Consider the following 111,843-nt stretch of genomic DNA (forward strand, 5'->3'; position numbering starts at 1 on the left):
CGGGGCGATCGACGACGAGATCACCATCGTCGTTCTCGACGGTGACGATGGGTTCTGCGCCGGAACGCGCGAGGTGTTCTGCGTGCACTGCCGCACCACGACGGCCACGGGCGCGAGGATCGCCGACACCCTGATCTGCGGTGGATGCGGCGTCGAAGTGGTGGTCTACCACCACTTCTCCCGGCGCCACCATGCCTACCTCGGATACCGGCCCGACGCGGAGGAGTTGCCGTGAAGTCAGAGACCGTAGTCGCGAGTCCGGCCGTGGTGGCCGGGCCGAACGAGTTGCTGCTCAGGGTCACCGGTGCGCGGTTGTTGTGCGAAGGAATCCGGGAAGTGACGCTGGCGGCGGTCGACGGGACGGCGCTGCCGTCGTTCGCCCCCGGCAGTCATTTGGCCATCACCTGGGCTGTCGGCGAACGGAACTCGTATTCGCTGACCGGTCCGATGGTCGAACCTCGGCACTATTCGATCTCGGTGCGGCGCGACGATGCCGGGCGTGGGGGATCGGCGTGGGTGCACGCGATGGACATCGATGATGTCGTGGTCGCGTCACGCCCGCGCAGCGCCTTCGCGCCGGTGGCGACGGCCCGCCACCACGTGTTGGTGGCGGGCGGGATCGGTGTCACGCCGATCGTGTCGCATGTGCGAGCGGCGGTTCACTGGCGGCGCTCGTTCGAGGTGATCTATGTGCACCGGCCGGGCGCCGACGCGCACGTCGACGACCTTCACGCATTGGCAGGCGATCGGTTGACCGTTCTGCGCAGCGGATCAGAACTGTTGGCGCACACGCGCTCTCGACTATCGGATGCTCCCCTCGGGTCGCATCTGTACACGTGTGGCCCGCAAGGTCTGATCGAGGCGGTGACCTCGGCGGCGGTCGCCGCGGGTTGGCCGCCGCGGCGCGTCCATTCGGAACCCTTCGCCTCCGCTGCCCCCGCCACGGGTGCGCCGTTCGCCGCGCGACTCGGGCGCAGCGGTGCGTTGGTTCCGGTCGGCGCTTCGACCTCTCTTCTCGAAGCGCTGCTCGCTCGTGGCATCGCTGTCCCCAACCTGTGCCGACAGGGGGTCTGTGGCGAGTGCAAACTCACCGTCCGCGGCGGCGCGATCGACCACCGAGACGCCTACCTCACCGAGGACGAACGTGCCGCGGGCGAGGTGATGATGCCGTGCGTGTCCCGAGCCGCCGGTGACCGAGTGGAACTGGAACTGTGATGACTACTGCTGACACCTTCACCCGCGCCGACATCGAGAACTACCCGTTTCCGCTGTCGCGCGATCAATACCGATACAGCACCAATGTCGAACCGGCCGGTCGGCCCGTGTCCACGGCCGCCGGCGGGTGGGGTGATCGCCGTGTGCAGATCGACCGCCATTACCGACACGAACTCGACGAACGTGCCCGCATCCTCGCCCGTGACCCCTCCCGGGCGCAATGCCTCCCGCATATGGCCCCCGCCGCATGGGACGCGATGCTGACACTGATGCGCGACCTGGCCACCGACTATCCGGAGTCGATGCATCTCGATCGAGATCTTATAAACGACAACACTTTTCGATGGCGCAACGACCTGCTCGACATCGACGACACCTTCACTTTCGGCGACGCGAGCACCTTGCCGACCGGTCCGCTGGACTACATCTGCGGGCAGATCCAAGAAGACGTCGTGTTGCTCGATCAGCGCGAAGGTCAGCTCTGGGGTGACGCGGGCGTGGTCACCTTCGCTGCCGACTGGTCGTTCGGATTCGACATCGGGATGAGCTTTCTGCAGATCCACGGGCCGGTACCGCGGGTGCACAGCGAGAAGATCATCACCCGCGCACACGATTTCCTGCTGCGCCTGGAACCGGGCCAGAGCTACCGGCGCACCAACTGGACGCTGACGGTCGACGGCAAGCTCGATACCGCCACCGAGACCTACCCGGAGTGGGGCCGTGACCGGCGCACCCTCGCCGACGGTCCACTCGAAGACGTGGGGCAGCGCCTGTTCCTGAGAACTGAAGTGCAGCACCTGATCCGGTTGCCGCACTCGGGCGCGGTGATGTTCCTGATCCGCACCTACCTGTTGCCGTTGGCCGCCGTCGCCACGGTGGATTCCTGGGCCGACCGGCTGTACCGCGTGCTCGAGGATCTGCCCCTCGATATGGCCGAATACAAGGGATTGGCGCGAACTCGCGGTCCGGCACTGCGCTGGCTCAGCACGTTCGGCGGAGTGACGCCATGAAGCACTTAACAAGGATGTCACCGTAAGTCCAACTATTGAAATCACACCGTGGTCCACTACTGGTGGACAGCGATTCTCTATGGCAGACCTTTGCCGAATAACCCTCTGAGGTAGACACAATGGAAGAAGCAATAGCCGCGGCGAATACCGCTTGGCTGCTCGCCGCCTTCGCCGCGGTGAGCTTGATGGTGCCCGGTCTCGCCATGTTCTACGGCGGCATGGTGAGCGCGAAGAATACTCTGAACATGGCGATGATGACGTTCGGCGCTTTCGCCGTCGTCGGCATCCTGTGGGTGCTGTTCGGCTATTCGGCCGTGCTCGGCAATTCGCTCGGCGGGGTTGGCCTACTCGGCGATCCGCTGGAAGCACTCGGCCTCGCGTCGATGCTGACGGCACCCGCCGTACCCGCGCTCCCACCCGCGCTGGTCGCCGGATTCCAGCTGCTGTTCGCCGCCATCACCGTCGCGCTGATCTCCGGTGCCGTCGCCGACCGGATGAAGTTCGGGGCCTGGATGGTCTTCGCGGGTGTCTGGGCCTCCCTGGTCTATTTCCCTGTCGCACACTGGGTTTTCGCGTTCGACTCCGCGGACGGCACGATCACCGGCGGCTGGATCGCCAACAAGCTCGCCGCGATCGACTTCGCCGGCGGCACCGCGGTCCATATCAACGCCGGTGTCGCGGCGCTGGCGCTGGTGCTCGTACTCGGCAAGCGTCGGACGTTCCCGGCTCCGCCTCGCCCGCACAGCCTTCCGCTGACCATGCTCGGCGCGGGCATCCTGCTGTTCGGCTGGTTCGGCTTCAACGGTGGGTCCGCGCTCTCGGCGGGCAACAGCGCCTCGGTCGTCGTGCTGAACACCCTGGCCGCCGCCTGTGCGGGCATCTGCGCGTGGCTGCTGGTCGAAAAGGTGCGTGAGGGTCATGCCACCTCGTTGGGTGCCAGCTCCGGCCTGATCGCCGCACTGGTCGGTATCACCCCGGCGTGCGGTGCCGTGTCGCCGATGGGCGCGCTGCTGGTCGGCGCGGCAGCGGGTGCGCTGTGCTGCCTCGCCGTCTCGATCAAGTTCCGCCTCGGTTACGACGACTCGCTCGACGTGGTCGGAATCCACATGGTCGGTGGCATTCTCGGCACGCTGCTCGTCGGCTTCATCGCCGACCCGAAGGCGCCCAACGGGGTCACCGGCCTGCTCTACGGTGGCGGAGTGGACCTGCTCTGGCGCCAGACCGTGGCGGTCGCGGCGGTCGTCGCCTACAGCTTCATCGTCACCTGGCTGATCGCCAAGGCGCTCGACAAGACGATGGGTCTGCGCGTGCATCACGAGAAGGAAGCCGAAGGCCTCGACGTCGCGGTGCACGGCGAATCGGCCTACACGATGGAGACGATCACCCTGGTATCCGCGCCGGTCGAGGAAACCGAGGCGGTCGAAGCCGCCGAGGCGATCACCACCGACGCGGCGGAGGAGGCTCCCGTCGGCGGGCGCTGACACTCGACCACGAAACCGCCCCCTTCCGGCTGACCGCCGGGAGGGGGCTTCGGCGCGTGCGCGTTTCCTCAGAGGAAACCTTGGTCAGTTATGATCGACACTATGACAGCCCGACCGACCGTGCGCGACACCGGCGACCCCGCACCCGTTCAGCGTGAGGTCACCGGAGCCGCACCGACCGGCAACGATCTCGAGGAGGCGATCGCTCGACAGGTGCGATCGCTGCGCAAGGCCGCCGGACTGTCGGTGGGCGACATGGCCGACAAGGTCGGCATCTCCAAGGCGATGCTGTCGAAGATCGAGAACGCCCAGACCTCGTGCAGCCTGTCGACTCTCGCGCGCCTGGCCGGCGGCCTCGACGTTCCGGTCACCTCGCTGTTCCGCGGCGCGGACACCGAACGGGACGCCGTGTACGTCGAGTCCGGTCACGGCGCGGTGATCGTCGGCCGCGGCACCAGGGTCGGTCACCACTACGAACTGCTCGGCGCGCTACGCGGCCAGCACAAGCGACTCGAGCCGGTTCTCGTCACCCTCACCAATGCCAGCGAGGTGTTTCCCCGCTTTCAGCACGCGGGCACCGAACTGCTGTACATGCTCGAAGGCGTGATGGTCTACGGCCACGGGGACGCCGAATACACCTTGCGCCCCGGCGATTCGCTTTTACTCGACGGCGAGGGCATCCACGGTCCCAACGACCTCGTCCGGCTGCCGATCAAGTTCCTCGCGGTCACCGCCTATCCCGACAACCACGAGTCATGACAGTGCCCCCGCCGCGGTGCGCGACGGGGGCACGATGGCCGGCTGCCTACTTCGGTGCTGCGGCTTCGGCGTCCGATGCTCGCAGGAAGCTCGGTGTGTTCGAGGCACAGGCCAAGCAGATGGCTTGGTGGTTCGCGGAAGGGTCGCGGTCCATCTCGTAGGCGATGAAGGAGTCGTCGCATCGATGGCATCGAACGCGGGTTTCCCACGGGTCGTCGACCTCGTCGCGTGGGTCGTGCGGGCGGTCGAGGACGAACCAACCGGGCTTGGCGATGCGCAGCGCCACGGCGTAGATGGCGGCGGCGAGGACACAGCTCACCGGAGGCGCCCAGACCGTCCCCGCGGCGCCGCCGAAGGCGACGAGTGCGATGCCGACCGCCGAGGAGATCGACCAGGCGGTCACGCCCGCCGGGTTGATCGCGGGCACCCGGCCGGGCCGGAACTCAGCAGCGCCGAGTGCGGATCCACTGCGCGAGGAGACGGCGATGTGGGTCATGGCGATCGCCACCCAACTGACGATGATCACGCCCTGGTAGCTGAGTGCCTGCAGAATCCAGGTCAGCACATTGGTGAGCATCATGACGTAGACGACCACCGCGACCACGCCGAGCCAGAACACCCGGGGGAGAGTGATTCTCAGTGCTCGCGCGAAGAAGTTCTGCAGGTTCGTCGAGGCCAGGTAGAAGTTGCCGGTGTTGACGCGGGTCTGGCTGATGAGTACCCACAGCAGTCCCCAGAAGCCCATCATCGCGATGATCCCGAGAATCGCGGACTCCTCGTTCAGCGGGCCCTCGATGTCGATGGTGTGCGCAAGGAACATGCCGACGACGGCATTGACGAACAGCGTCATCACGTAGAACGGGGTACCGAAGGTGATCCGGCCGTTGAAGACCGCATCGGCCGGCTTGCCGAAACGGGCGAAGTCCCATGCCATCATGGTGACGACCCAGACACCCATGTAGACGGTGTAGGCGAACCACCAGCCGGGCACGCCGGAGTCGGCGGCCGTGGCGGGCTCGTAGGTCAGCCAGTCGTTGGTGTAGCCGTACTCCGTGATGGTCCATGCCACCGAGCCCACCAGTCCGACCAGGTACAGCGGCAGGAGCCAGCCGTTGATCTTGTCCAACCAGGTCGTCACCCCGCGCATGGCCAGCGGCGCCTGATACAGGACAACGATCAAGGCGCACACCGCGATCGGCACCGCGGGCAGATACGCGTGCAGCGCGGCCGCGACGATCGCGCCTTCGGCGACCACGTAGTAGGTGATGGTGATGCCGAACAGCGCCGCCGCGAAAGCTGAACCGGCCCTACCGAACAGGGCGCGGGAGAACAGCGAAACGCTGGTTCCGGTCTTGGCGGCGTAGCGCGAGGCGACCGAGTTGATCGCCCCGTAGCTCACGGCCGACGCGGCGATGCCGATCAGGGTGTCGATCGTGCCGACGGCCAGGGTGACGGTGCTCCCGACGACCACCCAGAACATCGCGCTCATCAGACCGAACCAGGCCATCGAGATCGACAGTCTGCCGCTGCGCCACGACAGCGGGACGATGTGCAGCGAATAGTCCTCGGCGGCAGCGTGTTCGAGGACTTTGGGGTCGTCGGTGGTGGAGGTGACGAGTGGGGGTATGTCGCTGGCGCGCAGCGGCGGCGATAGGGACATCAGATCTTCCTTCGATTCGAGCGGGGTGCTGGCGCCGTTGCCATCCAGGGGAGTCGAGAGGTGGGTGTCGCGGGTGCCACCGTGTGGTGGCATCCGCGACAGCGAGGTCAGACCGCGGCGGGTTCGGCGGTCAGCGTGCCCTTGACGTAGGGGATGGCGGGGTCGTCGGTCCAGTGCACGATGGTGCGGCGATGCAGCATCGCCCGGAACTGGTCGGTGGTCTTGGGCAGGACCTCGCCGCTGCCCCAGTCGAGGATCACGCCGTACTGGCGGACGCAGTCCATTTCGTTGATCAGTCCGGTCTGGTACTCCGTGGACACTTCGGCGGGGTCCTTGTCCATCCAGGCGTGCCGATTGGCGCGGATGTAGTCGCGCGCGGCGGCGGTCGCCACGAGATCGACCTCGTATTCGAAGACTTCGGGGTCTACCTCGCGGATGACGACGCCGTAGTCCTTCTCGGCCCGTTCGATCGTCACGTACCCGTCGATGACGTCTTCGAGCACCGCGTCGATGTCGCGCTGCAACGCGTCGCCGAGCCCGCCACCGCCCGCGGAGGGGCGGGTGAACTCGTCACCGGACTTGATCGGCAGGGCGGCGAAGATCGACCCGAGATACTGCTGCTGTTCGGTGCCCTTGTTGAGCCACACCCCGTGCGGGATCGACGGCAGCCCGCCCCACAGCCCCCAGGTCACCGACCGTTCCCGGTCGCAGCAGTACGACATCACCGTGTTGTTGCTCGCCCACAGCTTGCCGCCCTTCTCCGCGCCGAGGCCGCCGCGGAACTTGCCCGGCCCACCGGAATCGGGCACCAGATCGTGGCGGGAGGTGAGCACCGGTGCCAGGCGTTCCTGGCCTTCGAAGGGCTGGGTGCCGTATTGGACACCGAAGACCGCGGCGGAGGCGTTGTAGCCGTCGGCACCGTTGCGGGCGCCCCAGCCGCCCATCATCCAGTCGTACCACATGAAATTGGGGTTGCCGGATTCACGCCCGTCGCGCCCGCCGACCAGCAGATACTCCAGATTGAAGGTGCACGCCATCGCCCGGTCGGGCTGGATGTCGGACCAGATCTCGAACACCGAGCTCATGATCTTCTCGAACGGTCCCGAACAGAAGCCGGCGCAGGGTGAGGGCCAGTCGGCGTTGACCACCGAACCCAGTGGGCCGAGATCGGCGGTAACCACGCGGTAGAAGCCGGAGTTGAGCGGGATATCCGGGAACTGCATTTTCGTGCCCGCGACGATGCCTGCGAAGGACCCGCCGAAACCGGCGTTGAGCATCGATGAGATCGACGCGTGCGATTCGCTCAGGTCGTAGTGCACCGAGTCGCCGGAGATGGTCATCTTCATGGTCACCGGGATCAGGCCCTCGCCCAGCGCCGGGTCCTGGTCGATGTAGTCCTCGGTGTACCAGACGCCGTCGGGCAGCGCCGAGATCTTCGCGCGGGTCAGCTCTTCGACGTAGTCCTGGACCTCGGCCATCGCGGTTTTGATCGTCTCCACGCCGTACTTGTCGCAGAGGCGCTGGATTTCGCGTTCGGCGACCCTGGTCGCTTCGGCCTGGGCCTGCATGTCGCCGATGATGTCGCGCGGGTTGCGGGTGTTCTTGGCGATCAGATAGGCGACGTCCTCGAGGAACTCGTCCTTGCTCCAGAGCCGGGTGGGCGGGATACGCAGACCCTCACCCATGTGGTCGAGCGCCTTGACGTTGAACGAGCCCGGTGTCGCGCCGCCCACATCGGCCCAGTGTCCGTTGGCCTGGGCATAGCCGAGCAGCTCGCCGTGGTAGTAGATCGGCCGGATGATGCGGGTGTCGTTGAAGTGGCTGCCGCCTTCGTAGACATCGTTGATGATGAAAACGTCGCCGGGATGGATATCGCCCTCGAATTGTCGGATGACGGCCTTGGCGGTGTAATGCAGCGTGCCGACGTGGGCGGCGATGTCGCCGGTGCCCTGCATCACCGTATTGCCCTCGGTATCGCACAGGGCCGAGGAGAAGTCGCGCGAATAGATGACGAAGGAATAGCAGGTCCGCAGGATCTGCTCGGCCATCTGATCGACGGTATTGATGAAGGCGTTCTTGAGAACCTCGAAGGTCACCGGATCAAGTGATGTAGGCATGGTTTCACCTCAATGAATTCGATAGGGAGATAAAGGATTACGTGGTCTGCTCGAGCACGAGGTTGCCCCACTCGTCGGCCCGCGCGGTCGTGCGAGGCGGCACTACGGTGGTCGAATCGAGCTGGTCGACGATGCACGGCCCGGCCAGCACGGCACCGGCGGGCAGCTCGGCCCGGTTGTAGACCGGGGTCGGCAGGCGGACCGGCTCGTCAGGGAACAGCACATCGCGCACTTCGACGGGAACAGGGGTGAAGTCGGCAGGGTCGATCAGGGCCGCCGGAACCACCTCGTTGCGCGGGGTCGCCCCGATCGCCCGGACCAGCACGCGGTAGATCTCGACGCCTGCGGCCTCGTCGGCGAAGTTGTGTTCCTTCAGGTGGGTGGCGTGGAACGTGGCGATCACCTGGTCGAGGCTGCTCAGCGGCCCCGATACCGGCACGGCGATGGCCCGCCACTGCCCGAGGTAGCGCATGTCGAGGTAGTACTCGAAAGCCATATCGGCGTCGTCGACGTGCTCGGCGGTGAGCCGTTGCCTGCCCTGGGTCTCCAGTTCACGGAACGACCGGTTCAGATGTCCGAGATCGGCCTCGGCCGCGTCGGCGAGGTACATCTTGGTCAGGTCGTGCTGGATGTCGACGAGCATGCAGCCCATCGCCGAGGTGACGCCGGGATGCGGCGGGATGATCACCGTCGGAATGCCGAGGTCCTTGGCCAGGTAGGCGGCGTGCAGCGGGCCCGCGCCACCGAAGCCGACCAGGGCGAAATCGCGCGGATCGTGGCCCTTTCGAATCGAGATCAGGCGGATGGCGTCGGCCATATTGGCGTTGGCGACCTTGATGATCGACTGCGCCGCGGTCTCCACATCCAAACCCAGTGGGGTGGCGATCTTTTCGATCGCCGCGCGTGCCATCGACTCGTCGAGTTGCTTCACCCCGCCCGCCAGCTTCTTGCCGACGGTGCCGAGCACGAGGTTGGCGTCGGTGTTGGTGGCCAGATCGTCGGCGACGCCGTAGCAGGCCGGGCCGGGTTCCGAGCCGGCCGATTGCGGGCCGTTGTGCAGCGAGCCCGCGTCGTCGATCCAGGCGATCGAGCCGCCACCCGCGCCGATGGTGAGCACCTCGATGCTCGGGAAACAGATCGGGTAGCCGAATTCGACGCTCCACATATTGGTGGTGCCGAGCATTCCGTTCTCCGTGAGCGACACATCGGTGGAGGTGCCACCCATGTCGAAACCGATGGAGTTCTCGAAGCCGCACATGCGCGCGATGTGCCTGCTGGCGATGGCCCCCGCGGCGATGCCGGAGGCCGCCAGGCGCGCGCCGTACTTCTCGGCCATCTTCGGGGTCATCACACCGCCGCCGGAGTGCAGCAGCAGCACGTCGTTGGCGTAGCCGTTCTCCTCCAGTCGAGCCTCGAGTGTGCGGGCATATGGCCCGATGATCGGCACCAGTGCCGCATTGGCGACGGTGGTGGAGAACCGCTCGTATTCGAAGATCTCCGGGAGCACATCACTCGAGGTGGTGATCGCGACGCCGGGCAGTTCTTCGGCGAGGATCTCCGCCATCCGCTCTTCGTGCTCGGGATTGGTGAACGAGTTGACGAAACACACGGCCACGGTTTCGATTTCGCGTCTGCGCAGGATTCGCGCGACGTCGCGGGCCTGGTCCTCGTCGAGCGTTTCGAGCACTTTGCCGTCGTAGCCGATGCGCTCGCGCACCGTCATCCGGTGGCGGCGCGGCACGAACGGTTCCGCGATCGCCTGATACGGATCCCAGGATTCGCGATCACCGCGTCGGATTTCGATCACGTCGCGGAACCCCTCGGTGGTGACCAGGGCGATCTTGGGAAATTTGCGGGTGATCAGGGCATTGGTGGCGATGGTGGTGCCGTGCGAGAAGAATTCCACCTCGGCCCAATCCACCCCCGCCTGTTTCATCCCGGCCAGCACGCCCTCGATGGGGTCGGCCTGGGTGGGGTATTTCGCGGTGATGATCTTTCCGTCCGCGCCCTGGACGAAAACGTCGGTGAAGGTGCCGCCGATATCGACTGCGGTGCGAATTTTCACGGGCCTGCTGATGGCCTCGGTCATGGTGTCCTCCTCGGGATGTGCTCGCCGAACACGACATACGAAACCCGGATCGGCGAGGCCGAACAATTGGACCGACCGCCAGCGTGGAGGGCGCCGGGCTTGGATGTTCGTCCACCTCCTCCGGTGCTCTGATGCCGTCTACCAGCGGAAACGGGCGCCCGCGTCGAGTAACGTCCACGTGTCCGATACCTGGGCGCAACGGTTGGTCACCCGATCGCAACCCCGGTACCGGGCCGCTTGCGTCGGCCCGACCGCTCGCTCTGTGCGACACCGGATCTGGCGTAGAGTTGGCGTGATGGCAGACGGGGGAGGCTCGCGCCGGGGAAAGGAGCGGTGGTGAAGATCGGGTTGCTGTATTCGCTCACCGGCCCGCGGGCGGAGATGGAGCGATCCATTTTCGACGGTGCGGCTCTTGCGATACACGAGATCAACGCCGATGGCGGTGTGCGCGGTGCGGAACTCGAATGCGCGGTATTCGACGATCGCTCCGAAGTGGGATTGTCGGTCGCCGGCATCGATCACCTGTGCGGTGACGAAGGCGTCGACATCATCGTCGGCGGATATACCTCCGCGAGCCGGGTCGCGATGATTCCGGCGGTGCACGCCCATCGCGCCCTGCTGATGTACCCGACCTATTTCGAGGGCGAGGAAACCGATCACCGGGTGTTCTATTGCGGGGCGGCACCCAACCAATATCTGGCGGACTACCTGGGGTGGATCGCGAGCAATCTCGGCCGCCGCGTCTATGTGGTCGGCTCGGACTACATCTATCCGCGAGTACTGGCCGAGGCGGTGCAGCGGTTGGGTGGGCGCTGGAACGTGGAGACCGTCGGAAACCGCTACGTGCCGCTGCGTGAGACCTCGTTCACCGAGGTAGTCCGCGATATCGAGCGGGTGCGGCCCGACGTGGTCGTGTCCAATCTCGTCGGCCTGGAATCGACCACCGCGTTCTATACCGAATTCCACCGCGCCGGTTTCGATTCCGCCACCCTGCCGATCGCCGCGACGGTCACCACCCCGATCGACCTCGAGCACATGCCGCCCGAGGTCGGTGACGGGCACTACATGGTCGGCACCTACTTCTCGACGATCGATTCCGAGGCCAATCGGACCTACCGCCGGTCCCTGCTCGCGGTTCGCGGTCAGCGCCGTGCCCATGCCGCGCAGGTCGGCGCCTACAACGCGGTGCACGCGGTGCGACTGGCCGCGGAGGTGGCCCGTTCGACCGACGCGGCCGGGATCGCCGAGGCGCTGCTCGGCATCCGGTTCGACGGCAATCCCGAGGGCCTGCCGTTCTGCTTCCGGAGCAACCACTACAGCGCGCACCCGTCGTATGTCGGCCGAGCTGGTGGCGGCGAATACGATGTCGTCGCCGAATTCGCGCCGCGGTTGCCCGAACCCTGGTGGCTGAGCCGCAGTCCGCTATTCGCCGCGTTGTGATTCGCGCAGCGAGAGCGCCAGGTAGAAGTCCACCCGGTCGGCCATCGATCCGATACCGCGGCCTGTGAGCCGCTCGATGCGCGACAGCCGGTAGCGCAGCGTGTTGATATGTATGCCCAATTCGTTTGCGGTGGCGGCCCATTGGCAGTCGAGGGCGAGGAAGGTGCGCAGCGTCTCGAGATAGTGGGAAGCCTTGGCCTCGTCGTAGGCGAGCACCGGCTGCAGCAGCGCGCGGTGCAGCGCCTGCGCCATGGCGGGATCAGCGGCGAGCAGGGTCGCGCTCAAGGGAGCAGGCAGAGCTACCTTGGGTGCCGAGGGTCCGCTGGAGCGGGCGTGGCGGTCGGCGAGATGTCGAGCGTTGATCAGTCCGCGGACCAGATCGTCACTGGAGCCGATGACGCACGAGCTGGTCCCGACGGAGAGTTCGTGGCCGTGACGGTGTGCGAACAGACCGCGGAGCATGTCGAGACACTCATCGAAATCTGTTGCGGTGCGGGCTGTTTCATTCTCCATGGTGATCAGCGCATACGCGCCGTCGCCGTGGCTTCCGCACACGCTGGTGCCGCCGACGCGCAGGCCGAGGTCATGCAGCGCGGTGACGAGGTCGGCTTCGGTCGCCGGCGGTGTCACCACCGCGACCGCGCGAACGCGCGCACCGGGGACGAGCCCGAGCGAGCGCGCCCACGGGTCGAGTGCCGCGGACGCGACCTTGGCCCCCAGTAATTCCCGAATCAGCGCGTCCTCGGATTCTCGGCGTGCGGACCTGGCGACCTCGATCGAGGTGATCCGCGTATCGAGATCGCTCACGAGCCGGGCGAAACGACCCGGATGTAGCTGTGCGCGTTCGGGATTGGTGAGAGCGAGGTCGATTCCCGACTCGGGCAGGACCGCGTGTATCGCAGCGGCCCGGTCCGCGTTGCCCCGAACAGGCTCGGGTGCGCGCGCCACGATCTTGCCGACGAGATCCAGATCGGCAGCGGGCGAACCCAGTACACAGCCCTGCAGTACCAGCCAGATCTTGATGCCACTGTCGGCGGCGAAACCGTCGACCGTGTCGCGAATGGAATTCGCCGCAGTGGGCTGTCCGGGCCAGGACAGGATCCGGTCGACCGGCACGCCTTTCGGCAGGAGAAGGACCGGCAAGGTGTGGCGGACACACGCGGCGACGAATTCCGAGGGGAGAAGTTGATCGTCGTCGTCCACCACGACCGCGACCGCGCCCGCCGTCCGGAGCGCACCCGCGGTCGATGCGGGCGCACCCAGCGACGACCACACCAGAGACCGGATGTAGACGATCCGGGCCCCCATCGGCTCGTGCGGCGACATCGGATCGAATGCGCACACCCCGTGTACCTGCTCGAGCCAGGACCGATCGGCCACCCCGGGCGTCAGGGCGCGCAGGCCCGCATGAGCGGCCAACTCGCCCAGTGTTGACATTCGACCCCTCTCCGGTGCGCACGTAGGCCCGATTATCGCGCCAAACGCCAGTTCCGGCTCAGCGGAGCGTGACCTGATGCCCACCGGCGCGGTCGCCGGATCCGCGGATCGGATTCCGCGCGCTCCAGGCCAGACTTCTCGCCGTGGAGGACCGCCTCCGATTCCCGGCGACAAGGATCAGTCGATCATCGCCGGATCGACTCGGAACCAGGCACAATTGACAGGGAAGTCGTTACCCAGTGGCTGCGACAACACGCGGCTACTCTGTCTGACCGAAGGTTGGTGAATCCACCGATGTCGATACCCATGTATGACGAGGTCCTACCGCGCGGCGAACGCGACGGATTCGGCCTACGGGTCGGTGCGATCATCGACCGCGGTGGGGAAGTATTACTCCTGGAAGCGAACAGCACCGGCCTCATCCGTCCCACCCACAAACTCCCCGGCGCCACGGTGGGACCCGGGGAGTCCGTTGCCGCGGCGCTGATCCGGGGAGTTCGCGAGGAAACCGGTCTGACGGTCACCGGCATCCGACATCACGTCGGCGACTTCGACTACCTGTCCCCAGCCGGCAAACCGGTGCGGCGTCTACACTTCGCCGTCGACGTGAAAGCCACCGGCCCCATTCGCCTTTCCGCGCACGCCGGGTACCTGTGGGTGTCGTTGGACCGAGAACTGTTCGTCACTCCCTCGATCCGGGGAATCCTCGGGGCTTACAAAGAACTACCCGCCCCCTGACGACACCGCGAGTGCTACCGACCGGCGGGACCGGGTGATTCGGAATTCTGGTGTGCGGCATCGAGCAGCGGCTGCCCGATGACACCCATCGCCTGAGATGCGCCACCGAGCACCCACCCGCCGTCCGCGGGCAGCACGACGCCCGACACGAAATCGGCGAGCGGCGAGGCGAGGAATCGGCAGACGTTGGCGACGTCACGTGGCGTGCCGTAGCGGCGCAGCGGCACGCTGCCGGTGACCAGGGCCCGATCCTGCTCGGTCGGCGCCAACCGGGCCATGCCCTCGGTCCCATCGATCGGGCCCGGAATCACACCGTTGACGCGGACCCCGTACGGGCCCCATTCCATCGCCAGCACCTTGGTGAGCATGTCGACGCCGGCCTTGGCGGCGCAGACGTGCGCCTGGGTGATCGTCGGCAACTCCGACTGCGGTGCCGAGATATTGATGACCGATGCGCCGGGCTTGCGCAGGAACGGGTAGCTCGCGCGCAGGACGTTGTAGGTGCCGAGCAGATCGATGTCGACCACCGACTTGAACCCGTTGGCGGACATGCCGACCGCAGCGGCGGGGAAGTTGCCTGCCGCACCGGAGATCATCACGTCGAAGTCGCCGAACTCCCGATGCACCGATGCCAGGACGGCCTCGGTCGCGCCGTAGTCGCGCACGTCAGCGCTACCGCCGAGCGCTTCGGCACCGAGCGCGCGAAGGCGTTCGACGGCCGCGTCGACCTTGTCCGCGGACCGACTCAGCACCGCGACCCGAGCACCGGCTCGCGCGAAGTCCTCGGCCACACCGAGATTGATGCCGCTGGTGCCACCGGCGACGACGACGACCTTGTCGGTCAGGTCGATCTTCTGGATGAATTCTGACTCCATGTCAGGCAGACTATCAGTAGTACGAACTATTACCTGTGGTGATTATCGGTGGACTCGGTTGCCGAGGGTGTGTGTGGTCCCGACTACTATCGGTCTGCTGTCCAGTCCAGAAATCGAGGTTTTCCGCCAGTGACCGAACCGTTGATCCCGGACATGGTCGCCGACCACACCAGCTGCCTGCTGATCAAGCTCGGGCAGGTGATGTTCCGCGTGAGCGAGGATCGGCTCGCCACACTGGGTCTGCGGACGAGGCACTTCATGATCTTGAAGGTGCTGGCAGGCGACCAGGCCAGTTCTCAGCTCGAACTGGGAACGCGATTGCGCATCGACTCGACCACCATGGTTGCCGCGATCGACCATCTGGAGTCGGCGGGGCTCGCCGCCAGGATTCGCGATCACCGTGACCGTCGGCGTTTTCTCGTCGAGATCACCGAGCTGGGGATGCGGACCGTCGAGCAGGCCGACGAGCTGGTCCGCACGCTGAACGACGACCTACTCCACGGTCTCGATCCGGCGGAGCGCGCAAACCTGCATCAAGCACTGCTATCGCTGAATTCCGGCGCTACGTTGCCGCGGGCCTACGACGCTGTCCGGCGTTGACCACGTAGCGCCCGTCTGCGAATCTTGCCGGTCTGAGTTTTCGGCAGGTCCGCGATGATCTCCACTGTTCTGGGGCGCTTGTAGGGCGCAAGGCGGGCTCGCGCGAAGGAGATCAGCTCCTCGGCAGGGGCGCTGTGCCCCTCCTTCAGCGAAACATAGGCGGCGACCGACTCACCCTGGTACTCGTCGGGAATCCCCACCACCGCTGCTTCGAGCACTGCCGGATGCTCGTAGAGAACATCCTCGACCTCCCGCGGCCATACCTTGTACCCGGAGACGTTGATCTGGTCCTTGATCCGGTCGACCAGGTAGACCCAGCCGTCGGCATCGATGATCGCGCTGTCGCCGGTGCGGAGCTTGCCCGCGGGCATGGTGGCTTCGGATTCCGCTGGATTGCGCCAGTATCCGGAGACCACCTGGGAGCCGACGATCACGAGTTCGCCCTGATCGCCGGGCGCAAGGACACGGCCCGCGGCGTCGATCACCTCGACGCTCACGCCGGGCAGCGCCTGACCGATGGACAGCGTGCCGCTCTCCGGGTCGACCGGGGCGTTCGCCCCGGGCGGGACCGCGGTGACCGCCGACGAGGTTTCGGTCATGCCGTAGGCGTTATGGATGTAGTGGCCGAACCGGTCGCGGAATCGGGCGACCGTGCTCGGCGGGACCGGGGCGCCACCGCTGAACAGCGTCTTGATGGTGGAGAAGTGTTCGGCGGTGGCGTATTCGGAGTTCATCATCGCGTTGAAGGCGGTGATGGAACCGATGGTGTAGGTGACGCCGTGTTCGCGCAGTGCGTCGACGACGACGTCGGTGTCGAAGCGGCCGGTGAAGACCAGCGACGTTCGTTCGGTGAGTGCGAGTGCCCCGATGACGACGGCTCCGGTGATGTGGAACAGCGGGGCCAGGGCGAAGACGACGTCGCCGGGGGCGATGCCGGCGAGTTCGGCGAAACCGGTGGTCACCGCGCGGACATTGGCGTGGGAGTTCATCGCGCCCTTCGGCGGCCCGGTGGTGCCGGAGGTGTAAGCGAGGAAAGCCAGGTCTTCGCCGCGCACCTGAACCGATGCGGGTTTGCGGCCGACGTACTCGTGAGCCAAGGTGAGCAGGTCGGTGTGCGCCGAGTCGGTGCGGTGGTCTCCCGATGCGTCGGGCTTGAACACGCGGGGGTCGTCGCGAGACTGGAGGTCCGATTCCGCGGTGCCGAGCACCCACCCGACTGTGGTGCCCTCGACGTCGTCGCGGACCCGCCGCACATCGCGATCAGTGGTGACGATCCCGACCGGTTCGGCATCGCTGACCAGCTCGCGGAGTTCGCGGCCGCGATACATCGGGTTTAGCAGCAGGCCGATCGCGCCGAGCTTCCACAGGGCTAGCAGAACGAGCGCGTATTGCGGGATGTTCTGGAGGTGGATACCCACCCGCTCCCCGTGCCCCACACCACGGTCGGCGAAGGCGGCCGCGAGTGCGTTGGCGAGGTCGTCGGCCTGGCGCACGGTGAGCGTGGTGTCGAAGTACACGAGAGCCGGGGCGTCGGGCTCGTGCTGGACCCGGTCGTGCCATGCCGCCCCGAGTGTGTCGAAGCGTTCGGGGATGGTCCCGGCATCGCCGCTGCTCATGCGGGAAGTTCCTTCCGCCCGGTTTCGCGGATGGTGGCGACGGTGACGAGGCCGACGGCGCAGACGCCCATCACCCAGTAGGCGGGCGACATCGCGTTGCCGGTCGATTCGACGAGCTGGGCGGCGACATAGGGGGCGGTGCCGCCGGCGGCGATGGTGCCGATATTGAAGCCGAGCGAGACGCCGGTGTAGCGGACCGCGCGCGGGAAGAGCTCGGTGAACAGCGGGAACGCCGGGACCTGGACGACGCCGTTGAGGACCATGTAGACGAAGTACACGATGCCGATGACGAGGATGCTGCTCGTCGCGCCCATGATCATGAAGGCGGGCAGGGCGATCACGACGTAGCCGAGGTAGCCGCCGATGAGTACCGGTTTGCGGCCGAACCTGTCGGTGAGCATGCCGCTGAGCGGGAAGGTGGCGCAGGCCAGGGCGATGGCGATCGCGGAGGTCCAGTAGACCGAGTCCTTGGAGAAGCCGAGGTCTTTGATCAGATAGACACTGAAGTAGGTCAGCCCGATATAGCCGGAGCCGTTCATGGCGATGGCGACGCCGACGACGCGCAGGACCGACCACGGGTTCTTGGTGACGGTGTCGAGCAGCGGGCTCTTGGCGACCTGCTCCTTCTCCGCCATCTCCTCGAATTCGGGGGTGTCCTCCAGCTTCATCCGAACGCGCAGGCACACGTAGGCCAGCGGTAGGGCGAGCAGGAACGGGATGCGCCATCCCCACGATTGCATCTGCTCGTCCGTGGTCGCGAGCGACACCACGCCCACCACGGCGGCGGCAACGGCGAAACCGAGGGTGGAACCGACCGGGGTGAAGGAGCCGAAGAAGCCGCGTTTGCCCGGAGGTGCCGATTCGGCGATATAGGTCGCCGCGCCACCGACTTCGCCGCCGGCCGAGAAGCCCTGGGCGAGACGGACGAGCACCAGCAGGATCGGGGCGAGGACGCCGACGGACGAGTGGGTCGGCAACAAGCCGAGGACACCGCAGGCCACGCCCATACTCACCACCGTCAGAACGAGGGCGGAGCGGCGGCCGCGTCGATCGCCGAGGCGGCCGAAGAAGATGCCGCCGAGCGGACGGGCGACATAGGCGACACCGAAAACGGCGAGCGTCGACAGAATCGACACCCCGGAATTGTCCGAGGGAAAGAACAGGGGTGCGATGGTGACGGCGAGGAAGCCGTAGACCGCGAAGTCGTAGTACTCGATGAGGGTGCCGACGCCGCCGGCGATGGCGGCGCGGCGGGCCACGGAGTTCGACTTCTTCGCTGCTGTCGTCGGCCGCGGTCCGGCGAGGTGGAGGTCGCTGGACCCGACGCGAGATTCTGTGTTCGTCATTGAGCCTGTCTTTCGCGTGCGTGCTCGGCGAGCAGGAGTTCATAGGAGCCACCGGCTTCGATGACCTGGACGGTCCGCGGACTCGGTGGGTTGCCGACCAGTCGAGTTCCGTCGGGCAGGCCCACGGCGGCGGCGCGCCAGTCGAGGGCCACGGCGTCGTCGACCTGGACTGCGGTCGAGACGCCGGGGATCGTGATCAACGGCATGCCGTTGAAGGTCTCGCCGCGCCAGAAACCCGGCGAGAAGGACTCCGCGACGATCGCCGAGATCCCCGCGTTGCGCAGGGCGACCATGGGTGGATAGTGCGGGTGTCCGTAGCCGAAGTTCCGTCCGCCGACGATGATATCGCCGGGGCGAACACGGTCGATGAAGGACGGGTCGTAGGCCCGCATACACACCGACCGCAGGTGGTCGGGGTCATAGGACTTGATATTGGCGACGCCGACGACGAGGTCGATATCGAAATCGTCGCCGAAGATCCAGGCGACCCTGCCTTCGATGAGATCCGGGGGTGGGGGATAGGCGCTCACTGGTTCGACTCCTGGATCGTGCCGGTGAGGGCGCTGGCGGCGACGGTGTAGGGCGAGCCCATGTAGATGTTGGCGTCGGGACTGCCCATGCGACCGGAAATGTTCAGGACGCCGGTGGAGATGCAGTTCTCGCCGGCCTGAAGGGGCTTCTGGTAGCCGAAGCAGAAATCACAGCTCGATATGTTGATATGCGCACCTGCGGCGCGGAGCACGTCGAGAATGCCTTCGCGCTCGGCCTGCTCGTACACCTTCTGGGAGGTGGGCACGACATTGAGCTCGACGCCGGGGGCGACCGTGCGGCCGTCCAGGACCAGCGCCGCTGCGCGCAGGTCTTCGATGCGCCCGCTGGCGCAGGAGCCGATGAAGGCTTTCGTGATCGGGGTGCCCGCGAGTTCCTTGGCGGTCTTGGTGTTGACGGCACGGGCCGAGCCGGGCAGCACCACCCGCGGGGTGAGGGTGGCGAGGTCGATGGTGTGGCGGGCGGCGTAGGTGGCGTCGGGGTCCGGAGACACCGGGTCGAAGTCGCGGCGGGCGACCTCGTTCGCGTAGGCCAGCGACATCTCATCGGGTTCGAAGATCGCGGAGACCGCGCCGGTGAACATCGCCATTCCGCACAGGCCCTGGCGGTGGTCGATGGCCATCGAGCGGGCACCCGGGCCGCCGAATTCCATCACCTGATGCGCGCAACCGTCGGCGCCGACCAGATCGATGATGGTGTGCACGAGGTCGCGGCTGTCGACGCCGGGCGGGAACTCGCCGACGAGGTCGAAGCGGGTGGTGGCGGGGATATCGACGAAGACCCGGCCGGTGACCCAGGCTTCGATGAGGTCGCGCCGGATACCCCAGCCGAGGGCGCCGAAGGCGCCGATACCGCTGATATGGCCGTCGAAGTGGACGAGGAATTCGCCGGGAATGGCCAGGCCGAGTTCGGCGGTGAGCTGGTGGCCGATACCGCGGCCCTCGTGCAGCTCGATGCCGTAGAACTCGCACCAGTCGCGGGTCACCTGGTGGACTTCGGTTTCCTTGTCATCGCGCTTGCTGAGCATGTGGTCGATGAAGACGATGTAGCGGCTCGGGTCATCGAGCTCGGTCATCTGGAAGTCCTCGCGCATCTGACGAAACATCACGTCGGTGTAGCCGGGGAAGTCGTAGGCGATCATGCGCGCAGGCTGGACCGGGTGGTTCTCGCCGGCACGGACCGTGTCCTGATCCGAGGCGCGGCCCAGGATCTTCTCCGTCATCGTGTAACCCACGGCGGTCACCGCTCCTTCGCGGGTAGGTACTTGTTCTGCATCGCCTCGACCTCGGGAAAGCCGATCAGTTCCACGAATTCGTGGTGCTGGAGCGCGTCGGCGCTCACCTGGGCCGGTGCCTCGCCCGCGGCCAGTCGCCGCAGTGTCTCGCGGGCGGCCCCGGTCGCGGCCATCAGGACCTGGGTGGGCAGCAGGGCGAGGCGGACGCCGATCTGGTCGAGGATCTCGGGGGTGAAATCGCGTTCGGTCCAGGTCGAGGCGGTGAGGGTGGCCATGAGCGGGACCCCGACCTCCTCGTGGCAGCGCTGCCACTGTTCGACGGTGTCGAAGGTCTTGGTGACCGGCATGATCATGTCCGCGCCCGCCTCGGCGTAGGCCTGGGCGCGGCGGATCGCCTCGTCGCCGCGCGCGTCGGTGCGGGCGATCAGCAACACATCGTCGGGGATGGAGTCGCGGACGGCGCGGACCTTGCCGGTCGCCTCGGCGACGGTGATCAGGTCGACGGGCTCGCCCACGCAGATGGGGCAGGACTTGGGCGAGACCTGATCTTCCATGAACATCCCGCCGACACCCGCGTCGGCGAATTTCGCGGCGGTGCGCGCGGCGTTGACGGCGTTGCCGTAGCCGGTGTCGATATCGGCGACGAGCGGCAGTTTCGACGACTCCCGGATCGTGCGAACCGCCTGCAGGTTCTCGGTCTGGGTGTAGAGCTCGGCATCGGGGAGGCCGAGTGCCGCCGAGACGGCGAATCCCGAGGCGCACAGTGCGCTGAAACCCGCCTGTTCGGCGAGGCGGGCGGTCAGGCCATCCCAGACGCCGGGCGCGTAGACGAGGCCGCGGGTCGTGAGGTCTTTCAAGGTCGGGCTGCGCACAGGCCACTCTCCGTTTCGCAATGCGGAATGTGTTTCACATAACGGTACGTACGGTAAGGTGGTGCGAGTCACAAAGTCAACCCCCGCCGGTGGATGTCTGTTCGTATGGTGGCAACCCCGATCGCACGATCAACGAAAGTGAGTGAGTAGCAGTGGCTGTGCCCATCGAGCCCGAAGCGGCAGGAGGTCGCGACATCGTCGGCGCGGTCCTCAAAGCCTGCGCACTGCTCGAGAAATTCGGCGCTGATCGCCCCGTCTGGACCTTGAACGAACTCACCTCGGCCAGTGGGATGAACAAGACAACGGTGTATCGCCTGATGGCCACGCTGATCCACGCGGGCTGGGTGGATCGCACCGCGGAAGGTGCGTACCGGATCGCGATGCCGGTGTTCGAAATCGGTTCCGCCGCGCTGTCGAAACTCGATATCCGTGCTGCGGCCAAGCCGTTCATGGCCGAGCTGGCGGCGACCTTCGGGAACACGGCCTACCTGATGGTGCCCGCGGAACAGGGCGCGGTCTGCATCGACCTGCTCGAGGGGCGTAACTCCCTGGTCGTCGCCGGGATCAATATCGGGTCCGTGATGCCTTATCACGCCGCGGCGGGGCCGGTTGTCATGCTCGCTCATTCGAAAGTATTGCGAGACAAGTGGATCACGACGGATCTGCCCGCGATCACCGACCGGACCATCACCGATGTGGATCAACTCGTCGAGCACCTGGACGCAATCGCGCAAGCGGGCTATTCGCTGAGCAACTCCGATTACCTGCCCGGGGTCGCCGCGGTGGGCGCGCCGATTCTGGGGAAAGACGGATCGGTTGTCGCGTCCATCAGCGTGGGGGGTCGGGCCGAGGAGTTCGAAGGGGACGCACTCGCCGAGATGATCGCGCAGGTGTGTGACGCCGGGGCGCGGATCACCCGGATCATGCAGGCGTTACCGCGAGGCTGATCTCAGCGCAGCTGATCGTTTGTCTTTCCCCTGGTGGGTAGTCCAACGGGGTAAGGACAATCCGGGGGATGCGAGGAGTAGAGAAATGAGCACTACCAGTGTAATCGTGACAATCGTCGTCGCGGTCGTGGTCGTCCTTGTGCTTGCTGCCGTCATTCGGGCGTTGATGAGTAGCCGGCGTGAACACCGACGGGTCGATGCTGCCGGAATCCGGGAGCGGGCGGCGGTACAGGAAGGCGAGGTCGGACAGCGAGAGGCGCGGGCGGAGGAGATCGCCGCCCGGAGTCGCGCGGCACAGGCCGAAGCGGACGCGAAAGCCGCTCATGCCGAACAGCTCGCCCAGCAGGCGCAGGTGCACCACAGCGACGCGGCGGAATCGCGAGCCGACCTGGACAAGGAATGGGAGCGCGCGGACCGGGTCGACCCCGACACCAAGCCGAGTCGGACGACGCAAGATCCGGAGCGGCCGACGCGCAACAGCTGAGGACGGAACCCGATAAATTCGAGTGTCATTTCATCCGGTTCGGGTGATGTGTGGCGACTTTCTGAACGGCAGCATCGGTGAATCGACCGAAGCTGAAAAGGAGTCGCTATGCGGATCTTCGTTCTGGGTGGTGACGGGTTTTGCGGGTGGCCGAGCGCGCTGCACCTCTCGGCGCATGGTCATGACGTGACCATTGTCGACAGCGGGGTCCGCCGCAGGATCGACACAGAACTCGGTGTCCGGTCGTTGACCCCGATTCGGACCTTGGACGAGCGAGTCGCCGCGTGGCGAAAAGCGACCGGAAAGACCATCGGTACGGTCGAGATGGATATCGCCCTCGACTACGAGGACTTGACGGAATTGCTGTCGGCCGAGCGGCCCGACTCCATCGTGCATTTCGCCGAACAACGGTCCGCTCCGTATTCGATGAAATCGCCCGCGCACAAGCGGTACACGATCGATAACAACGTCAACGCCACCCACAATCTCATGGACGCACTGGTCGAGACCGGCGTCGACGCGCACGTCGTGCACCTGGGCTCGATGGGCGTCTATGGTTACGAATCCGTGCCGGTCGACCTGCCCGAGGGCTATCTGACGGTGTCCTATCCGGATCGCACCGGCACGATGCGCTCACGCGAGATCCTCTACCCGACGAATCCGGGCAGTGTGTATCACCTGACTAAGTCGCTGGATCAGCTGGTGTTCCAGTTCTATGCCCGCAATGACGGTGTCCGCGTCACTGACCTGCACCAGGGCATCGTGTGGGGCACCCAGACCGACGAGACCACCCTCGACGAGGCCCTGATCAATCGTTTCGATTACGACGGTGACTACGGCACCGTGCTGAATCGGTTCCTGGTGGAAGCCACGATCGGCTACCCGCTCACCGTCTACGGATCCGGCGGACAGACCCGCGCGTTCATCAATATCCGCAATACCGTGCAGTGCATTCGCCTCGCGGTCGAATCCGGTGACGAAGTATCGGGCAGGCCGCGGGTGATGAATCAGGTCACCGAGACCCATCGCATCGCCGACCTCGCTGATCTGGTCGCCCGCGTGGTCGGGGCGCAGGTCGTCCATCTCAGTAATCCGCGGGCCGAAGCCGATGTCAACGAGTTGAGTGCGGTCAACGACCATCTCCTTGCACTCGGTCTCGATCCCATCCTGCTCGAATCAGGGCTGTTGGCCGAGTCGGTCGACATCGCGCACAAGTACGCCGATCGAGTCGACAAGGAACGCATTCCCGCCAGCTCCTACTGGAACCGCGAACGCGAAGCGAAGAGCGAGGTCCCCGCCGGTGGCTGACGACGACGCCGCAGGCGAGGAGCGCACCCCCGATCCGCCACAGTATTTCCGCAACGAGCACGGCAGGACGGTGCCGCGGTCGGCCTGGTTCGTGGTCGGGCTGGCCGCGGTGCTCGTCGCGGCCTGGGTCGTGGTCCGGGCGGGCTGGTTGAATCCGCCGCCGAGTGACGGTTTCGATGTGCCCGCGGACCGGCTCTACGCCAAAACCCTCGCCGATCTGGGGCGACCGGACGGAATCCGGCTCACCGGCGACGCGCCGTCATCGAGTTTCCAGGTGGCGGTCCCGGTGGACTCGGCCGGAGACAAGACCCGGCTGCGCCTCGCCGGAACCGCGCAGGTCGCCGAGGACAGCACGGTGTTCCTGGTCGTCGCCATCGACGGGCAGGAGGTCTTCCAGCGCGAACTCCCGCGTGGCCAGAACGCGATCGACGACACGGTCGATGTTCCGAGCCGAGCCACCGCCGACGGCAATGTCAGGGTCACCGTTCGCACCAGGGGGACGTTGCATCACGAGTCGTGCACCGCCGATCGGAGCGCGGGCATGGTCATCGCGCTCGATCCCGACACCGTGCTCGAAGCCGCGCTCGACGAGCCGGTACACACGCTCCGCGACACGGTCGCCACCTGGGACGACACAGTCACCGTGGTGCTGGCAGACACCGCCGATCCGTGGCGCACCACCGCCGCCGAACTCGGGGTGGCGCTGACGGAATCCGGCTACACCGTGCGTTTCGCTAACAGCGTTCCCGATACCGGGCGGCGCAGTGTGATCTTGCTCGGCCCGGCCGAGCGGCTGGCCGAGACACCGGGCTGGTCGCGCACCGGGACCGACAACAGCGTCATGCTCGGCGCGATCGACGGCACGCCGGTGGTCAGCGTTGTCGAACCCGACGCCGATCTCGTCACCGCATACCTGACCACGCCCGCGGTGAGCACCGCCGATCGGCAGGCAGCCGATCCGCGCGCGGTCGGTGTCGCGGCGTCGGCGGGTGATGTCAGCCTGCTGTCGCTCGGCGCGGAATCCGGTGCAGTCCAGATCACCGAAAACCACACGTGGCGTGCCCGTTTCGCGTTGACCGAAATTCCCGATGGTCGGATCCCTGCCGGTGTGCGGGTCGCGTTCCAACTGCCCGCCACTCCACCCGACCTGGTCTGGCTGCTCAATGTCGAGCTCAACGGACAGTTTCTCGACAGCCGACCGCTCGCCCCGTCCCGCGACCCGGTGGTCATCGCGCTGCCGCCGCAAGCACTGCTGCTCGACAACACCGTGACGCTGACGGTGCAGCTCGATCGCGACCTCGGTGGCTGCGATGTGCGGATCACGCCCTATCCGATGCAGTTGCTCGGGTCGTCCGGACTCGAACTCGGTGACGACCCCGGTGCCGGATTCACGGCCGTGCCCCGCGAGCTCGGTGCGCGGCCCGCGGTGCACTTGTCCGCCGCCGACACGGCGAGCACGGTCGAGCTGCTCACCGCGGCCGTGCCGATGTTGGCCGAATTCCTGCCGGCCGCGGCGGATCCGGAGATCAGCTGGAACACCCCGCCCGCACCGGGTCGGCCGTTCGTGGTGATCGGCAGCGGCGATCCCGGTGTCGGTACCGTGGTCCGGCTGGTCGACAACCGGCTCGTCGCCGGCCGCGAACCGACGGTGCTCGATGTGCCCGCTTTCGAGACCGGCACGGTGGTGCAGTGCGCGACCGGCGACGGCGCGCGCGGGCTGGCCGTGCAATACGCGGGCGACACACAGGATCTGCCGATACCGGCCTTCGGCCGCGAATGCGCACAGGTGATCACGCCCGCAGGCGCGTTCACCGTCGACGGCGGTGGCGCGCTGGTCCCGGACGGCCCGAGCCTGCCTGAATGATGCGGGACGAGGCCAATTCTCCGACCCCGGCGGCGATCGCCGACCACTACCGGTCGGTCGACAGCGCGCCGGTCGACTATTCGGTGGACCGTCCGCCGAGCGCGAGCAACGGCTTCCTGCTCATGTTCACCGGGCTCAGCGTCATCGTGCTCGGCGGGCAGGCCGTGCTGCGGCACGCGGGCGTGATCGGGAACAACGACCTGGTGATCCTGGCCTCCGGCCGTGGTGACGTGGCGGTGCCGACCCGGATATTCCTGGTGGTCTTCTTCCTCACCTACGCCTATTACGCCTACAGCAACCGCTGGCGCCGGGCCCAACTCGGCGTGCTGTTGCTGGGGAAGTTTCTGCTGTCGTGCGTGTTCTTCGATGTGCTCGGCTGGTGGTTGGCGCACCAGCACATCCTGGAAGTGCACGTGCTCGGTCAGCAGATCGCATCGGCGCTGATCGCGTTGGCGCTCTTCCCGCAGACGGTGCTAGCGCATGCGCAACTGCCGCGTCCGCTGGACGGGACCGTCGACCCGCGTACCCCGCCGGGCGCGTATGTCCGGTTGATCGGTGCGCTGCTGGCGGCCATGGCCGTGGCCACCGTGGTGGAGGCCGCGCTGCCCGAACTCGTCTTCGACCTGCGTTCGGTGGCATTGCTCGGTGGAATGGGGCCCGGTGTCTTCCTGACCCAGCAGGTCTTCGCCGTGTGCACCGCCACCATCGGCTGGTTCACGCTGCAAAGATCACGGACACAAGACTTCTCGCCACCGGTGGCGGTTCTGGTACCCGCCCACGACGAGGCGCACGACATCGCGGCCACCATCGCCGCGGTCGACCGTGCGGCCGGCACCTACGCGGGCCGCATCCACCTCTACGTCGTTGACAACGCCTCTACCGACAATACGACCGAGGTCGCTGGGCAAGCGATTCGGGCATGTACCGCGATCACCGGCGAGGTGCTCGAATGCCCGACGCCGGGCAAGGCAATCGCGCTGAACCTGGGCGTGCACCGGATCACCGAGGAGTTCATCGTCCGCATCGATGCCGACACCGTGATCGGGCCCGGCTGCCTGCGGACGGCCATGCGACATTTCGGTGATCCGCACGTCGGGTCGGTGGGTGGGCTGCCGCTACCGATGGGGAACCGGACCTGGATCGACAGGGTCCGCCTGGTCGAGGTGTACCTGCGGCACGGGTTCTTCCAGGTGGCGCTCGACGGCTACCAGGGCGTCATGGGAGTACCGGGGATGTTCGCGATCTATCGGCGGCGCGTTGTCGTCGAGGTCGGCGGGATGGTCGAGGGCATGAACGGGGAGGACACCGACATCTGCTTGCGCATGGACGCGGCCGGCTACCACACGGTGGCGGATCCGAAAGCGGTGTACTACAGCGAGACGCCGGCCTCCTACGCGCATCTGCGGGAGCAGCGGGTCCGCTGGTTTCGCAGCATCTACCACATCTGCGCGCACAACCGGAAGATGCTGTTGGATCCGCGCTCGATCACCGGCGGCTTCGTGCTGCCGTTCCAGCTGGTCAACGCAGCGCGCCGGGCGATGCTCGGGCCGCTGCTCATCTTCGCCGTGGTCGACGCCGCCGTCTCGATCACGGCCGACCGGCCGCTGCACTGGCAACCGATCGTGGCCACCGTCCTCGGCATGCAGATGATCATGGCCGCCGCGGTCTGCCTCCTGTGGCAGCCGAGCTCGGTCAAACACCTGCCCGCGTATCTCTGCTTCCGCGTGCTGCGCAGCTACTTCACGCTCGGAGCCGCGCTGAGTCTGCGCTATCCGCCTGCGGATCCGATCCGCGCGCTGGCCACACGGTGGCCGCTGTTCAGCAATCTTTGTTCCGTCGGCGCCGCTGGCGGGCACCGAGATATTCGCGGACGCCGGCGACGGCGCGGGCCGCGCTTTCGGCGGCGGCTTCCATAGTGGAGGGCATGCCGGTCTCGGTCCAGTCGCCTGCGAGGAACAGGCCGTCGATGGGCGTGCGCTGTGGCAGGCGCAGCTCGTCGAAACCGGGCTGCGCCGAGAAGGTGGCCTGCGGCTGGTGGATGACGTGGGTGCGCAGCACCTCGGCTTCGGCGACCTCGGGGTAGTGCTTGGCCAGCGATTCCATTGCCGCCGTGGTGAATTCGGCGTTGGGCAGGTGGACTACATCCCATGAGGCGCTGACGGCCAGTGAATAGCAGTGGCCCGCCTCGGTCTCGACGCCGTGCATGCCCGTGGTGTCGAAAACCCACTCGATGGTGGTGTCGCGCAGATTCTCCGCGAGCCTGCGCATCCCCAGCGGGCGATCGAGCCACACGTAGACGCTCGAGATCGGCGCGGGCTCGATCTTGCGCACGGGGGTGAAATGGTCGTACTGCCCGAGGCGCCCGCGATCGAGCAATGTCGTCAGCGACCACGGCGGCAACGCGAGAACCGCTGCGTCGACCTCGATGACACGCCCGTCGGAGAGCCGCACACCGGTGAGCCCGTCTTCGGTGATCTCGATATCGGTGACACCGGTACCGACGACGATCTCGCCGCCGTGTGCCGTGAGATAACGCTCGGCGGGCGCGACGAACAACTCGTGCAGGCTCACTCGCGGCCAGATCGCGTCGCCGGCCCTGGTATTTCCCGACAGCGCGCGCTTGCCGATCCAGTGCAGGGTCTGGACGAACATGGACGCGGAAACCCGCTCGGTCTTCTCGTTGAGCAGACCGATGACGAACTGATCGAGCACCAACGCGCGCAGCGATTGCGGCGCACCGATCTGCCTGAACCAGCGATCGACGGTCAGATCGTCGAGTTCGGGCGCGGGGCGCAGCGCGGCGCGGGCGATCCGTGCCCAGGTGCGCAGGGCGGCGGGCCGCTCGCGCAACGGGATCGGCGGCCATGCCATCCAGGACAGCCCGACAGCACGGCGCAGCGTGCCCGGCAGCCACGTGGGCGCGCGCAGGGTCAATAGCCGGTCGGGCCCGGTCCGGATCGCGAAAGGTGCGGCGTCCCAGCGGAGTTGCTCCCGCGTGCCGATGGTGTCGACATAGCGCAGCAGCGCGTCGTAACAACCGGCGAAGAGGTGCTGGCCGTTGTCGATCCGGCCTTCGATACCGGGCACCTCGAACGAGATCGTGCGACCGCCGAGCCGTCCCCGCTTCTCGACGAGGGTGACCCGGTGACCCGCCTCCGCGAGCCAGACCGCCGTGGCCAATCCGGCCAGGCCCGCACCCGCGACCAGGATGTGCGCGGATTCCTGCTGCCTCATCGGCACCTCCGGACAATCGATGAAAACGAGAATGAATGAGAGGATTTCCCTGTCATGCTCGCACAGCGTCGGCGGGCTTGTACAGAGCGGAACCCGCTCGGACAGAACAGAACTCGCCACGCCCGCGAAACGGCCGAGGCCGTGCGAGATTCTGGTCCAGGCACCCAGTAACTTGGCCGGTGAGGCACGTCGATCGGAATATCGGCCGACGAAGCCGCGGAAGCTGTCTTTCGCACACTCACTGGACCCGACGAATTGAGAGAACTGATCAATGTCGACCTCTACCGCGCGTGCGCACATCGGTGTCACCGGCCTGGCTGTGATGGGTAGCAATATCGCCCGCAACTTCGCCAAGCACGGCTACACCGTCGCGCTGCACAACCGTTCCGTGGCCAAGACCGACGCGCTGCTCGCCGAGCACGGCGGCGACGGCGATTTCGTCCGCACCGAGACCGTCGAGGAGTTCGTCGCCGCGCTGGAGAAACCGCGACGGGTGCTGATCATGGTCAAGGCGGGCGAGGCGACCGACACCGTCATCGCCGAACTCGCCGACGCGATGGAGCCGGGCGACATCATCATCGACGGCGGAAATGCCCTCTACACCGACACGATTCGCCGTGAGGCCGCCCTGCGTGAACGCGGGCTGAACTTCGTCGGGGCGGGCATCTCGGGCGGCGAGGAGGGCGCGCTCAACGGTCCCGCGATCATGCCGGGCGGGCCGAAGGAGTCCTACGAGTCGCTCGGCCCGCTGCTGGAGTCGATCGCCGCGCAGGTCGACGGCACTCCGTGCTGCACCCACATCGGCCCCGACGGTTCCGGGCACTTCGTCAAGATGGTGCACAACGGCATCGAGTACGCCGACATGCAGTTGATCGGCGAGGCCTACCACCTGTTCCGTGACGCGCTCGGTTTCGACGCCGGGCAGATCTCGGAGGTGTTCACGCAGTGGAACTCCGGGGACCTGGAGAGCTACCTGGTCGAGATCACCGCGCAGGTGCTCGCGCAGGTCGACGCGAAGACCGGCAAGCCGCTGGTCGACGTCATCGTCGACGCCGCCGAGCAGAAGGGCACCGGCCGCTGGACGGTCAAGTCCGCGCTCGATCTGGGTGTTCCGGTGACCGGTATCGCGGAGGCGGTCTTCGCCAGGGCGCTGTCGGGCTCCCGCGCCCAGCGCAAAGCCGCGGTGGGACTGGCGTCGGGCACGCTCGCCGACAAGCCCACCGATGTCGAGCAGTTCACCGAGGACATCCGGCAGGCGCTGTACGCGTCCAAGGTCGTCGCCTACGCACAGGGCTTCGACCAGATCGCCGCGGGCAGCGCCGAATACGGCTGGGATCTGCACCCCGGCGACATGGCGACGATCTGGCGCGGCGGCTGCATCATCCGGGCTCGGTTCCTGAACCGGATCAAGGAAGCCTACGAGCAGGACCCCGCCCTGCCGAGCCTGATCCTCGCACCATACTTCCGTGAGGCCATCGAGACGGCGATCGATAGCTGGCGGCGGGTGGTGTCCAGCGCCACCCTGCTCGGGATCCCGGTTCCGGCCTTCGCGTCGTCGCTGTCCTATTACGACGCGCTGCGTGCCGAGCGCCTGCCTGCCGCCCTCACCCAGGGCCAGCGTGACTTCTTCGGCGCGCATACGTATGAGCGCGTCGACGCGGAGGGCAAGTTCCACACGCTGTGGAGCGGTGACCGCAGCGAAGTGGCCGCGGGCTGAGCACTGGCTACGAGTAACTGTGCGCCGCCCGACGATGACCTAGGAGACGCTTCCAGGTCCGTCGGGCGGTGCGGTTGACACCGCGCATGGTTCGCATCACCTTCGGCGTCGAGGCTTCGAGTTCGGCGGCTGATCTGCGGGTGGCCGTACTCTGTTGAGTGCCTGCATATTTGGCGACCATAGCCCGTAGGATGGAACCTGATGGACCACACAGACCCTTTCCCTCGCCATATTCCCGTCACGGTGCCGAAGCTACTTGTGGGCTTAGGGTCTGCGTTGGTTGTCGCTGCGGCGATCGCATCCTTCACCTTCACCTCCACCCTCGCGCAGGTGGTCGGAGTTCCTGGCCATCTGACCTGGTTGTGGCCGGTGGTGGTCGGCCTCACCGTCGCGCTCCTCGCCTGCACCTTCATCACGTTGGTCGGCATCCGCGACGAGAAGGCCACCTCGCTGGTGCGGGTCTACGAGTTGTTGCTCGTGGCCGCCGTGCTGTGCAGCATCTGCGGAAACCTGCTGTCCATCTCCCGCGATCCGATCCAGATGGGAACCCTCGGGACCGCGATCGTGGTGTCCGTTCCCCCGGTATGTCTGATGATCTGCGTGGGTAACTACCTGCTGCTCACGGCAGTCGTCCCCGTCCGCATCGTGGCGTCGATCCGTGAGGACGACTGGCGGCTGCGAGTCCTCGGCATACAGAATGCGCCGGTGCCACCGAAAGATTCGAACCTGCCCGACCGCGACAGCGCCTCCTGGTGGGACCAGCACCGAAGTGAGGCAAGGACTCCACCGACGACACCGAGGACCCGGACATAGGCCTACCGGCAGTTCCGTAGGTCGGAGCTCGCTGTCCCCGGGCCAATCGGCTCGGGGACAGACCGCGGTGTTCGGTTCACGGATGCATTCGCGCGCCTTTGAGCGTCTTGTCCACGACATTGCGCGGTCCGTACACGGCGATACCGACGAGGTCGAGATCGTCGGTGCGGACCGCTCGCACCGCGGCGCGATTGTCCCCGTCGTTTCCGGTGTTGAACAGGTCCGAGGTGAACACCGCCGTCGGCACTCCTCGTGCCAGCGCCTTACCGTGCGCGCCGTGCAGCGTCTCCTTGCTGCCCTCGAAGACGAGCACCGGCTGCCGGAACATCGGGAGGTAGATTGTCGCGTCGGCGTCCTCGTACGGTTCGCCGATCACCTCCGGTACCGCGCTACCGAGTCCACTGATCAGAAATGCGGTCACATTCAGCCGCTGCCAGGTCTGCAGGTCATCGCGGAGCAGTACCGCGATCTTGGTGTCGAATCGAACGCTCTCCATGCCGATGACTCTGCCCTCGACCGGCCCGCCGAGGCTTGTACGATCCTGGCATGGTTGTCGGCAACGCGGTCGAACAGGTCAGGGCCTGGCAGCCGCGGGTGCCGGGCATCGTCGAAGTCTTTCATGCCCATTTCGTCGGGCACGTCTATCCGATGCACGCCCACGATTCCTGGACGCTGCTGATCGTCGACGACGGTGCGGTCCGTTACGACCTCGACCGGCACGAACACGGGGCCCTCGGCTCGGTGGTCTCGCTGCTTCCGCCGTATGTTCCGCACAATGGCCAGGCCGCGACCGCGCGCGGGTTCCGCAAGCGAGTTCTGTATCTCGACCATGCCCATTTCTCCGAAGCGATGATCGGGTACGCCGTGGACTCGCCCACCTTCACCGACCCACTGCTGCACCGGCGCATCCGCCAGTTGCACGCGGCACTGGCGGACCCCGGCGAGGAACTGGAGTCCGCCAGTCGCCTCGCGCTCATCCACGAGCGGCTTCGCGACCTGCTGCGCGGCACCGACCCGTCGGCGCGGCGGGCCGACCCGGCGTTGGCGCACCGCCTGCGCGGCCTGCTCGATTCCCGTGCCGCCGAAGGCATTTCCCTCACCGAGGCGGCGGCGGTTCTGCACGCCGATTCCACCCATCTGATCCGCGCGTTCAGTCGCGAGTTCGGCATGCCACCGCACCAGTACCTGATCTCGCGCCGGGTCGATCTCGCTCGTCCGCTGCTGCTGGGCGGCATGCCAGCGCGAGATGTGGCCGCCGCTACCGGTTTTCATGATCAGCCGCACCTGATCCGACACTTCAAACGCATCGTGGGCACGACGCCCGGACAATTCGCGCGCAGCAGCGTCCTGGTCCCGCCGCAACCGATGGTCAGGACTCGTTGACGGCGCAAATATGTCGGGGTTCGCGGTGAGTTATCTTTGCTCATGGGTTCCGATCGGTCCGCAGTAGTCCTGTTCCATGGCGTCACCATGTCGGCGTCGGCGTGGGACGACGTCGTCCCGCACTTGACCGAGCACCATGAGGTGATCGCCCTGACCGCGCTCGGCCATCGGGGTGGGCCGGCGGCGGGGCAGCGGCCGGTCAGCGTGCGCGATGTCGTCGACGCGGCCGAGCGGATGTTGGACGACCGGGGGATCGACAAGGCCCATCTCGCGGGAAACTCACTCGGCGGCTGGATGGCCATCGAACTCGCCCTGCGAGGCCGGGCATCGAGTGTCTGTGCGCTCTCGCCCGCCGGATTCTGGGATGGCGGTGGTCACGGACAGACCGACGGCGTCAGGAAACTGCGCCGCATGGCCACCCTTGTCCGGTTGACCCACCGGGTCCAACCGCTGGCCGTCCGATCGGCATCGGTTCGACGGCTCTCGATGCGCGATATCGCTTGTCGCGCAGACCGTTTGACGCCGTCTCAAGCCCTGTCGGCAGCCACGGACCTCATCGAATGCGCCGTCACCGAAGACCTGCTCGCCACCGAGGAGCAGATAGCCCCGATGGCGGAGTTGCCGTGTCCGATCACCCTGGCCTGGTCGGCCAAGGACGCCATCCTGCCGGCGGCGATCAATGGCCGTATCGCCCGGAACCGCTTACCGCAGGCCCGCTTCGAGATCCTGCCCGGCGTCGGACACGTGCCGATGATCGACGATCCGAAACTGGTCGCGGCGACGATTCTGGCAACGACAGGTGCGATGCCCGAAACACCGTCGCCGAACCCGGGCCTCGGCCGGTAACCCGATCACGACTGTCACGTGGCGCAGCACATACGACGTTTCGACGGATATCAGCCGAGCTGTTCGCGGACGAAAGCCGCGGCTTGGTCACGGTTGTCGTTGACGAAGTACGCGACATGGCCATAGCTCGCAGCATTTCCGAACCCGGCAGCCGGGTCGCCGCCTTGGCACACCCGGTCACCGGCATTGCAGTAGTCGCGCAGCCGGTCGGCGAATTCCGCGAGCGCGCCGACGGGCAGTGCGCCGGTGCCGGACAGGGCGGGATCGTAGCTGCCGCGGTTGTAGGGTTCCGCGCCGTTGAACAGCGGGCTGCCGAACAGCGCGATGGCGTCGATCCGCGCCGCCGCCTGTGCTGTCAACGCGTTTCGCGTGTCGAGGGTCTTGCCGATGACGCGCGCGCCCTGCGAGTAGCCGAGTAGGACGAGCCGCTGGTCAGGGCAAGCGGCGGCGGTGTCGTTCAGGAGCGTGGTGAGATTCGCTATCCCGCGCACCGCGCTGTCCGGGTTCATCGAGGCCGGATATTCGAGTTCGGTCACCGTGGTGCGACGGCCGGATTCCTGGGCGATCCGCTGGCCCAGCGGCGTGAGCAGCAAGCTGCCGAACTGCGGTTCGAGGGTGCCTCGGACGGTGACGACCCGGACCTCCGCGCAGCCGTCGGGAGCTGGATCGGCGGCCGCGGGAGGCAGGGTCGGCAACGCCAGGGCAGCGGCTATTGCGGTCGAATGCACCAGGATTCGAAATCGTCCACGCATCCGGTCACTATATTGTCCGATCAGGCGGGGCGCAGGCGGTCTGCCCGTTGGCCGACGGTTCGGAGCGTGGACGGCCTGATGCGCGGGTCGGCGCCCTCCATGATCGCGGTCCACCAGTCATGTAGCGGGCTGGGTTCGGGCCACCGCACGAACGGTGTCTGCTGCTCCTTGGCGGCCGGAGCCGGGACTTCCGGGGTGCGGGCGGGTCCGTTGAGATCACCGTTCATGACTGTTTTCCTCGTGGTGTTTCAGGCCGCGTCATCGAGATCCTTCCTCGGTTGCTTTGCTGATGGCCTGCTCACGCAGCCGACCCAAGGCGCGGGTGAGGGTGCGGGAGATGTCCAGCTGGGAGACACCGAGTTCGGCCGCGATCTCGGCCTGGTTCTTGTACAGGAAGAACCGCAGCTCCAGGACTCGGCGTTCGTGTCGGGGCAGTTGTGCCAGCAGCGGCGCGACGGGGGAGCAATCGTCGAAGTAGGCGTCGCCGGGTTCGTCGTCCTCGCGTTCGACGGTGTCGATCGGCCCGGCGGAATAGGCATTGCCCGCGATCAACGCCCGCGTCACTTCACCGAGTTCGACGTCGAGCTCGGCGGCGATCTCGTAGGCCGTAGGCGGGTGACCCAACCGCTGCAGCAGTGCCTCGATGCACCTCCCCAGTCGCTGCTGGATGTCTGCGGTTCGACGAGGTTCTCGCACCGTCGAGGTGCTGTCACGGAAGCAGCGGCGAACCTCGCCATGAATGATCGGGATGGCGAAGGACAGGAACGCGGTGCCCTGTTCGACCTGGAATCGGTCGACAGCATGGACCAGGCCCACCGAGGCGGCTCGGAGCACATCCTCGTACGACTCTCCGCGGCCGCTGTATCGGCTGGCGATGTTCTGCGCCAACGGGAGACACCGTTCGATCAACTCGCGTCGCAACAAGACCTTCTTGACCTTGTCCTCGGCCGCGGCGATCTCCTCGAACCAAGGCTCGGCGTGTTCATAGGCCGTGCGCGGGTCGTCGGGACGCTCTGCCTGCGCGGTCAACGGGTGCCCGCGCTACCACTGCCGGGCGCGTCGGCGAAGGTCCGCCGACACGTGAAACTCAGCCGTGCACCGTAATCCGCTGCGAGCGGTGCACTGGATTTCTGGTCGAGGGCCGGGTCGATGAGGATACTCATGTGGCTCCGATGATTCGACACCTCGCGCCTGTCGCGGCAGCGAGAGCTTTTGTCGTATTGGGCAGCACCACCGAAATGGGCTGTGCTGCGGAAAATCCCGGAAGGCGCAGGGTTCTCGACACCGAAAAGGGAGGAATCCGGCTGCACGAAAGCAGCTCAGGAGGGTTATTCAGAGATTTTTATTCAGGCATCGACGCTGCGGTGAAAACCGGCAGGCCCACGATGTGGTAGGCATGATCGAGGGTGCTCGATGACGTCGGTGTCAGGGTCTGGTTCATCCGCTGGGGTGCGGGTAGGGCTGACGAACCGGATCTGGAAGGCTCGATGATGTCGCTCATCTGGGCTCCGATGTGGCGCTTGCGCACCGTGGGCGGTCGGGAAAACGCTGTAGACACAGCCGACCGTTACTTCATGTCTACCAGAGACAGGGCTGTCTGTATACCTTAAGGCTCAGTACCGTGAAAGGTGATATGGAAACGCCGCAGGACCATCGGACCGCACCACTCGCCATTTCGGCTCGGGAACGGCTGCTGAGTGCCGCCTACGAATTGTTCACCCGCCGCGGTATCCAGGCTGTCGGCACAGATGAGGTCATCGAGGTGTCGGGCGTGGCAAAGGCCACCCTGTACCGCCATTTTCGTAGCAAGAATGACCTGGTACTGGCGGTATTGGAGCGCCGGGAGCAACTGTGGACGCTGGGGCTCATCGAACAGCAGTCTCGACTTCGCGGAGCCACACCCGAACAGCAGCTACTGGCGATCTTCGACGTGTTTCACGACTGGTTCCAAAAGCGGGAGGATTTCGACGGCTGCTCGTTCATCAACGTCCTGCTCGAGCTGGGCACCGCGCATCCGGCCGGCCAGGCCAGCATCCAGTATCTGGACAACATCCGCGCGATCGTGAGCCAACGGGCGCGAGCGGCCGACCTGCGTGATCCTGATGAGTTCGCCCGGTCCTGGCACATCCTGATGAAGGGATCCATCATCTCCGCGGTCGAAGGCGATGTGCTCGCCGCGCGTAGGGCTCAGGCCATGGCACGCACGCTGATCGAGCAACACCGACCCGCCCCTGCCTGAAAGTGGTGTCCCACTTCGAGTCGGCCGGGCTCGCTGCCTGACCGGTGACCGCAGCTGCCGTTTGGCTCCTCCGATGTCGGGTAAGCAGCCGACGATCGGGAGGAGATGGGTGATGTCGGAGAGTGTTGCCGAGCGCGAGCCTGCGGCGCAGGACTGGTCGGCGGGGCCTTCGACGCTGCGCAGGCGGTCGTGGTGGGGCGTGCTGCGCCGCACCGTGACCGAGTTCCTGGAAGACAATGTGACCGATTGGGCCGCTGCGCTCACCTACTACAGCGTGATGTCGCTGTTTCCCGGCATCATCGTGCTCACCGCGGTACTCGGGCTGCTCGACCCCTCGGCGACCGACTCACTCCTGCAGACCATCGAGCAGCTCGGCACCGGTCCCGGAACCGCCCTGCTCATCGACGCGATCCGGGAGTTGCAAGGTTCCCGCGGGCTGGCCGGTCCGCTGGCGATCATCGGCATGGTGACGGCGCTGTGGACGGCTTCCGGCTATATCGGGGCCTTCATCCGGGCGTCCAACACGGTCTACGACACCGAAGAAGGCCGCCCGATCTGGAAGACGCTGCCGCTGCGCTTCGGGCTCACCGCGGTGATGGTGCTGTTGATCGCGCTGTGCGTGACCGGGGTGCTGTTCACCGGCAGATTCGCCGAAGCGGCGGGGGAGTGGCTCGGTGTCGGCTCGGTCGGTGTGCTGATCTGGGACATCGCCAAGTGGCCGGTACTCGCTGTCCTCGCCAGTCTCGGGGTCGCCCTGCTGTATTGGGCCGCGCCCAACGCGCAGCAGCCGGGATTCCGGTGGCTCTCGCCGGGCAGCGTGCTCGCGGTACTGCTGTGGATCGTCGCCTCGGCCGGCTTCACCCTGTACGTGGCCAATTTCGGCTCCTATAACAAGGTGTACGGCTCCCTGGCCGGTGCCGTCGTCTTCCTGGTGTGGCTGTGGCTCAGCAATGTCGCTGTCCTGCTCGGTGCCGAATTCGACGCCGAACTGGCTCGCGGCCGCCGCATCGAACAGGGCCAGTCGCCCGAATATGAACCCGTCCTCCCCCCGAGAGACGCACCCGAATAAGGAGGCAATGCCATGGCGAACTCGCACACCGGACCGCCCGCGAATGGCGGACAGCCGCAAGCAAGACGTCGAGATCGTCAAGGACGGGAGTAGTCGATGAACGAGCACAACGAGCAGGAAGCACTGCGTCGGGACCGCGACCAGGCACAGCAGGAACTCGGTGAGATCGTGGCCGAGTTGACCGACAATCCGGATGTGCCCGCCCGCGCGAAGGAGAAGGGTCACGAGACGGCCGAAGCGGCCGAGGACCGGGTCACCGACGCGAAGTATCAGGCACTGGCCGCCGCCGACCAGGCGCGGGACAAGGCCGATCAGGTGCAGGCCACCGCCAAGGCGAAGGTCGACCAAGCGCAGGCGACCGCCACGGCGAAGACCGACCAGGTGCAGGCCGTTGCCAAGGCGAAGGCCGATCAGGTGCAGGCCGTTGCCACGGAGAAGACCCGGCAGGTGACGGAGAAGATCGAGTCCTCAGTTCCCGAGCCGGTGATCGAACGTGGCAAGCAGGCTGCTGAGGTGGCTCGCCGGAACGCGGTGCCGGTGGCGGCGGCTGCGATCTCCGCTACGGCCGTGATCTGGTTGCTGGCACGGCGGCGTCGGTCATGACGACGATGTACCGGCCGCTCGGCATGGTCGTCGGAGTGCTCGGTGGTGTCGCCGCCGGCGCGGTGTTCAACCGGGTCTGGGGTGTGGTGGCCGGAGGCGAGGAACCGCCGTCGGCGACCGCACGCGACCACACCTGGCGTGAGGTCCTGCTCGCCGCCGCGCTGCAGGGCGCGGTCTTCGGTCTGGTCAAGGCGGCTGTGGACCGTGCGGGCGCGACCGGCTACAAGTCACTGACCGGGACCTGGCCCGCCGATTAGGACATGAAGGCCGAATCAGACCCCCGGATTCGGACGCAGATCAGCCCGAGGCAAACTTCGGGCTAATCTGCGTTGGGCTGTTTGATGTTGCCGGAGAAGGGAATTCCGCGTGAAGTCCCCGCGCCGTGCGAGGACACCCTAGGAGACCGCCATGGTGATTTCGAGTCCAGCTCAGCAGCTCGACGGAACTGAAAATGGCGATATCGAATCCGCTGCGGCGATGATCGCGCACGACAACGACCTGGTCGTCCACCTCGAGGACCCTGGTCTGCGCAGGCTGTGCACATGCGCGGCCGGATTGTCCGGCCAGGCGCAGGCGCGGCTCGAGGCGGTAGCCGAAGCCTTGCGGAGCACTGAATACCAGCAGTGACGTCACCGCGACGGCCGCACTGGTCAGTGCCGTTTCAGGCTGCCCACCGTGAGCGATCCGCTCGGCGGGCTCTGTACCTTCTCTGCCGCGCGGACGTAGCTCTCGGGATCCTTGTCGACGGCCCGCACTCCGGCATAGTTGCGCGCCTCGAAGGCGGCGAAGGTGACGGCGAGTTGATGGCGCTGTGCCAGTCCGGCCAAGCGCCGGAAGTCGGTGAGGCCTTCGCGTTCTTCCTCGGCCATATGGTCGCTGTTGGCGAGGTTGGCTGCCGCGACAGCCGCATACCAGTCGTCGGTGCCCACTTGATGACGCTTTACGTCGGCCACCGCGTCTCTGATGTCGTTGTGATCGTGGATGGCGTCGAGCGTCTCGTCCTCCACCGGGCCCGTGCGGTTGGCCGCGATGCCCACTTGGAGCAACGCAGGGTAGAAGATCTCCTCCTCGGCCAGCGCGTGTAGCTCGAGAAAGGCCGCGAGCCTGTCCCAGATCGCGGAAAGCGCGTCGGTGTCCTTGCGGTTGATCTGTTCCAGGATCGCGAACAGGCGACGCTGCTCGTGGTGATCATCAAGGATCAGTTCTGTAATGTCCACGATTCCTCCCTGATACGGCTGCCGACGGATTTCAGCGCGTCTTCCACGGCAAAAGCGGCCGGGGAATCCCGGCCGCTGCCGTCAGCGTCGCTGGTCAGATCCCCGCGTCGGGGCGCGGGATATCGCCACGCCACGCTCCGGTCGCGTGGCCCTCACTCTCGATGAACTGCTTGAAGCGTTTCATATCACCGTTCACGCGGTGCTTCAGCACGCCCAGTTTGTCGGCGGCGGTTTCGATGAAACCTTCCGGGTCGACATCCATCTGCGCGGTGATCCGGGTGTGAGTGTCGTCGAGACGGTGGAAAGTGATGACCCCGGCATGGTCGGGTCCACTGTCGGATTTCCACGCGACCCGCTCGTCCGGGTGCTGTTCGGTGATGGTGGCGTCGAACTCCCGCGTCGCTGGACCGACGTGGATGCGCCAGTGGGTGTGTCGGTCGTCGAGCTGATTCACCTGCTCGACTCCCTCCATGAACTGCGGGAAGGTTTCGAACTGGGTCCACTGGTTGTAGGCGGTGCGGATCGGGACGTCCACATCGACAGTTGCGGCTACCGTGCTCACGGGTACTCCTTCCCCAGCCTGCCTGCGTCGCCGCCACAGACTGGATTCGGTCACAGCTGCAAGCCTTGGAGGCCCTGCAACTCGTACAGTCCTTGCCTACCCGGGGTCCGAAAGCGCAAACAGGAGGTACGCGGTCGTGTCGGTATGGCACCAAAACGACCTTGTACCAATATCTTCGAGCGGCAAGTGCGGCCGATCAGTACGGAAAGGTCCTATTCTGGTTTGGCCTCGTGGCCGGGAAGACCGTGTGAGCGCCGTGACTCCTTCATCTCGGCCTCGTAGAGGTGGGTGCGGCCGTCGACAAGTTCATCGCGGACGACCTTTTCGAGCTCGCGGAACAGCGTGTAATAGCCGTTGTCGTATTCCTCGACGATCTGGAAGGTCCACCGATCAGCTAATACATTGCGGCCGACCAACTCGGTCGCAATCCGATCGGCGAGGGTGTGGTGACCGGCCGCACGGAGCAAATCCACCGCCTCGCCCAGCGCGAGGTCGGCGCCACCGGTGAGCTGATGGAATGCGTACAAACTCCCACGGGCCCGTTCGGTCGTCTCCAGTGCCTCGGACAGCTTGCCGACGGCTTCGACAGTGCGGTCGTCGACACCGGGAGGACGGCGGTGGCGCCGGTCGGGTCGATCGTTTTCGGGGCGGGTCATCGGCGGCGACTGCTTCCTGACTTTGTGGGCATTCGGCCTCAATTCAGAGTTGATGGCGTCCGCTGTGGCAAGACGAACCGCATGCCGAACGTATCAGGCGGTCATCGCGTGTACTGCTTTCTTCACCGCTCCGGGCTGGTCAGGTGAAGTCGGCGCCTTCTTGCGTAATTCGAGCATCCGGGCACCGATTTCCTGAAGCTGCTTGCGCCCCAGCTTTTCTCGAACCTTCGGGAACCATTCATCTTCTTCTTCGTCGATATGATGGTCGACGTTCTCGATCAGCACGGTGGCCTTGGCGGTGAAACGCTCATCGTCGGGCTTCATCGCCGCCAGCTCCATCACCAGCACATCGGCGACATGGTGTTCTTCGTACGATTCGAGAATGTCGTCTTCCAGCTCGGGAAGCAGTTTACGCACCTCTGGATACATGCATTCATTCTCGAGATAGGTGTGCACGGTCAGTGCTTCGATGATCTTCGTGACAAGACGCCCCTTGGTGGCGTGTGCGTCATGACCAGCTTTTTCGAAGTCTCGGAACAGTTTTCGGATCGCCTTGTGATCTTCGCGCAGAAGCACTATTGCATCAGTGGACATCGATACTCCCTCGAAGTGTGAGAACTCTGGCTTTGTGCTGATTGATCCCCGCATACCCAACCGGAGATCACTCAATCCGGCCGAGTCGCGTCACTGATCTGTATCGGTCTCGCGAAATCAGAAACCCACGAGTCCCGAGGCCAGATCCACGGTGTCGATGATCTGTTTGGTCTGTTCGCGTGCGGTGGGGCACTGGTCGCGCGTCACCGCATCGATCGCGTCGCGATGGCGTGCGAGGGAAATATTGATCGCACCGTTGCGCAGCGCCCAGATGTGGACGGTGCCGTTGAACTTCACGCGAGCAATGGCGCTGCCGTGCCGACGCCAGTCGTCGAGATCGGCCCATATCGCCTCGCACAACCGCGCACCGGCGGCTTGACCGATCAGGGCAGAGCCCGCTTCACGGCCTGACGAACCGGTCGTCGTCGCACAGGCGATGACTCCCGCCGATATGAGAGCACCCAACAAGGCGACGCGACCCAAGCGGTGGACACGAGGGTCCGTTCGTCTCATGAGCATCGAGCTCTCCTCGTTCTGGGACGGTGTGGTCACAGAGGCGGCCCGCAGCTTGAAGGCTGCGGGCCGTGCACTGAGGTTGTGCCGGTTCAGTGGCAGTTATCGCGATACGCCGCGACGTCCGGTGACCAAACCGACGAGGAACAACAGAACGACAGCACCGACGATGCAGGTGAAGAAGCTGAACCACAGTCCGCCGCCGTTGACATCGACACCCAGCAGTTTGAGCAGGAACCCACCCAGCAGGCCGCCGACGATACCGACGACGATGTTGAGCAGGATCCCCTGCTGTGCGTCGGTCTTCATGATCTTGCTGGCAATCCATCCGGCGAGTCCGCCGATGATGATCCATCCGAGAATTCCGAGACCGAGCATGGTCTACTCCCATCATCTTTACGTGCCAGCGAGCACCCGGTGCGGGTGCTCGCTCTCTCCGACCGCATACCCGGGCTCCGCGCAGTCAATCAGGCCACCGGGAAATGATGTGTTCTTCTGCGGGGCAGATGGTTTCGAGGAGACCGGACGAGTGGGCACTCTCGACTCCCGCTGCCCCTGGGTCGTTCCTACAATCGCAGCGTGACGCTCACCCTCGCCGACCTCGTCGGCTACACCGATCGTGGCCTCGATGCCGATCTCGCCCGCTGGTTCCCGGACGACGAACCGGTCATCGTCCCGGCCGAAACCCGTTCGGTGGCGCCGTTTCTCGCAAAACTGGCCCCTGTCGACGCTGCCGCACTCGCGGCATTCGACCGCCGGGTCCGCTCCGGTCGGCTGCCGCAGTTCCTCGACATCTTCGACTGGTCCTACGCCTTCGACTTCGCCGACAACGGCTGCGAGATTCTCGACGCGGACTACACCACCGAACTGACCGACGCGGACGTGTTCTCCATCGGCGCCGACGGCGGCGGCAACCTCTATGTCGTGCTCACCACCGGTCAGGTCGCGGTGTGGTTCCACGAGGAGGACGTGCTCGAGGGCGGGACCCGCTTCGACAACCTCGACGTCTTCCTCTGGTCGGCTGTGCGCTACCGAGCGGTGCGCGCGGGCAGGCTCGCGATTTCCGACGTCGAGGCCGACTTCACCGCACTCGGCCAGGACGGCGCGCTGGCCGAGGATGTCGGATTGCTGAGTCTGATGACCTCGAAGTCCCGGGCGTAGGAAATTCGCCGGTCAGTCGAGTCGGTCGGCCTTGTTGCGGAGATAGCGTTGTTCGACGTGGTTGCCGGTCAGGTCGGCTGCCTGCCGGACCAGACGTGCCGCGGTGGCGAGGTCTCCGGTTTGCTGCAGGAGATGGGCGCGGACGGCGAGTTCGCGTTGCCGGATGAGCGGGTTGTGATCGAGGTGGTGGTGTCGGTTGAGATCGTCGAGCAGGGCCAGTCCGCGCGCGGGGCCGTGGGCGTGGGCGACAGCCACGACCCGGGCGAGCTGGACGGGTGGGGTCGGACTGAGTCGTTCGAGCCACAGGTAGAGAATCGCGATCTGGGGCCAATCGGTCCCGCCCGGGGAGTCTGCGGCGTGCACTGCGGCGATGGCGGCCTGGATTTGGTAAGGACCCGCGGGGGCGCGGTTCCAGACGCCGTCGATGAGCGTGGTTCCCTCCGCGATCAGGTCACGGTTCCAGCGGGCAGGGTCCTGCTCGTCGAGGGGCACCAGTTCACCGGCGTGCGTGCGTGCCGCGCGCCGGGATTCAGTGAGCAGCATCAGCGCGAGCAGTCCGGTTACCTCGGCATTCGCGGGCAGGGTGGCGTGCAACATTCTGGTCAGTCGAACGGCTTCGCCGGTGAGGTCGATCCGGACCAGATCACCACCGGTGGTGGCGGTGTAGCCCTCGTTGAAGATGAGGTAGAGCACGCGCAGCACAGCGGCCAGGCGGCTGTCCCGGTCGACGTCGGTCGATGGCGTGAAGCGCGCGCCGGCTTTGACGAGTTGTTGTTTGGCGCGGCTGATCCGGGTGCCCATGGTGGCCTCGGTCGTGCCGTAGGCGTGTGCGATCTCGGCGGTGGTCAGTCCGCCGACCGCGCGCAGCGTGAGGGCGACCTGGGCAGAGTGGCCAAGCGCGGGGTGACAGCACAACAGCAGCAGGGTCAGGCTGTCGTCGACGTCGCTGGGCTGCGCGGCTCGCGCGGGTTCGGCCATGGCCGCCGCTTCGACTTCACGGCGGCGGCGCGCCCGGTCCGAACGCAGCATGTCGATCATCCGCCGGTAGGCGATCCGGATGAGGCGGCTGCGTGGGTTGTCCGGGATGCCGTCCCGCGGCCAGGTCCGAGCCGCGATCAGCAGTGCTTCCTGGACCGCGTCCTCCGCGATGTCGAAGTGCCCGAAGCGGCGCACCAGAGCCCCGAGGACCTGCGGCGCTTCGGTGCGCATCAGGTCCTCGATGTCGGGGGTCACGCGGTGAAGTCCGCACCCATGATCGGGCGGATCTCGATCGGTTCGCCGAGCACCTCGACGATGCGGGCGGCGATCTCGACGGCTCGCTCGTGACCGGTGACCTCGATGACCGCGAAGCTGGCCAGGACCTCCTTCAGTTCCGCGAAGGGCCCGTCGGTGGCCACCACGCCGTCTGCGGTTCTGCGCACGGTGGTGCTGACCACCGGGTGGCCGAGGCCCTCGCTGGCGACGAACTCGCCGGCGGCGATCAGTTCTTGTTCCAACCGCTGATAGGTGGCGAACGCCGCCAACGCCTCCGCGGAAGGCGTGTCGGCGGTCGCCGCGTCCCAGGCGGTGGTCGGGGTGTAGCCGAGGAGCAAATATTTCATGGTCTGTCCTCCTGACGGGTGGTTCGTCGACGGTAACTGAGCGGGTGGTTCGGTCATACGAGGCGCCGCTGGGATACCGCCACCACGGTGGTCCACGTGAACGCGATCATGCCGTTGACCGCGATCTGGACGCTCATGTACTCAGGTGAGATCGGTACCAGCAGCACGAGACCGGCGACCGCGCTCGCCGCGGCTGGCAAGACCGCGCGGCGGCGAGCACACCGCACGCTCAGCACGAGGGCGGCAGCGGCGAGCGCGGTGAAAGCCACGGCGGCGGCCGCCGAGTGCGCGACGCTGTGCCAGGACATCTGCGCGACCGGCTCGTCCGGGGTGCCCGCCGGGAATCCGTTCTCCGGATCCATGGTGAAGAGCCCGGCCGCGATGAGCCCCGCGCCGAAGAGTCCCACCAGAATCGGCAGCGCGCGCCGCCCGGTTCCCTCGAAGACAGTGCGGCGCAGGCCGACCGCCAGTGCCAGCGCGCCCGCGCCTGCGCTCACGAACGTCGCGATCTGGATCCAGGCGAGATCTCCGGTGGCGAGTTGGCTGATCGGATGCCGGGTGATGTCGAAACCCTCGCGGGTGAGCATCTGGGTGATCGCCGAAGCGAAGAACAGTGGTCCGGCGGCGGCGCCCGCGAGCAACAGTCGGTCGGATGCCCGCTTCGGTGTGTGCCGGGTAGGGGTGGCAGTCATTGCGCGAGTCATGGCTTTGTCCTTCCTCGATGGGGTCTTTCGCTGCTACCTCGGAGCTGGTGACGAGATCTCGACAGCTCGAAAAGTGATTCAGATCACATGACGCGAAATGTCGAGAGCCACACCGCGGCTCCGAGGTAGCAGCGAAAGAACACCCCCTTACCGAGGAGGACGAGATGATCGAGACCCAACCACAGCCCACCCCCGAACTTCGGACGCTGGACCGTCTGGTCGGCACCTGGCGAGTCAGTGGGGGCGCGCAGGGAACCGTGCGCTACGAATGGATGGCGGGCCGGTTCTTCCTGATTCAGCACATCGACCTGGCCCAGGACGGCCACCCGGTCACCGGCATGGAGGTAATCGGCAACCTGCGCCCGTTCGGTGAGCCGACCGGTGCGGACGTGGCCTCGCGCTATTACGACTCCGTCGGCCGAACCTTCGACTACGTCTACGAACTGACCGGTGACACCCTCACCATCTGGGCAGGCGCCAAGGACAGTCCCGCCTATTACCGGGGCACCTTCGACGCGGCCGGGACAACAGTCACCGGCGAATGGGTCTATCCGGGCGGCGGCGGATACTCCTCCACCATGACCCGAGTCTGATCCGACAGCTCGAGCCGGTCACCACCGGCTCGGGCTGGGGTGAGGGGTTGACCCTGACGCAGGGGTAGCCCCTCAGCATGGTCGGCATGACTACGACAGTTGATCAATTCACGGTCCGCCACGACGGCGTCACGATTCCGGTGTCTCGCGGCGGCGAAGGGCGACCGTTGGTGCTGTGCCCCGGTTTGGCTTCGACACAGGCCGAGCTGCACGAACTCATCGAGATGCTGCGGCGCGACTTCGACGTGGTGACCTTCGACCTACGGGGCCATGGCCTTTCCTCCGCTGCTGACCAGTACTCCTTCGAGGTGTTCCTCGGCGACTTCGTCGCCGTGATGGCGGAGCTGCGCCGCCACGGCCTGCCCTCGGCACCCGTGCTCGCGGGCCACTCGTACGGCGCGGACCTGGTCGTCCACTACGCCGACGAAAATCCCGACAATGTCGGCGAACTCGGTGTCATCGACGGGGCGAACCCGATACCCGCACCGTTCATCACCGAGACAGACCTACCGGAGTTGCGGGTGGTCTGGGAGAACCTGGCCACGCACCTGGAGACCGTCAGGGGCACTGCGCGTCAGGTGCTGCTCACCGGCCAGGAAATTCTGGACCTCAATCTCGAGCTCGATGTGATCCGGTCCGGAATCACTGTCGAGATCGATGTGGTCGGGTCCGGAATCATCGACCGGTACCGCACGATCGACCATCCGGTCCGCATGATCATGTCGACCTCGATGGCCGGTGACAGCGGCGAAGGGCGGGTGCCGCGGCACAATCGGCTCTGGCGGGCCGGCATCGATCGGCTGCTCCACGAACGGCCGGACATTTCCCTGTCGTTGTTGGACGCAGGTCACGGGCTGGTCGTCACCCACGTCAAGGAAGTCGCCCAGATCATCCGCAGTGCACATACTTCTTTTGACCAGGCGGGCTCTTGAACCGCTTCCAGGCCTAGGAGACTGGTCCGATGCTGACCATAGGCGAGCTTGCATCGTATGCCGGAGTAACGGTGCGCGCTGTGCGGCACTATCACGCCAAAGGGCTGCTACCGGAGCCCGAGCGAGACCACTCCGGCTATCGCAGGTACGACCCAAGCGCCGTGGTCGAGCTGATAAGAATTCGAACCCTCGCCGGGGCCGGGGTCCCGTTGGCGCGGGTACGAGAGCTGCTCCATGCTGACCCCGCAGAGTTCGCGACGGCGGTCGCGGACATCGATCAGCGGTTGCGGGCGGAGATCCGGCAGCGGCAGCGGCACCGCGAACGGATCGCCCGCCTCGCCGCGGGGGACAGTCTGGCGCTGCCGACGGAGATAGTCGAGTTTCTCGACCACCTGCGGGCGCTCGGTGTCGACGAACGGGTCGTCGAGATCGAACGCGACGGCTGGATCCCGCTGGCCGCGCACTCACCCGAGCGAGTCCCGGAGTTGATGGCACGCAAGCGAGCCGAAATCGCCCATCCGCAGCTCGTCGACTTCTATCTCACCCTGGGCGAAGCACTCGACCGGACCGACAACGACGAAATGCTGATCGAGCTGGTCGACAACATGGCCGCCTATCTCACCCAGCTGGCCGATGAGCAGGGCGCGGACTACGTCGGCGGCGGCTTCGAGCCAGCTCTGGTCGAGCTGCTCGACGCACTGGCACTCGATACCGCGCCGTCTACCCGGCGACTGATCGAACTGCTGAGGCAGCGGGGCTGGGTCGGTTGGACCAGGCTCGAGCGCGTCGATCCGAGACAGGGTGACGCCGAAACGCGGTAGGAAGCGCCAAGTTCCCTCATTGTGTGTCGTGTAGGCGGCGGAAGCGGCTGTCGTGGAAGACCAAGGGGTCGGCCTCGGTGCCGACTGCGACGCGGGTGAGGTGAACCAGGACCACCAGGTGGTCACCGGCCGGGATGCTGGCCGACGGTGTCGCTTCCAGCCATGCGGCGGCTCCGCCGACCAGCAGGGCACCGTCGGTCCCCGGAATCATCGTCAGGTCTCGGAAGCGGTCGCCGTGTTTGGTTCCGAGGGATCGGGCGGCGCTCGTCTGGTCGACGCTGAGCAGGCTCAATCCCAGGCGGGTCGCTCTGCTCAGCGGCGGCCAGGTTTGCGATGTTCGTTGGACGCAGAAGGAGACGATGGCCGGTGTCAGGGAAACGGGGACGAACGTGCTGACCGCCATCCCGTGTGCGGTGTCGCCCACCTGCGCGCAGATCGCGACGACGGAGCTGGGGAAGGTGGCGAATGCCTGTCGGAGCGAGGGCGGTTCGGTGGCTACCTCGGTGAAACCGTGCGTGGCTGCGGAAAGAGTCATGGCCGATCAGCTCCGGGCAGGGATCGCGCGAGAGTGGGGGTCGATCGCGGTGGCGCGGGCGAGTGTCGCCTGCGCCATCTTGATGTGTGCGGCATCGACGAGGACCCCGTCGACACCGACGGCACCACGTCCGTTGGCTTCGGCTTCCCGGTAGGCGGCGATATTGCGTTCGGCGAGCGCGATTTCCTCGGGAGTGGGGGAGTAGACCGCGTTGGCGATCGAAACCTGGTTCGGGTGGATCGCCCACTTGCCGGTGTAGCCGAGCAGCGAGGAGCGCCGTGCGTCGCGTTCGTAGCCGGTGAGGTTGCCGTAGTCGGGGAAAGGTGCATCGATGGCATCGATGCCCGCGATGCGAGCGGCGACGAGCACCTTGTTGCGGGCGTAGTGCCAGAAGTCGCCGGGATAGTCGCCCAGCGGTTCGAAGTTGGTGTCCACCCGGGCGCCCTGGGACAGCGAGAAGTCGCCGACGCCGAAGATGAGCGCGTCGATCCGGGAGCTGGCGACGGCGATCGCTTCGGCGTTGGCGAGTCCTTCCACCTCTTCGATCAGTACTTCGAGGCGAATGCGGTGGGTCAGGCCGAGCTTCTCCTCGAGTTGTGTCAGCAGCACGTCGACCCACCACACGTCCCGCGCGGTGCATGCTTTGGGGACCACGATCGTGTGCAGATGCGCCCCGGCGCGGGAGACCACCTCGATGATGTCGTCGTGGCACCAGCGAGTGTCGAGGCCGTTGATCCTGATCGCGGGGACAGTGTTTCCCCAGTCCATCGTGGTGAGGGCGGTGATCACCTTCTCCCGCGACGGCTCCTTGAGTGCTTCCGGGGTCGCGTCTTCCAGATCGAGAAACACCAGATCTGCGCCGCTGGCAAGTGCTTTGGCGAACATGTGGTCGTTGCAGGCGGGCAGCGCGAGCTCGGAGCGCCGGATCAGCAGGGTCATCGTCGAATCCTTCGGTGTCGGAATTTCACAGCACGCCGCGGCTGTGTAGGTCATCGATGTCGTTGTCGCTCAGGCCGAGTATTTGTCCGTAGACCTCCGCGTTGTGCTCGCCGAGGCGGGGGCCGAGGTGGGACACGCGGCCCTGTGCCTGGGAGAAGCGCGGTACCGGTGCCTGCACTGTCATCGTGCCCAGTTCGTCGTCGGCGACCGGGACGAACACCTCGCGGTGGCGCAGCTGCTCGTCCGCGAGCAGATCGGTGATGTCGTAGACCGGCGCCGCGGCGACCTGCTCGGTGTCGAACACCGCCATCGCCTCGGCAAGCGTCTGCTTCGAGACCCATGCCGCGACAACGTCGTCGACTTCGGCAGCCCGCGCCAGACGGCGTTGCGGATCGGAGAATTCGGCATCGACGACCAGGTCGTCGCGTCCGATCGCGCGGAAGACGCGCAGCGCCAGCGCGGGTGAGCTGCCCGACATGGCCAGCCACTTGTCGTCGGCGGTGCGATAGGTGTTGCGGGGTGCGGAGATGTCCCAGCGGTTGCCCGCTCGTTGCGCGACGAGGCCGAGCTGGTCGTAGCTGAGCAGTGTCTGTTCCAGAAGTCGCGTGAGCGGATCGACCAGGTTGATATCGATCAACTGCCCAGGGCCGCCGTGCACATCGCGGTGGTAGAGCGCCATCAGCACGGCGTAGGCGGCGTTGAGGGAAGCGACACCGTCGGCCAGCATGAAGGGCGGCAGTGTCGGCGGACCGTGTGCCTCGCCGGTGATGTGGGCGAATCCGCTCATCGCCTCACCCAGTGTGCCGAAACCCGGGCGCTCGCTCTTGGGCCCGGTCAACCCGAAGCCGGTGATGTGCAGCATCACCATCTGCTCGTTGACCGCGCGCAGACTCGGGTAGTCAAGGCCCCATTTCCGCAATGTCTGTGGCCTGGTGTTGGTCACCACGACATCCGCTGTGGCCGCCAGCCGCCGAAGCAGCTCCTGGCCCTCGGCGACGCGCAGATCCAGGGTGACCGAACGCTTGTTGCGCGACACCGACTTCCACATCAGGCCCACGTCGTCGCGCTGCGCGCCCCAGGTGCGGATCGGATCACCACCGTTGGGCTGTTCGATCTTGATCACCTCGGCACCGAACTCGCCGAGATAGGTGGCTGCCAGGGGCGCCGCCGCGAGCGTGGCGAAGTCGAGCACCCGCAGGCCATCGAGCATGGCTCGGCTCATGTCACACCACGGTGCTCGTGTGCGCGGCGTCGCGGACCGGGGTCGGCCGTGACAAGCCCAGATGCTCGCGCAGAGTCGTACCCTCGTAGGCCGTGCGGAACAGCCCGCGCTGCTGCAACCGCGGCACCACCATCCGGACGACATCCTCGAAGGAGCCGGGCATGTGGGTGGCGGCGAGAACGAAACCGTCACAGGCGTCGCCGTGGAACCATTCGGCCATCTGATCGGCGACCTGGTCGCCGGTGCCGACGAACCGCGGACCCTGTAGGAGGGTGGCGCGATGGCCAGCCAGGTCGCGTACTGTGACGTTTCCGCCGATATGGGTGCGCAGGTTCTGGACCAGGCCGCGGATACCCGACACCGAGGCGATCAGTTCGTCGGTGACCGGGTCGTCGAGATCGTGCTGTGCGAAGTCGTAGTTCATCAACTCCGAGAGCAACGTCAGTGACGCCATCGGATGCACGAGGTCCTCGAGCAGCATCGCCTCCCGCTCCTTGGCGTGCTGTTCGGACTCGCCGACGACCGCGTAGGCCATCGGGCAGATGCGGACCGAGGCGGGGTCACGGCCCGCGTCGGAGATGCGAGCTTTCTGGTCGGCGTAGTGATTGCGGGCCACTTCCAGACCGGGGTCGCCGGTGAAGATCAGTTCCGCCCAGCGCGAGGCGAATTCGCGTCCTCGGCCGGAGGAGCCTGCCTGGATGATCACCGGTCTGCCCTGCGGGGTCCGCGGTACCGTCAACGGTCCGCGGGCGGAGAAGAAGCGGCCGGAGTGGCGCAGTTCGTGCACCTTGTCCGGATCGGCGAAGATGCCTGCGGCGCGGTCGTGCAGGATGGCGTCGTCGTCCCAGGTGTCCCAGAGGCCGCTGACCACATCGAGGAATTCGTCGGCTCGGTCGTAGCGTTCGTCGTGGCCGAGGTGGGCGTCCATCCCGAAGTTCTGTGCCTCGCTGTCGTTGACCGAGGTCACCACATTCCAGGCGGCCCGGCCCGCGGACAGGTGATCGAGGGTGGCGAACGTGCGCGCGACGTGGAACGGCGCGTAGTACGTCGTGGAGTATGTCGCGCCGAGACCGATGCGTGAGGTGCTCTGCGCGAGGACGCCGAGGACCACCCCCAGGTCCAGCTTCACCGGGCGGGCGCCGTGGCGCACCGCCTCGGCGACGGATCCGCCGTAGATGCCGGGCATCGCCAATCGGTCGTCGAAGAACATCAGGTCGAAGCAGCCCTCCTCCAGTTGCCGCCCAACTTTCGCGTAGTACGACGCGTCGAGATAGCCGTGCTCGGTGGCCGGGTGTCGCCAGGAACCCGAGTAGACCGAGGTGTTGCCCGCTTGCATGAATGCGACCAACGTCATTCGGTCGCCGTTCCTCATCGCCATGATTGGAATCTAGCATCTGACATATCAGATTTCAAACCTGGTACCTCTAGCCTGCTAAACTTCCCCGATGGCAACCAACTCGGTCGACGTCGCGGGCACCGTTCGTGAACGGGCGGCACGTGAACTGCGCGATCGCATCCTGACCGGGGCATTGCCCGCCGGTGCCCGCATCGATCTGGACGCGATCACCGACGAGTTCGCCACCAGCCGCACGCCTGTGCGTGAGGCCTTGCTGGAGCTGTCCTACGAAGGGCTGGTCAGGGTGGCACCACGCAGTGGGATCACGGTGATCGGGATCAGCCCCGCCGACATCATGGACAGCTTCACCATCCTCGGTGTCCTCACCGGGCAGGCCGCTGCCTGGGCCGCGCAGCGGGCCAGTACCCCTGAGCTGCAGCGGCTGCGCGAGCTCGCCGCCGAGGTCGCCTCGCGATCCGGTGACGATTCCATCGGTGAGGCCAACTGGCGGCTGCACCAGGACGTCCATCGCGCCGCGCACTCACCGCGATTGCTCACCCAGATCAAGCAGGCGGTCCGGGTGGTCCCGTCGAATTTCCTGCGGCTGTTTCCCGAACACGAGCAACATTCGCTCGACGATCACGACCAGCTCATCGACGCGTTGACCGAGCGTGACGCGCCGCGAGCCCGCGAGATCGGTGAGCGGCACGTGCTGGACGCGGGTCGCTCGCTCACCCAGTGGCTGGAACGCAACGCGACCCCGCATTCACCGCCTGTGTGACAGATTCACCTCGCGGCCGGCTGCTGCCAGAGACCGGGCGTTGCAGCGGAAACCTTCGGTCAGCGGTAGCGGTCGGGGTGTGGCGTCGGTCGCGGCCATCGCACGTGCCTTGAACGCGTGGGCCGCGGCGCTGAGGCGATGATCCATGCCGTCGACCCGACACTCGAACTCCGCGGGCAGCGGGTTGCCCCACAGGACGACTTCGATCAGATCGTTCTCGAGGCAGTTGAGGACGCCGTCGCGCACTCGGCTGTCGGACAGCAGTAGATCGGGTGCGACCGCGATGGCGTCGGGCCAGGTGTGGTGGACCGGAACCGCGAGTGGGCCTTCGAGTTCGAGCACGGTCACGCCGAGGATCTGCAGGGGCGCCAGGTCGGTGACATCGGTCAGGACGACGTTCACGTCCCATCCGGCCATCGAGCGGTCGAACAACCAGCCACCTGCGTGCTCGACCACGTCGCGTGCGTTGTTCGCCAGGACCGCCAGCCGATACCGCAACGGGTGTTGATGTGCGTAGGTCCACCAGTTGGTGACCAGACCAGCGTCCTGGGCAACATTCACGAACTGTCCATTCCGAGAGATCGAAGCGCTATCCGCAGTCCTACTACACCTGGGTTCGACTCGCGGCGAAGTTGCCGAAGCTTCACGAGCTGGGAACTACCGGATTGATCGGGCCGATTTTCTGTTCTCCTATGTGAGAATCATATTACCGCAAATTAGAATGAAACTCTTGACCGCTGGTCGCCTCCGATGCTAAGCAGGTCGAGGACCGGTAGGCACGAGGCCTCGAGGCTTGAAGGGGATGCGCGATGACGCTGCAATCTATTCTGGACGAAATCCGTGAGCGACCCGGAAAAGGCGAGGTCATCCCGATCATCGATCCGGTGACCGAAGAGCAGATCACCGAGTTCACCGACTGTGGACCCGAGGCTGTCGACGAGGCGGTGGCCCGGGCGAGGGCCGCGTTCGACGCGGGTGTCTGGCAGGGTCTTCCCGGGCGCGAACGCGCCAAGATAATGTGGCGGATCGCGGACCTGATGGACGCGCACACGGACGAACTCGCCGAGTTGGACTCGCTCAATACGGGAATGCCACTCGCGCAGGCGAAGATGATCATTCCGACGTGCGCGGAGTTCTTCCGCTACTACGCGGGCTGGTGTACCAAACTCAACGGCTCGGCGTACGAGGTGCAGATGACCGGCGGCGTCTCCGGCGCCTACGCCGACATGCACGCCTACACCCTCAAAGAGCCCTACGGGGTGGTGGGACTGATCTTCCCGTGGAACGGGCCGGTGTTCAACGCGTGCGCCAAGCTGGCCCCCGCGCTCGCCGCCGGGTGCAGCAGTGTGGTCAAACCCGCCGAGGAGACGCCGCTGTCGGCGCTGCTGCTGGCGCGGCTCATCGCGGAGGCCGGCGTGCCGGAGGGCGTCGTGAACTTGCTGACCGGCTTCGGACACACCGCGGGTGCGGCGATCACCGCGCACCCGGACGTCGACAAGGTGGCGTTCACCGGTTCCACCGAAGTCGGCAAGCAGATCGTGGCGGCATCGGCGGGCAACCTCAAGAAGGTGATGCTCGAACTCGGCGGCAAATCGCCGGTGCTCATCTTCGACGACGCCGACCTGGACATGGCGGTGATGATGGCGTCGATGGGAATCTTCATCCACTCCGGGCAGGGCTGCGTCTGCGGCTCCCGAGTCTTCGTGCAGCGTGGCGTGTACGAGCGGGTCGTGGCGGGCATCGCGACCGTGGCGAACAACCTGAAGCTGGGTGGGCCCAAGGAAGAAGGCACCATGATCGGGCCGCTGATCAGTGCCAAACAGCTGAACCGGGTGATGGGCTACCTCGACGAGGGTAGGTCCGACGGTGTCGAGGTCGTCACCGGCGGGCACCGCCTCGACCGCACCGGCTACTTCGTCCACCCCACGGTGGTCGCCAACGTGGATCCCGCGACGAGCAGGCTCTACCGGGAGGAGATCTTCGGCCCGGTCGTGACCGTGCTGCCGTTCGACGACGAGGACGAGGCGATCGCGATGGCCAATGACACGTCCTATGGTCTGGCCGCCACCGTGTGGACGACCAACCTCAGCCGCGGGCATCGGCTGGCGAAGCGGTTGCAGGCCGGGACGGTGTCGCTGAACTGCCAACTGGTGTTCGACCACGGGGTGCCCTTCGGCGGCTACAAGCAGTCCGGCTGGGGCCACGAGTTCGGCCGAGAAGGCGTCGAGGCGTACATGAAGTCGAAGTCGGTCTGGGCTCAGCTCTGAGTCATTCAGGGGCAGCGGCGGCGGACGTTTCGGTTGTCCGGTCCGCCGCTGTCTCCTGTGTCGACGACACCGGAGCCGAACTCAGCGCACCGCGAGATCGGTCCCCTGGGCGGCGGCAGTCAGCTCGTCGCGGGTGGTGAATTTGACCCGCGGACGCCCGGTGGAATCGCTCGCTGCCTTCTCTGCGGTGTCGATGGCCTTCCATCCGTCTCGGTCGACCATGTGGGGCTGTCGCGATAGGACCAACGCGCGCAAGGCGTCTCGGTCCTCGTGCGGCGTGGCGAGTGTGCCCGCGACGAAATCGGCGATCAGGTGTTCCACTGTCTGCTCGGCATCGATGCGGTTCGAACCGATCACCCCGCGCGCACCGCGTTTGATCCAGCCGCTGACGTAGACCCCGCGCACCGGCACACCGGAGGTATCGATCACCCGCCCTTCGTGATTCGGGACGACTCCGCCACGCTCGTCGAACGGCAGCGCCGGGACCGGCTCGCCCCGGTAGCCGACCGACCGCAGCACCAACCCGGCGGCGATGTCGTCGGTGCGCTCGGTAGCTTCGGCGATCACCCGGCCGTCCGCTTCGGTGAGTAAGGTGTGCGCGAATCGCAGACCGGTGACGCGCTGCTCGCCGAGTACCTCGGTCGGTGCAGCGAGGAATCGGAAGACGATCCGTTTGTTGCCCGATTGTCGTGGTGCCGTGGCGTATTCTTGCGCGAGCGTGTATTTCAGCCGAATCGACGGCTCGAGGGCCGGGTCCGCCAACACAGTGCTGTTGATGTCGTCGAGTTCGATGTCGGCGGACTCCACGACCACGTCCACGCCGTCGAGGTGGCCGAGGGCGAGGAACTCCGGCGAGGTATACGCTGCCTGCAGCGGCCCGCGTCGTCCCAGGACGACCACCTCGCGAATCCTGCTGTCGCGCAAGGCATTCAGCGCGTGATCGGCGATGTCGGTGCGGGCCAGCTCGGTCGGATCCATGGTGAGTACGCGGGCGACGTCCAGTGCCACGTTGCCGTTGCCGACGATGACCGCGCGTTCGCCGGACAGATCGAAGTCCCGGTCGGCGAAGTCGGGGTGCCCGTTGTACCAGGCCACGAACTCCGTCGCCGAATGGCTGCCCGGCAGATCCTCGCCGGGAATGTCCATGCGGCGGTCGGCCGACGCGCCCACCGCGTAGATCACCGCGTGGTGATGACGCAGGAGCTCGTCGTGGGTGAGGTGGTTGCCGATTTCGACATTCAGGTAGTACCGCAGGGTGTCGCGACGGAACGCGGTCTCGAACATCGAGGTCACCGACTTGGTCCCCGCGTGATCCGGTGCCACTCCCGCGCGCACCAGACCCCACGGCGTCGGCAGCCGATCGAACAGCTCCACCTGGGTGTCACCGCGACGCAGTAACGCGTCCGCCGCGTAGCAGGCCGCGGGGCCCGCACCGACGATCGCCACCCGCAAGGTGCCGTGTACTTTCGGGATCCGCGGGGTCACGACCGGCGCGGCGAACTCCGGCTCCAGCGGGTGGCGCACGAAATAGTCGGCGTTGATGTCGCTGTAGCGCTGCAGCGAAGCGGTGAGGTCTTCGACGGAGAACACCGCGCCCACCGGGCAGGCATCGACGCACGCGCCGCAGTCGATGCAGGTTTCGGGATCGATGTGCAGCATCTCGGCGGTGTCGAACTCCGGCTGACCGGGTATCGGTCGGATGCAGTCGACCGGGCATTCGGAGATGCAGCTGGCGTCGTTGCAGCATCGCTGCGTGATGACGTAGGCCATAGCGGTCAGTCCTTGTCGCGGAGGGTGAGTGGGGCTGCGGGCGGGTCAGTCCAGGAAGAGGTCCGGGGTCGGGTTGTCGCCACCGCCGTATCGGGAGAGGTCCTCGATCCCGGCGAATCTGGTGACGGCGTCCGCGTCGATGAAGCAGTTGCCGGTCACCTGCCGGGCCGGCTGGCCGGCGATCGCGACGGCCGCGTCTGCCATGATCCGGGGGCTGCGCGCGGTCGCGAGCTGGTCGTCACCGTCGAGCAGGGCCGCGACAGCGGAGGTCGCGATGTAGGTCTGCGGCCACAGACAGTTGAATCCGATTCCGGCATCGGCGTATTCGGCCGCCCAGCCCTGGCTGAGCAGGGTCATCCCGTATTTGGACTGGGTGTAGGCCGGGTGGGCGCCGAGCCAGCGGGGGTCGAGGTTGATCGGTGGCGAGATGGTGAGCACATGCGGGTTGGGGGAGTCGCGCAGGTACGGCACACACGCTGCGGTGAGCAGGAACGTGCCGCGAATGTTGATGTCCTGCATCAGGTCGAAGCGTTTGGCACTGAGTTTCTCGGTGGGATCGGTGGCGATGGCGCCCGCGTTGTTCACGCACACGTCGATCCCGCCGAACCGCTCGATCGCGATCGCCACGGCCCGCGCGACGTCCTCTTCCCTTCGTACGTCGCCGACGGCCGCCGCGGCCCAGCCACCAGCGGCTTCGACCTCGGCGGCGACGGTGTGCACCGTGCCGGGGAGCCGGGGATGTGGTTCGGATGTCTTGGCAAGCAGGACGACGTTGGCGCCCTGCTCGGCGGCGGCTACGGCGATCGCCGCGCCGATACCCCGGCTGGCGCCGGAAATGAGGACGGTGCGATCGCGCAGCGGGTGGTCCTGGTCGGGCATGGTGCTCCTCGCGTGCCGCCGAGCGGCAACAGTTCATTCTCTGCAGGTGGTATTGGCGTTCTCATTCTACGCAAGTAGCATATCCGAATCCGACTTCGAACCACTTGGAGGAACCGTGCGCATCGGCGTGATGATCGGCCCGGAGAAGGGCGACTCGGGGCGCAAGCTCGAACGGATGCTGCGCGATATCGCGTGGGCGGAGACGGCAGGGCTCGATACGGCCTGGATTCCGCAGGTGCCCAACGACTTCGACGCGCTCATCACCGTCACGGCGATGGGCCTGGCCACCACCCGGATCGAGCTGGGTACCGCCGTGGTCCCGCTGCAGGCTCAGCACCCGATCGCGCTGGCGCGACAGGCGCTCTCGGCGCACGCGGCGGCAGGCGGCAGGCTCGCCCTCGGCGTCGGGCCGTCGCACCACTGGATCATCCGCGACATGCTCGGTCTGCCCTACGAGAAGCCGGCGGCCTACACGCGCGACTATCTCGAGGTGCTGGCCGCCGGACTCGCGGGCACCGGCTCGGTGGACGTGGAGAACAGCACCTTCACGGTGCACAATCCGCTCGATCTCGGTCCGGTGGCGCCGGTTCCGGTCCTGGTCGCCGCACTGGGGCCGGTGATGCTGCGCATCGCCGGGGAGCGGGCGGACGGGACGGTGCTCTGGATGGCGGACGAGCGCGCCGTCGCCGAGCACGTCGTCCCGAAGATCAACAAGGCCGCCGCCGACGCCGGTCGGTCCACACCGCGCGTGGTGGTCGGGTTGCCGGTGTGTCTGTGCACGGCCGGGCAGGTGGACGAGGCACGGGCGCGGGCGAACCGGATTCTGGGCGAGGCGGAGGTCTCACCCAACTATCAGCGCCTGCTCGATCAAGGCGACGCACGCACCATCGGCGATCTGTGTATCGCGGGGGACGAGGCGGCCATCGCGGCCGGACTGCGCCGCTACGCCGATGCCGGTGCCACCGACATCTCCGTGCGGCTGCTTCCGATCGGGGACGACCGAGACGCGCTGGTCGCCTCCAAGCAGCGAACAAGGCAGATGATCGCCGACCTGGCGGGTCGACTGCGCTGACGGCCGCTCCCCGGCGGAACCTGCCGGGGAGCGGCCGTCGGGTTCACTCGTACTCGACGACGGCGCCGTCGGAGTCCGGGACAGCCTGGCAGGTCAGCACATAGCCGTCGGCGACCTCGTCGTCGGTCAATGCGTTGTTGTGCCGCATGGTTGCGCGGCCCGAGGTCATCTTCGCCATGCAGGTCGCGCAATTTCCCTGCTCGCAGGAGAACGGTGGGGCGAGGCCACCGCGTCGGGCGCTCTCCAGCAGCGTCTCACCGGCCTTGCGTGGTACCGACTTCTTCTTGCCGTTCAGGATCACCGTGATGGTGCCGCCGGAATCCGCCTCGTGTTCGACGGCGTTCGCTGATGTCGACGCGGCCGCCGGGTCGACGGGCGTGCCGAACCGCTCGCTGAAAACGAGGCCGGGACCAGGTAGTGACCGTTCCACCAGGTCCATGAACGCCTCGGGCCCGCAGATGTAGTGATCGCCGTGCGCATCGGCACCGACGAACCCCTGGACGGCCGCGCGGTCGAGAAATCCGCGCTCACTGTCGAGATGGCGGACCACCTCGAGCCGGTCCGGATGGCGGGCGAGCAGATCGGTGAACGCGTCGTCGAACAGCACCGACGCCGGGTCGCGATCCGCGCACAGGAGCCGGACCCGGCGGGTGGTTGTGGCCAGCGCCGCTTTGGTGAGCGACAGGATCGGCGTGATGCCGCTGCCACCGCTGAAGCCGAGCAGCGGAACGTCGGTGTCGCGCAGGCAGAACCGGCCCGCGGCTCTGGACAGCTCCACCTCGTCGCCCGCGGTGAGGGTGTCGAGCATCCAGTTGGACACGGCGCCGCCTGGCACGCGTTTGACCGTGGTCATGATCTCGCCGTCGGTCTCGGGTGCGCTCGACATCGAGTAGGACCGGAAGCACACGGTGCCGTCCACGGTGACCCGGAAGGTGCAGAACTGTCCGGCCCGGTAGTGCAGCGGCCCGTCGTGCGGGTCGAGCACGAATGTCCGTGCGTCCGGGCTCTCGGTCACGACCCTGGTCACTGTCGCGCGCAGAAATGACGAGAGTGTCGCCATGGTCCACCTCTTCCTGGTATTAAGGTTCTATCGAAATGAGAATAGTATTCTCTCTCATGAGACGGGAACCTTCCAAGATGTCCGACACTGTGCCGAGTGCGCTCGTGTTCGAGGGGCGGGCCTACACCGGAGTCGAACTCGACGAGCTGGCGGCCGGGTTGGCCGACGAGCTGGCGGGGCGTGGCGTCCGGGCGGGCGAGCGGGTGGCGCTCATGTCGTCCAACCGGCCCGAATTCGTGGTGGCTGTCCTCGCGGTGTGGCGCCTGGGTGCCTGCGTCGTCCTGATCAGCTCCGCCTGGAAGCACGACGAGGTCGCCCACGCGCTCGCCGTCACCGGCGCGGCGCACGCACTCGGCGATTGCGCCGTGCTCGGCGAACTGCTGCCGATGCGGTACCTGGGCGACCCGATCGAACCGGCGAAAGCCGGTGCGGTCCAACATGATCCGACATCCGAGGCGGTGCTCGTGTTCAGCTCCGGCACCACGGGGATGCCGAAGGCGGTGCGGCACACCCACGATTCGGTGGCAGTGGCCGTGCGGCAGTGGACCGAGGTGCTCGGCCTGTCCGGCACCGATCGGATCCAGGTCGCCACCCCGCCCTCGCACATCCTGGGCCTGCTCAACATTCTCACCGCGCTGCGAGCGGGAGCCTGGATGCGGCTGCACCGACGCTTTGATCTGAACACGATGCTGTCGTGCATCCAGGACGACCGCATCACCATCGAGATGGCCGTCGCGCCGATCGCGCTCGCGCTCGCGTCGCACCCCGATCTCGAACGCTACGACCTGAGTTCGCTGCGCTACATCATGTGGGGCGCCACCCCGGTGACGGCGAGTGTCGCCGAAACGGTGACCGCGCGCAGCGGGGTGCGGTGGCTGCCCGCCTACGGCGCGAGCGAGCTGCCGGTCATCGCGTGCAATCCGCTCGACGGCGCCCGGCTGGATTCTGTCGGCAAGGCGGCGCCCGGAGTTCACCTCCGGGTGGTGGACCTCGAGACCGGAAAACCGGTGGTGCCAGGGGAGACCGGGGAGATCCAGTGCCGGTCGCAGTCGGTGATGGCGGGCTATCTGCCTGCCGAGGCGACCGCTGAGGCATTCGACGGCGAGTGGTATCGGACCGGTGATGTCGGGCACGTCGACGCCGACGGCTGGGTACGGATCACCGACCGGGCCAAGGAGATGATCAAGGTGCGCGGCTTCCAGGTCGCACCCGCCGAGATCGAGGCGGTTCTGCACGGGCACCCCAAGGTCATCGACTGCGCGGTGTTCGGAACCCCCGACCCACGCGACGGCGAAGCGGTGGTCGCCGCCGTCGCCGTGCTCGACGGCGTGTCCGCCGACGAGCTGATCACGCTGGTCGGCGAACGGCTGGCTTCCTACAAGCGGCCCCGTCGCATCGTGTTCGTACCCGAGATCCCGCGCCTGCCTTCGGGCAAGGTGCTCCGACGAGTCCTCGAGGAGCGTCATGGACGTCCGACTGACCAGTGAGCAGCGCCAGCTGCATGCGGCTGCCGCGAGGCTGGCCGACGAACTCGGGCCGAGCTCGGTCGCCGAGCTCGACAATGCGAGCAGGATCGCCCGGCTCGAGAAGGCGGTGGCGACCGCGGGGTGGCGAAACCTGCGATCCGACGGGGCTTCCGGAGTCGAAATAGCCCTCGTGACAGAGGAATTCGCGCGCGGTCTGGTCGACGTCGCCTTCCTGGGGCCGGTCTTGGCCGACGACCTGCGCGGGGGCGCCGACGGTCGATGGACTATCGGTTTCGGTACACGCGCGGTCGATGCCGCGGACCGCGATCGGGCATTGCTGCTCGACGACGGACAGCTGTTCGCCCGCGCGGTCGGGCAAGCATTGCCCGGTGCCGATCTCACCAGGCGCACCGCCGAACTCACCGGCCCACCGGAACTGCTCGGCGAGGTGTCGCCGGAGCAACTGATCCGCTGGCAGGCGCTGGCCGTCACCATGACGACCGCGGATCTACTCGGCGCGGCCCGCGGAACACAGCAGCTGGCGGTGGAGTACGCCAAAGTCCGCGAGCAGTACGGCCACGCCATCGGCTCCTATCAATCGGTGGCACATCTGCTCGCCGAGAGCCTGGCGTTGATCGAGGGTGCGATCAGCGTATTGCGTTACGCCGCATGGGCAGTCGACGAATTGCCGCCTGCCGAGGCCTTGCGCGCAGCGCGGGTCGCCAAGGTCTACACCGCCCGCGCCGCGCGCACGGTGTGCGAGACCTCGATTCAGGTACACGGCGGCATCGGCAACACCTGGGAGTGTCTGGCCCATGTGTACCTGCGCCGGGTGCTGACCTCGACCGAACTGTTCGCCACCCGTCTGGAGGAAATCGACTGTGGACTATCGTGATTCGCCCGAGGAGGCCGCGTTCCGTGCTCGGTTGCGGGAGTGGCTGGCCGACAATGCCGCCTCCTTTCCCTCCACCGGCGACGAGTACTGGGCGAAAGCGGGTGACTGGCACCGGGCGCTGTACGGTGCGGGCTTCTTCGGACTCTCCTGGCCGGAGGAATACGGTGGTCACGGGCTGCCGCCGGTGTACGACGTCATCCTGGACGAGGAACTGACCAGAGCCGGTGCGCCGCAACGGCCCAGTCTCGGGTACCTGGTGCACGGACTCGTCGCGCACGCGAGTCCCGCACTGCAGCAGCGTTTCCTGCCCGGCATGATCGACGGCTCGCAGCGCTGGTGCCAGGGTTTCAGTGAGCCGGACGCGGGATCGGACCTGGCCTCGCTGCGCACGACGGCGACCCGCGACGGTGACGACTACGTCCTGCACGGGCACAAGGTCTGGACCAGCTACTCCGACGTCGCCGATTGGTGTCTTCTGCTCGCGCGCACCGATCCGAGCGCACCTCGGCACAAGGGCATTTCGGGTTTCATCGTGTCGATGCACGAGCCGGGGGTACAGCAGCAGCCACTACGGATGATCAGCGGTGTCACCCGCGAGTTCGGGCAGGTGCGGTTCGATGGGGCCAGGGTGCCCGCCGACCGGATGGTCGGCGCGCCCGGGGACGGCTGGAAACTCGCCATGACCGTGGTCGGGCACGAACGTGAACCCGCCACCCTGGGTTTCGCGGCCCGCTACGCGAAGACGGTACGCCAGCTCGAGTCCCGAGTGACCGGACAGGTACCCAGCGAACTCGCTTGGGCCGCAGTGCAATCGGAGATGCTCCGGCTGCACGTTCGGCGCAGGCTCTCCGAGCAGCTCGACGGTCTCGTGCACGGCCCGGACGGTTCGCTCGACAAGCTGCTGATGACCTGGGTGGAGCAATCCGTCGGGCACGCGGCCCTCGCGGTCGCGGGCACCGGCGACGACGACATGTTCGGCAGCTACCTCTACAGCCGCGCCCAGAGCGTCATGGGCGGAACTTCGCAGATCCAGAAGAACATCATCGCTTCGCGCATCCTCGACCTAGGAGCCTGACATGTACGACCTGCCCACCGAGATCAGCGTCGAGGCCGACGGCCCGCTGCGGATCATCACGCTCAACCGACCCGACGCGCTCAACGCTGTCAACGACGCGCTGCATTCGGGCCTGGCGGCGCTCTGGCCCCAGCTCACCGCCGACCGCGAGGCCCGGGCCGCGGTGCTGACCGGTGCTGGCAAGGCGTTCTCCGCCGGCGGGGATTTCGCCTATCTCGCCGAACTGTCCCGCGATGCCGACCTGCGCGCGAAGACCATCGCGCACGGCCGCGAGATCGTGCTCGGGATGGTTCGCTGCCGGGTGCCGGTGATCGCCGCGGTGAACGGCCCGGCGGTCGGGCTCGGCTGCAGTCTGGTGGCGTTGAGCGACGTCGCCTACATCGCCGAGGACGCTTACCTCAAAGATCCCCATGTGCAGGTCGGCCTGGTGGCCGCTGACGGTGGTCCGCTCACCTGGCCGCTACACACCAGTCTGATGCTGGCCAAGGAGTACGCCCTGACCGGTGCCAAGATCACCGCCGAACGGGCTCGTGAGATGGGCTTGGTGAACCATGTTGTGGCCGACCCGCTGACCGAGGCGCTGGCCTGCGCGAAACGCGTGCTGGAACTGCCGAGGCAGGCCGTGGAGAGCACCAAGCGACTGCTGAACCTGCATCTCGAGCGCGCCGTGCTCGCCACGCTCGACTACGCGAACGCGGCCGAGGACCTCTCGTTCCAGACCGAGGAGTTCCGTACGATCATCGGCCGCCTCACCGCCGGGAAGTAGCGCGCGACCGTGCACCGGAGGGCCGGAACAGATCCGGTTCCCTCCGGTGCGGCACCGACTCGGCTGGCCTACTTCGGCGGAAACCGCAGGGCACCGTCCAGACGGATGACTTCGCCGTTGAGATAGTCGTTCTCGATGATCGCTGTCGCCAGCTGGGCGTATTCGTCGGAGCGCCCCATCCGCTTGGGGAACGGCACCTGCGGACCCCAATAGCCTTCGAGCTTGTCGGCGGACTTGCCGTAGGCGGGGGTGTTGACGGTGCCGGGGGCGATGGTGACCACCCGGATGCCCAGTGGCGAGAGGTCGCGGGCGGCGACCAGGGTCATGGCGGCGACCCCACCCTTCGCGGCGGCGTAGGGAAGCTGGCCGATCTGGCCCTCGTATGCCGCGATGGAGGCGGTGTTCACGATCACGCCGCGCGCGCCTTCGGCCAGCGGCTCGGTGGTGGCCATCGCCTCGGCGGAAAGGCGCAGCACGTTGAACACCGCGGTCAGGTAGTACTCGATGGTGGTGCGGAAGCCCGCCAGGTCGAGGGCTGAACCGTCCTTGCCGATCAGTCGACCGCCGGTCGCGGGACCACCGTGGGTATCGACGGAGATGCGCAGGGGGCCGAGCGATTGAGTTTCCGCGACCGCGGCGCGCACCGAATCCTCCTGCGTGGCATCGGTATGGACGTAGCGGATGCCGAGCTCGTCGACCAGCTCCTTGCCCTTGTCGTCGGCGACATCGGCGACGACCACCTTCGCGCCCGCGGCGTGTAGCCGCCGTACCGTCGCCTCGCCGAGGCCGCCGGTGCCGCCCACCACGAGCGCGGAACTTCCACTGATCTGCATGTAGTGATCCCTCCTTGTGAATATCAATCTCAATGAGAGAGAATACTATTCTCACACCCGGCAGTCAGCCCTTTACCGGCAACCCACCCAGGAGGCCCCCATGCCCGAAGCTGTCATCGTCTCCGCGCTGCGGACGCCCATCGGTACCGCCCGGAAGGGAACGCTGCGCGACACCACCGCGTTCGACCTCGCCCACCACGTCGTCGGTGCGGTGGCCGCAGATCTCGAAGCCGACCGAATCGACGACGTGATCCTCGGCGAGGGTCGCTACGGCGGTGGTGTGCTGGCGCGGCACGCGGCCGTCACCGCTGGTCTCACGTCGGCGCCCGGTCTGGCGCAGAACCGGCACTGCGCGGCGGGCATGTCCGCCGTGCAGACAGCGGCGGCCAATATCAGGGCCGGCATGGACGAGCTGGTGATCGCCGGTGGCGTGAACAGCGAATCGACCGCTCCGCGGGCGCGATTCAGAGTCGGGCCCGACGAGTGGATCGACCCGTGGGTCTCGCCCAGCCACCCGGACCGTCCGGATGCCCCGGCCATGGACATGTCCATCACGGTCGGCTGGAACACCGCGGTGCGGGCCGGGCTCACCCGTGACGACATGGATCGTTGGGCGTTGCGCTCCCATCGCAATGCGATCGCCGCCATCGACGCGGGCCTGTTCAAGGACGAGATCATCGCCGTCGAGACGCCGCACGGGCTCTTCGATACCGATGAGCATCCGCGGCGCGACACCAGCCTGGAGCGGCTGGCATCGCTCAAAGTGCTGCATCCCGAAATCGACGGCTTCTCGATCACCGCGGGCAACGCGTCGGGGGCCAACGACGGCGCGGCCGCACTGGCGATCGCTTCCGAACGGCTGGGCCTGCCCGCGCTCGGCTACATCCGGGGGTGGGCATCGGTCGGGGTCGACCCCGCGTTCACCGGCCTGGCGTCGATCGAGGCGATCACGAAGGCAGTGCGCCGGGCCGGGATCTCGCTGGCCTCGGTGCGGCTGATCGAGATCAACGAGGCATTCGCCGCGGTGCCGCTCGCGGCCATCCGCGCCTTGGATCTGGATCCGGAGATCGTGAACTACAGCGGCAGCGGATGTTCGCTCGGCCATCCGGTGGCGGCGACCGGAGCCAGGATGATCGTCACCCTGGTCCACGAATTGCGGCGTCGCGGTGGTGGATTCGGCATCGCCGCGATGTGTGCCGGGGGCGGCATGGGTTCAGCGACGGTCATCGAGGTGCCTGCGGTCTGAGCAGATGGCAGCTGATGCCGCGACAGGGGCTCGGTAGCCCGACAGCAACGCCCGGCGGGCCGTTCACCGACCTGCCGGGCGTTCGCGGACTCAGGAGCGGGCGAACCCGTGTGCGCAGAAGTTCCAGACTTCGGCGGCCGTGATCGGGTACTGCGTCTCCTCGTCGACCGCGCCGGTGGACTGCGCGGTGAACATGACCGTCTGCATCACCATGGCCGCGGCCCGGCGGGTGTTCATGTCGGGGCCGATCTCGCCGGCTTCCTTGGCGAGTTCCATCAATTCGGTGAACAGGGCAAGGACCGGCGCGTGCGCGACTTTGACATGCCCCGGGTGTGAAACCAGCAGTTGCGGCGCGAAGTCGGTGAACAACGGCCGTTGGGCGGCAGGATCGGGCCTGCATAACTCGAACAGCAATTCGACGGTGACCTGGAGTTTGTCCATCGGGTCGGTCTGTCCGTCGGAGGCGGCGCGCAACTGTTCCGACGTGCGGGCCAGCGCGTCTTCGAACAGGGCGAGCAGCAGTTCGTGTTTGCCGTCGAACTGTAGGTAGAAGCTGCGCAGCGACTGGCGGGACCGGTCGACGACCTCCTGCACGGTGAAGTCGGTAGTGCCCTTCTCCGTGATGATGGCCTGGGCGGCGTCGAGGAATCGCTGCACCCGCTCCTCGGCGCGCAGCGTCGCCGTACGCAGCGATCGTTCGACCGCGCGCTGCTTCCAGGCGGGTTTCTCGCTCGGGCTGGTCACGGGCGCCTCGATCCCCGGACATGCGAAGAGAACATGGATGCACTGTACCGGAGAACGTTGTTTAACTGTGTAGCCATGCGACGGATGTCGCGGCAGTCACGAGACTGTTACTTCCTGCTGGCGAGAATGGTATTCTCGGTGCACTGCACCCCCGCCCGGCTAGGAGCATCGATTTGTACATCCGTTACGAAGTCGCCGATCGCATCGCGACCATCACCCTGGACCGGCCGGAGGCCGCCAACGCGCAGAACGGTGAACTGCTCGACGAGCTGGACGCCGCGTGGGTCAGGGCCGCCGAGTCCGACGATGTCGCGGTGATCGTGCTCCGGGCGGAGGGCAAGCATTTTTCGGCAGGCCACGATCTGAACGACAAGTCCTGGCCGGATCCGCGCACGATCACCCTCGACCGGATATACAGCCTGGAGTCGCGGCGGTACCTCGAGTACTCGCTGCGGTGGCGCAATATCCCGAAGCCTTCCATCGCCGCCGTGCAGGGCCGGTGCATCGCGGGTGGGTTGTTGTTGTGCTGGCCGTGCGATCTCATCGTCGCCGCCGAGGACGCGCTCTTCTCCGATCCGGTGGTGCTGATGGGCATCGGTGGCGTCGAATATCACGGCCACACGTGGGAACTCGGCGCCCGCAAGGCGAAAGAGATCCTGTTCACCGGGCGCGCGGTGACCGCTGAGGAAGCGCAGCAGGTCGGCATGGTGAACACGGTGGTGCCAAGGGCCGAACTCGACGATCGCACCCGGGAACTGGCCGCTCGTATCGCCGCCATGCCGGCGTTCGGTCTGCGCCAGGCCAAGCGGGCCGTCAATCAGACGCTGGATGTGCAGGGCTTCTTCGCCGCTATCCAGTCGGTGTTCGACATCCACCAGACGGGACACGGAAACGCGCTCAGCGTCACCGGGTATCCGGTCTTGGTCGGTATGGACGAAATGAAGGCGAACATCAAATAGTCGCCGGTCCTCTGCCTCACCCCCGAAACAAGGAAGTTTCATGCGCACATCTCTGCTCCGTACCACCACAGCCTGTTGCAGTCTCGCCGTCGTCGCGGTCTCCGTTCTCGTCGGGTGTGGTTCCGACGACGAACAGGCCGTGGCGTCGACCACTACCGCTCAGGCGACCACCAGCGCGGCATCTCCGACGGTCGACGCGGCCGCCACCCAGGCGATCACCCAGGCCTACACGACCTTCTTCGACGGCTCGGTGCCGCCGGACAAACGTGCCGCGCTGGTCGAGAACGGTGACGTCTTCCTGCCGATCCTGCAGGCGCAGTCACAGAATCCGCGGTCCTCCGGCACCACGGTGACCGTGGCCGGGGTGAAATCCACCGGCGCGAACAGCGCCGATGTGAGCTATTCGCTGCTCATGGGCGGCACTCCGGTGTTGCCGGATCAGACCGGGCAGGCGGTGAATCAGAACGGCACCTGGAAGGTCGCCGCGGCGACCTTCTGCGCGCTGCTGGCCATTCAGGGAGGCACGTCCACCGCTTGTTGAGCGCACAGTGATCGCCCGGCACCGGAAACTCCGGTGCCGGGCGATCTTTCGCGTAGCCGATGATCAGAGGTGGGCGATCCGGACGGCCGTGCCCGAGATGCGAATCGCGGTGCCCGCTTCCCGGGTGAGTTCTCGCGCGCTGCCGAGAAGTCCGTCCAGCACCAGGGTTCGGCGAACGTGGCGATGGTGTGGGTGCTCGGCGGTGAAGCCGATCCCGCCCAGTACCTGTTGACAGTGCCGCGAGGCGGTGAGTGCGGCGTTGCCCGCCGCGGCTTTGGCGAGCAGCGCGGCCGAGGCGGGGTCACCGGGGAGGCAATCGAGGGCGACCTCGTCGGCGACCAGCAGCGCCGCTTCGGCGCCGTCGAGGGCGACCAGGGTCTCGGCCAAGCGGTGCCGGACCGCCTGGAAAGACGCGAGTGGGCGCCCGAACTGAACCCGTTCGAGCGCATGCGTCCGTGCCAGCCCGAGCATGGCATGGCCGGTGCCGAGCAACCACCAACCCAGCGCCCGCCTGCCCTCGGACAGCGCTCGCGCGGTGAGTTCGGCACCCTCGGGAACTCGGCGTAGCGGCAGTTCCGCGTCGATGGTGTCGCCCGGCATGCGGGTCGACTGGTCATCGCCGCCGGGTTCGTGGCGCTCCCACCGCAGCCAGTGTCCGCCAGTGAAAGGCAGCGCGCAGGGGTCGGTATGTCCGAGCACGTCGAGCAGCAGCGGCGCGTGCGCTCCTGTTTCGCCGAGTAGCCGGAACACCACGGGCCCCGCGAGTTCCGGTGCCGTGTCGAGTATGTCGGGCCAGCCGAGCTCGGCCAGGAGGATGTCCAGGGCTGGGCCGGTGGCGCCGGTCATCGCACGGCGAACCGACTCCGTGAACAACGCGCGTTCGGCCGGATCGAGGCCGGTGTCCTCGGTCACGGTTACTCCTTCCCGAGGTCGAGCAGTCTGCGGGCGATGATGTTGCGCTGGATCTCGGCGGTGCCGCCGTAGATCGTGGCCGCTCTGGAATAGAGGAATTCGGTGCGCCACGGGCCGTCGTCGAGTTCGACGACACCGGGCAGCAGATCCCTGGCGATGTCGAACAACTGCTGTTCGGCGGTGGCGAGCAGCACCTTGTCGATCGAGGTCTCGGGCCCGATCCGCGCACCGGCCGCCAGCCGGCGTTGGGTGCCAAGCGATCGGCACCGCACGGTGTGCAGGGCGAGGTAGGCGGCGCCGAGTGTGGCGTCGTCGCCGCTGTCGGTTTGCGCGAGAACCTGGTCGAGTCGCGTGAACAGGTAGGCGATCCGGTGCCAGAAGCAGGTGGAGCGCTCATAGGGCAGCAGGTCCATCGCGATCCGCCAGCCGTCGCCGGGGTTGCCGAGCAAACGGTCCGCGGGAACCGCCACGTCATCGAAGAACACTTCGGCGAATTCGTCCACGCCGTGCATGGTCCGCAGCGGGCGCACGGTGATTCCCGGCGAATCCATATCGACGAAGAACGCGCTGATTCCCTCGTGGCCGGGCCCGGTCCGCGCGAGCAGTACGCAGCGGGCCGCGTACTGCGCCAAGCTCGTCCACACCTTCTGCCCGGAGATCACCCACCCGTCGCCGTGCTGTGTCGCCTTCGTGCTGAGTGAGGCGAGGTCACTGCCGGAGCCGGGTTCGGAAAACCCTTGGCACCATTGCTCACGACCCGACAGCAGCAGCGGCACCATCGTCGCGGCCAGTTCGGGGCGGGCGTAGGCGATCATGGTCGGCGCGAGGACTTCGATCATCGACCAGATGCCCGGCTCGGCGAGGTCGCGGGTAGCGATCTGTTCGCCGAGCACGGCACGCAGCGCGGCAGGTCCGCCGAGCCCGCCGATCTCGGTGGGCCAGCCGTAGCGCATCCAGTCCGCGTCGAAGAGCGCGCGCCGGACCCGCAGCAGTTGTGCCACTTGGCCGTCGAGCGAATGGTCCGGCGCCGGGGTCAGGTCGTTGGCGTCGAGCCAGGCGTGCAGGCCGGTTCGGAAATCTGAGATGCCGTGCAGCACAGGCGGTATCGCGGGCGAGGTGGTGCCCACGGTCATGCCTTGGAACGCTCGAACGCGTGCGGGATCCCCGAATCGTGCTCACCGTTGCGGCGGATGAACGTCATCCGCCGGGTCTGGAGTCGCCACCCTTGTTCGCCACGGACGAGCGTGTCGGTGTAGTACCCGATCCGCATGTCGTGCGTGCTGTGCTCGATGAAACACAGCGGTTGCGTGCCGGTCGCGGTGTCGCCGTCGATATCGAGTGCCGGTGTGCCGGTGAGGAAGAGCCCTTTCGGCGCGGCGGCGACGAGCTCGGGGAACAGGTCGAGTGTGTAGGTGTCGCCGAAGGCGCTGTAGGTGCCGTCGGGGGTGAACACCGCGATCACACCGTCGATGTCGCCCTTGGTGATGGTCACCGCGTAGCGGGCGAGTACCTGCTGGATCTCGAGCAGGTCGTCAGTTGTGGACATAGATCTTTCCGCCTTTCATCACGAACTGCACGTTTCGGGTGTGGGTGATGTCGTCCACGGGGTTGCCGGGCACGCCGATGATGTCGGCGAGCTGCCCTTCGGCGAGCCGTCCACGGTCGGTGACGCCGATCAGTTCCGCGCCGCTCACGGTGGCCGCGCGCAGCACATCCAGGGGTGTCATGCCGCGCTCGACCAGGGCGACCAGCTCGTCGGCGTTGCGGCCGTGCGGAATAGCGGGCGCGTCGGTGCCGACGGCGATCTTGACGCCGGCGCGGTAGGCGGCGAGCACCGAGGTGCGGGCCTTGGGGAACATCTCGGCCGCCTTGGCCTGCAACGCCGGGTCGGCCTTGGAGACATCCATGGCGTCGGCCAACCGGGTGGTCGGCACGAGCCAGGTGCCGTGCTCGACCATCATCGCGATGGCCTCGTCGTCGATGAGGAAGCCGTGTTCGATGCAGTCGATGCCGGCCGCCACCGCGTGCTTGACCGCGTCGGCGCCATGGGTGTGTGCGGCCACCCGCAGTCCACGGCGGTGTGCCTCGTCCACGATCGCGCGGAGTTCATCGTCCGAATAGTGCTGTGCGCCAGGTGCTCCGGTGAGCGACATGACGCCACCGGAGACGCAGATCTTGATCAGTTGCGCGCCGTGTTTGATCTGGTAGCGCACCGCCTTGCGCACCTCGTCGACACCGTTGGCGATGCCTTCCTCGATCGTCAGGTGCAGCACGTCCGGCGCGAAGGCGGCGAACATGGTCGGGTCGAGGTGCCCGCCGGTCGGGGTGATCGCATGGCCGGCGGGCACGATGCGTGGACCGTCGATCCAGCCCGCGTCGATAGCTTTGCCGAGTGCGACATCGAGCAGGTAACCACCGGTCTTGACGAAAAGGCCGAGGTTGCGCACGGTGGTGAAGCCGGCGCGCAGGGTGCGCCGGGCATTGCCCACCGCGCGCAACACCCGCAGTGCCGGATCGTCGGTGACGCTGGAAGCCAGCCCGGTTTCCCCGCGTCCGCCCATCAGCAGGTTGACTTCCATATCCATCAGGCCGGGCAGCAGGACGAGGTCGCCGAGATCGACGACCTCGCCCTCGGTGGCACCGCCGACACCGACGATCCGGTCGCCCTCGATCCGCACGATGCCGGGCCGAATGATCTCGCCGGTGTCGACATCGAGCAGGCCGGCCGCTCGCAGGGTGTGCGTTGCCACCGCGTCAGACCACCGGTTCGCGCACGATGTCGAGGTAGGCGGCACCGGCATCGGGGACGCGTGGCTGCTTCCAGACCTCGATCGGGAACGACACCATCACCAGCGACTGGAGCAGGTGGAACAGGTGGCGTGCCTCGTCGGGCAGGTCGTGCCAGTCGTGCTTGTCGATGAAGTCGAGCGCGGTCTGCAAACGGGGGAAGACCGTGTCGTAGAGGTCCTGCATCTGGTCCATGGTCGAGGCGAGGCGCTTGGCATAGCGCTCCGGCTCGGTGGCCAGGATCCAGTCCGAGAAGCGTGCCAGGTCGGCGAACTCGGCGGGCAGCGTGGGTGATTCAGTCGGCGCGGTCATTGCGGTACTCCTCGACGATCTTCTGGGTGGTCTTGTGCAGGTGGCGCAGCAGAATCTCCTGATCGTTGAGCGGGAAGTCGGTGACCTCCCTGGTGGCGATCATGGTCTGGGTGGCCTCGAGGGTGTTCGCGTCCTGCAGCGCGTACTCCTTGAACGTCACCGCGGCGAGTTCCTGCGCGAGCCGTTCGCGCGCGTTCTTCGCCGGCACGAAATAGAGGCTGGCCTCGAAGATGTGCCGGTTCACCGCGGTCGGCCAGTAGTGGTAGGTGAGGTACCAGCCGGGCGCCCAGAACAGCAGCGAGAAGTTGGGGAAGAACTCGAATTCGTCGATGCCCCAAGCCTTGTGGCGCGCCGGGTTGAGCCCCTCCGGTAGCGGATCCAGGCCCTCGATGTCGGGTCGGTCCCACGGCCCGAACAGGCCGCTGCGCAGTTCACGTTCGATCGGCTTCACCACCGACGGATCCTTCGGCGGCGCCATGCCGCCCCAGGACGAGATCATCGAGTGCGGCGCGGCGATCTCGTAGTGCAGCGCCTCGTAGCCGAAACCGGCCAGCTTGTCGGCCTCGTCCTTGACCGCCTGCTTCTGATGCAGCACCGGTGCGTGATAGAACTCGGCGAAGGCGTCGATGAACAGTTTCCAGTTGGCGCCGATCTCGGCCTTGTAGCTGTAGACCTCGGTCATCTGCTCGAACGGGTAACCCTCCAGCCCTTTGGCCAGCGGGCCGAGGTACTCGTCGAGCGGGCGGGCGTTCTCATCGATATTGACGAAGATGAAGCCCTGCCAGACCTCGCAGCGCACGTTCTTGAGGCCGAACTTCTGCTTGTCGAGGTCGAAGAACTCGCCCTCCTGCTGCACGAAGGTCAGTTCGCCGTCGAGGCCGTAGCGCCACGCGTGGTACTTGCAGGTGAACTGCCTGCAGGTACCCGAGGTCTCCTCGTTGGGGTAGTCGTCCCAGACCAGCTTGTTGCCGCGGTGACGGCAGATGTTGTGGAACGCCCGGATCGTCTGATCGGCGCCGCGCACGATGATCAGCGAGGTGCCGACGCAGGCGAGTTCCTTGGTGAAGTAGTTGCCCACCTTCGGCAACCGGTTCACCCGACCGACATTGAGCCAGCTCTTGCGGAAGATCGCCTGGCGCTCGTCCTCGTAGAAGGCGGGGTCGATCGAGTCCGTGTAGTCCACCGGGGCGGTGCCCAGCTCGGGATAGTTCTGCGTCCAGCTCCCTGCCGCTGGTTTCGTGAAGTGTGCCAAGGGATTCCCTTTGCTCGGTCCGATGGTTGAGAGAATAGCATTCTCAAAAACTGACTACCAGATTTCCATGCCGTTGACGTGCTGTCAACGCGGGGGTCGTTCGCTCACGGCCGGGGACGTCGAACAGGTTGCCTTCGGTAGCTACAGATCCATGTTCTCTCAAAACTGCATATTGATTATCCGATCCTGAGAAGATAGTTTCCGTTGCATCGGGTGGACGGCAGGAGTCGATCGGCGTGCCGCCGCTCATAGAGGAGGAAAACCGTGAAACCACAGCGAACAGTTGTCGCTCTGATGGCCCTCGCGCTTCTGGTGGCGGGCTGTGGCAGAGACAGCGGGGCACGCGAGGACGGAACCGGCGCCGGCGCACCGGCCGTCGCCGGCGACTTCGGGACGTTGACCGATGTCTGCAAGCCGGGTACACCCGGGGGCGCCCAGTCGCAGGGCGTCACGGCGACCGAGATCGAGGTCGGGGTCTTCTCCGATATCGGTTTCACGAAGAACCCCGACTTCGTCGACGCGGCAAAGGTTTTCACGTCCTGGTGTAACGCGGCGGGCGGCATCAACGGCCGCAAGATCGTCACCAACTTGCGCGATACCAAACTGATGGAGGTCCGCCAGCGCATGCTCGAGGCCTGCCGTGAGGACTTCGTCCTGGTCGGCGGTAGCGCTGCCCTGGACGGTCTCGGGGTCAAGGACCGGCTGCAGTGCCTGTTGCCCGAGTTCCCCGCCCAGGTCTCCCAAACCGCCAACACCGGTTCGGATCTGCAGCGGGGCTCGGGCTCGGCGGTGTCGGAGAACGTCAATCCCTACACCGGATTCCAGGACTGGCTCATCAACGAGGCTTATCCGGGATCCAAGAGTGCGATCGGCATGATCAGCGGCGATTCCCCGATCACCAAGGTGATGGGGGACAAGCTCAACGAATCGCTCACCGCCGCAGGGGCGAAGTTCGCCTACAACGACCTGTACCCGATCTCGGGGGTAGCGGACTGGACCCCCTACGCCCAGGCCATCAAGGCGGCCGGGGTGAAGGGCCTCATCTTCTACGGTGACTTCCGCTACCTGGCGAAACTGCAGGACGTGCTCACCAGCATGGACTACAAGCTGGACTGGATCGACTCCAACTCCAACTCCTACAACAACGTCTTCCTCGATGCGGCCAAGGGCTCGCTGGGGTTCCAGAACAATGTGCTCGACCTGAGCGGCACCGCACCGCTGGCCGCCGCTGGTCAGGTGCCCGCGGTGAAGCAGGTGAAGGATCTCTTCGAGCAGTACTCACCCGGTAGCGGCATCACGTTCCAGGTGTTGCGGGCGTTCCAGTCGTGGCTGTTGTTCGCGAAGGCCGCTACCAGTTGCGGTGACGAACTGACCCGTGCCTGTGTCTATCAAGCCGCCAGTAAGGAGACCTCGTGGACCGCGGGGGGACTGCAGGCGCCGGTGGATCTGTCCAAGTCGATGGCCGACCAGCCGCGCTGCTTCAACGTGCAGCAGGCCAGGCCCGGCGGCTGGGAGCCCGCGCAGTTCACGCCGAACACCGAGGGGCTGTTCCGGTGTGGCTTCACCCCGTACCGGTATCGCGGCGACTTCGGTGCGCCGATGACTCTGGCCGATGTCGGCAAGAGCCTCAACGATCTGAAGTGACGGAGTACGCCCACCGATGGAGCAATTCCTCGCTTTCGGAATCGTCGGCCTGAGCACTGCCGCGATCTATGCCGTGATCGGCAGTGGTCTGGTGCTCACCTACACCACGACAGGTGTGTTCAACTTCGCCCACGGTGCGGCGGGCATGGTCTCGGCCTTCGTCTACTGGCAGCTGTCGGTGGGCTGGGGCTGGCCGGTCCCGCTCGCGCTGGCGGCGGTGCTGCTGGTCTTCGCCCCGGCCTTCGGGCTGTTCTTCGGCCGAACCCTCGCTCCGACACAGGGTTTGGGTGACGCCGAGAAACTGGTGATGACCATCGCGTTGCTCAGCGGGCTGATCGTGGTGGCCCGCTGGGTCTGGAATCCGAACGACTCGCGGTCCCTGCCGCGGTTCTTCCCGGACCAGCCCTCGATCGACCTGGGCGTGGTGACGCTGACCTGGCATCAGGCGCTCACCATCGCGGTGGCGATAGCGGTGGCGATCGCCCTGCGAATCCTGTTGTACCGCACCAGAACCGGCGTGGAGATGCGGGCAACCGTCGACGACCGCGCCCTGGTCGGGCTGACCGGAGCGGACCCGCAGCGGGCCAATCGGATCGCCTGGATGCTCGGCATCGAACTGGCCGCGATCGGCGGCATCCTGATCGCGCCGATGGTCACTCTCGACGCGGCGCAACTGTCGCTGCTGATCGTGAGTGCCTACACCGCCGCCATTTTCGGCAGGTTGCGCAATCTGCCGATGGTGTTCGTCGGTGCGGTCGTGGTCGGGCTGCTGGAGAGCTATCTGACCGGGTACCTGCCGCAGAACGAGTACCTGCCGGGGCTGCGGCTCGCGGCGCCCGCACTGCTGCTGTTCGTCGCGCTGCTGCTGTTTCCGCACGGCCGATTGCGCGGGCGCGATCGAAAGGTCGGCGCGGTGCCGTTGCCCACCCTCGGTGGCTCGGCGGCCTTCGCGGCCGTGATCGTGACGCTGGGATTGATGTTGGCCACGATGCTGAGCGAGCCGGATCTGATCACCTACGGCGCCATGTTCGCCTGGGGCGTCATCGCGCTGTCATATGTGCCGCTGCTCGGGTTCGCGGGGCAGATCTCCCTGTGCCAGCTCGGGTTGGCGGGCATCGGCGCGGTGGCCTACGGGCATCTGGGACCGGACGGTCAGTGGTGGGCTCTGCTCGCCGCCATGGGGATCGCCGGGCTCGTCGGTGCGGTGATCGCGATTCCGGCACTGCGACTGTCGGGTGTGTACATGGCATTGGCCACCGCGGCGTTCGCGGTGGTCCTGGACCGCTGGATCTTCACGCTGCCCGCCTTCGAGATCCTCGGTGTGCGGATCGCGCTGTTCGATCAGGGCTCGGTGTCGATAGTCGGACCGGACCTGTTCGGGCTGAAGGTGGAGAGCACCGCCGGGATCACCGTCTTCGCCGCGGTCTGCCTCGCGGTGGCAGGGGTCGGCGTCGCGCTGTTGCGGCGCAGCCGATTCGGCAGGCGACTGATCGCGCTGCGCGACAGCGAAGCCGCCTACGCCACTCTCGGCGGCAGCCTGGTGCTGGCGCGGGTGGCGGTGTTCGCGCTGTCGGCGGCCATCGCAGGCCTCGGTGGTGCGCTCTACGGCATGCAGGTGCAGGCCGTGGCGCCGGACCAGTTCAACCTGGTGGCGGGGCTGCCGATCTTCCTGATCGTCACGATCGCCGGGCTCGGAGCGATCGGGGCAGGCATGTTCACCGGCCTGGTGTTCGCCGGTCCGCTCAATGTGATCCCGGTGCTGTGGCCCGGCCTGCTGAACCTGTCGCAGGTGCTGCCCTCGTTGGGCGGCATCCTCTTCGGCGGTGGCGTACTGAAGGACGGTGCGATCGCCCCGCTGCGCCGGGAGTGGTTGCCCATGCTGCGCGACCGGGTGGTCGCCCCGCTGCTGGTGGTCGCCGTGCTCGCGCTGTGGGGACTGCGGCTGCTCGAGGCGATCGACGGCTGGGGCTTCACCGCCGGTGTCGTCGTCGCGACCGTGGCGGCGCGGATCTGGAGTTCGGCCCGCCACCGGCCCGCGGCCGATCCGTCGGTGGTGCCGGTCGAGTGGTGGGGCATCCGGCGGCCGTGGACCGCCGACGACGAGGAGGTGCTCGACCGTGGCGTCACTACTGCGAGTTGACGAGGTGACCGTCGTATTCGGCGGACACCGCGCACTGGACGCGGCCACCCTGCGCGCCGAGGCCGGGACGATCACCGGCTTGATCGGGCCCAACGGCGCGGGCAAGAGCACGCTGTTCGACGTGATCTGCGGCCTGCGCACCCCGGTGCACGGGCGGGTGGCCCTCGGCGGTCGCGATGTCACCCGGCTCGGGCCGGCCCGCCGGGCCAGGCACGGGCTGGCGCGCACGTTCCAGCGGCTCGAACTGTTCGGTCGGCTCAGCGTGCGCGACAACCTGCTCGTCGCCGCCGAACTCGGCCCGGACCGGCGCAAGGCCGGGCGGATCGTCGACGACATCATCGACCGGTTCGGCCTGGCGTCGGTGGCCGATGCCTGCGCCGACGAATTGCCCACCGGCACCGGACGTCTGGTCGAAGTCGGCCGGGCGATCGCGGCCCGGCCGAGCGTGCTCCTGCTCGACGAACCCGCGGCGGGGCAGGACCACACCGAAACCGAGCGCTTCGGGGCACTGCTGCGCGCGCTCGCCGAGGAGGGCACCGCGGTGCTGCTGGTGGAACACGACATGGGGCTGGTGATGAACATCTGTGACGAGGTCTATGTGCTCGATCTCGGTCGGGTGATCGCGTCCGGCCCGCCCGCGGCCGTCCGCTCGGACGAGGCCGTCCTCGCTGCCTATCTGGGGGACCTGTGACCACCGTGCATCCGGCCGCCGCGGCCTCGATCGAAACCTCGGGCGCGGCAACGCTGTTGGCGCTGCGTGGCGTCCGGGCAGCCTATGGTGCCATCACCGTGTTGCACGGCGTCGACCTCGCCGTCTCGGCCGGTCAGGTCGTCGCGCTGCTCGGGCCCAACGGCGCGGGCAAGACCACGGCACTGAACGTGGTGGCGGGCACCCATCCGCCGACGGCGGGTGCGCTGGAACTGGCCGGGCGCGATGTCACCGGGGCCGCCGCCCGTGATCTGGCGGCCGCCGGTGTCTGCCTGATCCCCGAAGGCCGCGGCGTGTTCCCGAATCTCACCGTGCGCGAGAACCTCTGGATGATGACCTGCACCGGCCGAACCCGCGCCGAGATCGAAGAGCTCGCCTTCGACCGGTTCCCGATCCTGCACACCCGCGCGGGCCAGGTCGCGGGCACCATGTCCGGCGGCGAGCAGCAGATGCTCGCGCTGGCCAGAGGACTGGCCACCGATCCGGCGGTGCTGCTGCTCGACGAACTGTCGATGGGGCTGGCCCCCCTCGTGGTCGAGCGGCTCTACGCGCAGGTCGCCGAGATCGCCCGCCAGGGCGTCGCGGTGCTCGTCGTCGAGCAATTCGCCGCGGCCGTGCTCGACATCGCCGATCACGCCGCCGTGCTGGTGCGCGGGCGGGTGATGCGGCAAGGACCTCCCGACAGCGAACTCCGCGACGAATTGGCTGCCCTCTATCTAGGAAGTGACCCATCATGACCGAATCCCGTGCGGACCGTTTCACCCGTGAACTGCGAGAACTGAAGATCCCCGACCCCTCGGCCGGCCGCTCCGGGATGTGGCTGCGCACCGGTGTCGTGCTCATGGTGGCCGGGCCGGTGCTCGCCGCACTGGCCTACCTGATGTCGCACGGCAGCACCGATCCACTGGCACAGCGTGACGCCATCGTCCTCGCTCTGGGCGGGGTGGCCGCCGCGGTCACCGGGTCCGCGGTGTTCCTGCGCTATTCGCTGACCAACTTCCTGCGGTTCTGGCTGGCCAGGCAGTCCTACGAGCTGGACGGTTTCGCCGAACGGACAGTGCGGGAACCGGTCCCATCCGGATCAGCCGACTGAGGAGATCGAGACAATGCCCGAAGGCATGCATTTCGACCTGTCCGAGGATCAGGAGCTCATTCGCTCCACCGTCGCGCAGCTGTGCCGGAAATTCGACGACCAGTACTGGCTCGAGCACGACCGGGACCACGAATTCCCCACCGAGTTCTACCGGGCGATCGCCAGCGGCGGCTGGCTCGGCATCACCATTCCCGAGGAGTACGGCGGGCACGGCCTCGGTATCACCGAGGCCACCCTGCTCGCCGAGGAGGTGTCGCGCTCCGGCGGCGGGATGAATGCCGCGAGCTCGATCCACATGTCCATCTTCGGGATGCAGCCGGTGGTGGTGCACGGTTCCGACGAACTCAAGCGGCGCACCCTGCCCCGGGTGGCCGCCGGTGAGCTGCACGTGTGCTTCGGCGTCACCGAACCCGGTGCGGGACTTGATACTTCGCGCATCACCACCTCGGCTCGCCGCGACGGTGACCACTACGTGGTGAACGGACGCAAGGTCTGGATCTCCAAGGCGCTCGAGTCGGAGAAGATCCTGCTGCTGACGCGGACCACGCCGTACGAGGAGGTCGAGAAGAAGACCGACGGGATGACCCTGTTCCTGACCGACCTCGATCGCGACCACATCGACATCCGCCCGATCGCGAAGATGGGCCGCAACGCGGTGAGCTCGAACGAGCTGTTCATCGATGATCTGCGGGTGCCGGTCGAGGACAGGGTCGGCGAGGAAGGACAGGGCTTCCGCTACCTGCTCGACGGCCTCAACCCCGAACGCATGCTGATCGCGGCCGAAGCGCTCGGCCTGGGCCGGGTGGCCCTGGACCGGGCGGTGCGCTACGCCAAGGAGCGGGTCGTGTTCGACCGGCCGATCGGCAGCAACCAGGGCATCCAGTTCCCCCTGGCGGACTCGCTCGCCCGGCTCGATGCGGCGGAACTGGTGCTACGCAAGGCCACCTGGCGCTACGACAACGGCAAATCCTGTGGGCGCGAGGCGAACACGGCCAAATATCTGTGCGCCGACGCCGGTTTCACCGCGGCCGACCGTGCCCTGCAGACCCACGGAGGGATGGGGTACGCGGAGGAATACCACGTCGCCCGGTACTTCCGGGAGTCGCGGGTGATGCGGATCGCGCCGGTCAGTCAGGAAATGATCTTGAGCTTTCTGGGCACCCACGCCCTTGGCCTACCGAGGAGTTATTGATGCCATCGCAGACACTGTTCGACCTCACCGGGCGTTCCGCGCTGGTGACCGGGGCGGCGGGCGGTATCGGCGCCGCTGTCGCCCAGGCGCTCGCCACGGCCGGTGCCGCGGTGCTGGTGACCGACCTGGACGGGGTGGCTGCGGCCGCCGTCGCGGAGAAGATCACCGGAAACGGCGGCACCGCGGCGAGTTTCGCCTTCGATGTGACCGATGCCGACGCGGCGGCCGAGGCCGCCGAGCGGGCGGCGTCACTCGCGGGCGGCACACTGCACATCCTGGTCAACAACGCCGGGGTGACCGCGCCGGCGATGCTGACCAAGACCACCGCCGAGTCGGTGCGGCAACTGTTCGATATCCACGCGCTCGGGGCCATCCAGTGTGTCCAGGCGGCGCTGGCGTATCTGCCGACCGACGGCACCGGGCGGATCATCAATGTCACCTCCGCCGCGGGCATCGTCGGGACACTCGGCCAGGTGAACTACTCGGCCGCCAAGGCGGCGGTCATCGGCATCACCAAGTCGATGGCCAAGGAACTGGCCCGCAAGCAGATTCTGGTGAACGCGGTGGCCCCGCTGGCCGCGACCACCATGACCCACGCCATCCGCACCGACGATCGCTTCGCGCCGCAGATGCTGGACCGAATCCTGTTGCGCCGCTGGGCCGAACCAGACGAGGTGGCGGGCGCGTTCGTCTTCCTTGCCTCCGATGCCGCCTCCTTCGTCACCGGGCAGGTGCTGCCGGTGGACGGCGGCACGGTGATCTGATGGCACCCCTCGACCCACCCGGGTCGGCGCCACTGGCCGGGATCACCGTGATCGCGCTGGAGCAGGCGGTCTCGGCGCCGATGTGCACGCGCGCGCTGGCCGATTTCGGTGCGCGGGTGATCAAGGTCGAGCACCCGGTCGGCGGCGATTTCGCCCGGCACTACGACGATGTGGTGCTCGGGCAGGCCGCCCACTTCGTCTGGGTGAACCGCGGTAAGGAATCGATCGCCCTGGATCTGAAAACCACTGCGGGACTTGATATCCTGCACCGGCTGCTGAGCCGGGCCGATGTGCTGGTGAGCAATCTCGCACCCGGAGCCACCACCCGCCTCGGTTTGTCCCCGGCGGCGCTGGCGCAGCGCTACCCCTCGCTCATCGCGATGGAGATCGACGGCTTCGGTCGGGACGGGCCACTGTCGCACAAACGTGCCTACGACCTGCTCGTCCAAGCCGAGGCCGGGGTCTGCGCCGTGACGGGCACAGCCGGGCAACCCGCCAAACCCGGTCCGCCGGTAGCGGATGTGACCACCGGGCTCTATGCCGCGCTCGCGATCATGATGGGTCTGTACCGCCGTGACGCCGGTGCGTCAGCGGAGCCGCGCCCACGCGACGCCGAGGCGCGGACCGGCGCGGACATGGGTATCAGCCTGTTCGACACCATGGCCGAGATGATGGGCTACCACCTGACCTACGCCCGCCATGCCGGGGTGGACCAGATACCGCTCGGCATGAGCTCGCCCGCGGTCGCCCCCTATGGCGCCTACCCGACCGCCGACGGCCACACCGTCGTGCTGGGCACCACCAACGACCGCGAATGGCAGCGCCTGGCGACGACCGTTGTGCAACGACCGGACCTCGCCGCCGACACGAGGTTTCGCACCAACTCCGGCCGCACCGCACACCGCGCCGAACTCGACACGGCGATCACCGCGTGGTGCGCGCGCCACGATCTGGTGGAAATCCAGCGGATCGCCGACAGCGCCGGCATCGGAAACGCTCGCTACAACCGGCCCAGCGAGGTCCTGGCCCACCCCCAGCTGGAGCAGCGAGGCCGCTGGCGCGAGATCGACACCCCCGCCGGCCCTATCCCGTCACTCCTGCCGCCCGCGGTGGTCGCCGGCTATGAGCCACCCATGGGACCGGTCCCCGCCCTGGGTGCCGACACCGACCAGATTCTCAGCGAAATAGGCTGCACCGCAACGGAAATAGGCGAGCTGCGCGACACCGCCGTGATCGGCGGGCAGGTCCGCACCGAGGTCGGGACATGACCGGCACCGAAGTCACCTCCACGACGGGCATCGCACGATCGGCCGGGCCTGTTCAGGAGCCGGGTCATGATCGGTGACGACGCCGCGGACCCGGTGCTGCTGATCGCAGACCACGACGGTGTGCGCACACTGACCTTGAATCGTCCGCATCGGCGCAATGCCATCAACGCGGAACTCTTCGCCGCCATGGCCGATGCGCTGCGCGTGGTCGCAACCGATCGCAGCGTGCGCGCACTGGTGCTCGCCGGGGCGGGAAGTGCGTTCTGTTCGGGGGCCGATATCTCGGTGCCCGACAACGCCCACCCGATCTATCGCATGCGCTCGCTCAGCGAGGTGGCGACGCTGCTGCACGAGCTGCCACTGCCGACGGTTGCCAAGGTGACCGGGCCGGCGATCGGGGCGGGGTGGAATCTGGCACTGGGGTGCGATCTGGTGGTGGCGACTCCGGAATCGACCTTCGCGCAAGTGTTCACGGCCCGAGGTCTCACCCTCGATCTGGGCGGTTCCTGGCTGTTGCCTCGGCTCGTCGGTCTTCAGCAGGCCAAACGGCTGACCCTGCTCGCTGAGACGATCACCGCCGTCGAAGCACACGAGTTGGGCCTGGTCACCTGGGTGCGCGCCGCCGACGAGATCGACTCGTTCACCGGCGAGCTCGCCGCCCGGCTGGCCGCGGGCCCTCCGGTGGCGCTGGCGCAGACCAAGGCGCTGCTGCACGAGGGCGCCGACTCCACCTTGCGACAGGCCCTCGCCGCCGAGGCCCGCGCGCAGGGCCTGAATTTCGCCACCGCCGACGCGCCGGAAGCGTTCGCCGCGTTCGCCGAACGGCGCGAGCCACAGTTCACCGGGCGGTGGACGGTCCATCGTCCACCGATCCGTCCCACGAGTTCCGAGAACGGGAGATAGCCATGCGCGAGGTAGTCATCGCCGCCGCGGTCCGTACCGCGGTCGGCAAACGCAACGGCGGTCTGGCCGGTGTACACCCGGCGGACCTGTCCGCACTGGTCCTGTACGCCCTGGCCGACCGCACCGGTATCGACCCGGTCGTCGTCGACGATGTGGTGTGGGGCTGCGTGTCCCAGGTGGGCGACCAATCCAGCAATATCGGCCGATACGCGGTGCTGGCCGCGGGCTGGCCGGAGAGCGTGCCCGGCACGACCGTGAACCGGGCCTGCGGGTCCAGCCAGCAGGCCGTCGACTTCGCCGCCCAGGCGGTGCTGTCGGGCATGGCCGATGTCATGGTCGCGGGTGGGGTCGAGGTGATGAGCAGGGTGCCGCTCGGCGCCGCCAAATCCGGTGGCGCACCATATGGTTCGCGCGCACTGGCCCGCTACGACGGGTTCTCCTTCAACCAGGGACTCTCGGCCGAACTCATCGCCGAGAAGTGGAGCCTGGACCGGACCCGGCTGGACGAGTTCGCGGTGCGGTCGCACGAGCTGGCCGCCGCCGCCAAGGACGCGGGCGCGTTCACCGAACAGATCGTGCCGGTGACCACCCCCGACGGTGTGGTCGACACCGACGAGGGTGTGCGGCGGGGGAGCAGCACGGAGAAGCTGGCGAAGCTGAAGCCGGCCTTCCGCGACGACGGCGTCATCCACGCGGGCAACTCCTCCCAGATCTCCGACGGCGCCGCCGCGCTCCTGCTCACCACCCCGGAGAAGGCTCGGGAAATGGGCCTGACCCCGTTGGCGCGCTACCGCGCCGGGGCGGTCGCCGGATCTGACCCGGTCCTCATGCTGACCGGCCCGATCCCGGCCACCGAGAAGGTGTTGCGCAAAGCCGGGCTCGCGCTGTCCGAGATCGGGGTGTTCGAGGTGAACGAGGCCTTCGCGTCGGTGCCGCTGGCCTGGCTGGCCGAGACCGGCGCCGACCCGGCGCTGCTCAACCCGCTTGGCGGGGCGATCGCGCTCGGACATCCGCTCGGTGGTTCGGGCGCGGTCCTGCTCACCCGCATGCTGCATCACATGCGTGACAACGGGATTCGCTACGGCCTGCAAACCATGTGCGAAGGCGGCGGCACCGCCAACGCCACCGTCGTCGAGCTCGTCTGAGGAAGGAAGCACGTGCGTCGAGAACTGTTCACACCCGATCACGAGGCATTCCGGGAACTGGTGCGAGGTTTCGTCGAGAAACGCATCGCACCCAACTACGCGGACTGGGAACGCGCGGGCCGGATGCCCCGCGAGATCTTCACCGAGATGGGCGAACTCGGGATGCTCGGCATCGCGCTGCCCGAGGAGTTCGGCGGCGCGGGCCTGCGCGATTACCGCTACAACGTGGTGTTGCAGGAGGAGGCCGCCCGCGCCCTGGTGACCATGGGGACGGTCCGCACCCAACTCGACGTCATCCTGCCCTACTTCCTCGAGTACGCCGATCCCGCGCAACGCGAGCGCTGGTTCGGTGGGATGGCGGCCGGGTCGCTGCTCACCGCCGTGGCGATGACCGAGCCGGGGACCGGCTCCGACCTCGCCGGAATGCGTACCAGCGCCGTGCGCGACGGTGACCACTACATCCTCAACGGCGCGAAGACTTTCATCACCGGCGGCCTGCTCGCCGATCTGGTGATCGTGGTGGCGCGCACCGCCACAGATCCGGACAACCGCAGGGCCGGCCTCACGTTGCTGGTCGTCGAGGACGGGATGGCGGGCTTCGAGCGCGGCCGGGAGCTGGAGAAGATGGGCTGCAAGGTGCAGGACACGATGGAACTGTCGTTCACCGACGTCCGGGTGCCGGTGGCCAACAGGTTGGGCGAGGAGGGCGCGGCGTTCGGCTATCTCGGGCACAACCTGCCCCAGGAACGGCTTACCGTCGCGGTCGGCTCGGTGGCCCAGGCCCGCGCCGCGATCGCCGCGACCGTCGAATACACCAGGGAGCGTAAGGCTTTCGGTACAACGGTCGCCTCGTTCCAGAACACCAAGTTCGAGCTGGCCGCGCTGTCCACCGAAGTCGAGGCGGCGCAGACCATGATCGATCGTGCCGTGGCGGACCTGGTGGACGGCGTGCTCTCCGGCGCCGATGCCGCCCGGGTGAAACTGTTCTGCACCGAGGTTCAGGCCCGCACCGTCGACCGCTGTCTGCAACTGTTCGGTGGTTACGGCTACATGATGGAATACCCGATCGCCCGGCTCTTCACGGATGCGCGGGTGGCCCGGATCTACGCCGGGACCAGCGAGGTGATGAAGATGATCGTCGCCAGGGACCTCGGCCTGTCCTGACAGCACGCGAAAAGCGCCGGATCTCAACGATTCCGGCGCTTTTCGCGTTCGCTCACTCCGCGGGCGCGTACCCGAGGATGCCCTTGATCTCGAGGTAGTCGTCGAATCCGAACGCACCCCACTCGCGGCCGTTGCCACTCTTGCGGAAGCCGCCGAACGGGCTGTGGAAGTCGAACCCGTCGTTGATCGAGACGTACCCGGCCCGGATGCGGTGCGCCACCGCCCGTGCCTGGTCGAGGTCGGCGCCCGCGACATTGCCCGCCAGCCCGTACTCGGTGTCGTTGGCGATCTCCACCGCGTGATCGATGCTGTCGTAGGCCAGGATCGTCAACACCGGGCCGAAGATCTCCTCGCGCGCGATCGTCATGTCGTTGGTGACATTCGCGAACACGGTCGGCTTGACGTAGAAGCCCTTGGCCAGCCCGTCCGGGCGGCCGGTGCCACCCACCACCAGGGTCGCGCCCTCGTCGATGCCGCGCTGGATGAGCCCCTGAACCTTCTCGAACTGCGCCTTCGACACCACCGGGCCGAGTGCGACCTCGGTGTTCGGATCGCCGACGGTGAGCTGCTCGGCGGCCGACTTCGCCGCCGCGATCGCCTCGTCCATGCGGGCGCGCGGTACGAGCATCCGGGTCAGCGCGCTGCAGGTCTGGCCGGAGTTCATCATCAGCGGGCCGATGCCCGCCGCGACATTCGCCGCGAACTGCTCGTCGTCGAGCACGATATTGGGGCTCTTGCCGCCGAGTTCCTGGGTGACCCGTTTGACGCTGGGCGCGGCATTGCGGGCCACCTCGATTCCTGCCCTGGTGGACCCGGTGAAGGAAATGACGTCGACATCCGGGTGCGCGGCCAGGGGGGCGCCCACGCCGGGTCCGTCGCCGTGGATGAGGTTGAACACGCCCGCGGGAACCCCGGCGGCGTCGAGCACCTCGGCGAAGATCTGTGCGCTGAACGGCGACTGCTCCGACGGTTTGAGCACGACCGTGCAACCGGTTGCCAACGCGGGGAACACTTTCACCGCGATCAGGTTCAGCGGCCAGTTCCACGGGGTGATCAGCCCCGCGACACCGATAGGTTCGCGGGCGATCAGAGTGGCCCCGCGCTGCTCGGTGAACGCGTAGTCGCGCAGCACCTCGATCGCGGTATCGAGATGTCCGGCAACCAGATTCAGCTGGAACCCGTTGGCCAGGGCCGCCGGGGCACCCATCTCGGCGGTCAGCGCCGCCGCGATGTCGCCGCGGCGGCGTTCGAACTCGACGCCGATCGCGGCCAGCAGTTCGAGGCGTTCGCCGACCGAACTCGCCGACCAGCTCGCGAACGCGCCGCGCGCGGCGGCCACGGCCCGGTCGACATCGGCCGCCGTACCGGCGACGACGGTGCCGTAGACCTGTTCGGTGGCCGGGTCGACGACCTCGAAAGTCGTTGTGCCGGCGGGCTCTATCCACTTGCCGCCGATATAGAACGTGGTAATGGCAGGCATGATTATTGGGTTCCTTCCGCGTACCAGGTGCGGAACTCGTCGTAGGAGGGCATCTCCTCGGAGTTCGCCTTAGGGTCGACCGCTACGTGGATCACGCCCGGCTTGCCGCTGGCGTAGGCCCGCTTGATCGCCGGTGCGATGTCCTCTTCACGGTCGACGTATTCGCCGTAGCAGCCGAAGCCCTCCGCGACTTTGTCGAGTCGGGTCTCGGTGCTCCAGTGCACGCCGGTCTCGAGTGACCCCTGACCGAAGGTGCGTTTGTAGACGCCGACCTCCAGACCCCACGCGTAGTCGACGGCCACCACCGACACGAGTGGAAGATTCAGCCGCGCGGCGGTTTCCAGTTCCGCGATGTGGAATTGGAACGAGGAATCACCGGAGATCAGCATGACCGGGCGCGTGCGGCCTTCCGCGACCGAGGCGCCCACCGCGTAGGGCAGGCCGGTGCCGAGGTGGCCGAAATTCTGATTCCAGATCACGTCGTGCGGCTTGGCCTGGGAGTAGGTCCAGCCGAAGATCGTGGTCGCACCGCCGTCGCGGACCATGATGCCGTCGGCGGGGAACGCTTTGGTGGCTTCGACGATCAGGCGGGCCGGATGCACCGGTGTGCGCCCCGACGGTGCGGTTTCGGCGAGCTCGGCCAACCGCGCGGCGTCCTGCTCGATCAACCGCGCCAGCTCCGGGGCGGCGGTGCGTGGAGTGTCGCGCATCGCCGCCACCAGCTGCGGCACGATCGCGCGCAGGTCACCGACCAGCGGCACATCGATGGGCCGGTTGACCCCGATCGCGGTCGGATCCTGTTCGATCAGAATCCATTTCCGGCTCGCGTCGCCTGCCATCCAGTGCCGACCACGGCCGTAGTGCACGGGTTCGCCCAGCTCGGTGCCGATCGCCAGGCACAGGTCCGACCCCACGACCGCCTCGACGGCGGAGGGGGAGAAGCCGTAGGGGAAGGTGCGGTCCTCCAGTCCCTTGATGTAGGAGGTGCCGCCGGAGGTCTGGATGACCGGCACGGCCAGCAGTTCGGCCAACTCCCGGACGGACTCGGCGGCGCGCGAGGTGTGCACCCCGTGGCCTACCAGCAGGATCGGCCGCTTCGCCGCGCGCAGCAGCCCGACCGCCTCGGCGACCTGGTCCGCGCCCGCGCTCTGGCCGACCAGGCGATAGCGCGACGGCGGCAGCGGCGGTAGTACGTCGAGTTCTTCCTGGATGACATGCGAGGGATACTCGATGTAGACCGGGCCCGGCGTTCCGGTGAGCGCCTTGCGCAGACCTTCGCGGATGATCTCGTCGGTCTGGTCGGCGTATTCGATGCTCGCGCTGTACTTCACCGAGTTCTCGAAAAGCGCTGCCTGCTTGACGAATTGGATCCGACCCCGGCGGACCCGTTGCTCGGTGATCCGGGCGCGCTGGCCGCCGAGGAAGATCACCGGCGAATTCTCCACCAGGGCGCACATCATCGCCCCGGCCATATTGGCGACACCGGGCCCGAGCGTGCCGATGCACACCGCGGCTTTACCGGTCATCCGGGACACCGCCTCGGCCATGAAGCCGGCGGATTCCTCGTGATGGGGTGCGATGACGTTCCAGCCGCGTTCCTCGGCGAGATGGAACATGTGCACGAAGTTCGGATCGGGGATACCGAAGATCGTGTTGATGCCCTCCGCTTCGAACAGCTGCAGAATGCGTTCGTAGACTTTAACCGACATGCTGGCTTGCCTCCGTGGCTAGCGCGAAACTCTTCCTGAGGTGTTCTACGTGTCCTGTGGTCGCGGGGAAGATCCACGAATCCGCGGTATCGCGAATCGCGTCGATCTGCTCGCCGACCTCGTCGATGGACCACGAGGGCCGATAGACCCCCGGGGTCTCGGCGACGTATGCCCGTGCCACCCGGCCCCCGACAGCGATCAGCAGTTCGCCGGTGGCCGAGCACGATTCGTGAGCGAGCCAGCCCACCGCGGGCGCGACCAGGTCGGGACCCATCGGCGGGTACGCCGATGTGTCAAGTCCGTCGGCCAGGCGGGTCACCGCGGCGGGCACGATGATGTTGCTGCGCACGCCGGATTCGGCTCCCTCGATGGCGATCACATTGGACAGCCCGATCATGGCGGCCTTGGCGACCGCGTAGTTCGCGACGCCCTTGTTGCCGTACAGCCCGCCGATCGACGAGGTGAGCACGACGCGGCCGTAGCCTGCGTCGGCCATCACCGGAAACGCCGGGCGCACCACATGGAACGCCCCGCGCAGGTGCACGTCGAGCACGGAATCGAAATCCTCGTAGCTCAATTCGCGCAGCGAGCCGTAACGGACGTTGCCCGCGTTGTGCACGAGGATGTCGATGCGGCCGAAGTTGTCGAGGGCCGACTGGATGATCGCCTGTCCGCCTTCGGGGGTCGCCACCGACTCTGTGCACGCGACGGCGATACCGCCCGCGGCTTCGATCTCCTCGACCACTGCGGCGGCGGCGTCCAGCTCGACACTGTCGCCGCGCACGCTGCTACCGGGGTCGTTGACGATCACCTTGGCACCGCGGGACGCGAGCAGCAGAGCGTATTCACGCCCCAGACCGCGGCCCGCGCCGGTGATCACGGCAACTCGATCGTCGAATCTGAGTTCCGGCACTGGATCTCCTCCTTCTACGATCGTCACTTGGCCAGGACGATGCCCTGGTGGTCTCCCGCTTCGCGCCAGGCCTGGAACAACTCCTCGAGTGCGTAGAAACCGGGCCAGTACGGGTCACCGAGGTGCGACTTGATCTTCTTCTCGCCCTCGTTGTTGTAGTAGCCGGGCGTGCACTCGCGCTGGAAGGCGGTGTTGTCGACCGCCGACTCGCGGATGGTGGTGCACCATTGCTCGACCGCTTCTGCGGTGGGCTCGACCGTGACAGCACCGGTCTCCTTCGCCTCGGCGAGGATGTAGGCGATGTGAACGGCCTGCTGATCGAACATATCGGTGGTGCTCGCGGTCACGCCGCCCTGGATGAACCCGGTGAAGAACACATTCGGGAAACCGCGGGTGGTGAGCCCGTGCAGGGTGCGGTAGCCGTCGGCCCAGTGCTCGTAGAGCGACAGGCCGTCGCGGCCGGTGAACGGCGCGATGCCGAGGCGACGATCGAGGTCGGTGGTGATCTCGAAGCCACTGGCGAAGATGATGGCGTCGACTTCGTGCTCGACACCGTCGGCGATGATGCCCCTGGCCGTGATGCGTTCCACACCTTTGGAATTCGACACGTCGACCAGGGTCACGTTGTCGCGGTTGAAGGTCGGCAGGTAGTCGTCGTTGAAGACGGGCCGCTTGCACAGGAAGCGGTAGTAGGGCTTGAGCGCTTTCGCGGTCGCGGGGTCGTTCACGACCTCGTCGACGCGGTTGCGGACCCGCTCCATCGCCTTGTAGTCCTGCGCTTCGCGCAGTTCCATGAACTTCTCGGGCGTCAGCGTCGCCCACGCTCCGGTGGCGCTGATATGCGCCTCCAGGTTGCGGCTCACCTCGGTCCAGCCGTCGCAGATCAGGTCTACCTGCCCCGGGGCGAACGCCTCGAAGGCCGCGGTATGGAAGTTGCGCTTGCGCTCACGAGTCCATCCCGGCTGTACGGTGGCGGCCCATCCCGGATCGGTCGGAACATCGCCGCGCTCGTAGACATAGGACGGCGTGCGCTGAAAGACGTACAGGTGCTCGGCGGCCTGAGCCAGATGCGGGATCACCTGGATACCGCTGGCACCGGTGCCGATCACCGCGACCTTCTTGCCTGCGAGCTTGTCGAGCCCGCCCCGCATCGTGCCGCCGGTGTACTCGTAATCCCAGCGCGCGCTGTGGAAGGTGTGGCCGGTGAACTCCGAGATCCCGGGGATACCGGGAAGTTTGGGTTTGTTGAACGGGCCCTGCGCCATGATCACGAAGCGGGCGCGCAGGTCGTCGCCGCGGTTGGTGCCGATGCGCCAGCGGTCGAGCTGATCGTCCCATTGCAGCGATTTCACCAGCGTGCTGAAGATCGACCGCTCGTAGAGGTTGTAGTGCTTGCCGATGCGCTGCGCGTGTTCGAAACACTCGTCACCGCGCGCGTACTTCTCGGTCGGCATGTAGCCGGTTTCCTCGAGCAGCGGCAGATAGGCGTAGCTGTCGGTGTCGCACTGGATGCCGGGATACCGGTTCCAGTACCACGCGCCACCGAAATCGCCTGCCAGCTCGATGATCCGGAAGTCGGTGATCCCGGCTTCGGTGAGCCGGGCGGCGGCGAGCAGCCCGGCCCAGCCGCCGCCGAGGATGGCGATGCCGATGTCGTCGGCGAGGGGATCTCGCGGCAGCACCGCCGTATACGGGTCACCCTCGTAGAAGTCTGTGAAATCGTCATCGGTCACCAGATACTGGCCCTGGCCCTCGGTGCGCACGCGCTTGTCGCGTTCGGCGAGATAACGGGCCCGGAGTGCCTCGACATCGACGTCGGGGGTCTGCGTGGGTGCGCAGTCGCTCATGCGGATTTCCTTGCTGAGGTGGGTGATTCAGGTGAGATCACGAGGTGCGCCGGTGTCCATGTACCGGGCGAGATTGTGGTGCAGGTTCACCACGCTGCGCTCGCGATAGGGGTTGGGCTTGGGGCCGGAGAAGCCCCGTGATTTCATGCCCTGCTGAACGGCGGCCATGTTGTCGAAATCCTGCGGCAGCACGGTGCGCCAGCCGGGGTCGCCGACCGGGGTGTACTCCCATTCGGTCTGCGGCTCCTGCCCTTCCGGGAACAACTCGAAGACGGCGGCTTCGAAGATGCACTTGTCCGGATCGGTGCCGTAGGGGCGGAATCGGTAGCAGAGCATGTTGTTGACCGCGTGCCCGATCTGGAAGTTCGGGAAGATCTGCCAGGCGGTGCCGCTCTTGGCGACGATGTCGGGCTCGACCTTGGGCCAGTCGACGCCGCGCGCCTGGTCTTCGGCCCTGGCCGTTTCGAGCCAGTAGCGCAGCACCTGATCGGACGGGGTGCCCTCGGGCAGTTCGTCGACGAGCCGGTTGGCCACGTCCACCAGCGTGCGAGTGGTGTTGGTATTGGCGTTCTCCCAGGTGAAGTTCTGCAACTGGGCGGTGGAGACGCGGGCGTCGGCACCGCCGCCCACCCGCAGCTTCGCCTGGTTCTCCTCCATGCCCTTCGGCGCGTCGTAGCCGATATTGCTGTGCTTGCCCTGCGTGCGGGCCCAGCCGAGGAAGGAGCCGAAGTTCGAGAACTCCGGGTGGGTGTAGGGGACGTGGTAGGTCTCCATGAACGCCTCGAAGGCGACCTTCCAATTGCAGTCGAAGGTCAGCCATTTGCGCCACCGGTAGCGCATCTTCTCCAGCTCGAAATGCTCGAGCAGGCCCGCGGCGGGTTCGAGGTAGTCGCGCAGCGACTCGCACTCGGGGTCCATGTTGATCCAGACCCAGCCGCCCCAGGTGTCGATCTGTACCGTCGCGAGTCCGTCATTGCGCTCGGTGAGACCACACGGCCAGTCGTCGCGTTCGGCGACGAAGGTGTTGGCGCCGTCGAGGTCGTAGCGCCAGCCGTGGAAGCTGCAGGTGAACTGGCGGGTCCGGCCGCGGCCGTCGTGTGCGCCCGGGGGAGTGTCCACCAGCCGGCGGCCCCGGTGTGCGCACACATTGTGGTGGGCGCGCAGGGTGTCGGGCGCGGTGCGGACCACGATGATCGAGTCCGCGGCGATCTCGTAGGTCAGATAGTCGCCGACCCCGGGAATCTCTTCCACCCGGCAGACCTGCTGCCACACCTTGGCCCACAGGCGATCGCCCTCGGCCTTGGCGTACTCCGGGGAGATGTAGGCCTCGACACCGATCGTCATCGGGGTCGACAGCGGATCCGCGGCGGGAGCGCCGGTGTTCTCGGCGGTTTCGGTCATGAGGTCCTCCTGGAGGAAACCGTGGGTGGGTCAGCGGGTGATGGCGGCGCGGAAGTCCTCGTTCTCGAGGAACAGCGAGGTGTGGTCCTCGCCCAGATGGGTCCAGCGCAGGTTCAGGCCGCCGTCCACGAGCAGCGTCTGGCCGGTGATGTAGGTGGAAAGATCGGAGAGCAGGAACAGGACCGGGCCCGCCTGCTCCCGCGGCTGTCCGCGCCTGCCCATCGTGATGGCCCGGCGATCGCGGTCGGGGTCGTTGCCGACGTAGGCGCGCGAGGCCGGTGTCTCGGTGACGCCGGGCGCCACCGCGTTGACCCGGATCCCGTTCTGGGCGAGTTCCACCGCCAGCGTCCTGGTCGCGGCGACCAGTGCGGCCTTGGCGGTGCCGTAGGCGAGGTGAAACGGTGCGGAATTCATGCCACTGATCGAGGAGATCGACACGATGGAGCCGGGCAGGTCGCGTGCCAGCAGCTCCCGGGCTACCGCCTGGCTCATGAAGAACATCGTGTCCAGGTTGCGCGCGAACAGGTCGTGCCAGTCGGATCGGTTGACCCGAACGGCGGGCATCCATTGGGACGGGTCCGCGCCACCTGCCACGTTCACGAGTCCGTGCAGGGTCCCGCGGACCGTGCAGGCCCGGTCGAGCACGGTCGCGATTCCTTCGTCGGTGCCCGCGTCGGCGGCGACCGGGATCACCCGCAGCCCCTCGGCGACCAACGGCGCGATGTGGGTGTCCAGGTTCGCCGCCGATCTGCTCACCGCGATGACGGTCGCGCCTGCGCGGGCCACCATCGCGGTGACGGCGGTGCCGATACCGCCGCCGCCCGCACCGGACACGATGACGATGCGTCCGTCGAGACCCAGCCCGTCGTGCGCCATATCCGTTGTCACGCTTCCTGATTCAACGCGAGGATGCTGCCCTCGGCGTCGGCCGAGATATAGAGGGTGCCGTCAGGTCCTGCGGTGATGCCCGCGAACGGGCCCATCGGGCCGGAGAACGGCGGAGTGCCGAGCAGCGGCTTGGCGACCACACCCTCGGGCACGCCGACCGGTAGCCTCGCGGCGAGCGTTCGGCGCGCTTTGGTCTCCAAGTCGACGACGATGACGGCCTTCAGGCCGACGTCGACGACGAACAGTTGCGTGCCGCGCACCAGGATGCCGTGTGGTGTGTCGAGGTCGTCGACCACGACGTCGACGTTGCCGTCCTTGATCGAAACGACGCGCCCCGCACCGGATTCGGAGACCAGCACGGATCCGTCCGGCCCGAAAGCCACACCCAGTGGACCCGCGAGCCCGGTCGCGATGGCTTCGGCCCGGCCGCCGCGCAACGACATCACCCGGCCCGCGCCGAACTCGGCGACGACGATCGAGTGGTCGGCGGTGGCGGCGATGCCGTAGAGCTGGTCGTAGCCCTTCGCCACGATCTCGGTGCTCGGCTCGGGACCCAGCCGGTAGTAGGCGATCTCGCCCGAGGAGGTCGAGACGAGGAACTCGCCCGGACCGACCGACGTGGCACCGCGCACATAACCGGGGGTGTTCACGCTGAACAGCGAGGCGACCGGTTCGAGCTCGCCTTCCCGCAGGACGTAGAAGTAGGTGCCGTCGGCGACGTAGAGGTTGCCGTCGTGGCCGAAGGTGAGATCGAGCGGCCACATCAGCCCGCCCGCCAGGATCGGTGCCGTCGCGCCGTCGCCGAGGATCTCGGTGATCGCGCCGGTGAAGCTCGACACGAACAGCCGGTCCCCGACGAACGTGCAATTGTCCAGTCCGGGAGCGAGATTCGCCAGTACCTGCCGGTCACCGGTGCGTGGGTCGATGCGGAGCACCTCGCCGGTGCCGACCTGGGTGGACACGAGGAAGCCCGCGGCGTCGAACTTGACCGAGTCGGGGACACCGAGGTCGCCGACGACCCGTTCGGGCTCGCCGCCGTTCGGGTCGACGCGCCAGATGTCGTTGGTTCCCATGACGGGGTAGTAGAGGAGTCCGTCGGGGCCGAATTCCATCGCGTTGGGCATCGGGAGGTTGTCGACCAGTACGCGCGGAGTGCTGCCGTCGAGCGGCAGTTCCATGAGCCGCCCGCCGATCCGGCACTCGTTGACGAACAGCCTGCCCTGATGGAAGGTGATGCCGTTGGCGCCGGGCAGATCGTCGCGCAGGACTCGGGTGCTGCCGTCGGGGTGGCGCACGCTGACGCGGGCGTCCATGTACTCGGTGGCGATGAGATTGCCTTCGGTGTCGAAGACGAGATCGTCGGGGGCGACGATGTCACCACCCTTGGCGCTGATGGTCTCGAGTTGGCCGGTGGCGACGTCGAGTGCGCTGATCTGGCTGCCCGCCACCTGCGCCACATAGATGCGGTCGTCGGCGCCGGTGCGCAGTCCGTTGGCGCCGAAGAGTCGGCTCGGTGGTGTGAGTCGTTGCAGGCGCCAGCCTTCGGCGACGGTGAACGGTGTTTCGCTGCTGTAGCGCGCCCCTCGGGTCACTACGGGGCCCTCCCATACGGTCGGATCAGTTGTGTTGCGGGCCACAGTACGGCAATCCTCATAAGGATTGCAATATCGGATTTTGCTCCCGAATGTGCTGCTCAGGGGGATATGCACCAAGACAGCCACGGCGGGTGACGTGCTGGGGCGCGCTGACCTGGACCGACGCCGTCATTCGGGTCGAAATGGCAAGAACAGCGTATGCGAGAACATGAGAATTAGATTATTCAACAGGCGGAAGAAGACGTGCGAAAATCGGCGAATCGCCTGGTGTGGGTGCTGTGTTGCCTCAGAGCCGAGTGTTCGACCGTGGCCGCGCGCCCTGCTTGGACGCGGTGATCATGTCGGAGTCGAACCGATCGAGCACCAGGCTCTGGGTGGCCGCGAGATGGCCGCGGTAGAGCCGCTCGGCCTCGGCGGCACGACCCGCCTCGATCTCGCCGGCGATGCGCCGATGGGTGCGCACGGCCGCGTCCGCCTCCTCGTGCGACGGATACTCACCCTGCTGGGTGAGCTCGAGCGCCCAGGCCTCTTCCTGCGTCGACCACAGCTGGACCAGGGCGCTGACCATGTTGCGCACCGTGAGATTGGGCGTGTGGGCCACGATCAGATCGTGGAATTCGCGGGCGGTGTGGGTGAATTCGACGCCGTTACCGAGCAGCGCCGCCGACTTTTCGACGTTCTCGAGCAGTGCGGGCACCACGGTGGTGGCGCGGTCGGCGCGACCGGCGCACGCGGCCGCGCACAAGGGTTCGAGCATCCGTAGTCCGGCGGCGAGGTCGCCGAGCGTCACCCGGGCGCCCTGCAGGGCAAGGCCCAGGTGGTAAGCCGCCGAGGTCTCGTCGGGCCGGTGTACCTCGGCGCCGCCGACATTGCCGCGACGGACGGTGACCAGGCCCTCGGTCTCGAGAATGCGCAGTGCCTCACGGATCGACGGATAGCTGACGCCGAAATCCTGTACCAGCTGGTCCTGGGTCGGCAGCCGGTAGTCGGCGTCGCCGGTGAGGATGCGGGCGCGGAGTTCGTCGGCGACCGTCTCGGCGATTCGCCGTTGCGGGACCCTGGTTCGGCGTGCGCCTGTCATGCGGCCCGCCCAGTGCGTGCTGCTCTCCGAGTCGTCGCATCCGCCATGGCGGGCAGTCTAGTCGCGGCGCCGGTGACCCCACAAATATTGCTATCCTTATGAGGATTGGATACCGTGCGTGGCATGGACTTCACCATGGGTGATGCCGCCGCCGGTCTCCGCGGTGAGCTCCGCGAGTTGATCGGCGCACAGGTTCCCGACGGTTTCCTCGGCGCGTTCACCGACGAGCCCGCGGACCTCGCGACGGCACAGCGGTTCTGTGGCGTGCTCGCCGATCGCGGGTTGCTCTGCGCGGCATGGCCGCATCGCTACGGTGGGCGTGGCAGTTCGGTGTGGGAGCAGACCGTGGTCCGCGAGGAGATGTGGGCTCATCACGAACCGCGCGGGGCCCAGTACATGGGCGTCAACTGGGTGGGGCCGACGATCATGCGGCACGGTAGCGCCGAACAGCAGCGCGAGCATCTGCCGCCGATCGCGGGCGGTGAAGTGATCTGGTGCCAAGGGTTTTCCGAGCCGGACGCGGGTTCGGACCTGGCTTCGCTGCGCACCTCGGCGCGCCGCGTCGGAGACGGCTGGCGCATCTCCGGGCAGAAGATCTGGACCTCCTACGCCACGATGGCGCAGTGGTGCTTCCTGCTGGCTCGCACCTCCGATGGTGGCCGTAAGCAGCAGGGACTCACGGTGTTTCTGCTGCCGATGTCGGCGCCGGGCATCGAGGTACGCCCGATTCGGTCCATGCTCGGACCGCACCACCTCAACGAAGTGTTCTTCGACGACGTGCCGGCCATGGCAGCCGATGTGCTCGGCCGGGTGGACGAAGGCTGGGCCGTGGTGCAGGAGGTGCTGGCCTTCGAACGGGTCGGCATCGCCCGCTACGCACGCTGCGAACGGCTGTTGCAACTGGCACCGACGGTGATCGGTGCGCGCTGGGACGACATTCCGGCGGCGTTGCGCGGCCGGTGGGCACGCATGCTCATCCGGGCGCGACGGGCCCGGCTGCTGGCCTACCAGGTGCTGGCCACCCAGAGCGCGGGCGCCGTCGCGCCCGGTGACGCCGCCGCCTACCGCATCGCGGTCACCCGGCTGGATCAGGAGAGCGCGGCCCTGCTCACCGAACTCGCCGCCCACCTGCCCGACGAACAGGGCGCGCGGCGACAGTTCCGCCGGGCGGTCGACGACCACTGGCGGTACGCCAACGCGGCGACCGTGGCCTCGGGCAGCATCGAGATGCAGCAGATCCTGTTGGCGCGCGCGTTGCTGTCCGGCGCTCGGCGAGCCAGGGTCTCCGCGTGAGTACGGCCGCACCTCTGCCGCGGGGAGAGGGTGCCATGAACCTCGAATTGGCCGATGAAGCAACCGAATTCGGCTCGCAGGCGCTGCGCGCGCTGGGTGCAGCGGGTGGTGACGAGCTCGTCCGTGCCGCCGAGCTCGAACCAGCGAAGCGCAGCGCACTGGTGGACCCCGTGCTGTCGCGCCTCGGTGCGTGGGAGCTGGCGCCGCGTCGTGATCCGGTGGAACTGGAGGCGGCCGCGGCGTTGTGCCGCAGTGCGGGCTATTGGGCCACCCCGTATCCGGTGGCGGAGCGGCTCGCCCGTCCGGACGGCGCCGACGCACTTTTCGTCGTGGCAGGGCCGCGACCCGCCGCCGCGATCGGCGGCCTCACACTGCGGATCGTGGCGATCGATCCCGACGGGCAGTGCGGTTCGGTCACCGCATCACCCGCCACGGGGACGGCACGCGAGACCGCGTTCGTCACTCCGATCACAGTGCGGCCCACGGACACCGACGGTATCGACGACCTGGCACTGGCTGTGACACTGCCCTGTTGGACCTTGCTCGGCATGCTGGACCGCGCGCTCGTCCTGGCCAGGGACCACGTGCTCGTGCGCGAACAATTCGGCAGGCCGCTGGCGGAGTTCCAGTCCGTGCAGTTCCAGCTGACCGACGCCGAAGTGGAGCGCAAGGGCGTGGAGATGCTCGCCCGCTACGCACTGTGGAGCATTCAGACCGGGCAGCCCGATGCCGTGGCCGACGCGCTCGCGCTGCGGCTGGCCGCGCTGGAAGCCGCCGAGATCGTCTTTCGCGTCGCGCATCAGGTGCACGGTGCGCTCGGATTCTGTGATGAGGCCCCGTTGTCGTGGCTGTCGCGACACAGCCTGCCGCTGCGCCGTTTGCCGCTGGGAATCACCGGGACCGAGGACTTGCTCACCCGGCGGATCGGCACCCGCGGGCTGGCCGGTCCGTTCTCCGACCCGCGAGGAGCGTGAACGGGTGACCGACACACTGCCCCCCGGGCTCACCGTGACCGCCGACGGCCCGGTGCGCACGGTCCTGATCGACCGTCCTGACGAACTCAACGCGGTGAATGCCGACCTCCATCGCGCGCTGGCCCAGGTCTGGCGCAGGCTGGCCGCCGACACCGAGGCCAGGGTGGTCATCCTGACCGGGGCGGGCCGGGCCTTCAGCGCAGGCGGCGACCTGGCGTGGATCACCTCCTTCCTCGACGATCCGGCGGCCAGGGACGAGAGCATCCGCGAAGGCGCGGAGATCATCGAGGAGTTGCTGCGTTTCCCGTTGCCGGTCATCGCCGCGGTGAACGGCGCGGCTGTCGGTCTCGGCGCGAGCATCGCGGTGCTCTGCGATGTGGTGTTGATGTCGGAGTCGGCGTATCTGGCCGATCCGCATGTCGCGGTCGGGCTGGTCGCCGGTGACGGTGGCGCCGCCTTCTGGCCGTTGCTCACCCCGATTCTGCGCACCCGCGAATTCCTCTACACCGGTGACCGGATCGACGCCGCCACTGCCGTTTCGGTGGGCCTGGCGAGTAGGACGACGGCACCGGACGCGCTGCTGGACGAGGCGCGCGCGCTCGCGCACCGACTGGCAGCTCAGCCGGTCGAGGCGCTACGTGGCACCAAGCGGGTGGTGAACATGTACCTCACCCAGGCGTTGGCCGGTCCGCTGCAAGCCGGATTCGCCGCCGAGGTGGTGTCGATGCAGACCGATGAACACCGCGAGCGCCTGCGCGGGCTGCGGCGGCACGCACGATGACGCGGACTGAAACAGAACACCACGCCACAACACCATGGCCCGAGGATCTCGACGAGTTCCGCGAGCACGTCCGCCGGTGGTGCGGGCAGTACATCCCCGCCGACTGGCGGCAGACCCAGACCGGCGCCTCCGACACGGAATTCGAGCGGTTCCAACAGGATTGGTTTCAGCGCCTACGTGCGGCGGGGTTCGCGGTTCCGCACTGGCCCGCCGAATTCGGTGGCGGCATGCCGGTTTCGCACCAGATCGTGCTGTACCAGGAACTGGCCGCGCACGACGCACCGCGCCTGGTGCTCGCGTTCGTCGCCATCCATCACGCCGCCGCCACGCTGCTCGCGGCAGGTACGGACGAACAGCGGGCGCGACACCTGCCCGCCATTCTCGACGGGGAGATCTGGGTGCAGGGCTTCTCCGAACCCGATGCGGGTTCGGACCTGGCGGCGCTGCGCACCACGGCCGCCCGCGACGGTGATGACTGGGTGATCACCGGGCAGAAGGTGTGGGCCAGCGGAGCGCAGTACGCGCACTGGTGCCTGCTGCTCGCGCGTTCCGACCCGTCCGCACCCGCGCGACAAGGGATTTCGTACTTTCTGGTAGATATGGCCAGCCCCGGAATCGAGGTGCGACCGATTCGGCAGGCCACCGGGGAGTCCCATTTCTGCGAGATCTTTCTCGACCGGGTGCGGGTCCCGGCGAGCGCGATGGTCGGTGCGGAGAATGCCGGATGGCAGGTGGCCCAGCGCACCCTCGGCGCCGAGCGCGGGCTGACCATGCTCGAACTGGCCGAACGGCTCGGCAACGCCGGCTTCCGGTGGCTGGTCGCGGACGCCGCGCGCAGGGGTCCGGGTGGACGGGCGCTGGACGATCCGGTGGTCGCCGATCGTCTCGCCGCGCTGGAGATCGAGCTCACCGGACTGCGCGCGATGTGCCGTGACCTGGTGCTGCGGCACGAAACGAACACGGTCGGCCCGGCCGACGCGTCCATCGTCAAGTTGTACTACAGCGAACTGCTGCAACGCATGACCGACTTCGGTGCCGAGCTGGGCGGGGTCGGCGCGCACACGGTGGTGCGCAAGCCGATGTCGGGTGGCTGGGAGTCCGGCGCCTGGGTGCTGGACTTCGTCGGCTCCTGGGAATGGACCATTCCCGGTGGCACCAGCGAGATCCAGCGGACCATCATCGCCGAGCGCGGCCTCGGGCTGCCTCGGGAACCAGCAGCGGGGCGACGATGAACGACGAATTCGCCGAGTTCCACAACGAACTACGCACTCTGGCAAGGGAATTGCTGAAGAAGGCGGGTCCCGACCCGGTGCCATGGGCCACCGTCACCCGCGCCGGGTGGCCCGGCTTGGCGGCGCCGGTCGAATTCGATGGCGCGGGAGCTACTTTCGCCGAAGTGGCGGTGCTGCTCGGTGAGGTGGGGCGCGCCGCGGCCGATACCGCGCTGCCCACCGTGCTGGCGCTGTCGGTGCCCGCGCTGATCGATGTGGCAGCAGATGCGCTGCGCGACGAAGTATTGCGCGAGACGATCGCAGGTCTCGTGCTGCCCGTACTCGTGCTCGACGCGAGCAGTGCCGCGGACCCGGCGTTCGTTCTGGAATCCACCTCCGCCGGAACTACATTGAGCGGCACGGCGGAGTTCGTGCTCGACGCGACGGCGGCCGACCTGCTGCTCGTTCCCGTGCGGGAGGGTTCAGGGAACTGGCTGCTCGTGGCGGTGGCGCCTGGTACTCCCGGCCTGTCGATCACTGCGGTACCGCTGGTCGATGCCACCCGATCGGCGGCTACGGTGATCGCCGACCGAGCCGCGGTGCGGGCCGTATGGGGTTTCCGAGGCACACCGGCGGACTTGCGGGCGCGGGCCGCGGTGTCCATCGCCTGCGACTCCCTCGGTTCGGCCGATGCCATGCTGGCGGCGACGGTCGACTATGTGCGTGTGCGTGAGCAATTCGGCCGGCCGGTTGGCTCGTTTCAAGCGGTGAAACACGCGTGCGCGGACATGCTGGTCCAGGTGACCCTCGCGCGGCATCTGGTGGACGCCGGTGTCCGCGCGGTCGTCGACGGCGCGGCGGACGCGACTGTCGCCGCGGCGATGGCGAAGGCGTACACCACCGGCGCCGCCGTACGGGTGGCCGGGGCGGCGATGCAATTGCACGGCGGATACGGCTACACCTGGGACAGCGGCGTGCACGTCCACCTCAAGCGCGCGACCCTGAACCGCGCGCTCTTCGGCACACCGGCGGCACATCGGAAGACACTGGCTGCGCGCTACGCGTAGTTCCCGCTGCGGCACTACCCGTAGTTCCCGCTGCGCGCGACGCAGAGTCCACGCTGCAGTCGTCGGGCGGTGTCGCCGAAGCGCGAGAGGCTCCGACGCCGACTCCGTTGTCGGCGTAGGAACCCCTCGCGCGCACAATCGCTGGGCGGTATCGCGGCGACATCGTCGGCGCCGCGGGTGCTGCTCGGTGACTGTGCCGGGCTACTGCGCCAGCCGTGCGGCGGCGAGTTCCCGCAGATCGGCTGACTTGATCTTGGCGCTGCCGGTGAGCGAGAAGTCGTTCTCGGCGAAGAGCAGGACATGGCGGGGCACCTTGTAGCTGGCGAGACGTTCACGCAGGAATCCGCGCAGCATCTCACCGTCGAGGTCGGTGTCCGGTCGCGGCACCACACAGGCGACGACCACCTCACCCAGCGTGTCGTGCGGAACCCCGACGGTGCGACCGATCTTCACCCCGGGATACCGCGCGAGCTGTTCGTCCACCTCGAGCGGAGAGACATTGGCCCCACCGGTCTTGATGATGTCGGTGAGCCGGCCCGTCCAGTACAGCCGGTCCTCGTCGTCGAGATAGCCGCCGTCGCCGGTGTGGAAATAGCCTTCGGTGTCGAGGGTTTCGTCCAGCGGGGTGCCGAGGTACCCGAGCATGAGCGTGGGCCCTTTGATACAGATCTCACCGCTGTCGCCGCGATCGAGGACCGCCCCGGTGAGCGGATCCGCGATCTTCACCCGCACCCCCGGCAGCGGTATCCCGCTGCTGCCCGCGTGCACATCCTCGGGTGTGCAGGCGGGGTAGCAGGTGGAGATCGTGAACGTCTCGGTGTTGCCGTAGGCGTGGCCGCATTCGGTCCATTCGGTCTGCACCGTGGGGTGCGTTCCGGCCGGCGTGCCGCGATCCACGAAGGTCAGGCTGCTCAGATCCGCGTCCGGCCAGTTCGGCGCGGCGGCCAATTGCGCCCACTGGTGTGGCCAGGCCACCGGGAAGGTGACCTGTTCGGATTCGAACAGGGCGACCGCCTCGGTGGCGTCGAACAAGCGCTGCAGCACCAGGGTTCCGCCCACCGCCAGCGTCGTGCCGAGCGCCTGCCCGAAATTGCCCGACCAGAAGAAGCCGTTGGCCGCCCAACAGCGCACGGTGTCGTGTCTGCCGAAGCCGAACATCCGACCGAATCGCCACATCTGCACCGCGACACCGCGATGCGCGCTGCGGATGCCCTTGGGTCTGCTGGTGGTGCCGGAGGAGAAGAAGATCACCGCGGTGTCGCTGGGCTGGACCGACTTCGCGGTGGCCGCGATCAGGTCGGCCGGTTCGTCTGCCGCCCGAGCAAGGAAGTCGGCCCACGCCTCGATCGCGGTGCCGGGTACCGACTCGCCGACAACGGCGAGGTGCCGCAGGAACGGATAAGTCGTGGATCTGAGTCCGTCCGGCGACGAATCAGCCAGTGCCGGTTCGAGTTCGGTGAGCACGGACAGGAAATCTGTTCGGGCGACCTGCCGTTCGAACAGCAGCACCGAGACATCGGAAACCCGCAACAAGTGGTCGAGCTCGGCGGAGGTGGAGAAGGTACTCAGTGCGACGGCGACCCCGCCGGCCAGGGAGGTACCGAAGACCGCGGCCAGCCACTCCGGCCGGTTCGTCATCAGGACGCCGACGCGAGTGTCCTTGCCGACGCCGCAGGCACGCAAAGCGCGCGCCACCTCGACCGCCTTGTTCCACAGATCGAGGTATGTCCAGCTGGTCACACCGGTGCCCTCGTGCGCGCGCAGCGCCTCCCGGTCGCCGTAGCGCTCGGTCACCTCACGCAGGAAACCGGGCAGGGTGAGCGTTCCGAGGCCGGGTTCCTCGGACAGTGGCGGGCCGACCGCGATCGCCGCGGCGGTAGGCGAATTCAGCATGGCAGTTCGACCTCTGCGGTGCAGGTCACCAGGGTGGTGTCGTCCTGGTTGGTGAGCTTCAGCCGCACCTGAACCAGGGGCACGCCCCACGCCGAATCGGTTTCCTTGCCGACGATCTCGGCGTCGAAGTAGGTCACGTCGCCTTCGAACGCCGGACCGCGGAAGTCGGCCTTGGTGTGCCGGACCAGACCGTCGTTGCCCGCCCAATACGCGAGATAGTCGGTGCACCAGGCGCCCATCGTCGCGCCGTACCCGTACGCTCGCGCCATTCCGACCTCACCGGCCTTGTCGGCGTCGATGTGGCCACGGGACGGGCCGACGTAGAGTCCGTCGCGCTTGCGTGGGTCGATCCGGGCGCCTTCCTCGTCGAACCCGAATCCGTCGGTCCAGCCGGGATCCTGATTGATCCACGGGTCGTCGATTCCCTCGGGCGCCGTCCAGCCGAAGGTGCCCCAGATGTTGAACAGGAACGCCCGATACTCGGTGGTGAAACTGGCGATGCTGTGCGGCCCGATCACTCTGCGGGGCAGTCTGTCGCCTACCTTCACCTCGTCGAAACGCGGTGAGGTCCCGTCGCGGTTGGACAGGATCCACTCGTGGCGCAGGCGGTCGACATCGACGAGCTCGTCCTCGGTCCACCGTTTCACCGCACCGAGTTGGTTGTCGTACATGCCACGCTTGGTGGCCTCGGCGGCGAGATATCGGATGGCGGTGGATCGCTCCCTGGCGACGAGCACGCCGTGCTGATTGCGGTGGGTGGTGTCGCCGCGCGAGAACATGGTGGGTCCGGCGAACTTCGTGTCGGCCACCGAGTAGTCGTGGAAGCGCCGCTCCTGGGACAAGGTGTCACCTGGGCGCACCGGCGCGCCGTAGAACCACCACTCCTCGCCACCGAAGATCAGGTGGCTGCCCGGGATGTGCCCGACACAAGCCGGCTGCGCGCCGTGCCCGTAATCCAGTGCGACCGCGATGGATTGGGGCGCGACGAGCCCGCCGTAGCGGGAGTTGCCCGCGAACTCGTGATCCCAGTGCAGCGGGTTCGGGTAGTCCATCGCCATCACCCAGCGGCGGATGTCGGAGGTGCTGCACGGATCCCACAGTTGCCCGCCACCGACCGGCTTGCCGACGCGGTGGTCCACATCGGTGAGGTCGAGTTCGATATCTGCGGTGCGCTTTTTCGTGGCCACAGGATTCTCCAGTTCAGCGGTTGACGTCGACGACGAGACGGCCACGCAGGGTGCCGTCGAAGAATTGGTTCGCGGCGGTGATCGCCTCGCCAAGCGGCAATTCGGTGGCGATGGATTCGAGTGCGGCCGGATCGAGGTCGCGGGCCAGCCGCGCCCACGCCTGCGTGCGGCGCGGTGTGGGTGCCTGCACGCTGTCGATGCCGTAGAGGGTGACCCCGCGCAGGATGAACGGGGCGACGGTGCCCGGCAGATCCATGCCATGGGCGAGACCGCACGCGGCGACCGCACCGCTGTAGCGGGTCTGTGCGATCGCGTTGACCAGCGTGTGACTGCCCGCGGCCTCGACCACACCCGCCCAGCGCTCTTTCTGCAGCGGTTTTCCGCGCTCGGCGAATTCGGCTCGGTCGAGGATGGTGCTCGCGCCCAGATCCTTCAGATAGCCGGCCTCGGCGGGTTTGCCGGTCGCCGCGGCCACCGTGTAGCCGATCGCCGTGAGCAGGGCGATGGCGACACTGCCGACCCCACCGGTCGCGCCGGTCACCAGGATCTCGCCGTCGTCGGGATTCACGCCGTGCCACACCAGCGCTTCTACACACAGGCTCGCGGTGTATCCGGCGGTGCCGATCGCCATCGCCTGGCGCGCGGTGAACGCGTCCGGCAGTGGGATCAGCCAGTCCCCGCGCAGTCGGGCGCGTTGAGCGAGACCACCCCAGTGGGTTTCGCCGACGCCCCAGCCGTTGAGCACCACCTCGTCGCCGACGGACCAGCTGGGGTGGCTGCTCTCGGCGACAACGCCTGCCAGGTCGATTCCGGGCACCATCGGAAACGATCGGACCACCGGGGATTTTCCGGTGATGGCGAGCGCGTCCTTGTAGTTGAGGGTGGAGTACGAGACGTCGACGGTCACGTCACCGTCGGGGAGCGCGTCGTCGGACACGCTGGTCAACGCGACCGTCGACTCGGTACCGCTCTTGTCGAGGAGTATTGCCGAGAACATTAGGGAGTGCCCTTCGTCGTATAGGAGAATGGCATTCTCCTATGGATACAATAATGCTTTCCAGATCTGGTCGGTGTCAACCCGCCCGCGGCGGGGTGTGCGTCAGCGAGCCGTCCAGCCGCCGTCCACCACGATGGTCTGCCCCGTCACGTAGCGAGCGGCATCGCCGGACAGCCAGGTGATGGCACCGACCAGGTCCTGCGCTGTGCCTTCCCGGGGTAGCGGGGTGTTGCGGCGCAGGTACTCGGCACCGCGGGGGCTGTCGTAGAGGCCGTCGGTGATCTCGCTGCGGAAGAAGCCGGGCGCGACGGTGTTCACCCGGATCGAGTGCCGGGCCCACTGCACCGCGAGTTCGGTGGTGAGCCCGGACAATCCGGCTTTGCTCGCCGCGTAGGAGGCCTGAGGGATGCCCGGGATGCCCACGCGGCCGCTGATCGAGGAGACGTTGACCACCGAGCCGCCCCCGGCGTCGCGCATATGCGCGAACATCGCCTGTGCCAGGAGGAACGGGGCCAGCAGGTTGAGGCCGAGTGTGCGCTGGACGGCGTCGAGTGGTTCGTCCTCGGCGCGTTCGGTGGTGAACCTGTTGCCCGCCGCGTTCACCAGGATGGTCGGCGGGCCGAGTTGTTCGGCGACGGTCGGTGCCACGGTGGCGATCTGCGCGGGGTCGGCCAGATCGCAGACCACCGCGAGTCCGTCGATTCGGGCGGCGAGTTCGGTCAGCCGGTCGGCGCGCCGCGCCAGGACCGCGACCCGGGCGCCGAGCCCCGCGAGGGCCTCGGCCACCGCTGCGCCGAGCCCCGACGACGCGCCGGTCACCACCGCGACCCGGCCGGTCAGGTCGAACAACCGCAGTGCGGCGTCGCGATCGGCGCTCATCGCTGCTCCCGCTGCGCGGTGACGGCGAGCGCGCTGAGCCCGGTGCGCTCGACCTTGCCCATGGCATTCACCGGCAGCGCATCCACTCTGGTCCAGATCTCGGGCACCTTGTAACCGGCGAGCTCGCGTCGGCACAGCGCCGCGAGTGCATCGAAATCGATAGTGGTACAGCTGCTTTCGACAAGAGCGGCGACCTTCTGTCCGAGTCTTTCGTCCGGCACGGGGCACACCGCCACCTTGGTCACGTCCGGGTGGATCGCCAGTACCCGCTCCACTTCGAGTGGGTAGACATTCGCACCACCGCGAATGATCACCATCTTCTTCCGGTCCAGCACCGCGAGCTGTCCGGCCCCGTCGACGGTGCCGATGTCGCCGGTAGCGAAGGGGCCCAAGGGAAGTGGGTGCACCTCGCCGTCGGACCAGTAACCCAGCGGGGGGCGCCAGAGTCCCGCCCACGGGCCTTCGCTCGCGGCGGCCAGGCAGAGCTCACCCAGCGCACCCGGTGGTAGACGGTGGCCCTCGTCGTCGTAGGCGGCCACGTCGAGGTGGGGGAGCACCCGGCCGCTGCTGCCCGGCGTCCAGTCGGTGCCGGGCGGGTCGATGGCGACCACCGTCGGTGCCTCGGTGAGGCCGTACGTCGTCCGGGGCGCGAGCCCGTGGGCGTCGGCGAAGGCGGTGCGCACCGCGTCCGGAGTGTCGCTGCCGCCGCTCCAAATCTCTTGTAGGGAGCTGAGATTCGCGTCCGGTCGGCGTGTCAGGTCGTAGAGCTGGGCAGGCGCGCCGTTCCACACCGTGACCCGATGTTCGGCGATCCACTCGGCCACCCCGTCCACGTCGCGACGGTTCATGATCACCGCGCAACCGCCTGCCTGGGCCGTGGTGAGGGTGGACAGCACCATCATGTTCAGGATGGTGAGCGGGAAGCTGTCGCCCCGGCGCAGGTCAGGACCCCAGCCACGGGTGGCGAGTACGACGGCGCCGGGCAACATCAGGTTGCGCTGGCTGTGCACCACCGCCTTCGGTCGCCCGGAGGTGCCGCTGGTGAACGCGATGCCCGCGGGGGCATCGATGTCGTGGGTGATGCCGGGAGCGGGTTCGGCGCGGGCGAGCGCTTCCGCCCAACGGTCCGGGTGCACGGCCCGCGGTGACGCGGCACGCCAGTGTGGTCCGGCCAGCACCACGCTGGGATCGCACAGATCGTGCAGGTACTGCTGTTCGGCCGGTGCGTTCGCCTCGCCGATACCCGCCCAGATCGCGCCGATGCGCTGCGCGCCGTGGAACGCGGCGACGATGCCGAGATCATTGGGCAGGCAGGCCGCGACCCGGTCGCCGGGGCGGACCCCGAGCGACCACAGCGCTCCGGCCGCTCGAGCCGCTTGCTCGTCGAGTTCGGCGTAACTCCACGCGCCCGACGCGGCGATCAACGCGGTGGTGTCGGGGCGCCCGCGCAGGGCGGTGTCGAGCACGGTCGCGATGGGCCGCGGCGCTCGGATATTGCCGATGTTGCTGTCCACATCTTCTTTAATAGCACTATCCTTGCAAGGATTCACTAGTTAGTCCGATCGGCGTGATGCGCGAAGGGGACACGATGGAACACACAGGTCCGCTCTCAGGGATTCGGGTCATCGACCTGACAGCGATGGTGATGGGCCCCTACTGCACCCAGATCATGGCCGACATGGGCGCCGACGTGATCAAGGTCGAACCACCGCGCGGTGACGACACCCGCTATATCTCGGTGGGCCCCGAGCCGGGCATGAGTGGGGTGTTCGTCAACGTCAACCGGGGTAAGCGCAGTGTCGTGCTCGACCTGCGCACCGAACAGGACGCCGCGGCGCTGCGTGATCTGATCGCCGGAGCCGATGTGTTCGTCCATTCCATGCGGGCGGCGGCGATCGAGCGCCTCGGCTTCGGATACCGGGACGTGGCGACGATGAACCCGAACATCGTCTACACAAACTGCTACGGCTACGGCCGCGGCGGCCCTGACTCCGATCTTCCCGCCTACGACGACACCGTCCAGGCCGAGTGCGGACTGCCCTACGCACAGGAAATGCTCACCGGCACACCGGGTTACGTGGGCAGCATCATCGCCGACAAGGTCGCCGGACTGACCGCGGTGTACGCCACCACGATGGCACTGCTGCATCGCGAGCGCACCGGCGAGGGCCAAGAAGTCGAGGTCGCCATGTTCGAGACCATGGCGGCGTTCATGCTGGTCGAGCACGCCAACGGCGCCATGTTCGACCCGCCGCTCGGCCCCGCGACCTATCCGCGGGCGGTGACTCCCGACCGCAGGCCCTATCGCACCGCCGACGGGTACATCGCGGCACTGGTCTACAACGACAAGCATTGGACCGCGTTCGTCGAGGCGGTGCGCCCGCCGTGGGCGGGGCCGGAATTCGCCACGCTGGCCCAACGCGCGGCGCGGATCGATACCGTCTACGCCGGACTCAGTGAGATCTTCACCCAGCGGACCACCGCCGAATGGCTGACACTGCTGCGCTCGCTGGACATTCCGGCCGCGCCGGTGCGCTCGCTCGACGAGTTGTTCGACAACGATCACCTCGCCGCGGTCGGTTTCTTCCAGACTGTCGACACCCCCCACGGTCCGGTCCGCTTTCCCGGTCCGCCCGCCTGGTTCTCACGGACCCCGGGCAGAGTCGCGGGACCGGCGCCCCGACTCGGTGCCGATACCGACGAGGTCCTCGACCGACTCCGCCCGGCTGTCACCGGACAGTCGTTGTCGATGAATAGCGGCGAGGTGCCCGCCCGGCCGGGTTCCGCTATCCGTGGTGGGTGGGCCCGATGACGGCTGTATTGACCGCCGCCGAGCTCGATCTGCGTGCGATCCTGCGTCCCGGTGACCGGATCGTCGCGGGGCAGGCATGCGGCGAGCCGACCTCCCTGATCGAGCTGCTCATCGCGCAAGGCGGCGATATCCCAGGTCTGTCGCTGTTCATCGCGACCAGCTTCTCCGGCCTGTTCACACCGGCGGCCGCGGCGGTGTTCGAGCCGGTGAGCATGGGCGCCATCGGTGCGTTGCGTGCGCTGTCGGCGGTGCACCGGCTCAGCGTGGTGCCGTGCCACGTCAGTCGCGTCGGGCCGATGATCGAGGCGGGCGAGCTCGGCTGCGACATCGCCTTCGTCCAGGTCGCGCCCGCCGCCGCGGACGGGACCCACAGCCTCGGCTTGATCAGCGATCACGTGCGTGCCGCAGTGCGTGCGGCCCGGGTGGTCGTGGCCGAGGTGAACGACCGGGTGCCTGCCACGATGGGGGAGCGCATCCACGCCGACGACATCGACTACGCGGTCCGGGTTTCCCGTGACCCGGTGTGCGTGGCGCCCGCGACCATCGGGCCCGCGGACGACGCGATCGCCCGGCACGTCGCCGATTTCATCGAGGACGGCGCGGTGCTGCAGGTCGGCATCGGCGCGGTGCCCGACGCCGTGCTGCGCCTCCTGCGCGACCGTACCGATCTCGGCGTGCATTCCGGCATGATCGGCGACAGTCTGGTCGATTTGGTGCAGGCGGGCGTGATCACCAACGCGCGCAAGGAAATCGACCGTGGAGTGTCGATCACCGGCGCGCTGATCGGCACCGAACGGCTCTACCGTTTCGCCGACGGCAACCCGCTGATCCGGATGTGTAGCACCGCCTACACCCACGACCCCGCCGTTCTCGCCCGCCTCAGTGGGCTGGTCACCGTCAACTCGGCCGTGGAGGTGGACCTCACCGGACAGGTCAATGCCGAACAGAGCGGTACGGCATATTTCGGTGGCACCGGCGGACAGGTCGATTTCGTGCGTGCGGGCGTGCGGTCGCCGGGCGGGCGGTCGGTGATCGCCCTGCAGTCCACGGCGCGCGGTGGGACGGTCAGCCGGATCGCCGCCACCTTGTCCGGCCCGGTGACCACCGCGCGCACCGAGGTGGATGTGATCGTCACCGAATTCGGTGCCGCCGAACTGGTCGGCCGGACGCTTGCCGAACGTGCGCGCGCGCTGATCGCCATCGCGCACCCCGATTTTCGCGACGACCTGGACCGTGCGGCGCACGAGATCCAGCGGAGAGGATTCTGATGTCCGAAGATGCTGTGCTGTCCGAAGACGCTGTGCTGTTCGAGGCTCGCCCGGACGGGATCGCGGTGATCACCTTGAACCGCCCCGATACTCGCAACTGTCTCGCGCGCGACGTGCGGGCCGGGCTGTTCGACGCGTGGGCGCGGTTCGAGAATGATCCGGCGCTGCGGGTCGCCGTGCTCACCGGCGCCGGACCGGCGTTCTGCGCGGGCGGCGATCTGAAGGAGATGGTCGAAACCGCGATGGCGGTTCCGCCGCGGGACATGTTCCCGGTGCCGTACGACACTGTGGCACTGAGCAAACCGACGATCGCCGCCGTGAACGGCGTCGCCTTCGCCGGGGGCTGGATGATCGCCCAGGCGTGCGACCTGTGTGTCGCCTCGACGACGGCGTCCTTCGCGATCACCGAGGTGAAGGTGGGGCGCAGTTCGCCGTGGGCCGCGCCGCTGATCCACATGATCCCGCAGCGGATCATGATGGAGATCTTGTTGACCGGCAAGCCGATCGACGCGCGCCGCGCCTACGAGATCGGCCTGGTGAACCGTCTCGCAGAGCCCGCGGACCTGCTGTCCGCCGCGCTCGACCTGGCACGGGAGATCGCGGCCGGTGCCCCGCTGTCGGTGCGCGCCGCCAGGGAGACGGTCATGCTCGCCACCGAGATGGGCCGCTCGGCCGCCCTACAGGCGGCACGGCACGCCTCGACGCACTGCTACTGCAGCTCGGACGCGCAGGAAGGTCCGCGCGCGTTCGCGGGCAAGCGCGCACCCCACTGGACCGGTACGTGAAACACCGCGTGGCTCCTCGCCACACACGGGCGAGGAGCCACGAACTCACCGTCCGTGTGGAACTTCGTTGAAAGGCACGTCGCGATCGGCGGCTGACTCCCTCGGCATGCCGAGCACTCGTTCGCTGATCACATTGCGCGCCATTTCGGTGCTCCCGCCCGCCAGGCTCCACGCCGCACGGAACAGGTAGTCGAGCCCGACGGTTTCGGTGTCGGCGCCGTCTCCTGGGGTGTGGGTGGCCGCCATCGGACCGGCGATACGCACCGCGGTATCGGTTTGCAGCCACGCGTTCTCAGCGGAGAAGAGCCGGGGAACGGCACCGGCGGCAGGTGGTAGCGCGCCTGTTGTGATCGCCTTGGTCACGTGCGAGATGAGCTGGTCGCGCACGACATTCATCGCACGCGCCTCGCCGATGTCCTCGCGCACGCGCGAATCATCCTGTTGGCCGGTCGCTTTCGCG

At 67.1% G+C, this 111,843-nt stretch carries 111 protein-coding genes (2 of these 111 only partly in view); 55 read left to right on the forward strand and 56 right to left on the reverse strand.

Annotation, left to right across the window (positions count from 1 at the left end; translation table 11 throughout):
• The 5 genes from ACLJPD_RS15105 to ACLJPD_RS15125 all read left to right on the forward strand — a co-directional run.
• Window positions 1-235, forward strand: partial view of a dimethylamine monooxygenase subunit DmmA family protein gene (locus ACLJPD_RS15105; protein WP_410872739.1) — the 3' portion only. The gene continues 269 nt to the left of window position 1, outside the view; the window shows 235 of its 504 coding nt (coding positions 270-504); its start codon lies off the left edge, out of view; the stop codon is at window positions 233-235.
• The gene (locus ACLJPD_RS15110; protein WP_410872741.1) at window positions 232-1,215 is read left to right on the forward strand and encodes a PDR/VanB family oxidoreductase; all 984 of its coding nucleotides are present in this window, start codon (window positions 232-234) and stop codon (window positions 1,213-1,215) included. The genes ACLJPD_RS15105 and ACLJPD_RS15110 overlap by 4 nt, the downstream gene beginning before the upstream one ends.
• Entirely contained in the window at window positions 1,215-2,225 is a 1,011-nt protein-coding gene (locus ACLJPD_RS15115) for a heme-dependent oxidative N-demethylase family protein (RefSeq protein ID WP_410872743.1), read from the forward strand. Before ACLJPD_RS15110 ends, ACLJPD_RS15115 begins: the two co-directional genes overlap by 1 nt.
• 119 nt (window positions 2,226-2,344) lie before the next feature.
• The gene (locus tag ACLJPD_RS15120) at window positions 2,345-3,706 is read left to right on the forward strand and encodes an ammonium transporter (protein ID WP_410872745.1); all 1,362 of its coding nucleotides are present in this window, start codon (window positions 2,345-2,347) and stop codon (window positions 3,704-3,706) included.
• A gap of 102 nt (window positions 3,707-3,808) precedes the next feature.
• A complete protein-coding gene (locus tag ACLJPD_RS15125) occupies window positions 3,809-4,465 on the forward strand; it encodes a helix-turn-helix domain-containing protein (RefSeq protein ID WP_410872747.1) in 657 nt (218 codons plus the stop codon).
• A gap of 46 nt (window positions 4,466-4,511) precedes the next feature.
• Here ACLJPD_RS15125 and ACLJPD_RS15130 read toward each other — a convergent pair whose 3' ends face one another.
• The 3 genes from ACLJPD_RS15130 to ACLJPD_RS15140 all read right to left on the reverse strand — a co-directional run bounded on the left by ACLJPD_RS15130 (window position 4,512) and on the right by ACLJPD_RS15140 (window position 10,331).
• The gene (locus tag ACLJPD_RS15130; protein ID WP_410872749.1) at window positions 4,512-6,125 is read right to left on the reverse strand and encodes a purine-cytosine permease family protein; all 1,614 of its coding nucleotides are present in this window, start codon (window positions 6,123-6,125) and stop codon (window positions 4,512-4,514) included.
• A gap of 107 nt (window positions 6,126-6,232) precedes the next feature.
• Window positions 6,233-8,242: a hydantoinase B/oxoprolinase family protein gene (locus ACLJPD_RS15135; protein ID WP_410872750.1), complete on the reverse strand. Its 2,010-nt coding sequence runs from the start codon at window positions 8,240-8,242 to the stop codon at window positions 6,233-6,235.
• Between the two features lie 37 nt (window positions 8,243-8,279).
• Complete coding sequence (locus tag ACLJPD_RS15140; protein ID WP_410872751.1) at window positions 8,280-10,331, reverse strand: hydantoinase/oxoprolinase family protein; 2,052 nt, start codon at window positions 10,329-10,331, stop codon at window positions 8,280-8,282.
• 336 nt (window positions 10,332-10,667) lie between these two features.
• On the opposite strand from ACLJPD_RS15140, the gene ACLJPD_RS15145 reads away from it, so the two are divergent.
• Entirely contained in the window at window positions 10,668-11,771 is a 1,104-nt protein-coding gene (locus ACLJPD_RS15145; protein ID WP_410872752.1) for a transporter substrate-binding protein, read from the forward strand.
• Here ACLJPD_RS15145 and ACLJPD_RS15150 read toward each other — a convergent pair.
• The gene (locus ACLJPD_RS15150; protein ID WP_410872753.1) at window positions 11,754-13,208 is read right to left on the reverse strand and encodes a PucR family transcriptional regulator; all 1,455 of its coding nucleotides are present in this window, start codon (window positions 13,206-13,208) and stop codon (window positions 11,754-11,756) included. The two genes, ACLJPD_RS15145 and ACLJPD_RS15150, sit on opposite strands and share 18 nt — an antisense overlap.
• Window positions 13,209-13,502: 294 nt before the next feature.
• Between ACLJPD_RS15150 and ACLJPD_RS15155 the strand changes: the two genes are divergently transcribed.
• Window positions 13,503-13,946 carry an NUDIX hydrolase gene (locus ACLJPD_RS15155; RefSeq protein WP_410872754.1) on the forward strand — a complete coding sequence of 148 codons (444 nt, stop codon included), beginning with the start codon at window positions 13,503-13,505 and terminating at the stop codon, window positions 13,944-13,946.
• Window positions 13,947-13,960: 14 nt separating this feature from the next.
• Here the strand turns inward: ACLJPD_RS15155 and ACLJPD_RS15160 are convergent, their stop codons facing one another.
• Window positions 13,961-14,821, reverse strand: coding sequence for an SDR family oxidoreductase (locus tag ACLJPD_RS15160; protein WP_410872755.1), 861 nt, complete (start codon window positions 14,819-14,821; stop codon window positions 13,961-13,963).
• A 129-nt stretch (window positions 14,822-14,950) separates the two neighbouring features.
• On the opposite strand from ACLJPD_RS15160, the gene ACLJPD_RS15165 reads away from it, so the two are divergent.
• A complete protein-coding gene (locus tag ACLJPD_RS15165) occupies window positions 14,951-15,421 on the forward strand; it encodes a MarR family winged helix-turn-helix transcriptional regulator (protein ID WP_410872756.1) in 471 nt (156 codons plus the stop codon).
• On the opposite strand, the gene ACLJPD_RS15170 is transcribed toward ACLJPD_RS15165, so the two are convergent.
• Genes ACLJPD_RS15170 through ACLJPD_RS15190 form a run of 5 tightly spaced genes read right to left on the reverse strand, consistent with a single transcriptional unit; the run spans window position 15,400 to window position 21,038 of the window.
• The gene (locus tag ACLJPD_RS15170; protein ID WP_410872757.1) at window positions 15,400-17,037 is read right to left on the reverse strand and encodes a class I adenylate-forming enzyme family protein; all 1,638 of its coding nucleotides are present in this window, start codon (window positions 17,035-17,037) and stop codon (window positions 15,400-15,402) included. The two genes, ACLJPD_RS15165 and ACLJPD_RS15170, sit on opposite strands and share 22 nt — an antisense overlap.
• A complete protein-coding gene (locus ACLJPD_RS15175) occupies window positions 17,034-18,383 on the reverse strand; it encodes an MFS transporter (protein ID WP_410872758.1) in 1,350 nt (449 codons plus the stop codon). The genes ACLJPD_RS15170 and ACLJPD_RS15175 overlap by 4 nt, the downstream gene beginning before the upstream one ends.
• Entirely contained in the window at window positions 18,380-18,913 is a 534-nt protein-coding gene (locus tag ACLJPD_RS15180; protein WP_410872759.1) for a 3-isopropylmalate dehydratase, read from the reverse strand. The genes ACLJPD_RS15175 and ACLJPD_RS15180 overlap by 4 nt, the downstream gene beginning before the upstream one ends.
• Window positions 18,910-20,154: a 3-isopropylmalate dehydratase large subunit gene (locus ACLJPD_RS15185; protein ID WP_410873417.1), complete on the reverse strand. Its 1,245-nt coding sequence runs from the start codon at window positions 20,152-20,154 to the stop codon at window positions 18,910-18,912. Before ACLJPD_RS15185 ends, ACLJPD_RS15180 begins: the two co-directional genes overlap by 4 nt.
• Window positions 20,155-20,171: 17 nt before the next feature.
• Complete coding sequence (locus tag ACLJPD_RS15190; protein ID WP_410872760.1) at window positions 20,172-21,038, reverse strand: oxaloacetate decarboxylase; 867 nt, start codon at window positions 21,036-21,038, stop codon at window positions 20,172-20,174.
• A gap of 152 nt (window positions 21,039-21,190) precedes the next feature.
• On the opposite strand from ACLJPD_RS15190, the gene ACLJPD_RS15195 reads away from it, so the two are divergent.
• The 5 genes from ACLJPD_RS15195 to ACLJPD_RS15215 all read left to right on the forward strand — a co-directional run bounded on the left by ACLJPD_RS15195 (window position 21,191) and on the right by ACLJPD_RS15215 (window position 27,557).
• Window positions 21,191-21,985: an IclR family transcriptional regulator gene (locus ACLJPD_RS15195; RefSeq protein ID WP_410872761.1), complete on the forward strand. Its 795-nt coding sequence runs from the start codon at window positions 21,191-21,193 to the stop codon at window positions 21,983-21,985.
• 85 nt (window positions 21,986-22,070) lie between these two features.
• Window positions 22,071-22,469 carry a hypothetical protein gene (locus tag ACLJPD_RS15200; protein WP_410872762.1) on the forward strand — a complete coding sequence of 133 codons (399 nt, stop codon included), beginning with the start codon at window positions 22,071-22,073 and terminating at the stop codon, window positions 22,467-22,469.
• A 108-nt stretch (window positions 22,470-22,577) separates the two neighbouring features.
• Window positions 22,578-23,777 (forward strand): NAD-dependent epimerase/dehydratase family protein, encoded by a 1,200-nt coding sequence (locus ACLJPD_RS15205; protein WP_410872763.1) that lies wholly within the window; start codon window positions 22,578-22,580, stop codon window positions 23,775-23,777.
• The gene (locus ACLJPD_RS15210; RefSeq protein WP_410872764.1) at window positions 23,770-25,641 is read left to right on the forward strand and encodes a hypothetical protein; all 1,872 of its coding nucleotides are present in this window, start codon (window positions 23,770-23,772) and stop codon (window positions 25,639-25,641) included. Before ACLJPD_RS15205 ends, ACLJPD_RS15210 begins: the two co-directional genes overlap by 8 nt.
• On the forward strand, window positions 25,638-27,557 hold the full coding sequence (locus tag ACLJPD_RS15215) for a glycosyltransferase (RefSeq protein WP_410872765.1): 1,920 nt from the start codon (window positions 25,638-25,640) through the stop codon (window positions 27,555-27,557). The genes ACLJPD_RS15210 and ACLJPD_RS15215 overlap by 4 nt, the downstream gene beginning before the upstream one ends.
• Here ACLJPD_RS15215 and hpnE read toward each other — a convergent pair.
• Window positions 27,460-28,875 carry a hydroxysqualene dehydroxylase HpnE gene (gene hpnE, locus ACLJPD_RS15220; RefSeq protein WP_410872766.1) on the reverse strand — a complete coding sequence of 472 codons (1,416 nt, stop codon included), beginning with the start codon at window positions 28,873-28,875 and terminating at the stop codon, window positions 27,460-27,462. The two genes, ACLJPD_RS15215 and hpnE, sit on opposite strands and share 98 nt — an antisense overlap.
• Before the next feature lie 271 nt (window positions 28,876-29,146).
• Here hpnE and gndA point away from each other — a divergent pair, with 271 nt between their 5' ends.
• Window positions 29,147-30,592, forward strand: a complete 1,446-nt coding sequence (gene gndA, locus ACLJPD_RS15225; RefSeq protein ID WP_410872767.1) for an NADP-dependent phosphogluconate dehydrogenase — start codon at window positions 29,147-29,149, stop codon at window positions 30,590-30,592.
• 276 nt (window positions 30,593-30,868) lie between these two features.
• On the forward strand, window positions 30,869-31,405 hold the full coding sequence (locus ACLJPD_RS15230; RefSeq protein WP_410872768.1) for a DUF2637 domain-containing protein: 537 nt from the start codon (window positions 30,869-30,871) through the stop codon (window positions 31,403-31,405).
• Between the two features lie 76 nt (window positions 31,406-31,481).
• Here ACLJPD_RS15230 and ACLJPD_RS15235 read toward each other — a convergent pair whose 3' ends face one another.
• Window positions 31,482-31,901, reverse strand: a complete 420-nt coding sequence (locus tag ACLJPD_RS15235) for a DUF2000 family protein (RefSeq protein WP_410872769.1) — start codon at window positions 31,899-31,901, stop codon at window positions 31,482-31,484.
• A 50-nt stretch (window positions 31,902-31,951) separates the two neighbouring features.
• Between ACLJPD_RS15235 and ACLJPD_RS15240 the strand changes: the two genes are divergently transcribed.
• Window positions 31,952-32,788: a helix-turn-helix domain-containing protein gene (locus ACLJPD_RS15240; RefSeq protein WP_410872770.1), complete on the forward strand. Its 837-nt coding sequence runs from the start codon at window positions 31,952-31,954 to the stop codon at window positions 32,786-32,788.
• Between the two features lie 42 nt (window positions 32,789-32,830).
• Window positions 32,831-33,634 (forward strand): alpha/beta fold hydrolase, encoded by an 804-nt coding sequence (locus ACLJPD_RS15245; protein ID WP_410872771.1) that lies wholly within the window; start codon window positions 32,831-32,833, stop codon window positions 33,632-33,634.
• 50 nt (window positions 33,635-33,684) lie between these two features.
• Here ACLJPD_RS15245 and ACLJPD_RS15250 read toward each other — a convergent pair whose 3' ends face one another.
• From ACLJPD_RS15250 to ACLJPD_RS15270, 5 genes are all read right to left on the reverse strand, one after another.
• Window positions 33,685-34,386, reverse strand: a complete 702-nt coding sequence (locus tag ACLJPD_RS15250) for a cutinase family protein (protein WP_410872772.1) — start codon at window positions 34,384-34,386, stop codon at window positions 33,685-33,687.
• Between the two features lie 20 nt (window positions 34,387-34,406).
• Complete coding sequence (locus ACLJPD_RS15255) at window positions 34,407-34,613, reverse strand: hypothetical protein (RefSeq protein WP_410872773.1); 207 nt, start codon at window positions 34,611-34,613, stop codon at window positions 34,407-34,409.
• A 31-nt stretch (window positions 34,614-34,644) separates the two neighbouring features.
• Window positions 34,645-35,415 (reverse strand): sigma-70 family RNA polymerase sigma factor, encoded by a 771-nt coding sequence (locus tag ACLJPD_RS15260; protein ID WP_410872774.1) that lies wholly within the window; start codon window positions 35,413-35,415, stop codon window positions 34,645-34,647.
• Window positions 35,412-35,549: a hypothetical protein gene (locus tag ACLJPD_RS15265; RefSeq protein WP_410872775.1), complete on the reverse strand. Its 138-nt coding sequence runs from the start codon at window positions 35,547-35,549 to the stop codon at window positions 35,412-35,414. Before ACLJPD_RS15265 ends, ACLJPD_RS15260 begins: the two co-directional genes overlap by 4 nt.
• Before the next feature lie 179 nt (window positions 35,550-35,728).
• Complete coding sequence (locus ACLJPD_RS15270; RefSeq protein WP_410872776.1) at window positions 35,729-35,887, reverse strand: hypothetical protein; 159 nt, start codon at window positions 35,885-35,887, stop codon at window positions 35,729-35,731.
• A gap of 132 nt (window positions 35,888-36,019) precedes the next feature.
• Between ACLJPD_RS15270 and ACLJPD_RS15275 the strand changes: the two genes are divergently transcribed.
• The 5 genes from ACLJPD_RS15275 to ACLJPD_RS15295 all read left to right on the forward strand — a co-directional run bounded on the left by ACLJPD_RS15275 (window position 36,020) and on the right by ACLJPD_RS15295 (window position 38,924).
• Window positions 36,020-36,625: a TetR/AcrR family transcriptional regulator gene (locus tag ACLJPD_RS15275; RefSeq protein ID WP_410872777.1), complete on the forward strand. Its 606-nt coding sequence runs from the start codon at window positions 36,020-36,022 to the stop codon at window positions 36,623-36,625.
• Window positions 36,626-36,737: 112 nt separating this feature from the next.
• Window positions 36,738-37,694, forward strand: a complete 957-nt coding sequence (locus tag ACLJPD_RS15280; protein ID WP_410872778.1) for a YihY/virulence factor BrkB family protein — start codon at window positions 36,738-36,740, stop codon at window positions 37,692-37,694.
• A 96-nt stretch (window positions 37,695-37,790) separates the two neighbouring features.
• Window positions 37,791-38,297, forward strand: a complete 507-nt coding sequence (locus ACLJPD_RS15285; RefSeq protein ID WP_410872779.1) for a hypothetical protein — start codon at window positions 37,791-37,793, stop codon at window positions 38,295-38,297.
• Window positions 38,294-38,554, forward strand: a complete 261-nt coding sequence (locus ACLJPD_RS15290) for a DUF4235 domain-containing protein (RefSeq protein WP_410872780.1) — start codon at window positions 38,294-38,296, stop codon at window positions 38,552-38,554. Before ACLJPD_RS15285 ends, ACLJPD_RS15290 begins: the two co-directional genes overlap by 4 nt.
• 151 nt (window positions 38,555-38,705) lie before the next feature.
• The gene (locus ACLJPD_RS15295) at window positions 38,706-38,924 is read left to right on the forward strand and encodes a hypothetical protein (protein WP_410872781.1); all 219 of its coding nucleotides are present in this window, start codon (window positions 38,706-38,708) and stop codon (window positions 38,922-38,924) included.
• Between the two features lie 23 nt (window positions 38,925-38,947).
• Here ACLJPD_RS15295 and ACLJPD_RS15300 read toward each other — a convergent pair whose 3' ends face one another.
• From ACLJPD_RS15300 to ACLJPD_RS15325, 6 genes are all read right to left on the reverse strand, one after another.
• The gene (locus ACLJPD_RS15300; RefSeq protein ID WP_410873418.1) at window positions 38,948-39,517 is read right to left on the reverse strand and encodes a hemerythrin domain-containing protein; all 570 of its coding nucleotides are present in this window, start codon (window positions 39,515-39,517) and stop codon (window positions 38,948-38,950) included.
• A 91-nt stretch (window positions 39,518-39,608) separates the two neighbouring features.
• Window positions 39,609-40,076 carry an SRPBCC family protein gene (locus tag ACLJPD_RS15305; RefSeq protein ID WP_410872782.1) on the reverse strand — a complete coding sequence of 156 codons (468 nt, stop codon included), beginning with the start codon at window positions 40,074-40,076 and terminating at the stop codon, window positions 39,609-39,611.
• 212 nt (window positions 40,077-40,288) lie between these two features.
• The gene (locus ACLJPD_RS15310) at window positions 40,289-40,732 is read right to left on the reverse strand and encodes a hypothetical protein (protein WP_410872783.1); all 444 of its coding nucleotides are present in this window, start codon (window positions 40,730-40,732) and stop codon (window positions 40,289-40,291) included.
• Window positions 40,733-40,825: 93 nt separating this feature from the next.
• A complete protein-coding gene (locus ACLJPD_RS15315; protein ID WP_410872784.1) occupies window positions 40,826-41,326 on the reverse strand; it encodes a hemerythrin domain-containing protein in 501 nt (166 codons plus the stop codon).
• 117 nt (window positions 41,327-41,443) lie between these two features.
• Window positions 41,444-41,791 carry a hypothetical protein gene (locus ACLJPD_RS15320; RefSeq protein ID WP_410872785.1) on the reverse strand — a complete coding sequence of 116 codons (348 nt, stop codon included), beginning with the start codon at window positions 41,789-41,791 and terminating at the stop codon, window positions 41,444-41,446.
• 150 nt (window positions 41,792-41,941) lie between these two features.
• Window positions 41,942-42,217 carry a GlsB/YeaQ/YmgE family stress response membrane protein gene (locus ACLJPD_RS15325; protein WP_410872786.1) on the reverse strand — a complete coding sequence of 92 codons (276 nt, stop codon included), beginning with the start codon at window positions 42,215-42,217 and terminating at the stop codon, window positions 41,942-41,944.
• Window positions 42,218-42,418: 201 nt separating this feature from the next.
• Between ACLJPD_RS15325 and ACLJPD_RS15330 the strand changes: the two genes are divergently transcribed.
• A complete protein-coding gene (locus ACLJPD_RS15330; RefSeq protein WP_410872787.1) occupies window positions 42,419-43,000 on the forward strand; it encodes a hypothetical protein in 582 nt (193 codons plus the stop codon).
• Window positions 43,001-43,012: 12 nt separating this feature from the next.
• Here ACLJPD_RS15330 and ACLJPD_RS15335 read toward each other — a convergent pair whose 3' ends face one another.
• From ACLJPD_RS15335 to ACLJPD_RS15345, 3 genes are read right to left on the reverse strand one after another with little or no spacing between them, the layout of a single operon-like run.
• On the reverse strand, window positions 43,013-44,233 hold the full coding sequence (locus ACLJPD_RS15335; protein ID WP_410872788.1) for an RNA polymerase sigma factor: 1,221 nt from the start codon (window positions 44,231-44,233) through the stop codon (window positions 43,013-43,015).
• Complete coding sequence (locus ACLJPD_RS15340) at window positions 44,230-44,601, reverse strand: YciI family protein (RefSeq protein ID WP_410872789.1); 372 nt, start codon at window positions 44,599-44,601, stop codon at window positions 44,230-44,232. Before ACLJPD_RS15340 ends, ACLJPD_RS15335 begins: the two co-directional genes overlap by 4 nt.
• 53 nt (window positions 44,602-44,654) lie before the next feature.
• A complete protein-coding gene (locus ACLJPD_RS15345; protein WP_410872790.1) occupies window positions 44,655-45,305 on the reverse strand; it encodes a DUF998 domain-containing protein in 651 nt (216 codons plus the stop codon).
• Window positions 45,306-45,469: 164 nt separating this feature from the next.
• On the opposite strand from ACLJPD_RS15345, the gene ACLJPD_RS15350 reads away from it, so the two are divergent.
• The 3 genes from ACLJPD_RS15350 to ACLJPD_RS15360 all read left to right on the forward strand — a co-directional run bounded on the left by ACLJPD_RS15350 (window position 45,470) and on the right by ACLJPD_RS15360 (window position 47,651).
• Window positions 45,470-45,898, forward strand: a complete 429-nt coding sequence (locus tag ACLJPD_RS15350; RefSeq protein WP_410872791.1) for a hypothetical protein — start codon at window positions 45,470-45,472, stop codon at window positions 45,896-45,898.
• 86 nt (window positions 45,899-45,984) lie between these two features.
• Window positions 45,985-46,830: an alpha/beta fold hydrolase gene (locus tag ACLJPD_RS15355; protein ID WP_410872792.1), complete on the forward strand. Its 846-nt coding sequence runs from the start codon at window positions 45,985-45,987 to the stop codon at window positions 46,828-46,830.
• 29 nt (window positions 46,831-46,859) lie between these two features.
• Complete coding sequence (locus ACLJPD_RS15360) at window positions 46,860-47,651, forward strand: MerR family transcriptional regulator (RefSeq protein WP_410872793.1); 792 nt, start codon at window positions 46,860-46,862, stop codon at window positions 47,649-47,651.
• A gap of 16 nt (window positions 47,652-47,667) precedes the next feature.
• On the opposite strand, the gene ACLJPD_RS15365 is transcribed toward ACLJPD_RS15360, so the two are convergent.
• Genes ACLJPD_RS15365 through ACLJPD_RS15380 form a run of 4 tightly spaced genes read right to left on the reverse strand, consistent with a single transcriptional unit; the run spans window position 47,668 to window position 51,719 of the window.
• A complete protein-coding gene (locus ACLJPD_RS15365) occupies window positions 47,668-48,186 on the reverse strand; it encodes a flavin reductase family protein (protein WP_410872794.1) in 519 nt (172 codons plus the stop codon).
• Between the two features lie 6 nt (window positions 48,187-48,192).
• The gene (locus ACLJPD_RS15370) at window positions 48,193-49,125 is read right to left on the reverse strand and encodes an HpcH/HpaI aldolase/citrate lyase family protein (protein ID WP_410872795.1); all 933 of its coding nucleotides are present in this window, start codon (window positions 49,123-49,125) and stop codon (window positions 48,193-48,195) included.
• A 25-nt stretch (window positions 49,126-49,150) separates the two neighbouring features.
• The gene (locus ACLJPD_RS15375) at window positions 49,151-50,335 is read right to left on the reverse strand and encodes a CaiB/BaiF CoA transferase family protein (protein ID WP_410873419.1); all 1,185 of its coding nucleotides are present in this window, start codon (window positions 50,333-50,335) and stop codon (window positions 49,151-49,153) included.
• Between the two features lie 13 nt (window positions 50,336-50,348).
• A complete protein-coding gene (locus ACLJPD_RS15380; protein ID WP_410873420.1) occupies window positions 50,349-51,719 on the reverse strand; it encodes an LLM class flavin-dependent oxidoreductase in 1,371 nt (456 codons plus the stop codon).
• Between the two features lie 73 nt (window positions 51,720-51,792).
• Between ACLJPD_RS15380 and ACLJPD_RS15385 the strand changes: the two genes are divergently transcribed.
• Complete coding sequence (locus tag ACLJPD_RS15385; RefSeq protein WP_410872796.1) at window positions 51,793-52,464, forward strand: GntR family transcriptional regulator; 672 nt, start codon at window positions 51,793-51,795, stop codon at window positions 52,462-52,464.
• Here the strand turns inward: ACLJPD_RS15385 and ACLJPD_RS15390 are convergent.
• Window positions 52,450-53,025 (reverse strand): hypothetical protein, encoded by a 576-nt coding sequence (locus ACLJPD_RS15390; protein WP_410872797.1) that lies wholly within the window; start codon window positions 53,023-53,025, stop codon window positions 52,450-52,452. The two genes, ACLJPD_RS15385 and ACLJPD_RS15390, sit on opposite strands and share 15 nt — an antisense overlap.
• A gap of 248 nt (window positions 53,026-53,273) precedes the next feature.
• On the opposite strand from ACLJPD_RS15390, the gene ACLJPD_RS15395 reads away from it, so the two are divergent.
• The gene (locus ACLJPD_RS15395) at window positions 53,274-54,731 is read left to right on the forward strand and encodes an aldehyde dehydrogenase family protein (RefSeq protein WP_410872798.1); all 1,458 of its coding nucleotides are present in this window, start codon (window positions 53,274-53,276) and stop codon (window positions 54,729-54,731) included.
• Between the two features lie 81 nt (window positions 54,732-54,812).
• On the opposite strand, the gene ACLJPD_RS15400 is transcribed toward ACLJPD_RS15395, so the two are convergent.
• Window positions 54,813-56,501: an FAD-dependent oxidoreductase gene (locus ACLJPD_RS15400; RefSeq protein WP_410872799.1), complete on the reverse strand. Its 1,689-nt coding sequence runs from the start codon at window positions 56,499-56,501 to the stop codon at window positions 54,813-54,815.
• Between the two features lie 45 nt (window positions 56,502-56,546).
• Window positions 56,547-57,380: an SDR family oxidoreductase gene (locus ACLJPD_RS15405; RefSeq protein ID WP_410872800.1), complete on the reverse strand. Its 834-nt coding sequence runs from the start codon at window positions 57,378-57,380 to the stop codon at window positions 56,547-56,549.
• Window positions 57,381-57,495: 115 nt separating this feature from the next.
• Between ACLJPD_RS15405 and ACLJPD_RS15410 the strand changes: the two genes are divergently transcribed.
• Window positions 57,496-58,452, forward strand: a complete 957-nt coding sequence (locus ACLJPD_RS15410) for an LLM class F420-dependent oxidoreductase (RefSeq protein WP_410872801.1) — start codon at window positions 57,496-57,498, stop codon at window positions 58,450-58,452.
• Window positions 58,453-58,495: 43 nt separating this feature from the next.
• Here the strand turns inward: ACLJPD_RS15410 and ACLJPD_RS15415 are convergent, their stop codons facing one another.
• Window positions 58,496-59,512 (reverse strand): 2Fe-2S iron-sulfur cluster-binding protein, encoded by a 1,017-nt coding sequence (locus ACLJPD_RS15415; protein ID WP_410872802.1) that lies wholly within the window; start codon window positions 59,510-59,512, stop codon window positions 58,496-58,498.
• A gap of 77 nt (window positions 59,513-59,589) precedes the next feature.
• Here ACLJPD_RS15415 and ACLJPD_RS15420 point away from each other — a divergent pair, with 77 nt between their 5' ends.
• Genes ACLJPD_RS15420 through ACLJPD_RS15435 form a run of 4 tightly spaced genes read left to right on the forward strand, consistent with a single transcriptional unit; the run spans window position 59,590 to window position 63,714 of the window.
• Entirely contained in the window at window positions 59,590-60,999 is a 1,410-nt protein-coding gene (locus ACLJPD_RS15420) for a class I adenylate-forming enzyme family protein (protein WP_410872803.1), read from the forward strand.
• A complete protein-coding gene (locus ACLJPD_RS15425; RefSeq protein WP_410872804.1) occupies window positions 60,977-61,873 on the forward strand; it encodes an acyl-CoA dehydrogenase family protein in 897 nt (298 codons plus the stop codon). The genes ACLJPD_RS15420 and ACLJPD_RS15425 overlap by 23 nt, the downstream gene beginning before the upstream one ends.
• Window positions 61,860-62,948, forward strand: coding sequence for an acyl-CoA dehydrogenase family protein (locus ACLJPD_RS15430; protein WP_410872805.1), 1,089 nt, complete (start codon window positions 61,860-61,862; stop codon window positions 62,946-62,948). Before ACLJPD_RS15425 ends, ACLJPD_RS15430 begins: the two co-directional genes overlap by 14 nt.
• A 1-nt stretch (window position 62,949) precedes the next feature.
• Window positions 62,950-63,714, forward strand: a complete 765-nt coding sequence (locus tag ACLJPD_RS15435; protein WP_410872806.1) for an enoyl-CoA hydratase/isomerase family protein — start codon at window positions 62,950-62,952, stop codon at window positions 63,712-63,714.
• Between the two features lie 68 nt (window positions 63,715-63,782).
• On the opposite strand, the gene ACLJPD_RS15440 is transcribed toward ACLJPD_RS15435, so the two are convergent.
• Complete coding sequence (locus ACLJPD_RS15440) at window positions 63,783-64,547, reverse strand: SDR family NAD(P)-dependent oxidoreductase (RefSeq protein WP_410872807.1); 765 nt, start codon at window positions 64,545-64,547, stop codon at window positions 63,783-63,785.
• A gap of 100 nt (window positions 64,548-64,647) precedes the next feature.
• Here ACLJPD_RS15440 and ACLJPD_RS15445 point away from each other — a divergent pair, with 100 nt between their 5' ends.
• Window positions 64,648-65,793, forward strand: coding sequence for a thiolase family protein (locus tag ACLJPD_RS15445; RefSeq protein WP_410872808.1), 1,146 nt, complete (start codon window positions 64,648-64,650; stop codon window positions 65,791-65,793).
• A 90-nt stretch (window positions 65,794-65,883) separates the two neighbouring features.
• On the opposite strand, the gene ACLJPD_RS15450 is transcribed toward ACLJPD_RS15445, so the two are convergent.
• Window positions 65,884-66,537 carry a TetR/AcrR family transcriptional regulator gene (locus ACLJPD_RS15450; RefSeq protein ID WP_410872809.1) on the reverse strand — a complete coding sequence of 218 codons (654 nt, stop codon included), beginning with the start codon at window positions 66,535-66,537 and terminating at the stop codon, window positions 65,884-65,886.
• Between the two features lie 173 nt (window positions 66,538-66,710).
• Between ACLJPD_RS15450 and ACLJPD_RS15455 the strand changes: the two genes are divergently transcribed.
• Both ACLJPD_RS15455 and ACLJPD_RS15460 read left to right on the forward strand, forming a co-directional pair.
• A complete protein-coding gene (locus ACLJPD_RS15455; protein ID WP_410872810.1) occupies window positions 66,711-67,496 on the forward strand; it encodes an enoyl-CoA hydratase in 786 nt (261 codons plus the stop codon).
• 40 nt (window positions 67,497-67,536) lie between these two features.
• Complete coding sequence (locus ACLJPD_RS15460; RefSeq protein ID WP_410872811.1) at window positions 67,537-68,037, forward strand: hypothetical protein; 501 nt, start codon at window positions 67,537-67,539, stop codon at window positions 68,035-68,037.
• Window positions 68,038-68,100: 63 nt separating this feature from the next.
• Here the strand turns inward: ACLJPD_RS15460 and ACLJPD_RS15465 are convergent, their stop codons facing one another.
• The 6 genes from ACLJPD_RS15465 to ACLJPD_RS15490 form a co-directional block, all read right to left on the reverse strand.
• Window positions 68,101-68,883: an acyl-CoA dehydrogenase family protein gene (locus tag ACLJPD_RS15465; protein ID WP_410873421.1), complete on the reverse strand. Its 783-nt coding sequence runs from the start codon at window positions 68,881-68,883 to the stop codon at window positions 68,101-68,103.
• Window positions 68,884-68,951: 68 nt separating this feature from the next.
• Window positions 68,952-70,082: an acyl-CoA dehydrogenase family protein gene (locus tag ACLJPD_RS15470; protein WP_410872812.1), complete on the reverse strand. Its 1,131-nt coding sequence runs from the start codon at window positions 70,080-70,082 to the stop codon at window positions 68,952-68,954.
• Window positions 70,079-70,495: a nuclear transport factor 2 family protein gene (locus tag ACLJPD_RS15475; RefSeq protein ID WP_189034221.1), complete on the reverse strand. Its 417-nt coding sequence runs from the start codon at window positions 70,493-70,495 to the stop codon at window positions 70,079-70,081. The genes ACLJPD_RS15470 and ACLJPD_RS15475 overlap by 4 nt, the downstream gene beginning before the upstream one ends.
• The gene (locus tag ACLJPD_RS15480; protein WP_410872813.1) at window positions 70,482-71,699 is read right to left on the reverse strand and encodes a metal-dependent hydrolase family protein; all 1,218 of its coding nucleotides are present in this window, start codon (window positions 71,697-71,699) and stop codon (window positions 70,482-70,484) included. Before ACLJPD_RS15480 ends, ACLJPD_RS15475 begins: the two co-directional genes overlap by 14 nt.
• A gap of 4 nt (window positions 71,700-71,703) precedes the next feature.
• Window positions 71,704-72,048: a hypothetical protein gene (locus tag ACLJPD_RS15485; protein WP_410872814.1), complete on the reverse strand. Its 345-nt coding sequence runs from the start codon at window positions 72,046-72,048 to the stop codon at window positions 71,704-71,706.
• A complete protein-coding gene (locus tag ACLJPD_RS15490) occupies window positions 72,032-73,300 on the reverse strand; it encodes an aromatic ring-hydroxylating oxygenase subunit alpha (protein ID WP_410872815.1) in 1,269 nt (422 codons plus the stop codon). Before ACLJPD_RS15490 ends, ACLJPD_RS15485 begins: the two co-directional genes overlap by 17 nt.
• A 264-nt stretch (window positions 73,301-73,564) precedes the next feature.
• Here ACLJPD_RS15490 and ACLJPD_RS15495 point away from each other — a divergent pair, with 264 nt between their 5' ends.
• The 11 genes from ACLJPD_RS15495 to ACLJPD_RS15545 all read left to right on the forward strand — a co-directional run bounded on the left by ACLJPD_RS15495 (window position 73,565) and on the right by ACLJPD_RS15545 (window position 85,322).
• Window positions 73,565-74,944: an ABC transporter substrate-binding protein gene (locus ACLJPD_RS15495; protein WP_410872816.1), complete on the forward strand. Its 1,380-nt coding sequence runs from the start codon at window positions 73,565-73,567 to the stop codon at window positions 74,942-74,944.
• A 16-nt stretch (window positions 74,945-74,960) separates the two neighbouring features.
• The gene (locus ACLJPD_RS15500) at window positions 74,961-77,084 is read left to right on the forward strand and encodes an ABC transporter permease subunit (RefSeq protein ID WP_410872817.1); all 2,124 of its coding nucleotides are present in this window, start codon (window positions 74,961-74,963) and stop codon (window positions 77,082-77,084) included.
• Complete coding sequence (locus ACLJPD_RS15505) at window positions 77,062-77,775, forward strand: ABC transporter ATP-binding protein (protein ID WP_410872818.1); 714 nt, start codon at window positions 77,062-77,064, stop codon at window positions 77,773-77,775. Before ACLJPD_RS15500 ends, ACLJPD_RS15505 begins: the two co-directional genes overlap by 23 nt.
• Window positions 77,776-77,780: 5 nt before the next feature.
• Window positions 77,781-78,530 carry an ABC transporter ATP-binding protein gene (locus ACLJPD_RS15510; protein WP_410873422.1) on the forward strand — a complete coding sequence of 250 codons (750 nt, stop codon included), beginning with the start codon at window positions 77,781-77,783 and terminating at the stop codon, window positions 78,528-78,530.
• Window positions 78,527-78,886 carry a hypothetical protein gene (locus ACLJPD_RS15515; protein ID WP_410872819.1) on the forward strand — a complete coding sequence of 120 codons (360 nt, stop codon included), beginning with the start codon at window positions 78,527-78,529 and terminating at the stop codon, window positions 78,884-78,886. The genes ACLJPD_RS15510 and ACLJPD_RS15515 overlap by 4 nt, the downstream gene beginning before the upstream one ends.
• A 25-nt stretch (window positions 78,887-78,911) precedes the next feature.
• A complete protein-coding gene (locus tag ACLJPD_RS15520) occupies window positions 78,912-80,078 on the forward strand; it encodes an acyl-CoA dehydrogenase family protein (RefSeq protein ID WP_410873423.1) in 1,167 nt (388 codons plus the stop codon).
• Entirely contained in the window at window positions 80,078-80,842 is a 765-nt protein-coding gene (locus ACLJPD_RS15525; protein ID WP_410872820.1) for an SDR family NAD(P)-dependent oxidoreductase, read from the forward strand. Before ACLJPD_RS15520 ends, ACLJPD_RS15525 begins: the two co-directional genes overlap by 1 nt.
• Window positions 80,842-82,110 (forward strand): CaiB/BaiF CoA transferase family protein, encoded by a 1,269-nt coding sequence (locus tag ACLJPD_RS15530; protein WP_410872821.1) that lies wholly within the window; start codon window positions 80,842-80,844, stop codon window positions 82,108-82,110. The genes ACLJPD_RS15525 and ACLJPD_RS15530 overlap by 1 nt, the downstream gene beginning before the upstream one ends.
• A 66-nt stretch (window positions 82,111-82,176) precedes the next feature.
• A complete protein-coding gene (locus ACLJPD_RS15535; protein ID WP_410872822.1) occupies window positions 82,177-83,013 on the forward strand; it encodes an enoyl-CoA hydratase/isomerase family protein in 837 nt (278 codons plus the stop codon).
• Window positions 83,014-83,015: 2 nt separating this feature from the next.
• The gene (locus ACLJPD_RS15540) at window positions 83,016-84,158 is read left to right on the forward strand and encodes a thiolase family protein (RefSeq protein WP_410872823.1); all 1,143 of its coding nucleotides are present in this window, start codon (window positions 83,016-83,018) and stop codon (window positions 84,156-84,158) included.
• A gap of 12 nt (window positions 84,159-84,170) precedes the next feature.
• Window positions 84,171-85,322 (forward strand): acyl-CoA dehydrogenase family protein, encoded by a 1,152-nt coding sequence (locus ACLJPD_RS15545; RefSeq protein WP_410872824.1) that lies wholly within the window; start codon window positions 84,171-84,173, stop codon window positions 85,320-85,322.
• A 52-nt stretch (window positions 85,323-85,374) separates the two neighbouring features.
• On the opposite strand, the gene ACLJPD_RS15550 is transcribed toward ACLJPD_RS15545, so the two are convergent.
• The 8 genes from ACLJPD_RS15550 to ACLJPD_RS15585 all read right to left on the reverse strand — a co-directional run bounded on the left by ACLJPD_RS15550 (window position 85,375) and on the right by ACLJPD_RS15585 (window position 96,236).
• Window positions 85,375-86,802: an aldehyde dehydrogenase family protein gene (locus ACLJPD_RS15550; RefSeq protein ID WP_410872825.1), complete on the reverse strand. Its 1,428-nt coding sequence runs from the start codon at window positions 86,800-86,802 to the stop codon at window positions 85,375-85,377.
• 2 nt (window positions 86,803-86,804) lie between these two features.
• Entirely contained in the window at window positions 86,805-88,511 is a 1,707-nt protein-coding gene (locus ACLJPD_RS15555; protein WP_410872826.1) for a thiamine pyrophosphate-binding protein, read from the reverse strand.
• Window positions 88,501-89,424, reverse strand: coding sequence for an SDR family NAD(P)-dependent oxidoreductase (locus tag ACLJPD_RS15560; protein ID WP_410872827.1), 924 nt, complete (start codon window positions 89,422-89,424; stop codon window positions 88,501-88,503). The genes ACLJPD_RS15555 and ACLJPD_RS15560 overlap by 11 nt, the downstream gene beginning before the upstream one ends.
• Window positions 89,425-89,447: 23 nt before the next feature.
• Window positions 89,448-91,271 carry a flavin-containing monooxygenase gene (locus tag ACLJPD_RS15565; protein ID WP_410872828.1) on the reverse strand — a complete coding sequence of 608 codons (1,824 nt, stop codon included), beginning with the start codon at window positions 91,269-91,271 and terminating at the stop codon, window positions 89,448-89,450.
• A 27-nt stretch (window positions 91,272-91,298) separates the two neighbouring features.
• Complete coding sequence (locus ACLJPD_RS15570) at window positions 91,299-92,672, reverse strand: aromatic ring-hydroxylating oxygenase subunit alpha (RefSeq protein ID WP_410872829.1); 1,374 nt, start codon at window positions 92,670-92,672, stop codon at window positions 91,299-91,301.
• Between the two features lie 30 nt (window positions 92,673-92,702).
• Window positions 92,703-93,548, reverse strand: a complete 846-nt coding sequence (locus ACLJPD_RS15575; protein WP_410873424.1) for an SDR family NAD(P)-dependent oxidoreductase — start codon at window positions 93,546-93,548, stop codon at window positions 92,703-92,705.
• Window positions 93,549-93,556: 8 nt separating this feature from the next.
• The gene (locus ACLJPD_RS15580) at window positions 93,557-95,152 is read right to left on the reverse strand and encodes an SMP-30/gluconolactonase/LRE family protein (protein ID WP_410872830.1); all 1,596 of its coding nucleotides are present in this window, start codon (window positions 95,150-95,152) and stop codon (window positions 93,557-93,559) included.
• Window positions 95,153-95,441: 289 nt separating this feature from the next.
• On the reverse strand, window positions 95,442-96,236 hold the full coding sequence (locus ACLJPD_RS15585; RefSeq protein ID WP_410872831.1) for a FadR/GntR family transcriptional regulator: 795 nt from the start codon (window positions 96,234-96,236) through the stop codon (window positions 95,442-95,444).
• Window positions 96,237-96,359: 123 nt separating this feature from the next.
• Between ACLJPD_RS15585 and ACLJPD_RS15590 the strand changes: the two genes are divergently transcribed.
• From ACLJPD_RS15590 to ACLJPD_RS15610, 5 genes are read left to right on the forward strand one after another with little or no spacing between them, the layout of a single operon-like run.
• Window positions 96,360-97,529 (forward strand): acyl-CoA dehydrogenase family protein, encoded by a 1,170-nt coding sequence (locus tag ACLJPD_RS15590; RefSeq protein ID WP_410872832.1) that lies wholly within the window; start codon window positions 96,360-96,362, stop codon window positions 97,527-97,529.
• 35 nt (window positions 97,530-97,564) lie between these two features.
• Window positions 97,565-98,503 (forward strand): acyl-CoA dehydrogenase family protein, encoded by a 939-nt coding sequence (locus ACLJPD_RS15595; protein ID WP_410872833.1) that lies wholly within the window; start codon window positions 97,565-97,567, stop codon window positions 98,501-98,503.
• Between the two features lie 4 nt (window positions 98,504-98,507).
• Window positions 98,508-99,284 (forward strand): enoyl-CoA hydratase/isomerase family protein, encoded by a 777-nt coding sequence (locus tag ACLJPD_RS15600; protein WP_410872834.1) that lies wholly within the window; start codon window positions 98,508-98,510, stop codon window positions 99,282-99,284.
• Window positions 99,281-100,516 (forward strand): acyl-CoA dehydrogenase family protein, encoded by a 1,236-nt coding sequence (locus ACLJPD_RS15605; protein ID WP_410872835.1) that lies wholly within the window; start codon window positions 99,281-99,283, stop codon window positions 100,514-100,516. The genes ACLJPD_RS15600 and ACLJPD_RS15605 overlap by 4 nt, the downstream gene beginning before the upstream one ends.
• Window positions 100,513-101,562, forward strand: coding sequence for an acyl-CoA dehydrogenase family protein (locus ACLJPD_RS15610; RefSeq protein WP_410872836.1), 1,050 nt, complete (start codon window positions 100,513-100,515; stop codon window positions 101,560-101,562). The genes ACLJPD_RS15605 and ACLJPD_RS15610 overlap by 4 nt, the downstream gene beginning before the upstream one ends.
• A gap of 201 nt (window positions 101,563-101,763) precedes the next feature.
• On the opposite strand, the gene ACLJPD_RS15615 is transcribed toward ACLJPD_RS15610, so the two are convergent.
• From ACLJPD_RS15615 to ACLJPD_RS15635, 5 genes are all read right to left on the reverse strand, one after another.
• Window positions 101,764-103,455, reverse strand: coding sequence for a class I adenylate-forming enzyme family protein (locus tag ACLJPD_RS15615; RefSeq protein ID WP_410872837.1), 1,692 nt, complete (start codon window positions 103,453-103,455; stop codon window positions 101,764-101,766).
• On the reverse strand, window positions 103,449-104,642 hold the full coding sequence (locus tag ACLJPD_RS15620; RefSeq protein WP_410872838.1) for a MaoC family dehydratase N-terminal domain-containing protein: 1,194 nt from the start codon (window positions 104,640-104,642) through the stop codon (window positions 103,449-103,451). Before ACLJPD_RS15620 ends, ACLJPD_RS15615 begins: the two co-directional genes overlap by 7 nt.
• A 13-nt stretch (window positions 104,643-104,655) precedes the next feature.
• A complete protein-coding gene (locus ACLJPD_RS15625) occupies window positions 104,656-105,639 on the reverse strand; it encodes an MDR family oxidoreductase (protein ID WP_410872839.1) in 984 nt (327 codons plus the stop codon).
• Between the two features lie 102 nt (window positions 105,640-105,741).
• Window positions 105,742-106,518: an SDR family NAD(P)-dependent oxidoreductase gene (locus ACLJPD_RS15630; protein WP_410872840.1), complete on the reverse strand. Its 777-nt coding sequence runs from the start codon at window positions 106,516-106,518 to the stop codon at window positions 105,742-105,744.
• Window positions 106,515-108,032: a class I adenylate-forming enzyme family protein gene (locus ACLJPD_RS15635; RefSeq protein ID WP_410872841.1), complete on the reverse strand. Its 1,518-nt coding sequence runs from the start codon at window positions 108,030-108,032 to the stop codon at window positions 106,515-106,517. Before ACLJPD_RS15635 ends, ACLJPD_RS15630 begins: the two co-directional genes overlap by 4 nt.
• 74 nt (window positions 108,033-108,106) lie before the next feature.
• On the opposite strand from ACLJPD_RS15635, the gene ACLJPD_RS15640 reads away from it, so the two are divergent.
• Genes ACLJPD_RS15640 through ACLJPD_RS15650 form a run of 3 tightly spaced genes read left to right on the forward strand, consistent with a single transcriptional unit; the run spans window position 108,107 to window position 111,383 of the window.
• Window positions 108,107-109,330, forward strand: a complete 1,224-nt coding sequence (locus ACLJPD_RS15640) for a CaiB/BaiF CoA transferase family protein (RefSeq protein WP_410872842.1) — start codon at window positions 108,107-108,109, stop codon at window positions 109,328-109,330.
• Entirely contained in the window at window positions 109,327-110,598 is a 1,272-nt protein-coding gene (locus tag ACLJPD_RS15645; RefSeq protein ID WP_410872843.1) for an acetyl-CoA hydrolase/transferase family protein, read from the forward strand. Before ACLJPD_RS15640 ends, ACLJPD_RS15645 begins: the two co-directional genes overlap by 4 nt.
• A complete protein-coding gene (locus ACLJPD_RS15650) occupies window positions 110,598-111,383 on the forward strand; it encodes an enoyl-CoA hydratase/isomerase family protein (protein ID WP_410872844.1) in 786 nt (261 codons plus the stop codon). The genes ACLJPD_RS15645 and ACLJPD_RS15650 overlap by 1 nt, the downstream gene beginning before the upstream one ends.
• A gap of 45 nt (window positions 111,384-111,428) precedes the next feature.
• Here the strand turns inward: ACLJPD_RS15650 and ACLJPD_RS15655 are convergent, their stop codons facing one another.
• Window positions 111,429-111,843 carry the 3' end of an acyl-CoA dehydrogenase family protein gene (locus ACLJPD_RS15655; RefSeq protein ID WP_410873425.1) on the reverse strand. Its footprint extends 815 nt past the window's final position, so 415 of the gene's 1,230 nt are visible here — the last part of the coding sequence; its start codon lies beyond the right edge, outside the window; its stop codon occupies window positions 111,429-111,431.

This window comes from Nocardia sp. A7 (assembly GCF_046549215.1).
GTDB lineage: Bacteria > Actinomycetota > Actinomycetes > Mycobacteriales > Mycobacteriaceae > Nocardia.

Bases quoted from the DNA above. Each gene is read 5' to 3' on its own strand.
- ACLJPD_RS15475 (WP_189034221.1), bottom strand. From the start codon at position 70,495: ATGTCCACAACTGACGACCTGCTCGAGATCCAGCAGGTACTCGCCCGC.
- ACLJPD_RS15550 (WP_410872825.1), bottom strand. From the start codon at position 86,802: ATGCCTGCCATTACCACGTTCTATATCGGCGGCAAGTGGATAGAGCCC.
- ACLJPD_RS15115 (WP_410872743.1), top strand. From the start codon at position 1,215: ATGACTACTGCTGACACCTTCACCCGCGCCGACATCGAGAACTACCCG.
- ACLJPD_RS15470 (WP_410872812.1), bottom strand. From the start codon at position 70,082: ATGACCGTGGGCACCACCTCGCCCGCGATACCGCCTGTGCTGCACGGC.
- ACLJPD_RS15150 (WP_410872753.1), bottom strand. From the start codon at position 13,208: ATGTCAACACTGGGCGAGTTGGCCGCTCATGCGGGCCTGCGCGCCCTG.
- ACLJPD_RS15340 (WP_410872789.1), bottom strand. From the start codon at position 44,601: ATGAAATATTTGCTCCTCGGCTACACCCCGACCACCGCCTGGGACGCG.
- ACLJPD_RS15315 (WP_410872784.1), bottom strand. From the start codon at position 41,326: ATGTCCACTGATGCAATAGTGCTTCTGCGCGAAGATCACAAGGCGATC.
- gndA (WP_410872767.1), top strand. From the start codon at position 29,147: ATGTCGACCTCTACCGCGCGTGCGCACATCGGTGTCACCGGCCTGGCT.
- ACLJPD_RS15570 (WP_410872829.1), bottom strand. From the start codon at position 92,672: ATGACCGAAACCGCCGAGAACACCGGCGCTCCCGCCGCGGATCCGCTG.
- ACLJPD_RS15445 (WP_410872808.1), top strand. From the start codon at position 64,648: ATGCCCGAAGCTGTCATCGTCTCCGCGCTGCGGACGCCCATCGGTACC.
- ACLJPD_RS15290 (WP_410872780.1), top strand. From the start codon at position 38,294: ATGACGACGATGTACCGGCCGCTCGGCATGGTCGTCGGAGTGCTCGGT.
- ACLJPD_RS15485 (WP_410872814.1), bottom strand. From the start codon at position 72,048: ATGACCGCGCCGACTGAATCACCCACGCTGCCCGCCGAGTTCGCCGAC.
- ACLJPD_RS15205 (WP_410872763.1), top strand. From the start codon at position 22,578: ATGCGGATCTTCGTTCTGGGTGGTGACGGGTTTTGCGGGTGGCCGAGC.
- ACLJPD_RS15350 (WP_410872791.1), top strand. From the start codon at position 45,470: ATGATCGAGACCCAACCACAGCCCACCCCCGAACTTCGGACGCTGGAC.
- ACLJPD_RS15610 (WP_410872836.1), top strand. From the start codon at position 100,513: ATGAACGACGAATTCGCCGAGTTCCACAACGAACTACGCACTCTGGCA.
- ACLJPD_RS15425 (WP_410872804.1), top strand. From the start codon at position 60,977: ATGGACGTCCGACTGACCAGTGAGCAGCGCCAGCTGCATGCGGCTGCC.
- ACLJPD_RS15465 (WP_410873421.1), bottom strand. From the start codon at position 68,883: ATGACCGGCGCCACCGGCCCAGCCCTGGACATCCTCCTGGCCGAGCTC.
- ACLJPD_RS15130 (WP_410872749.1), bottom strand. From the start codon at position 6,125: ATGTCCCTATCGCCGCCGCTGCGCGCCAGCGACATACCCCCACTCGTC.
- ACLJPD_RS15270 (WP_410872776.1), bottom strand. From the start codon at position 35,887: ATGAGCGACATCATCGAGCCTTCCAGATCCGGTTCGTCAGCCCTACCC.
- ACLJPD_RS15280 (WP_410872778.1), top strand. From the start codon at position 36,738: ATGTCGGAGAGTGTTGCCGAGCGCGAGCCTGCGGCGCAGGACTGGTCG.
- ACLJPD_RS15650 (WP_410872844.1), top strand. From the start codon at position 110,598: ATGTCCGAAGATGCTGTGCTGTCCGAAGACGCTGTGCTGTTCGAGGCT.
- ACLJPD_RS15345 (WP_410872790.1), bottom strand. From the start codon at position 45,305: ATGACTCGCGCAATGACTGCCACCCCTACCCGGCACACACCGAAGCGG.
- hpnE (WP_410872766.1), bottom strand. From the start codon at position 28,875: ATGAGGCAGCAGGAATCCGCGCACATCCTGGTCGCGGGTGCGGGCCTG.
- ACLJPD_RS15460 (WP_410872811.1), top strand. From the start codon at position 67,537: ATGCGCACATCTCTGCTCCGTACCACCACAGCCTGTTGCAGTCTCGCC.
- ACLJPD_RS15325 (WP_410872786.1), bottom strand. From the start codon at position 42,217: ATGCTCGGTCTCGGAATTCTCGGATGGATCATCATCGGCGGACTCGCC.
- ACLJPD_RS15185 (WP_410873417.1), bottom strand. From the start codon at position 20,154: ATGACGGAGAAGATCCTGGGCCGCGCCTCGGATCAGGACACGGTCCGT.
- ACLJPD_RS15245 (WP_410872771.1), top strand. From the start codon at position 32,831: ATGGGTTCCGATCGGTCCGCAGTAGTCCTGTTCCATGGCGTCACCATG.
- ACLJPD_RS15255 (WP_410872773.1), bottom strand. From the start codon at position 34,613: ATGAACGGTGATCTCAACGGACCCGCCCGCACCCCGGAAGTCCCGGCT.
- ACLJPD_RS15125 (WP_410872747.1), top strand. From the start codon at position 3,809: ATGACAGCCCGACCGACCGTGCGCGACACCGGCGACCCCGCACCCGTT.
- ACLJPD_RS15370 (WP_410872795.1), bottom strand. From the start codon at position 49,125: ATGACCCTGCTGATCCGGCGCTCCGAGCTCGCGCTGCCCGCCTGCAAC.
- ACLJPD_RS15440 (WP_410872807.1), bottom strand. From the start codon at position 64,547: ATGCAGATCAGTGGAAGTTCCGCGCTCGTGGTGGGCGGCACCGGCGGC.
- ACLJPD_RS15140 (WP_410872751.1), bottom strand. From the start codon at position 10,331: ATGACCGAGGCCATCAGCAGGCCCGTGAAAATTCGCACCGCAGTCGAT.
- ACLJPD_RS15535 (WP_410872822.1), top strand. From the start codon at position 82,177: ATGATCGGTGACGACGCCGCGGACCCGGTGCTGCTGATCGCAGACCAC.
- ACLJPD_RS15555 (WP_410872826.1), bottom strand. From the start codon at position 88,511: ATGTCGGTTAAAGTCTACGAACGCATTCTGCAGCTGTTCGAAGCGGAG.
- ACLJPD_RS15590 (WP_410872832.1), top strand. From the start codon at position 96,360: ATGGACTTCACCATGGGTGATGCCGCCGCCGGTCTCCGCGGTGAGCTC.
- ACLJPD_RS15530 (WP_410872821.1), top strand. From the start codon at position 80,842: ATGGCACCCCTCGACCCACCCGGGTCGGCGCCACTGGCCGGGATCACC.
- ACLJPD_RS15285 (WP_410872779.1), top strand. From the start codon at position 37,791: ATGAACGAGCACAACGAGCAGGAAGCACTGCGTCGGGACCGCGACCAG.
- ACLJPD_RS15575 (WP_410873424.1), bottom strand. From the start codon at position 93,548: ATGGCGCACGACGGGCTGGGTCTCGACGGACGCATCGTCATCGTGTCC.
- ACLJPD_RS15170 (WP_410872757.1), bottom strand. From the start codon at position 17,037: ATGAGCAGCGGCGATGCCGGGACCATCCCCGAACGCTTCGACACACTC.
- ACLJPD_RS15395 (WP_410872798.1), top strand. From the start codon at position 53,274: ATGACGCTGCAATCTATTCTGGACGAAATCCGTGAGCGACCCGGAAAA.
- ACLJPD_RS15215 (WP_410872765.1), top strand. From the start codon at position 25,638: ATGATGCGGGACGAGGCCAATTCTCCGACCCCGGCGGCGATCGCCGAC.
- ACLJPD_RS15375 (WP_410873419.1), bottom strand. From the start codon at position 50,335: ATGCTCGATGGCCTGCGGGTGCTCGACTTCGCCACGCTCGCGGCGGCG.
- ACLJPD_RS15265 (WP_410872775.1), bottom strand. From the start codon at position 35,549: ATGAGTATCCTCATCGACCCGGCCCTCGACCAGAAATCCAGTGCACCG.
- ACLJPD_RS15525 (WP_410872820.1), top strand. From the start codon at position 80,078: ATGCCATCGCAGACACTGTTCGACCTCACCGGGCGTTCCGCGCTGGTG.
- ACLJPD_RS15155 (WP_410872754.1), top strand. From the start codon at position 13,503: ATGTCGATACCCATGTATGACGAGGTCCTACCGCGCGGCGAACGCGAC.
- ACLJPD_RS15520 (WP_410873423.1), top strand. From the start codon at position 78,912: ATGCATTTCGACCTGTCCGAGGATCAGGAGCTCATTCGCTCCACCGTC.
- ACLJPD_RS15275 (WP_410872777.1), top strand. From the start codon at position 36,020: ATGGAAACGCCGCAGGACCATCGGACCGCACCACTCGCCATTTCGGCT.
- ACLJPD_RS15295 (WP_410872781.1), top strand. From the start codon at position 38,706: ATGGTGATTTCGAGTCCAGCTCAGCAGCTCGACGGAACTGAAAATGGC.
- ACLJPD_RS15355 (WP_410872792.1), top strand. From the start codon at position 45,985: ATGACTACGACAGTTGATCAATTCACGGTCCGCCACGACGGCGTCACG.
- ACLJPD_RS15515 (WP_410872819.1), top strand. From the start codon at position 78,527: ATGACCGAATCCCGTGCGGACCGTTTCACCCGTGAACTGCGAGAACTG.
- ACLJPD_RS15235 (WP_410872769.1), bottom strand. From the start codon at position 31,901: ATGGAGAGCGTTCGATTCGACACCAAGATCGCGGTACTGCTCCGCGAT.
- ACLJPD_RS15585 (WP_410872831.1), bottom strand. From the start codon at position 96,236: ATGACAGGCGCACGCCGAACCAGGGTCCCGCAACGGCGAATCGCCGAG.
- ACLJPD_RS15380 (WP_410873420.1), bottom strand. From the start codon at position 51,719: ATGAGGAACGGCGACCGAATGACGTTGGTCGCATTCATGCAAGCGGGC.
- ACLJPD_RS15400 (WP_410872799.1), bottom strand. From the start codon at position 56,501: ATGGCCTACGTCATCACGCAGCGATGCTGCAACGACGCCAGCTGCATC.
- ACLJPD_RS15625 (WP_410872839.1), bottom strand. From the start codon at position 105,639: ATGTTCTCGGCAATACTCCTCGACAAGAGCGGTACCGAGTCGACGGTC.
- ACLJPD_RS15540 (WP_410872823.1), top strand. From the start codon at position 83,016: ATGCGCGAGGTAGTCATCGCCGCCGCGGTCCGTACCGCGGTCGGCAAA.
- ACLJPD_RS15240 (WP_410872770.1), top strand. From the start codon at position 31,952: ATGGTTGTCGGCAACGCGGTCGAACAGGTCAGGGCCTGGCAGCCGCGG.
- ACLJPD_RS15500 (WP_410872817.1), top strand. From the start codon at position 74,961: ATGGAGCAATTCCTCGCTTTCGGAATCGTCGGCCTGAGCACTGCCGCG.
- ACLJPD_RS15565 (WP_410872828.1), bottom strand. From the start codon at position 91,271: ATGAGCGACTGCGCACCCACGCAGACCCCCGACGTCGATGTCGAGGCA.
- ACLJPD_RS15200 (WP_410872762.1), top strand. From the start codon at position 22,071: ATGAGCACTACCAGTGTAATCGTGACAATCGTCGTCGCGGTCGTGGTC.
- ACLJPD_RS15595 (WP_410872833.1), top strand. From the start codon at position 97,565: ATGAACCTCGAATTGGCCGATGAAGCAACCGAATTCGGCTCGCAGGCG.
- ACLJPD_RS15605 (WP_410872835.1), top strand. From the start codon at position 99,281: ATGACGCGGACTGAAACAGAACACCACGCCACAACACCATGGCCCGAG.
- ACLJPD_RS15435 (WP_410872806.1), top strand. From the start codon at position 62,950: ATGTACGACCTGCCCACCGAGATCAGCGTCGAGGCCGACGGCCCGCTG.
- ACLJPD_RS15405 (WP_410872800.1), bottom strand. From the start codon at position 57,380: ATGCCCGACCAGGACCACCCGCTGCGCGATCGCACCGTCCTCATTTCC.
- ACLJPD_RS15175 (WP_410872758.1), bottom strand. From the start codon at position 18,383: ATGACGAACACAGAATCTCGCGTCGGGTCCAGCGACCTCCACCTCGCC.
- ACLJPD_RS15615 (WP_410872837.1), bottom strand. From the start codon at position 103,455: ATGCTGAATTCGCCTACCGCCGCGGCGATCGCGGTCGGCCCGCCACTG.
- ACLJPD_RS15645 (WP_410872843.1), top strand. From the start codon at position 109,327: ATGACGGCTGTATTGACCGCCGCCGAGCTCGATCTGCGTGCGATCCTG.
- ACLJPD_RS15135 (WP_410872750.1), bottom strand. From the start codon at position 8,242: ATGCCTACATCACTTGATCCGGTGACCTTCGAGGTTCTCAAGAACGCC.
- ACLJPD_RS15420 (WP_410872803.1), top strand. From the start codon at position 59,590: ATGTCCGACACTGTGCCGAGTGCGCTCGTGTTCGAGGGGCGGGCCTAC.
- ACLJPD_RS15385 (WP_410872796.1), top strand. From the start codon at position 51,793: ATGGCAACCAACTCGGTCGACGTCGCGGGCACCGTTCGTGAACGGGCG.
- ACLJPD_RS15360 (WP_410872793.1), top strand. From the start codon at position 46,860: ATGCTGACCATAGGCGAGCTTGCATCGTATGCCGGAGTAACGGTGCGC.
- ACLJPD_RS15415 (WP_410872802.1), bottom strand. From the start codon at position 59,512: ATGGCGACACTCTCGTCATTTCTGCGCGCGACAGTGACCAGGGTCGTG.
- ACLJPD_RS15640 (WP_410872842.1), top strand. From the start codon at position 108,107: ATGGAACACACAGGTCCGCTCTCAGGGATTCGGGTCATCGACCTGACA.
- ACLJPD_RS15310 (WP_410872783.1), bottom strand. From the start codon at position 40,732: ATGACCCGCCCCGAAAACGATCGACCCGACCGGCGCCACCGCCGTCCT.
- ACLJPD_RS15630 (WP_410872840.1), bottom strand. From the start codon at position 106,518: ATGAGCGCCGATCGCGACGCCGCACTGCGGTTGTTCGACCTGACCGGC.
- ACLJPD_RS15160 (WP_410872755.1), bottom strand. From the start codon at position 14,821: ATGGAGTCAGAATTCATCCAGAAGATCGACCTGACCGACAAGGTCGTC.
- ACLJPD_RS15250 (WP_410872772.1), bottom strand. From the start codon at position 34,386: ATGCGTGGACGATTTCGAATCCTGGTGCATTCGACCGCAATAGCCGCT.
- ACLJPD_RS15365 (WP_410872794.1), bottom strand. From the start codon at position 48,186: ATGACTCTTTCCGCAGCCACGCACGGTTTCACCGAGGTAGCCACCGAA.
- ACLJPD_RS15120 (WP_410872745.1), top strand. From the start codon at position 2,345: ATGGAAGAAGCAATAGCCGCGGCGAATACCGCTTGGCTGCTCGCCGCC.